Annotated in this window: 135 protein-coding genes, 1 tRNA gene, 3 pseudogenes, 1 riboswitch and 2 other annotated features (2 of these 142 running past the window's edge); of the genes and pseudogenes, 128 read left to right on the top strand and 11 right to left on the bottom strand. The window is 41.1% G+C overall.

Annotation, left to right across the window (positions count from 1 at the left end):
- Both pyk and NST65_RS13305 read left to right on the top strand, forming a co-directional pair.
- Positions 1-552, top strand: partial view of a pyruvate kinase gene (gene pyk, locus NST65_RS13310; protein ID WP_024426143.1) — the end only. The gene continues 1,209 nt to the left of window position 1, outside the view; only the last 552 of its 1,761 coding nucleotides appear in the window; the start codon falls outside the window, past its left edge; it ends in the stop codon at positions 550-552.
- A 99-nt stretch (positions 553-651) separates the two neighbouring features.
- Positions 652-1,041: an FxsA family protein gene (locus NST65_RS13305; RefSeq protein ID WP_024424793.1), complete on the top strand. Its 390-nt coding sequence runs from the start codon at positions 652-654 to the stop codon at positions 1,039-1,041.
- Between the two features lie 25 nt (positions 1,042-1,066).
- Here the strand turns inward: NST65_RS13305 and ytvI are convergent, their stop codons facing one another.
- Entirely contained in the window at positions 1,067-2,185 is a 1,119-nt protein-coding gene (gene ytvI / locus NST65_RS13300; RefSeq protein ID WP_034279643.1) for a sporulation integral membrane protein YtvI, read from the bottom strand.
- 100 nt (positions 2,186-2,285) lie between these two features.
- On the opposite strand from ytvI, the gene NST65_RS13295 reads away from it, so the two are divergent.
- The 20 genes from NST65_RS13295 (at position 2,286) to NST65_RS13200 (ending at position 24,741) form a co-directional block, all read left to right on the top strand.
- On the top strand, positions 2,286-2,750 hold the full coding sequence (locus NST65_RS13295) for a DUF441 domain-containing protein (RefSeq protein WP_024424791.1): 465 nt from the start codon (positions 2,286-2,288) through the stop codon (positions 2,748-2,750).
- Between the two features lie 376 nt (positions 2,751-3,126).
- Positions 3,127-4,245, top strand: a complete 1,119-nt coding sequence (gene citZ / locus NST65_RS13290; RefSeq protein WP_024424790.1) for a citrate synthase — start codon at positions 3,127-3,129, stop codon at positions 4,243-4,245.
- A gap of 148 nt (positions 4,246-4,393) precedes the next feature.
- Complete coding sequence (gene icd, locus NST65_RS13285; protein ID WP_024424789.1) at positions 4,394-5,665, top strand: NADP-dependent isocitrate dehydrogenase; 1,272 nt, start codon at positions 4,394-4,396, stop codon at positions 5,663-5,665.
- A 34-nt stretch (positions 5,666-5,699) separates the two neighbouring features.
- The gene (gene mdh / locus NST65_RS13280; RefSeq protein ID WP_008356047.1) at positions 5,700-6,638 is read left to right on the top strand and encodes a malate dehydrogenase; all 939 of its coding nucleotides are present in this window, start codon (positions 5,700-5,702) and stop codon (positions 6,636-6,638) included.
- A 185-nt stretch (positions 6,639-6,823) separates the two neighbouring features.
- A complete protein-coding gene (locus NST65_RS13275; RefSeq protein WP_024426141.1) occupies positions 6,824-7,552 on the top strand; it encodes a response regulator transcription factor in 729 nt (242 codons plus the stop codon).
- Positions 7,545-9,287, top strand: coding sequence for an ATP-binding protein (locus NST65_RS13270; protein ID WP_070326344.1), 1,743 nt, complete (start codon positions 7,545-7,547; stop codon positions 9,285-9,287). The genes NST65_RS13275 and NST65_RS13270 overlap by 8 nt, the downstream gene beginning before the upstream one ends.
- A gap of 255 nt (positions 9,288-9,542) precedes the next feature.
- On the top strand, positions 9,543-12,182 hold the full coding sequence (gene polA, locus NST65_RS13265) for a DNA polymerase I (protein WP_046312038.1): 2,640 nt from the start codon (positions 9,543-9,545) through the stop codon (positions 12,180-12,182).
- A 26-nt stretch (positions 12,183-12,208) separates the two neighbouring features.
- Positions 12,209-13,042, top strand: coding sequence for a DNA-formamidopyrimidine glycosylase (mutM, locus tag NST65_RS13260; protein ID WP_342488978.1), 834 nt, complete (start codon positions 12,209-12,211; stop codon positions 13,040-13,042).
- 174 nt (positions 13,043-13,216) lie between these two features.
- The gene (gene ytaF, locus NST65_RS13255; RefSeq protein ID WP_342488977.1) at positions 13,217-13,849 is read left to right on the top strand and encodes a sporulation membrane protein YtaF; all 633 of its coding nucleotides are present in this window, start codon (positions 13,217-13,219) and stop codon (positions 13,847-13,849) included.
- A gap of 13 nt (positions 13,850-13,862) precedes the next feature.
- The gene (gene coaE, locus NST65_RS13250; protein ID WP_342488976.1) at positions 13,863-14,468 is read left to right on the top strand and encodes a dephospho-CoA kinase; all 606 of its coding nucleotides are present in this window, start codon (positions 13,863-13,865) and stop codon (positions 14,466-14,468) included.
- 172 nt (positions 14,469-14,640) lie between these two features.
- Positions 14,641-15,663, top strand: coding sequence for a glyceraldehyde-3-phosphate dehydrogenase (locus tag NST65_RS13245; protein WP_024425707.1), 1,023 nt, complete (start codon positions 14,641-14,643; stop codon positions 15,661-15,663).
- A 235-nt stretch (positions 15,664-15,898) separates the two neighbouring features.
- Positions 15,899-16,279: an adenosylmethionine decarboxylase gene (gene speD / locus NST65_RS13240; protein WP_003216492.1), complete on the top strand. Its 381-nt coding sequence runs from the start codon at positions 15,899-15,901 to the stop codon at positions 16,277-16,279.
- A 183-nt stretch (positions 16,280-16,462) separates the two neighbouring features.
- On the top strand, positions 16,463-16,849 hold the full coding sequence (locus NST65_RS13235; protein ID WP_061109456.1) for a hypothetical protein: 387 nt from the start codon (positions 16,463-16,465) through the stop codon (positions 16,847-16,849).
- Positions 16,850-16,853: 4 nt separating this feature from the next.
- Positions 16,854-17,312, top strand: a complete 459-nt coding sequence (gene nrdR, locus NST65_RS13230; RefSeq protein ID WP_003216720.1) for a transcriptional regulator NrdR — start codon at positions 16,854-16,856, stop codon at positions 17,310-17,312.
- Positions 17,313-17,413: 101 nt separating this feature from the next.
- Entirely contained in the window at positions 17,414-18,838 is a 1,425-nt protein-coding gene (locus NST65_RS13225) for a replication initiation and membrane attachment family protein (protein WP_342489380.1), read from the top strand.
- Positions 18,839-18,854: 16 nt separating this feature from the next.
- Entirely contained in the window at positions 18,855-19,784 is a 930-nt protein-coding gene (gene dnaI / locus NST65_RS13220) for a primosomal protein DnaI (protein ID WP_034279671.1), read from the top strand.
- Positions 19,785-19,817: 33 nt separating this feature from the next.
- Positions 19,818-20,456 carry a TVP38/TMEM64 family protein gene (locus NST65_RS13215; protein WP_046312323.1) on the top strand — a complete coding sequence of 213 codons (639 nt, stop codon included), beginning with the start codon at positions 19,818-19,820 and terminating at the stop codon, positions 20,454-20,456.
- Between the two features lie 60 nt (positions 20,457-20,516).
- Positions 20,517-21,386 carry a putative sporulation protein YtxC gene (gene ytxC / locus NST65_RS13210; protein ID WP_024425712.1) on the top strand — a complete coding sequence of 290 codons (870 nt, stop codon included), beginning with the start codon at positions 20,517-20,519 and terminating at the stop codon, positions 21,384-21,386.
- Positions 21,387-21,429: 43 nt separating this feature from the next.
- Positions 21,430-21,677, top strand: a binding site (T-box leader).
- Between the two features lie 45 nt (positions 21,678-21,722).
- Complete coding sequence (gene thrS / locus NST65_RS13205) at positions 21,723-23,663, top strand: threonine--tRNA ligase (protein ID WP_034279675.1); 1,941 nt, start codon at positions 21,723-21,725, stop codon at positions 23,661-23,663.
- A 157-nt stretch (positions 23,664-23,820) separates the two neighbouring features.
- Positions 23,821-24,741 (top strand): methyl-accepting chemotaxis protein, encoded by a 921-nt coding sequence (locus NST65_RS13200; RefSeq protein ID WP_034279678.1) that lies wholly within the window; start codon positions 23,821-23,823, stop codon positions 24,739-24,741.
- A 56-nt stretch (positions 24,742-24,797) separates the two neighbouring features.
- Here NST65_RS13200 and NST65_RS13195 read toward each other — a convergent pair whose 3' ends face one another.
- The gene (locus NST65_RS13195; RefSeq protein ID WP_034279681.1) at positions 24,798-25,577 is read right to left on the bottom strand and encodes an HAD family hydrolase; all 780 of its coding nucleotides are present in this window, start codon (positions 25,575-25,577) and stop codon (positions 24,798-24,800) included.
- 176 nt (positions 25,578-25,753) lie between these two features.
- Between NST65_RS13195 and NST65_RS13190 the strand changes: the two genes are divergently transcribed.
- The 8 genes from NST65_RS13190 (at position 25,754) to NST65_RS13155 (ending at position 31,328) form a co-directional block, all read left to right on the top strand.
- Complete coding sequence (locus NST65_RS13190) at positions 25,754-27,511, top strand: sensor histidine kinase (protein WP_081124653.1); 1,758 nt, start codon at positions 25,754-25,756, stop codon at positions 27,509-27,511.
- Positions 27,508-28,245, top strand: a complete 738-nt coding sequence (locus NST65_RS13185; protein WP_081124652.1) for a LytTR family transcriptional regulator DNA-binding domain-containing protein — start codon at positions 27,508-27,510, stop codon at positions 28,243-28,245. Before NST65_RS13190 ends, NST65_RS13185 begins: the two co-directional genes overlap by 4 nt.
- A gap of 137 nt (positions 28,246-28,382) precedes the next feature.
- Positions 28,383-28,826 carry an antiholin-like murein hydrolase modulator LrgA gene (gene lrgA / locus NST65_RS13180; RefSeq protein WP_024425718.1) on the top strand — a complete coding sequence of 148 codons (444 nt, stop codon included), beginning with the start codon at positions 28,383-28,385 and terminating at the stop codon, positions 28,824-28,826.
- A 14-nt stretch (positions 28,827-28,840) separates the two neighbouring features.
- Positions 28,841-29,536: an antiholin-like protein LrgB gene (gene lrgB, locus NST65_RS13175; RefSeq protein ID WP_181566845.1), complete on the top strand. Its 696-nt coding sequence runs from the start codon at positions 28,841-28,843 to the stop codon at positions 29,534-29,536.
- 128 nt (positions 29,537-29,664) lie between these two features.
- Positions 29,665-29,796, top strand: a sequence feature (ribosomal protein L20 leader region).
- Between the two features lie 70 nt (positions 29,797-29,866).
- Positions 29,867-30,382 carry a translation initiation factor IF-3 gene (gene infC, locus NST65_RS13170; RefSeq protein ID WP_024425720.1) on the top strand — a complete coding sequence of 172 codons (516 nt, stop codon included), beginning with the start codon at positions 29,867-29,869 and terminating at the stop codon, positions 30,380-30,382.
- A gap of 24 nt (positions 30,383-30,406) precedes the next feature.
- Positions 30,407-30,607, top strand: a complete 201-nt coding sequence (rpmI, locus tag NST65_RS13165; protein WP_003216324.1) for a 50S ribosomal protein L35 — start codon at positions 30,407-30,409, stop codon at positions 30,605-30,607.
- A gap of 31 nt (positions 30,608-30,638) precedes the next feature.
- Positions 30,639-30,998, top strand: a complete 360-nt coding sequence (gene rplT / locus NST65_RS13160) for a 50S ribosomal protein L20 (protein WP_007501659.1) — start codon at positions 30,639-30,641, stop codon at positions 30,996-30,998.
- Positions 30,999-31,061: 63 nt separating this feature from the next.
- Complete coding sequence (locus NST65_RS13155; RefSeq protein WP_034279690.1) at positions 31,062-31,328, top strand: DUF1294 domain-containing protein; 267 nt, start codon at positions 31,062-31,064, stop codon at positions 31,326-31,328.
- Between the two features lie 17 nt (positions 31,329-31,345).
- Here NST65_RS13155 and NST65_RS13150 read toward each other — a convergent pair whose 3' ends face one another.
- Positions 31,346-31,750 (bottom strand): hypothetical protein, encoded by a 405-nt coding sequence (locus NST65_RS13150; RefSeq protein WP_024426127.1) that lies wholly within the window; start codon positions 31,748-31,750, stop codon positions 31,346-31,348.
- Positions 31,751-31,929: 179 nt separating this feature from the next.
- On the opposite strand from NST65_RS13150, the gene NST65_RS13145 reads away from it, so the two are divergent.
- Together NST65_RS13145 and cstA are read left to right on the top strand one after the other, a co-directional pair.
- Complete coding sequence (locus NST65_RS13145) at positions 31,930-33,018, top strand: M42 family metallopeptidase (RefSeq protein WP_024425723.1); 1,089 nt, start codon at positions 31,930-31,932, stop codon at positions 33,016-33,018.
- A 345-nt stretch (positions 33,019-33,363) separates the two neighbouring features.
- On the top strand, positions 33,364-35,160 hold the full coding sequence (cstA, locus tag NST65_RS13140) for a carbon starvation protein CstA (protein WP_046312019.1): 1,797 nt from the start codon (positions 33,364-33,366) through the stop codon (positions 35,158-35,160).
- A 42-nt stretch (positions 35,161-35,202) separates the two neighbouring features.
- Here the strand turns inward: cstA and sspI are convergent, their stop codons facing one another.
- Positions 35,203-35,424, bottom strand: a complete 222-nt coding sequence (sspI, locus tag NST65_RS13135; protein WP_024425725.1) for a small acid-soluble spore protein SspI — start codon at positions 35,422-35,424, stop codon at positions 35,203-35,205.
- A gap of 113 nt (positions 35,425-35,537) precedes the next feature.
- On the opposite strand from sspI, the gene NST65_RS13130 reads away from it, so the two are divergent.
- From NST65_RS13130 to pheT, 3 genes are all read left to right on the top strand, one after another.
- Positions 35,538-36,281 carry an RNA methyltransferase gene (locus tag NST65_RS13130; RefSeq protein ID WP_046312017.1) on the top strand — a complete coding sequence of 248 codons (744 nt, stop codon included), beginning with the start codon at positions 35,538-35,540 and terminating at the stop codon, positions 36,279-36,281.
- A 376-nt stretch (positions 36,282-36,657) separates the two neighbouring features.
- Positions 36,658-37,692: a phenylalanine--tRNA ligase subunit alpha gene (gene pheS, locus NST65_RS13125; protein WP_034279699.1), complete on the top strand. Its 1,035-nt coding sequence runs from the start codon at positions 36,658-36,660 to the stop codon at positions 37,690-37,692.
- A gap of 15 nt (positions 37,693-37,707) precedes the next feature.
- A complete protein-coding gene (gene pheT / locus NST65_RS13120) occupies positions 37,708-40,122 on the top strand; it encodes a phenylalanine--tRNA ligase subunit beta (RefSeq protein ID WP_111926341.1) in 2,415 nt (804 codons plus the stop codon).
- 36 nt (positions 40,123-40,158) lie between these two features.
- Here pheT and rnhC read toward each other — a convergent pair whose 3' ends face one another.
- Positions 40,159-41,082 (bottom strand): ribonuclease HIII, encoded by a 924-nt coding sequence (rnhC, locus tag NST65_RS13115; RefSeq protein WP_101676782.1) that lies wholly within the window; start codon positions 41,080-41,082, stop codon positions 40,159-40,161.
- A 134-nt stretch (positions 41,083-41,216) separates the two neighbouring features.
- On the opposite strand from rnhC, the gene zapA reads away from it, so the two are divergent.
- The 15 genes from zapA to NST65_RS13040 all read left to right on the top strand — a co-directional run bounded on the left by zapA (position 41,217) and on the right by NST65_RS13040 (position 58,096).
- Positions 41,217-41,474, top strand: a complete 258-nt coding sequence (gene zapA, locus NST65_RS13110; protein WP_012010831.1) for a cell division protein ZapA — start codon at positions 41,217-41,219, stop codon at positions 41,472-41,474.
- A gap of 7 nt (positions 41,475-41,481) precedes the next feature.
- Positions 41,482-42,015, top strand: a complete 534-nt coding sequence (locus tag NST65_RS13105; RefSeq protein ID WP_111926343.1) for a CvpA family protein — start codon at positions 41,482-41,484, stop codon at positions 42,013-42,015.
- A 114-nt stretch (positions 42,016-42,129) separates the two neighbouring features.
- Positions 42,130-43,842 carry a DNA polymerase/3'-5' exonuclease PolX gene (gene polX / locus NST65_RS13100; RefSeq protein WP_081124649.1) on the top strand — a complete coding sequence of 571 codons (1,713 nt, stop codon included), beginning with the start codon at positions 42,130-42,132 and terminating at the stop codon, positions 43,840-43,842.
- A gap of 21 nt (positions 43,843-43,863) precedes the next feature.
- On the top strand, positions 43,864-46,221 hold the full coding sequence (locus NST65_RS13095; RefSeq protein ID WP_111926587.1) for an endonuclease MutS2: 2,358 nt from the start codon (positions 43,864-43,866) through the stop codon (positions 46,219-46,221).
- A gap of 14 nt (positions 46,222-46,235) precedes the next feature.
- Positions 46,236-46,640, top strand: coding sequence for a DUF350 domain-containing protein (locus NST65_RS13090; RefSeq protein ID WP_008345990.1), 405 nt, complete (start codon positions 46,236-46,238; stop codon positions 46,638-46,640).
- A gap of 162 nt (positions 46,641-46,802) precedes the next feature.
- The gene (locus tag NST65_RS13085) at positions 46,803-47,258 is read left to right on the top strand and encodes an immunity 63 family protein (RefSeq protein WP_034280732.1); all 456 of its coding nucleotides are present in this window, start codon (positions 46,803-46,805) and stop codon (positions 47,256-47,258) included.
- 99 nt (positions 47,259-47,357) lie between these two features.
- Positions 47,358-49,076: an AMP-binding protein gene (locus tag NST65_RS13080; protein ID WP_041115046.1), complete on the top strand. Its 1,719-nt coding sequence runs from the start codon at positions 47,358-47,360 to the stop codon at positions 49,074-49,076.
- A 168-nt stretch (positions 49,077-49,244) separates the two neighbouring features.
- Positions 49,245-49,829 carry a TetR/AcrR family transcriptional regulator gene (locus NST65_RS13075; RefSeq protein ID WP_024423221.1) on the top strand — a complete coding sequence of 195 codons (585 nt, stop codon included), beginning with the start codon at positions 49,245-49,247 and terminating at the stop codon, positions 49,827-49,829.
- Positions 49,830-49,855: 26 nt separating this feature from the next.
- Positions 49,856-50,635: an enoyl-CoA hydratase gene (locus NST65_RS13070; RefSeq protein ID WP_101676785.1), complete on the top strand. Its 780-nt coding sequence runs from the start codon at positions 49,856-49,858 to the stop codon at positions 50,633-50,635.
- 31 nt (positions 50,636-50,666) lie between these two features.
- A complete protein-coding gene (locus NST65_RS13065; RefSeq protein ID WP_111926345.1) occupies positions 50,667-51,440 on the top strand; it encodes an electron transfer flavoprotein subunit beta/FixA family protein in 774 nt (257 codons plus the stop codon).
- A 43-nt stretch (positions 51,441-51,483) separates the two neighbouring features.
- Positions 51,484-52,461 (top strand): electron transfer flavoprotein subunit alpha/FixB family protein, encoded by a 978-nt coding sequence (locus tag NST65_RS13060; protein ID WP_048239048.1) that lies wholly within the window; start codon positions 51,484-51,486, stop codon positions 52,459-52,461.
- 75 nt (positions 52,462-52,536) lie between these two features.
- Entirely contained in the window at positions 52,537-54,015 is a 1,479-nt protein-coding gene (locus tag NST65_RS13055) for an alpha-N-arabinofuranosidase (RefSeq protein WP_111926347.1), read from the top strand.
- Positions 54,016-54,261: 246 nt separating this feature from the next.
- Positions 54,262-54,576, top strand: coding sequence for a thioredoxin (gene trxA / locus NST65_RS13050; protein ID WP_007501629.1), 315 nt, complete (start codon positions 54,262-54,264; stop codon positions 54,574-54,576).
- 139 nt (positions 54,577-54,715) lie between these two features.
- The gene (uvrC, locus tag NST65_RS13045; protein ID WP_041115055.1) at positions 54,716-56,488 is read left to right on the top strand and encodes an excinuclease ABC subunit UvrC; all 1,773 of its coding nucleotides are present in this window, start codon (positions 54,716-54,718) and stop codon (positions 56,486-56,488) included.
- Positions 56,489-56,549: 61 nt separating this feature from the next.
- A riboswitch (Lysine riboswitch) is annotated at positions 56,550-56,727 on the top strand.
- 133 nt (positions 56,728-56,860) lie between these two features.
- Positions 56,861-58,096, top strand: a complete 1,236-nt coding sequence (locus NST65_RS13040) for an aspartate kinase (protein WP_081124645.1) — start codon at positions 56,861-56,863, stop codon at positions 58,094-58,096.
- A gap of 154 nt (positions 58,097-58,250) precedes the next feature.
- Here the strand turns inward: NST65_RS13040 and NST65_RS13035 are convergent, their stop codons facing one another.
- Positions 58,251-58,694 (bottom strand): YslB family protein, encoded by a 444-nt coding sequence (locus NST65_RS13035; RefSeq protein WP_024423214.1) that lies wholly within the window; start codon positions 58,692-58,694, stop codon positions 58,251-58,253.
- A 283-nt stretch (positions 58,695-58,977) separates the two neighbouring features.
- Between NST65_RS13035 and NST65_RS13030 the strand changes: the two genes are divergently transcribed.
- The 5 genes from NST65_RS13030 (at position 58,978) to NST65_RS13010 (ending at position 63,532) form a co-directional block, all read left to right on the top strand.
- Positions 58,978-59,586: a succinate dehydrogenase cytochrome b558 subunit gene (locus NST65_RS13030; protein ID WP_024423213.1), complete on the top strand. Its 609-nt coding sequence runs from the start codon at positions 58,978-58,980 to the stop codon at positions 59,584-59,586.
- Positions 59,587-59,623: 37 nt separating this feature from the next.
- Entirely contained in the window at positions 59,624-61,384 is a 1,761-nt protein-coding gene (gene sdhA / locus NST65_RS13025; RefSeq protein WP_034279746.1) for a succinate dehydrogenase flavoprotein subunit, read from the top strand.
- 1 nt (position 61,385) lies between these two features.
- Positions 61,386-62,150, top strand: coding sequence for a succinate dehydrogenase iron-sulfur subunit (gene sdhB / locus NST65_RS13020; protein ID WP_034279749.1), 765 nt, complete (start codon positions 61,386-61,388; stop codon positions 62,148-62,150).
- A 121-nt stretch (positions 62,151-62,271) separates the two neighbouring features.
- The gene (locus tag NST65_RS13015; protein WP_065214556.1) at positions 62,272-62,733 is read left to right on the top strand and encodes a thioesterase family protein; all 462 of its coding nucleotides are present in this window, start codon (positions 62,272-62,274) and stop codon (positions 62,731-62,733) included.
- A 79-nt stretch (positions 62,734-62,812) separates the two neighbouring features.
- A complete protein-coding gene (locus NST65_RS13010; RefSeq protein ID WP_081124644.1) occupies positions 62,813-63,532 on the top strand; it encodes a biotin--[acetyl-CoA-carboxylase] ligase in 720 nt (239 codons plus the stop codon).
- Positions 63,533-63,559: 27 nt separating this feature from the next.
- Here NST65_RS13010 and NST65_RS13005 read toward each other — a convergent pair whose 3' ends face one another.
- Complete coding sequence (locus tag NST65_RS13005; RefSeq protein WP_111926349.1) at positions 63,560-64,690, bottom strand: PrpF domain-containing protein; 1,131 nt, start codon at positions 64,688-64,690, stop codon at positions 63,560-63,562.
- Between the two features lie 135 nt (positions 64,691-64,825).
- Between NST65_RS13005 and NST65_RS13000 the strand changes: the two genes are divergently transcribed.
- From NST65_RS13000 to NST65_RS12980, 5 genes and pseudogenes are all read left to right on the top strand, one after another.
- Positions 64,826-65,686, top strand: a complete 861-nt coding sequence (locus tag NST65_RS13000; RefSeq protein WP_024423208.1) for a LysR family transcriptional regulator — start codon at positions 64,826-64,828, stop codon at positions 65,684-65,686.
- A gap of 153 nt (positions 65,687-65,839) precedes the next feature.
- Positions 65,840-67,156, top strand: a complete 1,317-nt coding sequence (locus NST65_RS12995) for a citrate:proton symporter (protein ID WP_111926589.1) — start codon at positions 65,840-65,842, stop codon at positions 67,154-67,156.
- Between the two features lie 205 nt (positions 67,157-67,361).
- Positions 67,362-67,511 (top strand): annotated as a pseudogene (gerE, locus tag NST65_RS12990) (spore germination transcription factor GerE); the annotation flags it as partial.
- 191 nt (positions 67,512-67,702) lie between these two features.
- On the top strand, positions 67,703-68,791 hold the full coding sequence (locus NST65_RS12985) for an AimR family lysis-lysogeny pheromone receptor (RefSeq protein WP_342488969.1): 1,089 nt from the start codon (positions 67,703-67,705) through the stop codon (positions 68,789-68,791).
- Positions 68,792-68,809: 18 nt separating this feature from the next.
- Entirely contained in the window at positions 68,810-68,932 is a 123-nt protein-coding gene (locus tag NST65_RS12980; RefSeq protein ID WP_259407143.1) for a hypothetical protein, read from the top strand.
- Between the two features lie 209 nt (positions 68,933-69,141).
- On the opposite strand, the gene NST65_RS12975 is transcribed toward NST65_RS12980, so the two are convergent.
- Positions 69,142-69,561, bottom strand: coding sequence for a helix-turn-helix transcriptional regulator (locus tag NST65_RS12975; protein WP_342488967.1), 420 nt, complete (start codon positions 69,559-69,561; stop codon positions 69,142-69,144).
- Between the two features lie 142 nt (positions 69,562-69,703).
- Between NST65_RS12975 and NST65_RS12970 the strand changes: the two genes are divergently transcribed.
- From NST65_RS12970 to NST65_RS12690, 57 genes and pseudogenes are all read left to right on the top strand, one after another.
- Positions 69,704-69,922 carry a helix-turn-helix transcriptional regulator gene (locus NST65_RS12970; protein ID WP_342488966.1) on the top strand — a complete coding sequence of 73 codons (219 nt, stop codon included), beginning with the start codon at positions 69,704-69,706 and terminating at the stop codon, positions 69,920-69,922.
- Positions 69,923-70,279: 357 nt separating this feature from the next.
- Positions 70,280-71,134: a conserved phage C-terminal domain-containing protein gene (locus NST65_RS12965; RefSeq protein ID WP_342488965.1), complete on the top strand. Its 855-nt coding sequence runs from the start codon at positions 70,280-70,282 to the stop codon at positions 71,132-71,134.
- Positions 71,076-71,939 (top strand): AAA family ATPase, encoded by an 864-nt coding sequence (locus NST65_RS12960; RefSeq protein WP_342488963.1) that lies wholly within the window; start codon positions 71,076-71,078, stop codon positions 71,937-71,939. The genes NST65_RS12965 and NST65_RS12960 overlap by 59 nt, the downstream gene beginning before the upstream one ends.
- 108 nt (positions 71,940-72,047) lie before the next feature.
- On the top strand, positions 72,048-72,203 hold the full coding sequence (locus NST65_RS12955) for a hypothetical protein (protein ID WP_172643437.1): 156 nt from the start codon (positions 72,048-72,050) through the stop codon (positions 72,201-72,203).
- Positions 72,200-72,730, top strand: coding sequence for a hypothetical protein (locus NST65_RS12950; RefSeq protein WP_342488960.1), 531 nt, complete (start codon positions 72,200-72,202; stop codon positions 72,728-72,730). The genes NST65_RS12955 and NST65_RS12950 overlap by 4 nt, the downstream gene beginning before the upstream one ends.
- 108 nt (positions 72,731-72,838) lie before the next feature.
- Complete coding sequence (locus tag NST65_RS12945) at positions 72,839-72,973, top strand: BH0509 family protein (protein ID WP_342488959.1); 135 nt, start codon at positions 72,839-72,841, stop codon at positions 72,971-72,973.
- 15 nt (positions 72,974-72,988) lie between these two features.
- Positions 72,989-73,162, top strand: a complete 174-nt coding sequence (locus NST65_RS12940; protein WP_342488958.1) for a hypothetical protein — start codon at positions 72,989-72,991, stop codon at positions 73,160-73,162.
- A 65-nt stretch (positions 73,163-73,227) separates the two neighbouring features.
- The gene (locus tag NST65_RS12935) at positions 73,228-73,437 is read left to right on the top strand and encodes an XtrA/YqaO family protein (RefSeq protein ID WP_342488957.1); all 210 of its coding nucleotides are present in this window, start codon (positions 73,228-73,230) and stop codon (positions 73,435-73,437) included.
- A gap of 34 nt (positions 73,438-73,471) precedes the next feature.
- Positions 73,472-73,720, top strand: a complete 249-nt coding sequence (locus NST65_RS12930; RefSeq protein WP_342488956.1) for a hypothetical protein — start codon at positions 73,472-73,474, stop codon at positions 73,718-73,720.
- Positions 73,717-73,965, top strand: a complete 249-nt coding sequence (locus tag NST65_RS12925; RefSeq protein ID WP_342488955.1) for a hypothetical protein — start codon at positions 73,717-73,719, stop codon at positions 73,963-73,965. The genes NST65_RS12930 and NST65_RS12925 overlap by 4 nt, the downstream gene beginning before the upstream one ends.
- Positions 73,962-75,221, top strand: coding sequence for a DNA cytosine methyltransferase (locus NST65_RS12920; RefSeq protein ID WP_342488954.1), 1,260 nt, complete (start codon positions 73,962-73,964; stop codon positions 75,219-75,221). Before NST65_RS12925 ends, NST65_RS12920 begins: the two co-directional genes overlap by 4 nt.
- A 28-nt stretch (positions 75,222-75,249) precedes the next feature.
- Positions 75,250-75,993, top strand: a complete 744-nt coding sequence (locus NST65_RS12915; protein WP_342488953.1) for a hypothetical protein — start codon at positions 75,250-75,252, stop codon at positions 75,991-75,993.
- Positions 75,994-76,005: 12 nt separating this feature from the next.
- Positions 76,006-76,209: a hypothetical protein gene (locus tag NST65_RS12910; RefSeq protein WP_342488952.1), complete on the top strand. Its 204-nt coding sequence runs from the start codon at positions 76,006-76,008 to the stop codon at positions 76,207-76,209.
- Positions 76,206-76,763, top strand: coding sequence for a dUTP diphosphatase (locus NST65_RS12905; RefSeq protein WP_342488951.1), 558 nt, complete (start codon positions 76,206-76,208; stop codon positions 76,761-76,763). Before NST65_RS12910 ends, NST65_RS12905 begins: the two co-directional genes overlap by 4 nt.
- A complete protein-coding gene (locus NST65_RS12900) occupies positions 76,763-77,134 on the top strand; it encodes a hypothetical protein (RefSeq protein WP_342488950.1) in 372 nt (123 codons plus the stop codon). Before NST65_RS12905 ends, NST65_RS12900 begins: the two co-directional genes overlap by 1 nt.
- Positions 77,134-77,325: pseudogene (locus tag NST65_RS12895) on the top strand (hypothetical protein); the annotation flags it as partial. The gene NST65_RS12900 and the pseudogene NST65_RS12895, both read left to right, overlap by 1 nt.
- A gap of 235 nt (positions 77,326-77,560) precedes the next feature.
- Positions 77,561-77,857, top strand: coding sequence for a hypothetical protein (locus NST65_RS12890; RefSeq protein ID WP_342488949.1), 297 nt, complete (start codon positions 77,561-77,563; stop codon positions 77,855-77,857).
- Between the two features lie 2 nt (positions 77,858-77,859).
- Positions 77,860-78,129, top strand: coding sequence for a hypothetical protein (locus NST65_RS12885; protein WP_311754607.1), 270 nt, complete (start codon positions 77,860-77,862; stop codon positions 78,127-78,129).
- Between the two features lie 15 nt (positions 78,130-78,144).
- Positions 78,145-78,423: a hypothetical protein gene (locus NST65_RS12880; RefSeq protein WP_342488948.1), complete on the top strand. Its 279-nt coding sequence runs from the start codon at positions 78,145-78,147 to the stop codon at positions 78,421-78,423.
- Positions 78,420-78,845, top strand: coding sequence for a hypothetical protein (locus tag NST65_RS12875; RefSeq protein ID WP_342488947.1), 426 nt, complete (start codon positions 78,420-78,422; stop codon positions 78,843-78,845). The genes NST65_RS12880 and NST65_RS12875 overlap by 4 nt, the downstream gene beginning before the upstream one ends.
- Positions 78,846-78,856: 11 nt before the next feature.
- Positions 78,857-79,042, top strand: a complete 186-nt coding sequence (locus NST65_RS12870) for a hypothetical protein (RefSeq protein ID WP_342488945.1) — start codon at positions 78,857-78,859, stop codon at positions 79,040-79,042.
- Entirely contained in the window at positions 79,039-79,230 is a 192-nt protein-coding gene (locus NST65_RS12865; protein ID WP_342488944.1) for a hypothetical protein, read from the top strand. Before NST65_RS12870 ends, NST65_RS12865 begins: the two co-directional genes overlap by 4 nt.
- Positions 79,227-79,658, top strand: coding sequence for a hypothetical protein (locus NST65_RS12860; RefSeq protein ID WP_342488943.1), 432 nt, complete (start codon positions 79,227-79,229; stop codon positions 79,656-79,658). The genes NST65_RS12865 and NST65_RS12860 overlap by 4 nt, the downstream gene beginning before the upstream one ends.
- Positions 79,659-79,897: 239 nt before the next feature.
- Positions 79,898-80,020 (top strand): hypothetical protein, encoded by a 123-nt coding sequence (locus NST65_RS12855; protein WP_257787580.1) that lies wholly within the window; start codon positions 79,898-79,900, stop codon positions 80,018-80,020.
- 13 nt (positions 80,021-80,033) lie between these two features.
- Positions 80,034-80,483, top strand: a complete 450-nt coding sequence (locus NST65_RS12850) for an ArpU family phage packaging/lysis transcriptional regulator (RefSeq protein ID WP_335371139.1) — start codon at positions 80,034-80,036, stop codon at positions 80,481-80,483.
- On the top strand, positions 80,480-81,022 hold the full coding sequence (locus NST65_RS12845) for a site-specific integrase (RefSeq protein ID WP_165379014.1): 543 nt from the start codon (positions 80,480-80,482) through the stop codon (positions 81,020-81,022). Before NST65_RS12850 ends, NST65_RS12845 begins: the two co-directional genes overlap by 4 nt.
- Before the next feature lie 239 nt (positions 81,023-81,261).
- Positions 81,262-81,633 carry a hypothetical protein gene (locus tag NST65_RS12840; protein WP_342488941.1) on the top strand — a complete coding sequence of 124 codons (372 nt, stop codon included), beginning with the start codon at positions 81,262-81,264 and terminating at the stop codon, positions 81,631-81,633.
- A gap of 228 nt (positions 81,634-81,861) precedes the next feature.
- Positions 81,862-82,752 (top strand): DUF2971 domain-containing protein, encoded by an 891-nt coding sequence (locus NST65_RS12835; protein WP_342488939.1) that lies wholly within the window; start codon positions 81,862-81,864, stop codon positions 82,750-82,752.
- Between the two features lie 157 nt (positions 82,753-82,909).
- Positions 82,910-83,149: a hypothetical protein gene (locus tag NST65_RS12830; protein ID WP_342488938.1), complete on the top strand. Its 240-nt coding sequence runs from the start codon at positions 82,910-82,912 to the stop codon at positions 83,147-83,149.
- A 70-nt stretch (positions 83,150-83,219) separates the two neighbouring features.
- Positions 83,220-83,519 (top strand): hypothetical protein, encoded by a 300-nt coding sequence (locus tag NST65_RS12825; RefSeq protein ID WP_342488937.1) that lies wholly within the window; start codon positions 83,220-83,222, stop codon positions 83,517-83,519.
- Positions 83,516-83,851: a hypothetical protein gene (locus NST65_RS12820; RefSeq protein WP_341032013.1), complete on the top strand. Its 336-nt coding sequence runs from the start codon at positions 83,516-83,518 to the stop codon at positions 83,849-83,851. Before NST65_RS12825 ends, NST65_RS12820 begins: the two co-directional genes overlap by 4 nt.
- Entirely contained in the window at positions 83,848-84,162 is a 315-nt protein-coding gene (locus NST65_RS12815; protein ID WP_342488936.1) for a transglycosylase, read from the top strand. Before NST65_RS12820 ends, NST65_RS12815 begins: the two co-directional genes overlap by 4 nt.
- 181 nt (positions 84,163-84,343) lie before the next feature.
- Positions 84,344-84,559, top strand: coding sequence for a hypothetical protein (locus tag NST65_RS12810; RefSeq protein ID WP_342488935.1), 216 nt, complete (start codon positions 84,344-84,346; stop codon positions 84,557-84,559).
- Positions 84,549-84,914, top strand: coding sequence for an HNH endonuclease (locus NST65_RS12805; protein WP_178930385.1), 366 nt, complete (start codon positions 84,549-84,551; stop codon positions 84,912-84,914). The genes NST65_RS12810 and NST65_RS12805 overlap by 11 nt, the downstream gene beginning before the upstream one ends.
- A gap of 226 nt (positions 84,915-85,140) precedes the next feature.
- On the top strand, positions 85,141-85,656 hold the full coding sequence (locus NST65_RS12800; RefSeq protein ID WP_342488934.1) for a phage terminase small subunit P27 family: 516 nt from the start codon (positions 85,141-85,143) through the stop codon (positions 85,654-85,656).
- 14 nt (positions 85,657-85,670) lie between these two features.
- The gene (locus NST65_RS12795; protein WP_342489379.1) at positions 85,671-87,362 is read left to right on the top strand and encodes a terminase TerL endonuclease subunit; all 1,692 of its coding nucleotides are present in this window, start codon (positions 85,671-85,673) and stop codon (positions 87,360-87,362) included.
- Positions 87,362-87,541 carry a hypothetical protein gene (locus tag NST65_RS12790; protein WP_268430168.1) on the top strand — a complete coding sequence of 60 codons (180 nt, stop codon included), beginning with the start codon at positions 87,362-87,364 and terminating at the stop codon, positions 87,539-87,541. The genes NST65_RS12795 and NST65_RS12790 overlap by 1 nt, the downstream gene beginning before the upstream one ends.
- A gap of 4 nt (positions 87,542-87,545) precedes the next feature.
- Positions 87,546-88,826 (top strand): phage portal protein, encoded by a 1,281-nt coding sequence (locus NST65_RS12785; RefSeq protein WP_342488933.1) that lies wholly within the window; start codon positions 87,546-87,548, stop codon positions 88,824-88,826.
- Positions 88,789-89,412: an HK97 family phage prohead protease gene (locus NST65_RS12780; RefSeq protein ID WP_035701867.1), complete on the top strand. Its 624-nt coding sequence runs from the start codon at positions 88,789-88,791 to the stop codon at positions 89,410-89,412. Before NST65_RS12785 ends, NST65_RS12780 begins: the two co-directional genes overlap by 38 nt.
- A gap of 39 nt (positions 89,413-89,451) precedes the next feature.
- On the top strand, positions 89,452-90,747 hold the full coding sequence (locus tag NST65_RS12775; RefSeq protein WP_342488932.1) for a phage major capsid protein: 1,296 nt from the start codon (positions 89,452-89,454) through the stop codon (positions 90,745-90,747).
- A gap of 23 nt (positions 90,748-90,770) precedes the next feature.
- Positions 90,771-91,178: a collagen-like protein gene (locus NST65_RS12770; protein WP_278175349.1), complete on the top strand. Its 408-nt coding sequence runs from the start codon at positions 90,771-90,773 to the stop codon at positions 91,176-91,178.
- 11 nt (positions 91,179-91,189) lie between these two features.
- Positions 91,190-91,492: a head-tail connector protein gene (locus NST65_RS12765; RefSeq protein ID WP_342488931.1), complete on the top strand. Its 303-nt coding sequence runs from the start codon at positions 91,190-91,192 to the stop codon at positions 91,490-91,492.
- Positions 91,482-91,796, top strand: a complete 315-nt coding sequence (locus NST65_RS12760) for a phage head closure protein (RefSeq protein ID WP_268430192.1) — start codon at positions 91,482-91,484, stop codon at positions 91,794-91,796. The genes NST65_RS12765 and NST65_RS12760 overlap by 11 nt, the downstream gene beginning before the upstream one ends.
- Positions 91,796-92,200, top strand: a complete 405-nt coding sequence (locus NST65_RS12755) for an HK97-gp10 family putative phage morphogenesis protein (protein ID WP_017358186.1) — start codon at positions 91,796-91,798, stop codon at positions 92,198-92,200. The genes NST65_RS12760 and NST65_RS12755 overlap by 1 nt, the downstream gene beginning before the upstream one ends.
- On the top strand, positions 92,197-92,589 hold the full coding sequence (locus NST65_RS12750; protein ID WP_342488930.1) for a DUF3168 domain-containing protein: 393 nt from the start codon (positions 92,197-92,199) through the stop codon (positions 92,587-92,589). Before NST65_RS12755 ends, NST65_RS12750 begins: the two co-directional genes overlap by 4 nt.
- Before the next feature lie 14 nt (positions 92,590-92,603).
- On the top strand, positions 92,604-93,206 hold the full coding sequence (locus NST65_RS12745) for a major tail protein (RefSeq protein ID WP_106071419.1): 603 nt from the start codon (positions 92,604-92,606) through the stop codon (positions 93,204-93,206).
- Positions 93,207-93,267: 61 nt separating this feature from the next.
- Complete coding sequence (locus NST65_RS12740) at positions 93,268-93,612, top strand: hypothetical protein (protein ID WP_342488929.1); 345 nt, start codon at positions 93,268-93,270, stop codon at positions 93,610-93,612.
- 29 nt (positions 93,613-93,641) lie between these two features.
- Positions 93,642-93,782, top strand: a complete 141-nt coding sequence (locus NST65_RS12735) for a hypothetical protein (RefSeq protein ID WP_181185444.1) — start codon at positions 93,642-93,644, stop codon at positions 93,780-93,782.
- 29 nt (positions 93,783-93,811) lie between these two features.
- Positions 93,812-98,245: a phage tail tape measure protein gene (locus NST65_RS12730; protein WP_342488928.1), complete on the top strand. Its 4,434-nt coding sequence runs from the start codon at positions 93,812-93,814 to the stop codon at positions 98,243-98,245.
- On the top strand, positions 98,246-99,082 hold the full coding sequence (locus NST65_RS12725) for a phage tail domain-containing protein (protein ID WP_342488926.1): 837 nt from the start codon (positions 98,246-98,248) through the stop codon (positions 99,080-99,082). It begins immediately after the preceding gene.
- A gap of 11 nt (positions 99,083-99,093) precedes the next feature.
- On the top strand, positions 99,094-100,845 hold the full coding sequence (locus NST65_RS12720) for a phage tail protein (RefSeq protein WP_342488925.1): 1,752 nt from the start codon (positions 99,094-99,096) through the stop codon (positions 100,843-100,845).
- Between the two features lie 41 nt (positions 100,846-100,886).
- On the top strand, positions 100,887-102,761 hold the full coding sequence (locus NST65_RS12715; RefSeq protein ID WP_342488924.1) for a right-handed parallel beta-helix repeat-containing protein: 1,875 nt from the start codon (positions 100,887-100,889) through the stop codon (positions 102,759-102,761).
- 13 nt (positions 102,762-102,774) lie between these two features.
- Positions 102,775-104,133, top strand: a complete 1,359-nt coding sequence (locus NST65_RS12710; protein WP_342488923.1) for a phage baseplate upper protein — start codon at positions 102,775-102,777, stop codon at positions 104,131-104,133.
- Between the two features lie 17 nt (positions 104,134-104,150).
- The gene (locus NST65_RS12705; RefSeq protein WP_066030402.1) at positions 104,151-104,450 is read left to right on the top strand and encodes a hypothetical protein; all 300 of its coding nucleotides are present in this window, start codon (positions 104,151-104,153) and stop codon (positions 104,448-104,450) included.
- Positions 104,447-104,626 carry an XkdX family protein gene (locus NST65_RS12700; protein ID WP_342488922.1) on the top strand — a complete coding sequence of 60 codons (180 nt, stop codon included), beginning with the start codon at positions 104,447-104,449 and terminating at the stop codon, positions 104,624-104,626. The genes NST65_RS12705 and NST65_RS12700 overlap by 4 nt, the downstream gene beginning before the upstream one ends.
- Positions 104,627-104,669: 43 nt before the next feature.
- Entirely contained in the window at positions 104,670-105,089 is a 420-nt protein-coding gene (locus NST65_RS12695; protein WP_342488920.1) for a holin family protein, read from the top strand.
- Between the two features lie 46 nt (positions 105,090-105,135).
- Entirely contained in the window at positions 105,136-105,945 is an 810-nt protein-coding gene (locus NST65_RS12690) for an N-acetylmuramoyl-L-alanine amidase (protein WP_342488919.1), read from the top strand.
- 46 nt (positions 105,946-105,991) lie between these two features.
- Here NST65_RS12690 and NST65_RS12685 read toward each other — a convergent pair whose 3' ends face one another.
- Positions 105,992-106,504: a hypothetical protein gene (locus NST65_RS12685; protein ID WP_342488918.1), complete on the bottom strand. Its 513-nt coding sequence runs from the start codon at positions 106,502-106,504 to the stop codon at positions 105,992-105,994.
- A 111-nt stretch (positions 106,505-106,615) separates the two neighbouring features.
- Between NST65_RS12685 and NST65_RS12680 the strand changes: the two genes are divergently transcribed.
- Entirely contained in the window at positions 106,616-106,795 is a 180-nt protein-coding gene (locus tag NST65_RS12680; RefSeq protein WP_070326407.1) for a hypothetical protein, read from the top strand.
- Positions 106,796-106,827: 32 nt separating this feature from the next.
- Here NST65_RS12680 and NST65_RS12675 read toward each other — a convergent pair whose 3' ends face one another.
- Together NST65_RS12675 and NST65_RS12670 are read right to left on the bottom strand one after the other, a co-directional pair.
- Positions 106,828-107,019, bottom strand: coding sequence for a hypothetical protein (locus NST65_RS12675; RefSeq protein WP_342488916.1), 192 nt, complete (start codon positions 107,017-107,019; stop codon positions 106,828-106,830).
- A 73-nt stretch (positions 107,020-107,092) separates the two neighbouring features.
- Complete coding sequence (locus NST65_RS12670; protein ID WP_342488915.1) at positions 107,093-108,025, bottom strand: hypothetical protein; 933 nt, start codon at positions 108,023-108,025, stop codon at positions 107,093-107,095.
- A gap of 158 nt (positions 108,026-108,183) precedes the next feature.
- On the opposite strand from NST65_RS12670, the gene NST65_RS12665 reads away from it, so the two are divergent.
- The 10 genes and pseudogenes from NST65_RS12665 to NST65_RS12620 form a co-directional block, all read left to right on the top strand.
- Positions 108,184-109,707 (top strand): recombinase family protein, encoded by a 1,524-nt coding sequence (locus NST65_RS12665; RefSeq protein ID WP_342488914.1) that lies wholly within the window; start codon positions 108,184-108,186, stop codon positions 109,705-109,707.
- Between the two features lie 34 nt (positions 109,708-109,741).
- Positions 109,742-109,828: pseudogene (gerE, locus tag NST65_RS12660) on the top strand (spore germination transcription factor GerE); the annotation flags it as partial.
- 149 nt (positions 109,829-109,977) lie between these two features.
- Entirely contained in the window at positions 109,978-110,418 is a 441-nt protein-coding gene (locus NST65_RS12655; RefSeq protein WP_034279763.1) for a MarR family transcriptional regulator, read from the top strand.
- 10 nt (positions 110,419-110,428) lie between these two features.
- On the top strand, positions 110,429-111,244 hold the full coding sequence (gene racE / locus NST65_RS12650; RefSeq protein ID WP_034279765.1) for a glutamate racemase: 816 nt from the start codon (positions 110,429-110,431) through the stop codon (positions 111,242-111,244).
- Between the two features lie 102 nt (positions 111,245-111,346).
- Positions 111,347-112,408: a GerMN domain-containing protein gene (locus tag NST65_RS12645; RefSeq protein ID WP_034279767.1), complete on the top strand. Its 1,062-nt coding sequence runs from the start codon at positions 111,347-111,349 to the stop codon at positions 112,406-112,408.
- Between the two features lie 151 nt (positions 112,409-112,559).
- The gene (gene rph / locus NST65_RS12640) at positions 112,560-113,288 is read left to right on the top strand and encodes a ribonuclease PH (protein ID WP_046311987.1); all 729 of its coding nucleotides are present in this window, start codon (positions 112,560-112,562) and stop codon (positions 113,286-113,288) included.
- Positions 113,289-113,298: 10 nt separating this feature from the next.
- The gene (locus tag NST65_RS12635; protein WP_176966890.1) at positions 113,299-113,901 is read left to right on the top strand and encodes an XTP/dITP diphosphatase; all 603 of its coding nucleotides are present in this window, start codon (positions 113,299-113,301) and stop codon (positions 113,899-113,901) included.
- A 14-nt stretch (positions 113,902-113,915) separates the two neighbouring features.
- Positions 113,916-114,440 (top strand): metallophosphoesterase, encoded by a 525-nt coding sequence (locus NST65_RS12630; protein WP_056768068.1) that lies wholly within the window; start codon positions 113,916-113,918, stop codon positions 114,438-114,440.
- Positions 114,441-114,560: 120 nt separating this feature from the next.
- Positions 114,561-114,634 (top strand) — tRNA-Arg (locus tag NST65_RS12625).
- Between the two features lie 219 nt (positions 114,635-114,853).
- A protein-coding gene (locus tag NST65_RS12620) for a hypothetical protein (RefSeq protein WP_111926355.1) crosses the window boundary here: on the top strand, positions 114,854-115,343 show its 5' portion. The gene runs 314 nt beyond the window's last position; 490 of the gene's 804 nt are visible here — the first part of the coding sequence; it begins with the start codon at positions 114,854-114,856; its stop codon lies beyond the right edge, outside the window.

The following is a 115,343-nucleotide window of genomic DNA, read 5'->3' as shown; positions in this document are numbered from 1 at the left end:
AACGAATCAGTGGCGAGAAAGCTTTCACTCGTATTCGGTGTATTTGCAAAGAGCGGATCAAAAACGACATCTACTGATGAAATGCTTGAGAATGCGGTAGAAAAGTCAATTGAAACAGGCTATGTAAGACACGGCGATTTAATCGTGATTACAGCAGGTGTGCCAGTTGGTGAAACAGGTACGACGAACTTAATGAAAGTATATGTTGTCGGTGACATCATTGCGAAAGGTCAAGGTATTGGCCGTAAATCTGCATTTGGACCGGTTGTCATTGCACAAAGCGGAAAAGAAGCAGAAGAAAAAATGTACGATGGTGCGATCCTGGTTGCAAACTGCACAGATCGTGATATGATGGGAGCTTTAGAAAAAGCATCTGCCCTTATCACAGAAGAAGGCGGTTTAACAAGCCATGCAGCAGTTGTTGGACTAAGCCTCGGCATTCCAGTGATTGTTGGTCTTGACAGCGCAACGACACTATTAAAAGAAGGCGAAGAGATTACAGTAGATCCAGCACGCGGAGCGATCTACAAAGGCCGTGCAAGCGTCCTTTAAATCATACTAGAGGGGAGTTGTCTGACTCCTCTCTTTTTTTATGTTACACTAAAAAAAGTAAACAGCTTTCGATGAAAGATACCCCATGAGGTGATATGGTTGAAGAAATATTTTCTACTATTATTAATTCTGTTCCCTGCGGTGGAAATTAGTTTATTTTTAATCTCAAGTAAAATCATTGGCATTTTGCCAACCATGCTGCTCATCGTGCTGACAAGTGCCTTAGGTGCTTATTTTGCAAGAAAACAAGGTATAGAAGCCTTCCAAAAAGTGCAGCGAGATTTACAATATGGCAAGATGCCAGGGGGAGCGATTGTCGATGGTTTTTGTATTCTAATCGGCGGTCTGCTGCTGCTCATTCCAGGCTTCTTATCGGATCTCATTGGGGCTTTGCTGCTCATTCCGGTGACGAGAAAGGGAATCAAGCCGCTCTTTGAACGCTGGCTTAGAAACATGTCTAATCGCAACCGCTACACGATCATTCGTTAAAGAGACCTTCAGCTGAAGGTCTCTTTTATTTTTGCATTCCATACCGAATGTACTCATAAATATCTCTGAAAACTCCTGCATTACGGAATGCCTGCCACACGACAAGGGAAGCAGGGCCAATCACAAGTCCTAGAAAACCAAACCATTTTAACCCGACAAATAGCGCCACAAGCGTGGCTAAAGGATTAAGTCCGATGGATTTGCTTAAGACTTTTGGCTCTGATATTTGTCTTTGAATGAGGACGACAATATACAAAATGCCCAGTCCAATGGCGAGGGAAAGATTTCCTGTCATAGCAGAATAAATGATCCACGGTAGAAAAACAGTGCCGCTCCCGATATATGGAAGTAAATCGACGAGCCCGATACATAGAGCGATAACGAAGGCATGCTTGACCTTTAAAATGATGAGTCCAATCAATACAATACCAATCGTCATGGCAACAAGCAGAAGCTGAGCCTTCATAAAGCCGGTAATGGCTTTTTTGATTTCAGATAAAATAGCGCGTGTATGCTGCATCCATTTTGCGGGAAAGATACGTGAGCCATATGTTTTTAACGTAAACCAATCTTTCGTGATAAAAAAAGTCGCCAGAGCAGAAAATAACAGTGTGGCTGCTGCATCAGGCAAAAGACCTAAAAAAGCCGGAATAAGCTCGAATGTTTTTGAAAGAAAAGACCCGATTTTTGCGGCCGCTTCATCACCAAGTGCTTGAATTTGTCCCAAAATCGATTCCTTTTGACCTGCTTGAAGCGTATTAAATTGGGCCGTCACATCATGATATAAAGGCAGAATCTTGTCTGTGAAAAATTGCTCTACAATCCCAATCATTTGATCAAGATGACGGGGCAGCACCTTTGCCAAATAAGCACTTCCTGAAATGATTTCCGCAACTAGAAGCGTCATTAAGCCGGCGGCTGCGACTAAAAAGAGCAAGAGCACAATGACCACAACAAATCCTCTTGGCATCCCGGTGATCTCTTCGATTTTGCAGACGGCAGGATGAATTAAACAAGACACGATAAGGGCGATCCAAAAAGGATATAAAAACGGAAAAGACTGATATAAAAAGACAACCGCAAAAACAGCAATGCTGATCATCATCAAACTTCGAAGAAAAATGGCCACATAGGCGTGATTCACACAATCCCCTCCAAAAAACAAGCATGTCCGATACTTCATTTTATTCAAAAAGATTAGTAATATGAAAAGGTCGCAATAAAAAGAAAGAAAGGAGCGGCGTATGTTTACTCAAGCAAATTTGTTTTTGGTTCTTTTACTCGTTATTGCACTTATTGCAAAAAACAATTCGTTAATTGTAGCAGTCTCTGTGCTGATCGCGATTAAGCTGATTGGCCTGGATCAAAAAATTTTCCCGGTTCTCCAATCTAAAGGCATTAATTGGGGGGTCACCGTTATTACCATTGCAGTTCTGGTCCCGATTGCAACAGGTGACATTGGATTTAAGCAGCTTGGAGAAGCGATGAAATCTTCCTATGCTTGGATAGCTCTTGGAGCGGGTATATTAGTAGCATTAATTGCAAAAAACGGGATTGTGCTACTCGAAAATGATCCGCATATTACGGCAGCGCTTGTGTTCGGTACCATTTTGGCAGTCAGCTTATTTAAAGGTGTGGCAGTTGGACCGCTTATCGGGGCTGGAATTGCTTATTTGGCGATGCAGGCTGTGAAATTTTTCAGCGGGTGAAAAGAGAGTGGTTCCTGCCACTTTCTTTTTTAAATTTTTTCTTGCGTGAGCTTTTGCAAAAAAACATAATTAAATATATTAAAAGAAGCAAAATCCCTTTATTCCATGCCTGATATGGGAGACTGGAAAAAAAAATATCAAAAAAAATTATAGTTAAACATTTAACAAATGTCTGATTATTGTTTATAATGGGAATAGGCTTAATTTTGAACTCATTGATCACACAAGAGATATGAGGCTAAAAGCGCTCTAACCGTATAGGTAAATGTAAGCATTTTCTTTTCTGAGCCTGCTATCTTATCCGGATTGGATAGCGCTTTCAAAAAGTGAGAATTCTGCAACGAAGGGGAATCTTTTTAAAAAGGGGAGATTGAACATGACAGCAACAAGAGGTCTTGAAGGTATCGTGGCAACAACTTCATCCGTAAGCTCAATTATTGATGATACTCTTACTTATGTAGGGTACAATATCGATGATTTAACTGAAAAAGCTACATTCGAAGAAATTGTCTACCTGTTATGGCACTTAAAGCTGCCGAATGAGCAGGAGCTGAGTGAATTAAAACAGCAGCTCAATGAAAATGCTCAGATTCCGCAAGAAATCATTGAGCATTTTAAATCTTATTCGCTTGATGGGGTTCATCCAATGTCTGCGATTCGTACAGCAGTATCTTTACTAGGTTTACTTGATGACGAATCAGAGATTATGGACAAAGAAGCGAATTACAGAAAGGCGATTCGCTTACAGGCGAAAATTTCTGGACTAGTCGCTGCGTTTTCACGCATCCGCAAAGGGCTTGAGCCTGTACAGCCAAAAGAAGAATACAGCTATGCTGCAAACTTCTTGTATATGCTAAATGGCGAAGAGCCGTCACCAGTAGAAATTGAAGCCATTGATAAGGCACTTATTCTCCATGCGGATCATGAATTAAACGCATCGACATTTACAGCACGTGTATGTGTTGCTACACTATCAGATATCTACTCTGGTGTGACAGCGGCTATCGGTGCGCTGAAGGGACCGCTTCATGGCGGCGCTAATGAAGGCGTGATGAAGATGCTTTCAGAAATTGGCGAAGTTGAAAACGTAGATTCCTATATTCATGGTAAGCTAGAGAAGAAAGAAAAAATTATGGGCTTTGGCCACCGTGTATACCGTCAAGGTGACCCGCGTGCAAAGCATCTAAAAGAAATGAGCCAGCGTTTAACAAACCTCACTGGCGAGCCGAAATGGTATGAAATGTCTGTTCGCGCAGAGGAAATCGTGACATCAGAGAAAAATCTTCCACCAAATGTTGATTTTTATTCTGCATCTGTATATCACAGTCTTGGGATTGATCATGACTTGTTTACACCAATTTTCGTGATCAGCCGATTCTCTGGATGGATTGCTCACATTCTAGAGCAATATGACAACAACCGTCTTATCCGTCCAAGAGCTGACTACATTGGACCTGATCTTCAAACCTTTGTTCCGATCAGTGAAAGAGACTAATGTTTATAGAATAAGCGGGGGCTGATTTCAAAAGGCCAATCAGCCTCCATATCAACAAAAAAACGAATCACGTGAAAAACTTCTTTGTTTGCAGACATCAAGCCAAGAAGTTTCAAATATTCACTACATAACCTGGGAGGTAATATCATTGTCACAAGGCGAAAAAATTACAGTTACTGGCGGCGTATTGAATGTACCAAATAATCCAATTATCCCGTTTATTGAAGGGGACGGAATCGGTCCTGACATTTGGAAGGCAGCATCAAGAGTACTTGAAGCAGCTGTAGAAAAAGCATATAAAGGTGAAAAGCAAATCACTTGGAAAGAAGTATATGCAGGTGAGAAAGCTTACAATAAAACTGGAGAGTGGCTTCCTGAGCAAACGCTTGAAGACATTCGCGAATACTTAATTGCGATTAAAGGGCCACTAACAACACCAATTGGCGGAGGAATCCGTTCATTAAACGTGGCACTTAGACAAGAGCTTGATTTATTCACATGCTTGCGTCCTGTTCGCTGGTTCAAAGGGGTACCTTCTCCTGTGAAACGTCCAGAAGACACAGATATGGTGATCTTCCGTGAGAACACAGAAGATATCTATGCTGGTATCGAGTATGCAAAAGGTTCAGACGAAGTGAAGAAGTTAATTGACTTCTTGAAAAACGAATTAGGTGTGAATAAAATCCGTTTCCCAGAAACGTCAGGTATCGGAATCAAGCCAGTTTCTGAAGAGGGAACATCCCGTCTTGTCAGAGCGGCTATCCAATATGCAATTGACCAAGGCCGTAAATCTGTGACGCTTGTTCACAAAGGAAACATCATGAAATTTACAGAAGGTGCCTTCAAAAACTGGGGCTACGAAGTGGCTGAAAAAGAGTTTGGCGACAAAGTCTTTACATGGGCACAATATGATCGTATTGTAGAACAAGATGGAAAAGATGCGGCAAACAAAGCGCAAAGTGAAGCAGAAGCTGCTGGCAAAATCATTGTCAAAGACAGCATTGCAGATATTTTCCTTCAACAAATCCTAACTCGTCCAGCTGAGTTCGATGTTGTGGCTACAATGAACTTAAATGGAGATTACATCTCTGATGCACTTGCAGCACAAGTTGGTGGAATTGGTATCGCACCAGGTGCAAACATCAACTACGAAACAGGACACGCTATTTTTGAAGCGACTCACGGAACAGCACCAAAATATGCTGGTCTTGATAAAGTGAATCCATCTTCTGTTCTTCTATCAGGCGTGCTTTTACTTGAGCACCTTGGCTGGCAGGAAGCAGCTGATCTAGTGATTCAATCTGTTGAAAAAACAATTGCATCTAAAGTCGTCACATACGATTTTGCTAGATTAATGGATGGCGCAACAGAAGTGAAATGTTCTGAGTTTGCTGACGAGCTCATCAAAAACTTGTCTTGATTCTTAAACTTTAAAGTTAAAGGGGAAAAAGGAAATGGCAAACAAGCGTAAAAAAGTATCTGTCATCGGAGCAGGTTTTACAGGAGCAACTACAGCATTTCTAACGGCTCAAAAAGAATTAGCGGATGTCGTATTAGTTGATATCCCGCAGCTTGAGAACCCAACAAAAGGGAAAGCTCTTGATATGCTGGAAGCAAGCCCTGTTCAAGGCTTCGATGCGAACATTACAGGCACTTCTAACTACGAAGATACAGCCGGTTCTGATGTCGTGGTCATTACGGCAGGAATTGCAAGAAAGCCGGGAATGAGCCGTGACGATCTCGTGTCAACAAATGAAAAAATCATGCGCAGCGTGACACGCGAAATCGTTAAATATTCTCCAGAAGCCATTATTGTTGTGTTAACAAACCCTGTTGATGCAATGACATATGCCGTTTATAAAGAATCAGGATTACCAAAAGAAAAAGTCATTGGACAATCGGGCATTCTTGATACAGCACGCTTCCGTACGTTTGTTGCTCAAGAATTAAACCTATCTGTCAAAGATGTGACGGGCTTTGTGCTTGGTGGACATGGCGATGACATGGTTCCGCTTGTTCGTTACTCTTACGCAGGCGGTATCCCGCTGGAAACATTGATTCCAAAAGATCGTATTGATGCGATTGTTGAAAGAACAAGAAAAGGCGGCGGCGAAATCGTAAACCTATTAGGTAACGGTAGTGCCTATTATGCACCTGCTGCTTCACTAGTAGAAATGGTTGAGGCGATTCTAAAAGATCAGCGCCGCGTGATCCCAACGATTGCATACCTTGAAGGTGAATATGGCTACGAAGGCATTTACCTTGGTGTACCAACAATCGTAGGTGGAAACGGCCTTGAGCAGATCATTGAGCTTGAGCTGACAGAAGAAGAAAGAAGTCAGCTTGACCGTTCTGTTGAATCTGTTAAGAACGTCATGAAAGTATTGTCTTAATATGAAAAAAAGAAGGCTTCTCTTATGAGGGGCCTTCTTTTTGTTTACAAAACCAATCTTGTCGAAATTTTAAATTGTCCTCTTGTTAAGCTTTCGTTAAAATGAAAGAGAAAGCATGACTTCTCGCTTTTCACATAAGATACAAAAAAACGGATGCAGGGGAAATCACTAATTGGAGGCACAACATGAATAAAAAAATATTAGTTGTGGATGATGAAGAATCAATTGTAACACTTCTAAGCTATAACCTTGAAAGGGCGGGCTATGATGTCGTCACAGCAAGAGATGGGGAAGAAGCGCTTGAAAAAGCAGCAAGTGAACAGCCTGATCTCATTGTATTAGATTTAATGCTTCCGAAAATGGACGGTATTGAAGTGTGCAAACAACTGAGAATTCAAAAAATGATGTTCCCTATTTTAATGCTGACAGCAAAGGACGATGAATTTGATAAGGTGCTCGGTCTTGAACTTGGAGCTGATGATTACATGACAAAGCCATTCAGTCCTAGAGAAGTGGGTGCTCGGGTAAAAGCCATCTTGAGAAGAGCGCAGCAATCTCAGCCTGTCCCCGCGCAAGAGGAGAAGGAAGAGGTCATTGCAGACCAAATCAAAATTGGTGAACTGCGCATTTTACCAGAACACTACGAAGTCTACTTCCAAGAAGAACGCCTAGAGCTTACGCCGAAGGAATTTGAACTGCTGCTTTATTTGGCCAAGCATAAAGGACGTGTCCTCACACGTGATCTGCTGCTAAGTGCCGTTTGGAATTATGACTTTGCAGGTGACACTCGTATTGTGGATGTACATATCAGCCACTTGCGGGACAAAATTGAAAAGAATACGAAAAAACCAACATACATTAAAACCATTCGCGGCTTAGGCTACAAATTGGAGGAGCCAAAGCCAAATGAGTAAAATTCGAACCCGCCTGTTTTCGGGACTTATTTTTCTCCTTTTTATTGTGTTTGTTGCACTTGGTCTTTTTTTGGATCACATGTTCCATGTTTTTTATGAAACTAAATTAACGGAACGAATGGAAAATGAATCGAGCTTTCTTCTTTCTTCCATGGATGGTGATGATCTGCAGGCGAAGCAAAACAAGGAGATCCTCAATCAGGCAAAGCAGCATCTCGATATGAATGCGTCAATTGTGGACCTGAAGGGGAATATCATACATACAACAGGTCAAGCGGAGCAAAGGGGCATCATTCAAAACACACTGAACAATGAACGCCTTCAAACAAAAGGAGTCGTCATTGAGGATGAAAAGGATGCGCTGTTTCATTACGCAGTCCCTATCCTGAAACAAAACGAACCGGCAGGCTATTTATTTCTCCATGCGTCATTCCAGCCTTTAAATGAAATTGACGGCCAGCTTTGGCTCGCATTAGCCGTTTGTCTTGGAACGGCGATTATTATTATCGTTTTCTTTGGATACCGCATGTCGATGAAATATGTAAAACCGATAGATTATGCCACAAAGGTAGCCAAACAGCTGGAACGCGGGAACTATGATACCAATCATTATGAAGAGCTCATCATTGAAACAAGTGAGCTTAATACATCAATGAAGCGCCTGGCAGAAAGCCTTCAAGAAATGACAAGCACTGGGGAGATGCAGCGAGACCGTCTGCAAACAGTCATTGAAAACATCGGTGCAGGAATTATTTTGATTGATAAGATGGGATATATCAACCTAGTCAATCGAACCTTCCGCAAGCAGTTTAAAGTGCAAAAGCACATTTACATGCACAAGCTGTATCATGAAGCATTTACTCATGAAGAAATTATTGAGCTGATTGACGAAATTTTCATGACAGAAACGAAGGTGCGGAAGTTTTTACGCCTGGCCGTTGACATTGAACGGCGCTACTTCCAGGTGGATGGTGTTCCCATTTTAAGTACAGACGATGAATGGAAAGGAATTGTCCTTGTATTTCATGACGTGACAGAAACAAAGCAGCTGGAGCAGATGCGAAAAGATTTTGTCGCCAATGTGTCTCACGAGTTAAAGACACCGATTACGTCGATTAAAGGATTCTCCGAAACTCTTCTAGATGGAGCGATTGATGACAAAGTAGCGCTGACACAATTCCTTTCCATCATTCTAAAAGAGAGTGTCCGTCTCGAAACACTCATTCAAGATTTACTCGATCTTTCCAAAATCGAGCAGCAGCATTTCAAACTGAATATTCAAGACGCCAATGCGACAGAAATCATTCAAGAGATTGAAGTACTTTTAAAACAAAAGGCCGCAGAAAAAGGCATTCAACTACAAGTGCGTATCCCGAAAGAGCCTGTCTATGTGATGGCAGATCCGCTGAGGTTAAAACAAATCTTCCTCAATCTCGTGAACAATGCCCTTACCTATACACCAGAGGGAGGGAGTGTCACCATTTCGGCAAGACCGCGGAAAGGCGCCTATGAATTTGATGTAGCAGATACAGGAATCGGCATGAAGAAAAGCGAGATTCCAAGAATATTTGAGAGATTTTATCGAATTGATAAAGATAGAAGTAGAAATTCAGGCGGTACAGGACTTGGTCTTGCCATCGTCAAACACCTTGTGGAGGCGCATGAAGGGACGATTTCGGTCCATAGCAAACAAGGTAAAGGAACGACTTTTACAGTGAGCCTGAAATCAAAATAGGGAAAAAAGGAAAGTCGCGTTAAAATTTACATGATCTTTACAATGGATTCATGTTTAGTTAAACAATCATTGGTAGGATGAATAGGAACCCCTTCATCCAAGGAGCCAATTTTGTAAGGACGAAAACACTTGTTGTTTTCGTCCCTTTTTTTATGCAGGTTCGACTATTTTCTTTTCAAAATAAACTTTGATAAAATGATGATACAATGTGTGAAAGAGACGGCTGAAATGGCTCAGCCGATGGAGGATTAAAACATGACAGACAAAAAGAAATTAGTACTAGTGGATGGAAACAGTCTCGCTTATCGAGCCTTTTTTGCTTTGCCGCTATTATCAAATGATAAAGGCGTCCATACAAATGCCATTTATGGCTTTGCGATGATCTTAATGAAGATGCTCGAGGACGAGAAGCCAACCCATATGCTTGTCGCATTTGATGCGGGAAAAACAACGTTCCGCCACGAGACATTTAAAGAATATAAAGGCGGAAGACAAAAAACGCCGCCAGAGCTATCAGAACAAATGCCGTTTATCCGTGAGTTATTAGATGCCTATCAGGTGAAAAGGTACGAGCTTCCTCAATACGAGGCAGACGATATTATCGGGACATTGGCTGTGGAGGCAGAAAAAGACGGCTTTGAAGTCAAAATTTTCTCAGGAGATAAGGACTTAACGCAGCTCTCAACAGACCATACGACGGTGGCAATTACGAAAAAAGGCATTACAGAAGTAGAATATTACACACCGGCTCATATTGAAGAGAAATATGGCCTGCGCCCAGATCAAATCATCGATATGAAAGGTTTGATGGGAGATTCCTCAGATAATATCCCAGGGGTGCCGGGTGTAGGTGAAAAAACAGCGATTAAATTGTTAAAGCAGTTTGAAACGGTTGAAAACCTGCTTGAACATATTGACGAAGTCAGCGGTAAAAAACTCAAAGAAAAGCTTGAAGAATATAAAGAGCAAGCGGTGATGAGTAAAAAACTCGCAACGATTCTTGTAGAAGCGCCAATTGATGTATCAAGCAAGGATCTCGCATATGAAGGTCCTCATATGGATCAAGTGATCTCTCTTTATAAAGAACTAGGCTTTCAAACGCTGCTAGAGCGTCTAGGAGAAGCACCAGAAACAGGTGAACAGGTCGAAGTAGAAGCATTAGAAGTGAAAAAAATGACCGAAGTAACGGATGAGATGCTGACAGATCAAGCTGCTCTTGTGGTAGAGCAGCTTGGAGATAATTATCATGAAGCAGATTTGATTGGGTTTGCGATCCATAATGAAAATGGTGCGTTTTTTATCACGAAAGAAGATGCGCTTCAATCAGACGCATTTAAACAATGGGTACAGGATGAAACGAAGAAGAAATGGGTCTTTGATTCAAAAAGAGCAGTTGTCGCCCTCAGATGGCATGATGTCGATCTAAAAGGTGTCGATAACGATGTCCTGCTCGCTTCCTATGTCGTCAACCCTCAGAAATCGTATGAGGACGTCGCAAGTGTGGCGAAGGAATATGGTCTTAACATCGCTCTTTCTGATGAAAAAGTGTACGGAAAAGGAGCAAAGCAGGCGATTCCACCTGAAGATGAACTGAAGGAACATCTTGGACGAAAAGCAGCAGCGATCTCTGCTCTGCATGATTTAACACTTGAAGCGTTAGAAAAAAATGATCAGCATGAACTATATGAAGACTTAGAGCTGCCGCTTGCCCTCATCCTAGGTGAAATGGAATCCCTTGGGGTAAAGGTAGATATTGAGCGCCTAGAGAAGATGGGTGAAGAGTTAACGAAAAAGCTGAAAGAATATGAAGAAACCATTCACCGCTTAGCAGGTGAAACATTTAACATCAATTCTCCTAAACAGCTTGGCGTGATTCTTTTTGAAAAATTAGGACTGCCGATTATTAAAAAGACAAAGACGGGCTACTCGACATCTGCGGATGTTCTTGAAAAGCTTGAAGATAAGCACGAGATCATTCGGTCCATTCTGCATTACCGCCAAATTGGAAAGCTCCAATCGACCTATGTGGAAGGCTTAATGAAAGTAACGCGCAAGGATACCCATAAAGTGCATACACGATTTAATCAAGCGCTCACGCAAACAGGAAGACTAAGCTCAACAGACCCAAACCTGCAAAACATCCCAATTCGTTTAGAAGAAGGACGAAAGATTCGACAAGCATTCGTTCCATCAAAAGAAGGCTGGCTCATGTTTGCTGCTGACTATTCACAAATTGAACTGCGTGTACTCGCTCATATTTCTCAGGATGAGAATTTGATCGAAGCGTTTACGCAAGATATGGATATTCACACGAAGACAGCGATGGACGTGTTCCATGTCTCAGAAGAAGAAGTGACTTCCTCTATGAGAAGACAAGCCAAGGCTGTCAACTTCGGTATTGTATATGGGATCAGTGATTATGGGTTATCTCAAAACCTTGGGATCACAAGAAAAGAAGCAGCTGCCTTTATCGAACGCTATTTAACAAGCTTTAAAGGCGTGAAAACCTATATGGAAGAGATCGTGCAGGAAGCGAAACAAAAAGGATATGTCACGACACTTCTCAAACGCAGACGGTATATCCCGGATATCACAAGCCGTAATTTTAATATCAAAAGCTTTGCCGAACGAACAGCCATGAACACACCGATCCAAGGAAGTGCAGCTGATATTATTAAAAAGGCCATGATTGATATGGCGCGTAAATTAAAAGAAGAAAACTTGCAGGCAAATCTTTTATTACAGGTGCACGATGAATTGATTTTCGAAGCGCCGAAAGAAGAAATTGCCATACTCGAAAAAATTGTTCCTGAAGTCATGGAAAATGCACTTCAGCTAGATGTGCCGCTAAAAGTAGATTTTGCTTCAGGGCCATCTTGGTACGACGCAAAATAATAGAGAGAGAAAAAGGAGCGAGGAGCATGCCGGAATTACCAGAAGTTGAAACCGTCCGGCGCACACTCAAGCGGTTAGTCGAAGGAAAGACGATTGAAACGGTCGATATCAAATGGCCAAATATCATCAAACGTCCTGGGGAGCCGGAAGAGTTCGCAAGAAGGATGGTAGGAGAAACGATACAAACCATTGAAAGAAGAGGAAAGTTCCTGCTCTTTCATTTAGACCACTACGTAATGGTCTCCCATTTAAGGATGGAAGGGAAATACCGTGTACATGAAGCGCATGAGCCATACGATAAACATGTACACGTCGTCTTTACATTTACAGACGGTACTGAGCTTCGGTATCATGATGTGCGTAAATTTGGCACGATGCATTTATTTCAGCCGGGTGAAGAAAAAAAGGAACTCCCGCTCTCGCAGCTGGGGTATGAGCCTTTTGATGATCAATTCACTCCGGAATATTTATGGGAGCAATTGAAAAAAACTTCCCGTGTGGTCAAAACAGCGCTGCTTGATCAAAAGATTGTCGTGGGACTAGGTAATATTTATGTAGATGAGGTTTTGTTTAAAGCAGGCATTCATCCAGAAACAAAAGCGAATCAGCTCAGCCTTGAATCGTGCAAAGTGCTTCACAGGCATATTATCGATACACTTCAAGTAGCGGTAGATGCAGGAGGAAGCACGATTCGCTCATATATCAATTCACAAGGTGATATTGGCACATTTCAGCTGCAGCTTCTTGTGTATGACCGGCGGGGAGAGCCTTGTCAAACATGCGGAAGCATCATTGAGAAAACAGTAGTCGGAGGGCGCGGCACTCATTTTTGTGTGATCTGCCAAAAGCGTCCTCAATAAAAATCAGCCATCAGCATGCTTCCTTTTTGCTGTGCATACGATAAAAAACATTCATTTTTCAGCAAGGTGTAGACTGACACACAGCCCACCTGCTCTTCATATAGTGAAGAAGAGTCTAAGGACGCCTAGAGACTCTTGATCATCGTTGCATGAACAGAAAGGAAGAGTTCAGGTATGATTTCGATTTCGCTCCTGTTTTTAGCTATTGCAGTCAGCATTGACAGCTTTTCTGTAGGATTTACGTATGGACTTCGTAAAATGAAGATTCCATTTAAAGCGATTGTCATTATTGCGTGCTGTTCAGGGATTGTGCTGCTCATTTCCATGCTGATTGGCAGCCTGCTGACGACATTCCTCCCTGTCTCAGTGACAGATAAACTTGGTGGAGGCATTTTAATCGCCATTGGACTTTGGGTCCTTTATCAATTTTACAAACCAGCGAAAGAGCGTGATTTGCTTCTTCATGAAAAGACATTGCTCAATGTGGAAGTGCAATCGCTTGGTCTTGTCATTCAAATTTTGCGAAAGCCGACAAGTGCAGATATTGACCGTTCTGGGACGATCAATGGAATAGAAGCGGTGCTTCTTGGGATTGCTTTATCCATTGATGCATTTGGCGCAGGGATTGGCGCTGCGATTCTAGGCTTTTCTCCAATTGTCATGAGTATCACTGTGGCCGTGATGAGCTCACTTTTTGTGTGTATCGGGATCCGTTCCGGTCATTACTTGGCCAATTGGCGCTGGATCGATAAACTTGCATGCTTACCAGGGCTCCTGCTCATTTTAATTGGGGTGTGGAAGCTGTAAAGGAGGAAATCAATTGACGCTTGTCATTGGATTAACAGGCGGGATTGCTAGTGGAAAAAGCACCGTCTCGCAAATGATAAAAGAGCAGGGCATCCGGGTCGTGGACGCAGATGTCATTGCAAAAGAAGCAGTTGCCAAAGGAACACCAGCTCTTCAACAAATCGTTCAAACCTTTGGTGAGGATGTTCTCCTGCCAAATGGGGAGCTGAACCGGCAGCAGCTTGGAGCCGTCATTTTTTCTGATGAAGAGAAAAGAAAGCAGCTGAATGCGATTGTTCATCCTGAAGTGAGAAAAGAAATGCTCAAACAGAGAGATGAAGGGGTTAGTCAGAAGGAAACCTTCGTTGTCCTCGATATCCCGCTTTTATTTGAAAGTCAGCTGGAAAGTCTCGTCGACCGCATCATTGTGGTGTATACAACGCCCGAATTGCAGCTGTCGCGGCTCATGAATCGAAATGACCTCAGCGAGGAAGAAGCGCTGAATCGTATTCACTCTCAGCAGTCTCTTGAGGAGAAATGTAAAAAAGCAGACCGCGTGATAGAGAACACACAAGATCTCGCGTTTATTAGAAAGCAATTGCAGAACATATTAAATGAATGGGAACATACAGATAAGTAAGAGTACATACACGTACTCTTCTTTTTTTATGCTTTATTCTGATTTCCTTTGAAAAGAACAGCCCTTTTTAGAAAATATACGTTTATATACTGGCAATTACATTCTAATGTGATATACTAATTTCATAAATAAATTTATTGAGTATAACACATAATAGAGGAGTGACCTGTTCATGAAGGTAAAAGCAGCGATCAATGGGTTTGGCAGAATTGGACGCATGGTCTTCAGAAAAGCAATGCTTGATGATCAAATTCAAATTGTAGCGGTGAACGCAAGCTATCCTGCCGAAACGCTAGCACATTTAATTAAATATGATACAAATCATGGACGTTACGAATGTGATGTGACAGCAGAAGATGACGCCTTGATTGTGAATGGCAAAAGAGTTCTTTTGCTTAATAATAGAGACCCGAAGCAGCTTCCATGGGGAGAGCTTGGGATTGATATCGTCATTGAAGCAACAGGTAAATTTAATTCAAAAGATCAAGCGATGGGCCATATAGATGCCGGAGCGAAAAAAGTCGTTCTAACAGCTCCAGGTAAAAATGAAGACATTACGATTGTGATGGGTGTCAATGAGGATGATCTTGATCCTGAAAAGCACGTCATTATTTCAAACGCATCTTGTACAACAAACTGTTTAGCACCAGTTGTGAAACTGTTAGATGATGAATTTGGCATCGACAATGGTTTAATGACAACGGTTCATGCTTATACAAATGATCAAAAAAATATCGATAACCCGCATAAGGATCTGCGCCGGGCGAGAGCATGTGCTCAGTCCATTATTCCAACTACGACGGGTGCCGCTAAAGCGCTTTCTTTAGTGCTTCCGCACATGAAAGGGAAATTACACGGACTTGCACTCCGCGTACCAGTTTCCAATGTGTCGATGGTTGATCTTGTCGTTGACTTGAAAAAAGATGTCACAGCAGAAGAAGTCAATGCAGCCTTCTCGAATGCATCTAAAACATCTCTTGCTGGTATTTTAGATTACACAGATGAGCCGCTTGTCTCTACGGACTTTAACACAAACCCTTATTCAGCAGTCGTTGATGGACTAACAACGATGGTAATGGAAGGGAGAAAAGTGAAAGTTCTTGCATGGTATGACAATGAATGGGGTTATTCATGCCGAGTGGTTGACCTTGTAAAGTTTGTCGGCGCACAGATGAAAGAGCTGTCTGCTGTTTGAAATGAAGAAGACGATCGTCCCTTTTCAAGAAATGAGAGAAAATCCCACTAAAAACACAGCTTGCAAAATGGGTCTAAACAAAGTATACTATTTTTCGTGAACTTCTTGTTCGCAGACTCATTCGGGTATACTTAAAGGGTTAGGACCTCTTAGGACTAACTTTCCCCCGTGGTATATGTCCGGTCCGGCTGCTTAGAACTTCACTCTTTCATTCTTGTTTAAAGGGGGGTCCATGATGGAAACAATCGGACGTCACGTTATCTCCGAGCTATGGGGATGCGACTGTGATAAACTGAACGACATGGATTTTATTGAAAAAACGTTTGTAAATGCAGCTTTGAAATCAGGAGCTGAGGTAAGAGAGGTTGCTTTTCACAAATTTGCACCTCAAGGAGTAAGTGGAGTTGTCATTATTTCTGAATCTCATCTGACAATTCACAGCTTTCCTGAACATGGTTATGCGAGCATAGATGTTTATACTTGCGGTGACCTAGATCCGAATATTGCAGCAGATCATATCGGAGATGAATTAGGTGCTGAAACAAGAGAAAACATCGAAATTCCTCGAGGCATGGGACCTGTACAAGTAAAACAGGCACAAGCCAAAGCACTGTAAACATAAAAAAGATTGCAATGGGAGCTGGCCAAAAGCATTGAATGCCTTTGTGTTATGCTCCTTTTTATATTTTTTTGATAAAAAATCCAACATTCCCCAGCTTGTCTATACTTTTGTTCTAGGAAAACAAAGGTTTTTTTTATAAAATAAAGAAAGAGGCATTATGGCAAAGGGGATACGTGTATGACTTTAAGACAAAAGTTTAAACGGTTCATGTCAAACCATACAGAAACATCTGACGAGCATCCAGTGTCAGAACTGAAAAGCCATTACTACAAATCGACGAATGCACAAGTTTTTCAAGCGGTGGAAACCATTCTTTCCCAAAGCGATTCTTATCAAGTGACATCTGTTTCAGCAGAACGAGGTGAAATCAGCGCAAACATACGATTGCCGAAAAAAGCCTTTCTCGTGGCGACTGTCATTTCAATTCGTCCTTTTGAAACAGCTGTCGATTTTAATGTAACAACAGAAACGGCCCTGCCAACAGATTTCGGCTATAGTCAAAAGACCGTTCTGTCCCTTTATGATGAACTAGACAAACAACTTCCAAGAATAGATCGGAGCTGATGAAATGAAATGTCCCACATGTCAGCACCTTGGCACAAGGGTGCTTGATTCAAGACCAGTAGATGAAGGGAAATCCATCCGTCGCAGAAGAGAGTGCGAAAGCTGCCAATATCGCTTTACGACGTTTGAAAAATTAGAAGAATTACCGCTGATTGTGGTGAAAAAAGAAGGAATTCGAGAAGAATTCAGCCGCGAAAAAATGCTGAGAGGACTCATCAAAGCGTGTGAAAAGCGTCCTGTCGCTTTAAAGCAGCTGGAGGATGTCTGCTTTAATATTGAAAAAGAACTGCGCAATCAAGGCATGTCAGAGGTGAAAAGCGAGCTTGTAGGTGAAATGGTCATGGACGAGCTGGCGAAAATTGATGAAGTGTCATACGTCAGGTTTGCCTCGGTTTACCGGCAGTTTAAAGACATCAATGTCTTTATTGATGAATTAAAAGACCTATTAAAGAAAGAACGCTAAAAAGAGCTGGAGATTCTTCATGCTCTTTTTCCTGCGTAAAGCGTAAAACGCAAAAAGAGTGTACAATGGAAACAATCGCAATTCATGGGGAGGATCAGCATATGACAGAGCATTGGAAGGAAGTGCTAGCCGTCGATCCGTATGTCGTCAAAAGCGCTTCATTGCTCGGTGACATCGATAGACAGCTCATCACTCTTTTATATCAGCCGCTTATTGGCATGTCCGCTTTCAGCTTATACATGACGCTGTGGGGAGAGCTGGAACAAAATCGTATGTGGGGGAAACCTGTACCTCATCGGCAGCTCATGGTCATGCTGCAAACGAATTTAAATGATATTTTTGAGGAACGTTTAAAGCTTGAAGCGATCGGCTTACTCCGCACATATGAACAGGAAACGGAAGAAGGCAGACTGTTTACATATGAGCTTGTACCGCCGCTAAGACCAGATGAGTTTTTCCAAGATGGTATGCTGAATGTCCTGCTGTACCATCGTGTAGAAAAAGCAAAATATATGCAGCTGCGTGATTATTTCTCTTATCCGGGTGTTCCTGCAGAAGCAAAGAACATTTCACGGTCATTTGAAGAAGTGTTTCACGTATTGCAGCCAGGCGAGCGCAAGATGACAGAAGAAATTCATCAGGCGTCATCGCTTGATCAAGGCTATGAATATGTGACCGTTGGATCGAGTCAGCCGGCACCGCTCTCGGACGAATCCTTTGATTTCGATCTATTATTAGCCGGTATGTCTGACATGATGATTCCAAGAAAGGCTTTGACAAAGCAGGTAAAAGAAACAATTAAGAAGTTAGCTGTTGTATACGGCATCACCCCGCTTCAAATGCAAAATATTGTAGCAGGTGCATGCGGTTCGGATCAAATGATCTCAACAGAAGAGCTGAGAAAAGCAGCAAGAGACTGGTACCAAATTGAATACAGAGGCGAACAGCCAAAGCTGATTGATCAAAAACAGCCAAGACACTTGCGCCAAGATGCTTCAAAGACGCAGGCGGCAGATACTCCAGATGCAAAATTGATTGAAAAGCTGGATCATATTTCGCCTAGGGAGCTGCTAAAAGACATGGCAGATGGCATTGAGCCAACATATGCCGACTTAAGAATTGTCGAAGATATCATGATCGAGCAGCAGCTAGAGCCAGGTGTCATGAATGTTCTCATCTACTATACATTACTCAAAACAGATATGAAGCTGTCGAAAGCATATATGCAAAAAATCGCTTCTCATTGGGTGAGAAAGAAAATCAAAACCGTTGCTGCGGCCATGAAAATTGCCAAAGAAGAGAACAGACAAATGACAGAGTGGGCGCAACAGAAAAAGCAGCGCAGCCCATATGGTTCAGGAAAAGTCGTCCGGGAAGAGAAACTGCCTGACTGGATGAAAGAAACCGAAACAAAAGAACAGCCGGCAAAAGAGCAAACGGACAATCTGTCTACAGAAGACCTTGAACGAGAAAAAGAAAAACTGTTAGATCAGTTTAAAAATATGAAAAAGTACAATGCACATTAAGGTGAGGTGAGTTGGGATGAAACCGATCGGTCGTTCATTTGAACAGCTAAAAGGACGAGTAGATTTTCGCGTGAGATACAATCAGATTAAAGAAAGTGTGTTGTCTGATGAAGATGTGAAGGCATTTTTACAGAAGCATCAAGAAGAGATACATGAAGACATGATCAATCGCAGCTTGAACCGGCTCTTTGAATATGTGCAGCAGTCGAAGGGCTGCTCTTACTGCTTAGATGACGAAAACGTCAATGCCATTTTAGATGGGTATCACCCGAAGCTTGTGATCAAAGGTCAGAGTATTGATATTGAATATTCCCCTTGCCTGGTCAAGCTGCGGCTCGATAGACAGAAAAAACAGCAAGAGCTGATGAAAAGCATGTATATTCCGCAAAATGTCCTTCAAGCGACGTTCGCTGATCTGAACGTTGTGGGAAGACAAGAGGTCATTCAAAAAGTAGGTCAATTCCTCCAAAGCTATGATGAGACTGGAAAAGGAAAAGGCTTGTATTTACACGGAAAGTTTGGAGTAGGAAAAACGTATATACTAGCAGCTATTGCGCAGCAGCTAGCGGAAAAAGAGTACCCATCTCTCCTTGTTTACGTGCCTGAATTTGTAAGAGAGTTAAAAAATTCATTAGCTGATCATACGCTAGAAGAAAAGCTGAATATGGTTAAATCCACTCCTATTTTAATGCTTGATGATATTGGGGCAGAATCGATGACAAGCTGGGTGCGGGATGAACTGCTCGGTACGATCTTACAATACCGTATGGCAGAACAGCTGCCGACATTTTTCTCTTCTAATTTCTCACCAAATGAGCTGAAGCATCACTTTACGTACTCACAGCGGGGGGAAAAGGAAGAGGTCAAAGCCGCTCGTTTAATGGAACGGATTCTCTATTTAGCAGAGCCTGTCTTGCTCGAAGGAGAAAACCGCCGTCATTTATAAAAGCGTATGTCACCTGAAGGAGGAGCAAATGAAATGAACAAAAGAAAATGGCTGCTTTTTCTTGTGATTGGCATTCTTGCTGCTGCGCTGTGGTGGCTGAATAAACAGCATCTTCAGCTGGCGCCGAAAGATGTGAAGAATTGGGTGCTTCAATTTGGAATGCTGGCTCCCTTTGTTTTTCTTTTCTTATCTCTTTTCCGCCCGTTTGTTCTCGTCCCGATTACGGTCTTTTCGCTTGCGGCGGGTTTGGCATTCGGCAGTGTCCTTGGGACGATTTATGCCCTCATTGGAGCGACAGCCGGGGCAACAGGCTCCTTCATGATTGCTTCAACCTTTCGAGCAAAAAAGAAGGAAACGGAATCAAACAGCCGGAAGCTGAAAGCGGTGACGTCCCGTATTCAGGAGCATGGATTTCTTTATATTTTGTTATTGCGTATTGCACCGATTCATTTTGATTTTGTCAGCTATGCGGCAGCTGCTTCACGTGCAAATTATCGTGCATTTGTGACAGCCACCTTTTTAGGCTTAATACCGGGTACAATTGCGTTAAATGTTCTCGGCTCAAGCTTTGTCAGCGGCAATTATGCCGCCTTAGCGGTTGTTTGTTTGATTTATTTGATCTTTATCTCTGTTCCACTCATTTTAAAAAGAAAGATGCCTGATTTATTTTAGGCGTCTATTTTTTATGTTCCCCCCATATATATGTAACAGATGTCGTTAGGGGGGACAAACATGCTTGAAATAATCTTTGAAGATGAATATGATACCGCCGCTTTTTTACATCTTGCTGAACACTTAGACAGTCGGCATCACATGTCAATTCAACAAGGGAAAGACCGGCTTCTCATAGAGGCGAAGGAATCCGAAGAAGCACTTGAGCACATTGTGCGGCCATTATTGGTTCACTTTTTTTTGGAATGCAAAGAAAATGAGCGCATGCGCAGCATCCTTGAAAACACCTATTTGTTTAAAGATCCCGAAGAGCAGCACCAAATTCTTTCCATCGCACACAGTATCATGAATGGGGACTTAGATGATATTCCCGGCATTCAGCAAGACCCGTCAAGAGAAGCCCTTTTAAAAAAGGAGCTTGAGGCGATTTCTTTACAGCAAGGTGTTTTTTCAATTGGTTCATTTATGACATTTAGGCTGTCAGAGTATGACCGAAGGCTGAAGAACTATGTTGAAGTGTCCATTGAAGAATACAAAATGGAGCAAGAGTATCAAAACTTCATTCAATCGCTTCGAGACTATGTGATGGCAAGAGAGCCTAGGCTCGAAAAAGTACATGTTGTGCATCAGGACCGCCTGGTGATTTGGGAATTTCGCTACGCTTCTGAGCGTGATCAAAAACAATACATAGACAGACAGTTTGTAAGAGAGCATCCAATGTATATTGATTCGCAGCTGATTGCACCGCTTGTCTCCATTGCACCGCAAAAAATTGACCTGTTTACAAATGATACAGGTCACTCGATGGTGCAAACCATTCAAAATATTTTTCAAGAAAGGGTCGAGGTGTTCCCGTCTCATTCATTCCAAGAGCAGAATGTTCAATTTGTACATGCTCATTTCAACAAGAAAAGTGAAAAGCTTTCTTGATTTTCACGAAAAAACGTTTTATAATACGGTGTAACTTCATACAGAGACCGTATTGATAAGGACATGAACAAATGAACACCCGCTTAAAGAGAGGGAAGCCGCGGCTGAAAGCTTCCTAGCAGAGGACCATTTGCTTTACCACCTTTGAACATCAGCTGTGAACATTTTAGTAATGGCTGACGGGAATTCCCGTTATCGAAACACAAGCCGTATTTGCTTATGAAAAAGCAAGCTGCAAGTACGGGAAAAAGGGTGGAACCACGATTCCGTTTATTCAACCTCGTCCCTTTCCAGGGGGCGGGGTTTTTATATTGCCAAAAAAAGGAGTGACCAGAGATGTCAGAACAAATTCAACTTACATTTCCAGATGGAGCAGTCAAGGAGTTTGACAAAACAGCTACAACAGAAGACATCGCGGCATCAATTAGCCCGGGCCTAAAGAAAAAAGCACTTGCCGGTAAATTGAACGGTAAAGAAATAGATCTGCGTACGCCGCTATTAGAAAGTGGAACAATCGAGATCATCACAGATAAAAGTGAAGAAGCACTCGACATTATGCGCCACAGCACAGCACATTTGCTAGCGCAGGCGATCAAACGCCTTTATGGAAAAGAGCATCACGTTCAGTTTGGCGTAGGTCCTGTCATCGAAAATGGTTTCTACTACGATGTGGACATCGATGTTGCCATCACACCTGAAGACTTACCAAAGATTGAAAAAGAAATGAAGAAAATCATTAACAGCAATCTGCCAATTGAGCGAATTGAAGTATCAAGAGAAGAAGCGAAAAAGCGCTTTGAAGCGATTGGTGATGAATTAAAGCTTGAACTGTTAGAGGCGATTCCAGAAGGTGAAGCTGTGACGATTTATGAGCAGGGGGAATTCTTTGACCTCTGCCGCGGGATTCATTTGCCGTCTACAGGAAAAATCAAAGAGTTTAAACTGTTAAGCCTTGCCGGTGCATACTGGAGAGGCGACAGTAACAACCAAATGCTTCAGCGTATTTACGGAACAGCTTTCTTCAGCAAAGAAGATTTAAATGAGCACTTACGTCTGCTGGAAGAAGCGAAAGAACGCGATCACCGTAAGCTTGGAAAAGAGCTGAAACTGTTTGCGAATTCCCAAAAGGTTGGTCAAGGACTTCCGCTTTGGCTGCCAAAAGGCGCTACAATCCGCCGCGTCATTGAGCGTTACATTGTCGATAAAGAAGTGCGTCTTGGCTATGAACATGTGTACACACCAGTTCTTGCAAGTGTTGAATTGTATAAAACATCAGGACACTGGGCGCATTATCAAGAAGACATGTTCCCAGTAATGGAAATGGACAACGAAGATCTTGTTCTTCGTCCGATGAACTGTCCGCACCATATGATGATTTACAAAAACGAGCCGCACAGCTATCGCGAATTGCCAATTCGTATTGCAGAGCTTGGTACAATGCACCGCTATGAAATGTCAGGTGCCTTATCCGGCCTTCAGCGTGTTCGCGGTATGACATTAAACGATGCACACATCTTTGTTCGTCCAGATCAAATCAAAGACGAGTTCATCCGTACAGTTCGCTTAATTGAAGAAGTGTATCAAGACTTTGGTTTGAATGACTACACATTCCGCTTATCTTACCGTGATCCGGAAGATACTGAGAAGTATTTCGATGACGATGCGATGTGGAATAAAGCACAATCGATGCTGAAGGATGCAATGGACGAGCTTGGTCACGACTACTATGAAGCAGAAGGCGAAGCGGCATTTTATGGGCCGAAGCTTGATGTACAAGTAAAGACAGCTCTTGGAAAAGAAGAGACATTATCCACTGTACAGCTTGATTTCTTACTTCCAGAACGCTTTGATCTCACATATATCGGAGAAGATGGAAAGCACCATCGTCCAGTCGTGATTCATAGAGGCGTTGTTTCTACAATGGAACGTTTCGTTGCCTTCTTAATTGAAGAATACAAAGGAGCCCTTCCAACATGGCTGGCACCTGTACAATTCCAAGTCATCCCAGTTTCACCGTCTGTTCATTTAGACTATGCGAAAAAAGTACAAGAACGTTTGCAGCTTGAAGGCCTTCGTGTAGAGCTTGACAGCCGCGATGAAAAAATTGGGTACAAAATTAGAGAAGCGCAAATGCAAAAGATTCCGTACATGCTTGTCGTCGGAGATCAAGAAGCAGAAAATGGCGCTGTCAATGTAAGAAAGTACGGGGAACAAGATTCAGAAACAATGGATCTTGAAGGCTTTGTGAAACATGCAGTAGCAGAAGCAAAGAAATAATAAGCACAGCCAGTGATTCTCTTTAGGTCACTGGCTTTTTTCTTTTTGGAAAACACCTCCACTAGTGATCCAATTCCTAAAAAGAGACGTTTAGATAGTACAAAAGTAAGGGTAAGTATGTACTATTGGTTCGAGACAAATTGGGGGAATGAAAGCGATGATGCAAACAACAAACAATTTATCGTCACATGTATTGGAGCAATCAGCTGTTCTTCGTGCATTAGAGCACTCGCTGGCAATGATTGAATTTAATGTGACAGGTGAAGTTCTATGGGTGAACGATATTTTTGCAAAAGCCATGGGATATTCTAAAGAAGAGATGATCGGTCTTCAACATAGACAGCTCTGTCCTCCGCATATTACAGAACACACGAGCTATCACATGTTTTGGAAGCGTTTGAGAGAAGGTCAAGTTTTTCAAGAAAAAGTGCAGCGGATCACGAAAAACGGCAGCAGCTTATGGCTTGAAGCGACATATTCACCTGTTCGAGATGAAGAAGGAACTGTAGTAGGTGTTGTGAAAGTGGCGACAGATATTACGGAGAGAGAACATACAATGAAGCAAGTCGTAGAAGACTTAAAGGAGATGTCTGCAAAATTAATGGAACGAGCAGAAGTTGGCATTCAGCATAGTCAAAGTGTCAATGCCTCCTTTGATCATATAGCAAACGAAACCGATCAAAATATGAGCTTGCTAAAAGGATTAACCGAGCAGGTAGAGTCCATCAGCTCCATTGCTGCAAGCATTAACAGCATTTCTTCACAAACCCAGCTGCTCGCCTTAAATGCGGCAATAGAAGCGGCACATGCGGGTTCCTATGGAAATGGCTTTAGTGTAGTGGCAGCAGAAATTCGAAAGCTAGCGACAAATTCAAAAGAAGCGATCGTCAAGGTAGATCAATACGTGAAGGCGATCCATGCAGAAGTAGAGAAAGTCAGCAGCGGAACAAGCCGGGCAAAGACAACCGTGTTTACTAACCGGGATCTTGTAAAGCAGGCAAGTGAGGAATTCATCATTGTAGGAGAAGCAGCACGCGGCTTAGACCGGCAAGCGCAAAGTCTAGCGGCAATCATATAGCTCTAAGACTACAAAAACACCCAATCTCGTCGTCAGGAGAAGGGTGTTTTTTTGTTCTATTTTAATATATCAAACAATTCATGTAAGTCTTTGATTTCATAATCAGGCGTCACATCTGTTTCGTTTTTCTTGCCATGGCGATTGATCCAAACGGTTTGGATGCCAGCGCGAGATGCGCCGAGAATATCTGTTTTCGGATTATCTCCAACCATGATCACTTCGTCTTTTGTTAAGTTTAACAGCTGAAGGCAGTGCTCAAAGATACCCGGATCAGGTTTGCCTTTCCCGTAGTCTCCTGAAATCACAATTTCGTTAAAATAAGGGGCAAGCTCAGGAACACCTGCCAGTTTTTCCTTTTGAAGGCTAGGATCTCCGTTTGTTAAAAGGAGCAATTCGTAGCTGCCTTTCAGGCGGTTTAAAACAGGGTATGTTTCTTCATAGACATATGGGCGTTTTCTGCGCTCTGCTGCAAAGAAATCAGCCAAATATTGTCCAAATGCCTCATCGTCAATTCCCGCTGCCCTTAAGCCATTGGTCCAAGCGTTTTTGCGATACTCAGGTGCAAGGGCGTTCAGCTTTTGAAAGCCTTCGCTAATCGGTTCACTAAAATTCGACCACAGTCCTTCGAAAGGATTAATGCCGATCATGACAGTATAATCATATGTTTCATAGGAAGAGTACAGCTTTCTTGCTTCTTCACGTACAATCTGTTCAAACGATTCTGGATCAAGTCCATATTTCTTTTCCGCTTCCCGGCAAGTTTCCTGAAAAGTTGTGTGAATGCTTTTTTCATCCCAAAGCAAAGTATCATCTAAATCGAAAAATACGGCTTTCATGATCTTCTCCCTTGTTATGTATGTGTTACCTTCAATTGCAAGTGACAGGCTCATGTTCATTTTACAATAGAAGAAGAGGGCAATAAAGAAAAGATTTGAGAGATATTTGATCATTGACCGCACATGATAGAATAGAAAGACAGTAGATATGACATACATCATTTGAGGTGGCCGGTTTGCTTCATTTAATTATCATGATGATCGAGCGTGTGGGGATCATCGTTATTTTAGGATTTGTGCTTGCCCATGTGAAGGGTTTTCGCAATCTATTGCTACATAATCAAGGGTTTCGGAAAAAGGCAATTCTTGTCTTCATTTTTGCTTCTTTTAGTATTATCAGCAATTACACAGGAATTGAAATTCAGCAGCAAATTGTCATGAATCATGAGTTTTCTTATCACCTTGGCTCGTCAAGCTCTATCGCCAATACGAGAATTATGGGGATCGAAATGGGAGGTTTAATCGGGGGGCCGTTTGTAGGGATTGGCGCAGGGCTTTTAGCTGGAATTCATCGCTATTCCTTAGGAGGAAGCACCGCGCTCAGCTGTGCGATTTCTTCCATTTTAGCGGGTGTCATTGCAGGCTATGTCGGCAGCAGGTTTAAGCGGAGGAATCGAATGGTGACACCTCGCCAAGCAGCTCTTTTTGGGGTGGCGATGGAATCATTACAGATGATCATTATCCTTCTGTTTGCAAAGCCATTTGCGGATGCATGGGGGCTTGTCAGTATCATCGCCCTGCCGATGATCTTTGTGAATGGAATCGGCAGCTTTATCTTTTTATCTATTTTACAGTCAGTCATTCGGCAAGAAGAGCAGGCAAAAGCGATGCAGACACATCGTGTATTTTCGATCGCCGATCAAACACTGCCTTTTTTCCGCCAAGGGTTAAATGAACAGTCATGTAAAAGTGTGGCGGAGATCATTCATCGGTTGACTGAAACAGATGCGGTCTCCTTAACAGACACAGAAAAGATTTTAGCACATGTCGGAGATGGAACAGATCATCATATTCCATCTAAAAGCCTGATTACAGGGCTGTCGAAACAGGTTTTGATGAGCGGCAAGATTATGAAGGCGCATTCGAAGGGCGAAATCAATTGTTCAGTCGCCCATTGCCCTCTTGAAGCGGCCATCGTGCTGCCGCTCACTTCTAACGGTCAAACGATTGGAACGTTAAAAATGTATTTCAATTCTCCGGTCGGATTAAGCAGGGTGGAAGAGGAGCTTGCAGAAGGTTTGGCGATGCTGTTTTCCACACAGCTTGAGCTGGGGGAGGCGGAAACTCAAAGCCGCCTCTTAAAAGATGCAGAGATCAAAGCACTTCAAGCACAAGTGAACCCGCACTTTTTATTTAACGCTATTAATACCATCTCTGTTTTATGCAGAACCAATGTGGAGATGGCAAGGAAGCTGCTGCTTCAGCTAAGTATTTATTTCCGTTCAAATATGCAAGGCGCCCGCCATTTGCTGATTCCAATGCAGAAAGAGATTCAGCATGTGGAGGCATATTTGTCACTTGAACAAGCAAGGTTTCCAAATAGGTACCATGTGACCTTTCAAATCGAAAAGGAGCTGGAGCAGGTGATGATTCCGCCCTTTGTGCTTCAGGTGCTTGTTGAAAACGCAGTGAGACATGCTTTTCCTAAACATCAAAAGAATTGTGAAGTCATCGTATCTGCTTTGATGAAAGATGGGCATGTTTATATGGAAGTGACAGATAATGGACAAGGGATCGATGATGACAAGATGGCTCAGCTATTAAAAGCGCCTGTCGAATCACTAGAAGGAACAGGGACAGCCCTTTTTAATTTAGATCAGCGGTTAAGAGGGATTTTTGGCAGACAAGCCGCTTTATCCATTCATAGTGACAAAGGCACTGACATCTCATTTCGCATTCCGATGGACTATGTAAAAAAGGATGATTCTCGTTGATGAAAGTATTAATCGTAGATGATGAAGTGTTAGCAAGAGATGAATTAAAATACTTATTACGAAGAACGAAAGAGGATGTTCAAATACAGGAAGCAGAAAATATAGAATCTGCTTTTGACCGGATGGTCGATCATAAGCCGGATTTGCTCTTTTTAGACATTGATTTATCTGGTGAGAACGGATTTGATATTGCCAAAAGGCTCAACCGGATGTCTGATCCGCCAGCGGTTGTATTTGCGACAGCCTTTGATCAATATGCGCTGAAGGCGTTTGAGGTAAGTGCCCTTGATTACTTAACAAAACCATTTGATGAAGAGCGGCTGCTCCAGACGATTCAAAAGTTTAAAAAGTGGAAATCTGTTGAGACGCAAGAGCACCAGCTGTCAGATGAGAAAGCGCCCCGCCAGCAAAAATTAGCGATCTCAGTTGATGACTCAATTGTGATCCTGCGAGTTGAAGAGATCATGTATGTAGGACTCAGCGAGGGGAAAAAGGTCGTGAAAACAAAGGATCACATGTATGAGGTCTCAGAACCGCTGGTGGTCATTGAAAAGAAACTTCCTGAGGCTTACTTTATGAGGGTCCATCGCAGCTATATCGTGAATACCTCTCATATGAAAGAAGTACAGCCGTGGTTTAATTCGACGTATAATCTGCATATGACAGACGGGTCTATCATTCCTGTCAGCCGCACATATGCCAAAGAATTAAAGAAGTCACTCCTGCTAGAGTAGGAGGGCTTTTTTTGTTTGTATTTCAATACTCGTTTTTTGCATTTCAGTCATTGAATCGAGCGAGTTTTATTGTAAACGCTTCATTCGTTTATTTCATGCCTTATACTGAGGGCAGTCGAAGAAAGAGGTGAAGCGGCATGAGTGCCACGAAAGTATATGGATTTCTATCTCAAGCATTTATTTTTGCAACCGTAATGTTTGTTTCTAATCTCATTTCAATGTATTTACCGATTCCGATGCCCGCATCCGTCATTGGTTTGGTTCTATTATTTGTTTTGTTAACAACGAAAATCGTTAAACTGGAGCAGGTGGAGCAATTAGGAACATCATTGACAGGACTCATTAGCTTTCTATTTGTTCCCTCTGGAATCTCAGTCATTCAATCACTAGGTGTCATGCAAGAAGTAGGTGTGCAAGTAGTCGGCGTCATTATCATTGCAACCATTATGCTACTTGCAGCGACAGGGCTGTTTTCGCAGCTTCTCATGCAATTATCAGAAAGACCGCAGAAACGTAAAGAGACAAAGGAGAGTAAATCTGCTCCTTCTCATTCAAATAAACCAGCTTCAAGTACGCATTAAAGGAGAGATGCAAAATGGGTACAAGTACAATGAGTCCTTATTTTGGCATTGTCGTCTCATTAGTCGCCTTTGGGATAGGGACATTCTTATTTAAAAAATCAAAAGGTTTCTTCTTGTTCACCCCGCTGTTTGTGGCGATGGTACTAGGCATTTTATTTTTGAAAGTTGGCGGTTTTTCCTACGCAGATTATAATGAGGGCGGCAAGATTATCAAATTTTTCTTAGAGCCTGCCACGATTGCTTTCGCTATCCCGCTTTATAAGCAGAGAGCCTTGCTTAAAAAATATTGGTGGCAAATTTTATCCGCTATTTTTGTAGGTTCACTTTGTTCCATTACGATCGTATATCTCGTAGCGAAAGGGATTCATTTAGATGCGGCTGTGATGAAAAGCATGCTTCCACAAGCAGCGACAACAGCGATTGCTCTTCCGATTGCAAAGGATATTGGCGGAATCGCAGATATCACAGCCTTTGCGGTCATATTAAACGCAGTCATTGTCTATGCACTAGGTGCCTTCTTCTTAAAATTATTTCGCATTAAAAACCCAGTGGCAAAAGGTCTTGCACTTGGTACATCAGGACATGCGCTTGGGGTTTCTGTTGGAATTGAGATGGGAGAAGTAGAAGCAGCGATGGCAAGTATCGCCGTTGTGGTCGTAGGAGTTGTGACCGTTATCGTCATTCCAATCTTTATGCAGTTGATTCTTTGATGGCGTCATTGTGTGAAAAAGTCTTGCCCAATTCGTCTCATCATGTTAAACTGAAAAAGTTGTTTCAAGAGTTCGGTTACTTGACGGACGAATGAAAATTGTGTAGAATAATTAACGAATTGAATAGATATCACAAGCAGAAGCACCCGCTTCTCACCTGATTGACACATGTTTGTAGTTGACAGGTTGACCGTACATTTATTTTTTCATGCAAATGTTCGCAGTGTGGGTGTTTTATATGCCCACACTTTTTGTTTGCCTGTAAAACATACAACGAAATGGTCAAATGAATTGTGAACTCAATTCAAAATCTCATGGAGGTGGCTCACTATTAGCAAAGATCAATTAGTTAATGAAGGTATTCGTGCGCGTGAAGTTCGTTTGATCGGACAAAATGGCGATCAGCTTGGGATTAAAACCCGCCAGGAAGCTCTGGAAATTGCTGCTAAAGCCAATCTTGACCTTGTGTTAGTTGCTGCAAATGCAAAACCACCTGTTTGCCGAATCATGGACTATGGTAAGTTCCGATTCGAACAGCAGAAGAAGGAAAAAGAGGCACGTAAGAATCAAAAAATCATTAGCTTAAAAGAAGTTCGGTTGAGCCCGACAATCGATGAACATGATTTTAACACGAAGCTCCGTAATGCAATCAAATTCCTTGAAAAGGGAGATAAAGTGAAAGCTTCTATCCGCTTTAAAGGCCGTGCGATTACGCATAAAGAAATCGGACAGCGCGTGTTAGACCGTTTCTCTGAAGCCTGCGCTGAAGTAGCAACAGTAGAAACAAAACCTAAGATGGACGGACGCAGCATGTTCCTCATGCTTGCACCAAAAGTCGAAAAGTAAAGTAACAGAGGGAGGAAACATCCAATGCCAAAAATGAAAACTCACCGCGGATCTGCTAAACGTTTCAAAAAAACAGGTTCTGGTAAACTTAAACGTTCTCATGCGTACACAAGTCACTTGTTCGCTAACAAATCTACAAAGCAAAAACGTAAATTGCGTAAGAGTGCAATCGTAAGTGCTGGAGATTTCAAACGTATCAAACAACAACTTGCAAACATTAAGTAATTTGGAATAGGAATCATAGGAGGGAATTACAATGCCAAGAGTAAAAGGCGGAACTGTGTCGCGTCAGCGTCGTAAAAAGGTTCTTAAATTAGCAAAAGGTTATTTCGGTTCAAAACATAGATTATACAAAGTAGCAAACCAACAGGTGATGAAATCTGGAAACTACGCTTTCCGTGACCGTCGTCAGAAAAAACGTGACTTCCGTAAACTATGGATCACTCGTATCAACGCTGCAGCTCGTATGAACGGTCTTTCTTACAGCCGTTTAATGCATGGCTTAAAGCTTTCTGGTATCGAAGTAAACCGCAAAATGCTTGCTGACCTTGCTGTGAATGACCTAAATGCATTCAATCAGCTTGCTGATGCTGCAAAAGCACAACTAGACAAGTAAGTTCTATAAAAGATCATTCCTTCGAGGGGTGATCTTTTTTTCTCATCATGTGAGGTGAAATGAATGAATATGGCTTTGATCCTGCTGCTTATTTTGGTGAATGGCTATGGCTTTTTTCTCATGGGTGAAGACAAACGCCGCGCCAAAGCACATAAATGGAGAATTTCAGAGGCGCATTTATGGAGTGCTGCGGTTCTTTTTGGCGCTGCCGGGTCATATCTAGGAATGCAGTATTTCCGGCATAAAACAAAGCATCCTGCCTTTCAAATCGGCATGCCTTTATTAATTATTTTGCAGTTGATCCTATTGGGATATATCCAAGTTATTTGAAAAAGGAGCAGACGCCATTAGGACGGCGTGTCTGCTCCTTTTTTTTGTTTGATTTTTTTTATGGGCTGATCCCAATCAATTTTTGTTTGAGGATAACGCTCGATAATGTTTTCCTCCAGTTTTTCAAAGTCTTCTAATGTAAATTCACTCAGCTTCTCAGGTGACTCCGTCCAAACGTAAATGGAGTGGACAAACAGAGGATGATCCTTAGAAGGAACATGCTTCTCCCCTTCAAACAAGACACCTTTATAGACGAAATTAAAATTTTTGCGCGCATTTTGCTGTTCGTCCATAAAATAAAAGCCTTCTTTTAATTGTGCTTGTTTCAGCTTTCTTCTCGGATTTGAGAAGAATTTTACCGCCATGTAGAAGATGTAGACAAGCAGTGCAACAAGAGCTAGTCTCATGAGGATTACAAACATGACAGGATGCACCTCCAATACCGTTATCTGATGTACTACGAATGAAAACGCCAAAAGGTTTCAACTTTTTTAAAAAAAATATTTCGTAAAACGAAAAAATATTCATAAAAAGATCGTATTGAACGAAAGAGGTTTTGTATAATAAGAATGCACCATGAAGATAAAGGAGGATAAATGGAATGACAAAGCTCGATCAAACATTAACTATGCTGAAAGACCTAACGGATGCAAAAGGGATTCCAGGAAATGAACGTGATGTCAAAAAAGTCATGCAGACATACATAGAATCATATGCAGATGAAGTCTCTACAGACCGCCTTGGCAGCTTGATCGCTAAAAAGGAAGGAAACGCTAACGGACCTAAAATTATGCTCGCTGGTCACTTAGATGAAGTAGGATTCATGGTGACAAAAATTGATGACAAAGGCTACATTCGTTTTCAAACAGTCGGCGGCTGGTGGTCACAAGTCATGCTCGCCCAGCGTGTCACCATTGTGACGAAAAAGGGAGAGATCACAGGGGTAATTGGTTCAAAGCCACCACACGTCTTGTCACCTGAAGCTCGTAAAAAGTCAATTGAGATTACGGATATGTTTATTGATATTGGGGCGTCAAGCAAAGAACAGGCAATGGAGTGGGGCGTGCTGCCTGGAGATCAAATCGTTCCTTACTTTGAGTTTACAGTCATGAATGATGAAAAAATGCTCCTTGCAAAAGCATGGGACAACCGCATTGGCTGTGCAGTCGCCATTGATGTCATGAAAAATTTGCACAATGCTCAGCATGAGAATATTGCTTACAGCGTCGCAACTGTCCAAGAGGAAGTAGGCCTGCGCGGAGCTAAAACAGCAGCGGCTACGATTCAGCCTGATATTGGATTTGCCATTGATGTAGGTGTAGCAGGAGATACACCGGGCATCACTGAGAAAGAAGCAACTAGCAAACTTGGCAAAGGCCCAACGATTGTTGTATTTGATGCTTCAATGGTCTCTCATAAAGGACTTCGTGATTTTGTTGTCCAAACAGCTGATGAACTAAACATTCCTTATCAATATGACTCAATGCCTGGCGGCGGGACAGATGCTGGCGGTATTCATTTAACAGGCCATGGTGTTCCATCACTATCTATCGGAATTCCGAGCAGATATATTCATACCCATGCCGCAATGATTCACCGAGATGATTATGAAAATGCAGTGAAGCTTTTAACAGAAGTGATCAAAAGACTTGATCAAAAAACCGTTGAACAGATTACGTACGGTTCTTAAGTAAGAAAGCCTTTCCTCAGTACAGGGGAAAGGCTTTCTTATTGAATTTCCCAGGAAATGAACGGTGTGTTCAAAGTGAGTCGAAAGAACTATTTTCAGTAAAAGAGGAGAATGTTTCCTAGTGAATAAGGCACATGTGATCGAGCGTTTATTTTTGTAAGATGAAAGCAATAAAAAGGACAGAGCCATAGAATGCCCTGTCAAAAGAGAGTTTATGGAAGTAGGTGAAGCTACCTTAAGAATAAACATATTATTCTTATTTGTCAACTTGGTTTTAAAAGAAAGAAAAATCAATCAATTTATGTTATATTTGTAACAAATTGTTTATACAAAGGGGATGGTTAAATGAATGCGGTTACAATTGTAATAGGATCTATGTGTATTTTAGCGATTGCCTATCGTCTTTATGGCACATTTATGATGGTCAAGGTATTAAAGGTCACAGATGATCATCCTACACCGGCTCACACGCTAGAGGACGGGAAAGATTATGTGCCGACAAATAAATGGGTCACATTTGGGCATCACTTTGCTGCCATTGCAGCTGCTGGTCCGTTAGTGGGTCCGATTTTAGCCGCTCAATTTGGGTATTTACCTGGTCTCCTTTGGCTTTTAATTGGAGCAGTCATAGGCGGAGCTGTACATGATCTAGTCGTCTTATTTGCATCGATGCGAAAAAAGGGGAAATCATTATCAGAGGTCGCGAAGGAAGAGCTGGGACCTGTTGCCGGGTTTTGTACAGGACTTGCGATGCTGTTTATTATTACAATTACAATGGCAGGTTTGTCTATGGTTGTGCTTCATGCTTTAGAACGTAACCCTTGGGGGACATTTGCAGTTGGAATCACGATTCCGATTGCGATGGGGGTTGGTCTGTATTATAAAAAAACAGGCAATTTAAAGCTGGCGACATCTGCGGGATTTATTTTGCTGATGTTTGGGGTATTCCTTGGTCCAAATATTCAAGGAACGGCACTAGGTGATTTTTTAACACTTGATACAAAAACGCTTGCTCTTGCCCTGCCGATCTATGCCTTTTTTGCTGCGGCTCTGCCAGTTTGGCTGCTGCTTGCACCGAGGGACTATTTAAGTAGTTTTATGAAAATTGGTGTATTCATTGCGCTGATTGCTGGTATCTTTGTCGTGAATCCGTCCATTCAATTCCCCGCGTTTACAGAGTTTGTGAATGGAGGAGGACCTGTATTAGCTGGTCCTGTCTGGCCATTTATTTCGATTACCATTGCTTGCGGTGCCATTTCTGGTTTCCACGCATTTGTTGGTTCAGGGACAACACCTAAGATGCTGGACCGATGGAGTGATATGAAGCCTGTTGCGTTTGGCGCAATGCTTGTGGAATGCTTAGTTGGGATTATGGCTTTAATTGCGGCTACTGCTCTGCATCCAGGAGATTATTTTGCGATAAACAGTACACCCGAAGTGTTCCGCACACTCGGTATGAGTGTCGAAAACCTTCCTCAGCTGAGTAAGGAAATCGGCCTTGACTTAGAAGGAAGAACGGGTGGTGCCGTAACATTAGCGGTAGGGATGGCGTATATCTTTACGGGGATTCCGTTCTTTAGTCATTTGGCTTCTTACTTCTTCCAGTTCGTCATTATGTTTGAGGCTGTCTTTATTTTAACTGCTATTGATGCGGGGACACGTGTGGCACGCTATTTGATTCAAGACTTCTTAGGTGAAGCATATAAACCGCTTAAACGAACTGACTGGATACCTGGTTCGGTGTTTGCAAGTGCGCTTGCTTGTTTTATGTGGGGATACTTACTTTACTCAGGGGACATCGGGTCTATTTGGGCGCTGTTTGGGGTTTCAAATCAGTTAATGGCCTCGGTTGGGTTGATCATCGGGGCAACCGTTGTATTAAAAATTGCAGATAAAAGACGATATATGCTGACTTGTTTAATTCCGCTTGCTTACTTATATGTGACGGTGAATTATGCAGGCTATTGGATGGTAGCAAATGTATATCTCAATCCTGAAGCATCCGGTTACAGCGTGCTGAATGCGGTGCTGTCGATCATCATGCTGATCTTAGGTTTTGTGATTATTGTGTTTGCGATAAAAAAATGGGTCGAAATCTGGCGTGATCCAGCGCTTCGAATGGAGACGCCTATCACTGGTTAAATGAAAAAGGCCGGCTTGCTTATATAAGCAAACCGGCTTCTTTTATTGCTGCTGCTGAGGCTTTAAGCCTTGCTCTAATGTTTCAAGGATCTCATTTTTCTCGTTTTCTGATGCTTCTTGCCATAGCACTTCGAACAACACGCCAAGGCCTGGCAGCATTTTTTCCTCGCCGCTTTGAATAGCATCTAAAATCGTATGTTCAAGCTGTTCTTGATTATGGCCAGTAATGTTTTGAATGACTGCGCCTCTTAAATTAAAATCCATTGCCCACACTCCTTTTTTGATGGTAATAGCCCTATTCTGTCTCAAAGACAGGTTTATTATGTAGTGTGCATGAGATATAATAAATTCATGATAATTAAAGGAGTTAACGTCGCTTGAAATATATAGAATCAGCTAAAAACACAAACATTAAACAATGGAAGAAGCTCCATACGAAAAAAGAACGAACGAAAACGGGGCTGTTTCTCGTTGAGGGAATACATTTAGTCGAAGAAGCATTAAAGAGCGGGATCGTGAAAGAATTAATGGTCACCTCGCCCGATATGCTTCCTTCTCATATCCAGCCTGACATTGAGCTTTATGAACTGAGCGAAGAGGCCTTTTCTGCCATGACAGAAACGGAAACGCCTCAGCACATTGCCGCAGTCTGTACAGTTCCTGTTTTTGAAGAAAAGAAGGTTGAACGAATTCTTTTATTAGACGCAGTGCAGGACCCGGGGAATTTAGGCACACTCATTCGAACAGCAGATGCCGCTGGTCTTGATGCTGTGATCTTAGGAGAAGGAACAGTTGATGCGTTTAACGGAAAAACGCTCCGTTCGGCACAAGGGTCTCATTTTCACCTGCCTATCTTAAAGCAAACTCTTCAACAGGCGATCACCGAACTGAAAGAACGAGGCATACCTGTATACGGGAGTGCCTTAAAAGATGCGAAAGAGTATAGAAGCGTAACGGCAGAAGGTCCGTTTGCATTAATTGTTGGAAATGAGGGAGCAGGTATTGATCCAGCGATTCTGCAAATGACAGATCAAAATTTATATGTGCCAATGTATGGGCAGGCAGAATCATTAAATGTCGCTGTTGCAGCAGCTGTTCTTGTCTATCATTTGCGCGGATAGTGTTGCATCAAGTGCTCATTTTCACTATAATGAAACTAATATTTTAAAAACCATGATAGAGGAAGATTGTTTCAAGAAGCGGCCTTTTAGGGAGAATGCATCGTAGACTGAAAGTGCATTTAAGGAATGCTGAAACAGGAATTCACCTCTGGAGTTGTCACCGGGACCGCAGGCTTTGCGTAAAGGTGAACCGGATTCGTTTGATTCCGTTATGTCAATGAAGCTTATTCGCACATGCATTTGTGCTTAACAAGGGTGGTACCGCGACCACAACTCGTCCCTTCTTTTATGGAGGAACGGGTTTTTTTATTGTCTTCAAACGATCAAACAGCCGTTTATCCGAGCGGTTTTGTATATCAAAAGGAGGATTACACTCATGCAAGAAACGTTAAAACAGCTTGAAACAGAGGCGATAGCGAAGGTTGAAGCAGCTAGCTCGCTCAAAGAGGTCAATGACATTCGTGTTCAATACTTAGGGAAAAAAGGACCGATTACAGAAGTACTTCGCGGAATGGGCAAGCTCTCCGCAGAAGAAAGACCGAAAATGGGTGCACTTGCTAACGAAGTAAGAGAGCAGATTGCTGGTGCCATTGCTGAAAAAAATGAACAGCTGGAAAAAGAAGAAGTGAAGAAAAAACTTGCGTCTCAAACGATCGATGTTACTTTACCGGCAAGTCCAATCAAAATGGGAGCAAGACATCCATTAACGATTGTTGTCGAAGATATTGAAGATTTATTTATTGGCATGGGCTATACCGTTGAGGAAGGTCCTGAGGTAGAAACGGATTATTATAACTTTGAAGCGCTGAATCTTCCAAAGGAGCATCCGGCACGTGATATGCAGGACAGCTTCTATATTACCGAAGATACACTGATGAGAACACAAACATCACCAGTACAAGCACGTACACTTGAGAAATATAAAGGACAAGGTCCTGTGAAGATCATCTGTCCTGGGAAAGTATATAGACGTGACAGTGATGACGCGACTCATTCACATCAATTTATGCAAATTGAAGGGCTTGTCGTCGATCACAATATTAGCATGAGTGATCTAAAAGGAACGCTGGAGACAGTCGCAAGAAAAATGTTTGGTGAAGATCGTGAAATTAGACTGCGTCCAAGCTTTTTCCCATTCACAGAACCATCTGTCGAAGTCGATGTGTCTTGCTTTAAATGCGGCGGGAAGGGCTGCTCCGTATGTAAAGGAACAGGCTGGATTGAGATTTTAGGTGCAGGAATGGTTCATCCGAATGTCCTGAAAATGAGCGGATTTGATCCAGAAACTTACCAAGGCTTTGCTTTTGGAATGGGTGTGGAACGGATCGCGATGCTGAAATACGGCATTGATGATATTCGCCATTTCTACACAAATGACATTAGATTCACAAAGCAATTCAAGCAGGACTAAGAGGAGGAAATCAACATGTTTGTTTCATATAAATGGTTAGAAGACTATGTCGATTTAGAAGGCATCAAGCCGGATGAATTAGCAGAAAAAATCACAAGAAGCGGAATTGAAGTGGAAGCCGTTGAATATAAAGGCGAATGTATTAAAGGAGTTGTCGTTGGACACGTCATTGAACGTGAACAGCATCCGAATGCGGATAAATTAAACAAATGTCTTGTTGATATCGGCGAAGACGCACCGGTGCAAATTATTTGCGGAGCTCCCAATGTGGAGAAAGGACAGTATGTGGCCGTCGCAACGGTGGGTGCAGTCCTTCCTGGCAACTTTAAAATTAAAAAAGCAAAACTGCGCGGTGAAGAGTCTCATGGCATGATTTGTTCTCTGCAAGAATTAGGCGTAGAAAGCAAGCTCGTACCAAAGGAATATGCAGAAGGCATCTTTGTTTTCCCGAATGACGTGAAACCAGGGGATGATGCCCTTCAAGCACTTCAATTAGATGATGCGGTACTTGAGCTTGGCTTAACACCAAACCGTGCCGATGCCCTGAATATGCTGGGTGTCGCTTATGAGGTTGCCGCCATTTTAGGAAGAGACATCAAGCTTCCTGATACAGCACATGACACTTCTTCCGAAAAAGCAGCAGACTATATTTCTGTTAAAATTGAGGATCAAGAAGCGAATCCACTTTATGCAGCGAAGATCATTAAAAATGTAAAGGTTGGACCAGCACCGCTTTGGATGCAAACAAGATTGATGAATGCAGGCATCCGTCCAATTAACAACGTTGTGGATATTACAAACTTTGTACTGCTTGAATACGGCCAGCCGCTTCATGCCTTTGATTATGACCGCTTTGGTTCAAAGCAGGTGGTCGTTCGTAAAGCGTCTGATAGCGAAATCATTCAAACACTGGATGAGCAAGAGCGCACATTGTCATCAAAGCACCTTGTCATCACGAATGGAACGAAAGCGCACGCGGTAGCAGGCGTCATGGGCGGCTTTGAATCAGAGGTACGTGATGAGACGACAACGATTCTTTTAGAAGCGGCATATTTCAACGGTCAAACAGTCCGTCAAGCATCTAGAGACTTAGGGCTTCGCAGTGAATCAAGCACACGATTTGAAAAAGGACTCGATCCGCAGCGTACGAAACCGGCAGCAGAAAGAGCAGCTCAATTGATCAGCTTGTATGCAGGCGGTGAAGTGCTAAGCGGTACAGTTGAGGAGAATCACCTTGAAGCAAGTATGAATGTCATCCACGTATCAACTGAGCGTGTGAACAAGGTGCTTGGAATGAGCATTTCAAAAGAAGATATGATTCAGATTTTCAACAAACTAGGCTTCACAGTGGGCGAATCAAATGATGTTCTTGTCGTAACGGTTCCTTCCCGCAGAATGGATATTACGATTGAAGAAGACCTCATTGAAGAAGTGGCAAGATTATACGGCTACGATAATATTCCATCTACACTGCCTAGGGCAGCCGGCACCGTTGGCGGTCTCACGCCATACCAAGTGAAGCGCAGAAAGGTAAGACGTTTCTTAGAGGGGGCAGGACTTTCTCAAGCGATTACGTATTCATTGACGAATCAGCATAAGTCCACAGCTTTTGCACTGCATCCAGCCTATGAAACGAGACTTTCTCTGCCAATGAGTGAGGAACGCAGTGTGCTGAGACAAAGTCTTCTGCCAAACTTACTTGATTCTGTTGCATATAACTTGGCAAGACAAGCTGATTCATTTGGATTTTATGAAACGGGCTCTGTTTTCTTAGCAGAAGCTGAAGGGGCAAAACCAGTGGAAAAAGAACATGTCGCTGGTGCGCTGACAGGCTTATGGCATAAAAATCTTTGGCAGGGCGAGAAAAAAGCCGTCGATTTTTATGTAGCGAAAGGAATTGCTGAAGGATTGTTCGAAAAGCTTGGTGTGTCAGGCCAAATCACTTATGTTCAAGCAGAGCGTGAGGGTCTTCACCCAGGGCGAACTGCAGATGTTCACTTAAATGGTCAAGTCATTGGCTTTGTTGCCGCACTGCATCCAGTCGTTGAAAAGGAATTGGATTTAAAAGAAACGTATGTCTTCGAGTTTGATTTAACAGATGTGATGACATCTGAAACGAAGGATATGAAATATACAGCGATCCCGAGATTCCCTGCTGTGACAAGAGATATCGCACTTGTTGTCGATCAGCATATCTCAAGCGGACAGCTGGAGCGTGTCATCTATGAAGCAGGCGGTCATCTACTCACAGACCTATCTGTATTTGATGTGTACGAAGGGGAACATATGGAAGAAGGCAAAAAATCTGTTGCATTCTCTCTTCAATATTTAAATCCTGAACAAACGTTGACCGAGGAAGAAGTCACAGCTGTTCACACAAAAGTTTTGAAAGCACTAGAAGATACGTATCAAGCCGTCTTACGCGGTTAAAGAAAAAAAGCTAAGGCCTCATGGCCCTAGCTTTTTTTATAACATTTTTTTCGCTTTTTGTGTGTTGGCAAAATGCAGCTTTGTAAATTGACGTAAAGCATCTTCACCGTGCAGCTTGATGAGCTTGGCGGCGGCCTTGTCTACATGAGGACCGGCTCCTTTTGGGATGTCAAAGCCTGCAGCCTGTGATAATTTGTCCATTTCAATTAAAAAGGCGTACCTTGCGATAATGGAAGCTGCAGCGACTGACAAATGGATGCCTTCTGCTTTTGTACTAAAATACGTCCGCTCCCGGATGATTTTTTTCCCGGCAAGATGCTTGAAATAAATCCCTGGTTCTGCAAATTGGTCAATCAAAATGGCTTCAGGCTGCTGTCCGTCCAGTTTTTCTAGCACAGAGGTGATGACTTGGTTATGAAGCAGTGCCTTCATTTTTCCTTGACTCATGCCCTTTTCCTGCATTGTATTGTACTTTTCATTTCGGAGAACGAGAAGGCTGAACGGAATGGTTTTGATGAGATCCTTGGCAATGTTGAGAATTTGCGGGTCCTTTAGCCCTTTTGAGTCTTTTACGCCAAGCTCTTTCATTAAAGCAAGCTGGCTGGCATCAACATAGGCCGCACAGACTGTGATCGGTCCGAAATAATCACCTGTACCTACTTCATCTGAACCGATGACCGACATGGAAGCAATGCCGGGCGGCGGACTGTATTTTGTAACAGCAGGTGATTTTTGACTTTTCGTATCAGCTGCTTGCAAGTGGCTGAATTGACTGGCTTCAGCTTCTGCCTTTTGTCCTTGAAACAATACTTTTCCAGATCGATAGGCTGTAATCGTACAGCCAGGGACTTTTGCTTGAAAGAGGGCGCCTGGCGGCAAATTGTCTGTTAAATGGTGCGCATACGCGCTCTTCATCTTTTTGAGGTCTTCTGATGTTGCTTTTAAAACGGATTGGGGCACAGTGGATAACTCCTTTTTACCTTGATATCATTGATTTCTAAAGTGTACCATAACAGGGAAGGGCTCGTCTTTCCATTCAATGTCTAAACATGTTATGATAGAGACTAGGATTCTCGTGGAATGGAGGAGAAACGTTGTCTGACGGCGGTAAAACGAAAACAACAGTTGAGATTTACGGACAGTCCTATACGATCATCGGACAAGAAACGAAGATGCATATGCGACATGTTGCGTCAATTGTTGATGATAAAATGAGAGAAATAAATGAAAAAAATCCATATCTTGATATAAACAAATTAGCTGTACTGACAGCAGTCAATGTCGTCCACGACTACTTGAAATTAAAAGAGCAATACGAAAAATTAGAGATTCAGCTAAAAGAAAAGGAATGAAATTACCGTGATCGATATCATCATTTTGTTTTTGCTTCTTATGGGAACGCTTGTCGGTCTAAAACGCGGGTTTATTCTTCAATTTATTAAATTGATCAGCTTTGTTGTTTCTATCTTAGTGGCTTCCATGTTTTATCAGTCACTTGCACCACAGCTTACGTGGATTCCGTCACCTAATTTTAACGGCGGTCAACCGCAGCTCGCTTTCTTTAGCGGGAATCTAGAAACAGCTTATTATAATACCATTGCGTTTATCATTCTGTTTATCTTGACCAAAATCCTGCTCGCCATCATTGGCGGATTGCTCACAACCATTGCAAGTATACCTGTGATTAAACAAGTGAACAAACTGCTTGGCGGTGTTTTAGGATTTCTGGAAACCTATTTATTTGTGTTTATTCTATTGTTTGTCGCTGCATTACTTCCAGTAGATGCGCTCCAAACAATGATGAGCAAATCAATGTTAGCAGATGTGATCGTAAACAACACCCCTTACCTGTCCGGTCTTGTCAAAGACCTATGGTCGACGTATGGAGTTTAAAAACTTCTCCTTTTCTGGAGAAGTTTTTTCTCATTCCATGACAGAAAGTTGTAGGATGAAGGGAAAGTTTGTATATTTATATAGGAAGATGCCAAAGCGGCTGGAGGATGAGAGATGAATAAAAAAGATATTATCAAACTTCTTGAAACAATTGCAGTATATATGGAACTAAAAGGAGATAATCCTTTTAAAATTTCTGCCTTTCGTAAAGCAGCAGCGGCACTGGAACAAGACGACCGCAGCCTTTCTCAAATAGATGATCTATTAGCATTACCCGGCATTGGAAAAGGAACCTTTGCTGTGATCACAGAGTATATCGAAAAAGGACAATCAGAAACACTCGAACAATTAAAAAAGGAAGTGCCTGAAGGACTTGTTCCGCTCTTAAAGTTGCAAGGGCTTGGCGGGAAGAAGATTGCGAAGCTTTACCAAGAGCTTGGTGTCCATGATGCCCAGTCATTAAAAGAAGCATGTGAAGCGGAAAAAGTACAAGCGCTTGCAGGCTTCGGTAAAAAAACCGAAGAAAAGATTCTCGCAGCTCTTGAGGAGGCCGGAAAGCAGCCAGAACGACTGCCAATTGGCTTTGCATTAGATGTGGCAGAGCGGATTGATCATGCGCTTGAACAGATGAAGGGTATTATTCGTTTTTCTAGAGCTGGCAGTCTAAGACGTGCACGGGAAACTGTCAAAGATTTAGATTATATCATTGCGACCAGCGATCCTGAACAAGTCAGAGAGCAGCTCGTTGCACTTGATGATGTCAAAGACGTCATTGCAAGCGGTGATACGAAGGTATCTGTCATTCTTGCCCTTGATTTTGAGATCAGTGTAGACTTCCGGCTTGTGACAACAGATCAATTTGCAACAACGCTGCACCATTTCACTGGCTCAAAAGATCACAATATTCGCATGCGTCAGCTGGCGAAGGAACGCGGAGAGCGTATTAGTGAATATGGTGTGGAAACAATTGAAACTGGAGAAGTCAAAACGTTTGAAGACGAGGCCGCTTTTTATGCGCATTTTCAACTTCCGCTCATTCCGCCAGAAATTCGTGAAACCGGAGCGGAGATTGATACGTATAAAGAAAGTATGCAATTTGTAGAGTTAAAAGATATCAAAGGCGACCTTCATATGCACTCAACATGGAGTGACGGCGCATTTTCTATTCGCGAAATGGCAGAGGCATGTATCGCAAAAGGCTATGAATACATGGCGATTACAGACCACTCGCAATATTTAAAAGTAGCAAACGGTTTAACAAAAGAACGTTTACGTCTGCAAGCAAAAGAAATTGACAAGCTGAATCAAGAATTCGAGCATTTTCACATTTTCAAAGGGGTCGAAATGGATATTCTCCCGGATGGATCATTAGATTATGATGATGACTTTTTAGCAGACATGGATTTTGTCATTGCGTCTATCCACTCGAGCTTTTCTCAGCCGGAAGAAGTCATTATGGAGCGCCTTGAAAATGCCCTGCGGAATCAGCATGTGGATTTAATTGCACATCCAACAGGCCGTTTGATCGGCAGACGGGACGGCTATGCCTTAAATATAGATCAGCTCATAGAGCTTGCGAAGAAAACGGGAACTGCACTAGAGCTCAACAGCAACCCGTCAAGACTGGATTTAAAAACAGAGCATTTAATGAAAGCAAACGAAGCAGGTGTGAACATCATGATCAATACAGATGCGCACAATATCGCCATGCTGGATCATATGGAAGTTGGTGTAACAGCTGCAAGAAAAGGCTGGACACCAAAAGCAAATGTCGTGAATACTTTTTCTCTAAGCGAGATCAAAAAGTTTTTAACGCGTGACAGGTAGTCGTTAGGAGGCTGGACCATGCTGCAACAAAAAGTGTTAGCATCATTAGAATTTCATAAAGTAAAAGAAAAAGTCATGTCCTATACCGCATCCTCATTAGGAAAAGAAAGAGCGCAGGATTTAACGCCGCTGACGGATATCGAAACCATTCAGCATTTGCTGGAAGAGGTAGCAGAAGCACAGGATGTCATCCGCTTAAAGGGATCGGCGCCATTTGGCGGGCTGACGGATATTAGACGCGGGGTCAAACGGGCAGAAATCGGCAGTACATTAAGCCCATCTGAGCTCATGGAAATTGCAGCGCTGTTATACACTGCGAAAAACATGAAGCACTTTCTCACGTCCCTGTATGAAGATGGTGTAGACATACCTCGCCTTCATACATATGCAGAGACGCTGATATTACTGCCTGAAGTCAGAAAAGAAATCGAAAGCTGTATTGGTGATAATGGAGAAGTGCTTGATCATGCAACTCCGGCGCTACGAACAATACGTACGCAATTACGTTCATTAGAATCAAAAGTGCGAGATAAATTAGAATCCATGATTCGCTCACAATCTGCTTCAAAAATGCTGTCAGACACGATTGTTACCATTCGTAATGACCGGTTCGTGCTTCCAGTAAAGCAGGAGTACCGCTCGAATTACGGCGGAATTGTTCACGATCAGTCATCATCAGGAGCAACCCTATTTATCGAGCCGCAAGTGGTCGTGGATTTAAATAACACCTTGCAGCAAACCCGTTTAAAAGAAAAACAAGAGGTCGAAAAGATCCTCCAAATGCTGACAGCGAGCGTGTCAGAACACATTGAGGAACTTCTTCACAATGTAAAAGAGCTTCAGACGTTAGATTTTATTTTTGCTAAAGCCAAATATGCAAAGGCAGAAAAAGCCACAAAGCCTGCTGTGAATGATCAAGGGGAGATTTATTTAAAGCGGGCAAGACATCCTCTATTGCCTAGGGATCAGGTTGTGGCAAATGACATTGAGCTCGGCAAAGATTTTTCAACCATCGTTATTACTGGCCCAAATACAGGGGGTAAGACAGTTACCTTGAAAACGCTTGGTCTTCTTACGCTGATGACGCAGGCAGGCCTTCATATTCCAGTTGAAGAAGGCTCGGAAGTGGCTGTATTCGACCAAGTCTTTGCTGATATTGGAGATGAACAATCTATTGAGCAAAGCTTGAGTACGTTCTCATCTCATATGGTCAATATTGTAGATATCTTAAAGAATTTGACATCTAACTCACTCGTGTTATTTGATGAATTAGGGGCAGGAACAGACCCTGCAGAAGGTGCCGCGCTGGCCATGAGTATCTTAGATGAAGTGCATCAAACAAATGCACGCGTCATCGCAACGACCCATTATCCTGAGCTGAAGGCTTACGGATATAACCGGGAAGGTGTCACAAATGCGAGCGTGGAGTTTGACATTGAAACCTTATCACCAACGTATCGCTTGCTCATCGGTGTGCCCGGACGAAGTAATGCATTTGAAATTTCTAAACGTCTTGGGTTGCCAGATCACCTCATTGACCGTGCAAAAGCGGATATGCATGCCGAGCATAATGAAGTAGACCAAATGATTGCTTCATTAGAAGATAGCAAGAAACAAGCAGAAGAAGAGCTGCATGAGACAGAAGTCTATAGAAAAGAAGCAGAAAAGCTTCATAAAGAATTGCAGAGACAAATTCTTGAATGGAATGAGCAAAAGGACAAACTGCTTGAAGAAGCTGAAAAAAAAGCGGCAGAAAAAATTGAACAAGCCTCAAAAGAAGCAGAAGACATCATTCAAGAGCTTCGTTCGATAAAAAATGAGCATCGATCATTTAAAGAACATGAACTCATCGATGCGAGAAAGCGTCTTGAAGAAGCAGTCCCTGAGTTTGACCGGAAGAAAAAGCCAGAGCCGGTGAAAAAAGCAGCAAGACAGCTAAAATCAGGCGACGAAGTGAAAGTGCTCACCTTCGGGCAAAAAGGAACGCTGCTTGAACAAACAGGTGACAAAGAATGGAGTGTCCAAATGGGCATTCTGAAAATGAAAGTAAAAGAAAAAGACATGGAATTTATCAAATCAGCACCTGAATTTAAGCAGGAGAAAGCCATTACGGCAGTCAAAGGAAAAGACTATCATGTATCGCTTGAGCTTGACTTAAGGGGAGAGCGTTATGAAAATGCCTTAAGCAGAGTCGAGAAATATTTAGATGATGCTGTCTTAGCTGGTTATCCGCGTGTGTCAATCATTCACGGAAAAGGAACTGGCGCCCTTAGAAAAGGGGTTCAGGAATTACTGAAACAGCACCGAAGTGTGAAAAATGCTCGTTTTGGGGAACAAGGCGAGGGAGGATCAGGCGTTACCATCGTCGAATTAAAGTAAAAAGGAGAAAACGCATGAAAGCCTTTTGGGAAAATGAACTTGTGGAAATTGCCGCCTATTACAGCGTGGCCGTCCTATGTCTTGTCTTATTTCTAACCATTTTTGAACTCGTTACCTCCTATAAAAACTGGGAAGAGATCCAGCGGGGGAACTTAGCTGTTGCCATGGCAACAGGCGGAAAGATTTTTGGGATTGCGAATGTGTTTCAGCATTCTATCGCACAGCACAATTCCCTTCTGCAAATGATTGGATGGGGCGTATACGGCTTTGTGATGCTGCTTGTCAGCTATTTCATTTTTGAATTTTTAACACCACGATTTAAAGTAGACAAAGAAATTGAGAATGATAATAGAGCGGTCGGGTTTATTTCACTCATTATTTCAGTTGGGCTGTCTTATGTAGTAGCAGCCGGCATTTAAGGAGACGACATGGAAAAGCTAGCAAAAGTATTAATCGTAGTTGCCTGCACTTTTGCGGTCATTGGTGCCGTTTACATGTTCCTGTGAAATGAAGAAGACAAAGTGAGAAAGCTGTCAGGGATTCCTTGGCAGCTTTTATCTCACCAGAAGGCGGTGAATCACATGAAGCAAATTCTGCAAAAAGACGAACTCATAAAGCGAATTGATACTTGTCTCCAAATGACTTCCCTGCCACGAGACATATACGAACCGTATATTGCACGTCCATTTCAAACAACTGGATTTTTTGATGATTTGAGCCCTTATATTCAAATCGATCCGAGTGGCTATATTCTTATTCAATATGAACGAGGAATCCAAATGCTGCATAAAAGAACAAAAGCGGCGGATGAAGTCATTTACTGGATTTTAGAAGACACAATCTTTCTTACAGTCTACATAGATATGATGAGGCAGTATCAAGTCGACAACATCCAGACGCATTTACCTAATGACCCGAGTATCCATCAACAGATCGTGGAGAGAGTAAATGAGTCATTTCGTGCAATCGGTGGATTATATGAACAGTGGCATCATGAAGGAAAAAGAGCATCGATCGAAACACCGGCAAAGAAGTAAAGATGCCATGGAACCAAGCTCTATTTGAAAAAAGAAAACTGCCTTAAGGAAAAGTTTGCTATAATAAAATAGTACGAAAGTTCAGGAAGGAGGGTTTTTATGCAGTCAGATAAACGTTGGCTTCTGCATTACCCGAATCAAATTCCCCACGAACTCACCATTCCAAATGAGACGTTACAATCTTACTTATTCAGCTCCGCAGAGGCTGCACCTGAGCATACAGCCATTCATTTTCTAGGAAAAAACATCACCTATGAACAGCTCCAGGAAGAAGCATTGAAACTAGCTGGTCACCTGATGAAAATTGGCGTGAAAAAAGGCGACAGAGTAGCAATCATGCTGCCAAACTGTCCTCAATCTGTCATTTCTTATTATGCTGTTTTAATTGCAGGCGGCATCGTTGTTCAAACGAACCCGCTTTATACGGAGAAAGAACTGGCATATCAAATGGAGGACAGTGGCTCAAAAGTGCTGATTACACTGGATTTATTGTATCCAAAGGCCTATAAAATGAAAGCGCTGACAAGTATGGAGCACTTGATCATCACCAAACTGCAGGATTATTTACCATTTCCGAAAAACATTCTGTTTCCTATCGTCCAAAAAAGAAAAAATAAAATGGTCATCCAAGTAGAGAAAAGCGAGACCATTCATCACTTCTCACAAATTATGAAAGAATCGTCAGAAGAACAGATTCCGGCGCTTGCCTTTGAACCGAAAGAGGATGTCGCTGTTTTGCAATATACAGGCGGAACGACTGGTTTACCAAAAGGGGTCATGCTGACGCATGAAAATATTTTAGCGAATACTGAAATGTGCGCTTCTTGGATGTATAAAACGACAAGAGGAAAAGAACGAATCCTTGGCATCATTCCGTTTTTTCATGTATACGGAATGACGACCGTATTAAACCTTGCTGTGAAAGAAGGGCATTCAATGATTCTCCTTCCGCGATTTGACGCAGCTGATACCCTCAAAACGATTGAAAAACAGAAACCGACACTCTTTCCAGGTGCACCCACCATGTATATTGCCTTGCTGCATCATCCGAACATTGAAAAGTATGACTTGTCGTCCATCACTGCATGTTTAAGCGGCTCGGCGGCTCTTCCTGTTGAAGTCAAACAGAGCTTTGAGAAATTAACAGGAGGTCGTTTAGTTGAGGGGTATGGTCTTTCAGAAACTTCGCCAGTGACCCATTCTAACTTTTTATGGGGAGCGAACAAAACAGGCAGCATTGGCTGTCCGTGGCCTGGGACAGACGCAGGCATTTATTGCGAGGAAACGGGTGGCCTTAAAGAGCCGTATGAGCACGGAGAAATTATCGTCAAAGGGCCGCAAATTATGAAAGGCTATTGGAATCAGCCAGAGGAGACAGCAGCTGTATTAAGGGATGGATGGTTTTTCACCGGAGATATTGGGTATATGGATGAGGACGGTTTTTTCTATATCGTTGACCGGAAAAAAGATGTCATTATTGCGAGCGGTTATAATATTTACCCAAGAGAGGTCGAAGAAGCCCTATATGAGCATGAGCTTGTACAAGAAGTCGTTGTCGCAGGTATACCAGATCCTTATAGAGGAGAAACAGTAAAAGCGTTTGTTGTGCCGAAAAAGGATGCTTATTTAACAGAAGATGAACTCGATCGCTTTGTCAGAACGAGAATTGCTTCATTTAAAGTACCGCGCGTGTATGAATTTAAAGAATCACTGCCTAAAACGGCCGTCGGAAAAATTTTGCGCAGAGTATTAATTGAAGAAGAAAAAAGAAAGCAAGCTTCATCATCTGAGACACCTGTCGATCAATTGAAGAAATAACGTCCTTCATCATCCGGTCGAGCGGCCGGATGATTTGAATGATGACCATCTGCTCTGGTATGATAAAGGTTGAAAAGAAAGAAGAAGATCTCTTGACAAATCACCCGTTTCTTTTTAACATAAAGTTATGAATGAATGCTCATTCAATTTAGAAAGGGACGAAGCACATTGAAGCAGAAAAGACCGAAGTACATGCAAATTATTGATGCAGCAGTTGTGGTGATTGCGGAGAACGGCTATCATCAATCACAAGTTTCAAAGATTGCGAAACAAGCAGGGGTGGCAGACGGAACCATTTATCTTTATTTCAAAAACAAAGAGGATATTCTCATCTCATTGTTCAAAGAAAAAATGGGACAATTCATCGAACGGATGGAAACAGATATCCAAAAGAAGCCATCTGCCAAAGAAAAGCTTCTACTGTTGATTGAGGAGCATTTTCGCATGCTGGCGCAAAATCATCATTTGGCTCTTGTGACACAGCTTGAACTCAGGCAGTCAAACCTTGAGCTGCGGCAAAAAATCAATGAGGTGCTAAAAGGGTATTTAAATATGCTCGAGTCGATTTTAACAGAAGGAAAGAAAACAGGAGAATTTAGACAAAATTTAGATGTCCGCTTAGCGAGACAAATGGTATTTGGGACGATTGATGAAACCGCAACAACATGGGTCATGAATGATCAAAAGTATGATCTGCCTGCACTCGCAGAAAATGTACATGATCTGCTGTTAAACGGAATACATCAATCCTAAAGACAATGTGAAAAAGGATGATTGACATGGAAAAAATACTCAGCTTACATCATGAAGGACAGACAGCGCTCATCACGATTCAGAACCCGCCTGCAAATGCCTTATCCTCTCAGCTGCTCACTGAGCTTAATGACATGTTCGAAGAGATCGAACAGAATGAAGAAGTAAGAGCGATTGTGATCCACGGGGAAGGCAGATTCTTCTCAGCAGGTGCTGATATTAAAGAATTTACGACTTTACAGGAAGAGTCTGATTATGCAAGCCTCGCTGATAGAGGACAGCAAGTCTTTGAACGGATTGAACAGTGTCCAAAGCCAGTCATTGCCTCGATTCACGGAGCAGCATTAGGCGGAGGCCTTGAGCTTGCCATGTCTTGTGATATCCGAATCGCAACAAAAGATGCGAAGCTTGGACTGCCGGAATTAAATCTTGGCATTATTCCAGGATTCGGCGGCACGCAGCGTCTCCCGCGCTACGTTGGTTCTGCTAAAGCGCTTGAAATGATGGGAACAGCTGAACCGATTACAGGTGAAGAAGCATTTACGTGCGGCCTTGTTACAAAGCTGGCAGAAACAGAGGAAGAAGCGCTCGAAGCGGCCAAAACACTTGCGGGGAAATTTGCCGCAAAAAGCCCTAAATCACTTGAATATGTGCTTGATTTATTGAACGCAACAAAACTGTATTCATATGACGGCGGAATGAAGCTGGAAGCCAAAAAATTTGGTGAGGTTTTCCAATCAAATGACGCCAAAGAAGGCATTCAGGCCTTTATCGAAAAGCGCAAACCGAACTTTAAAGGGGAATAAAGGATAAGTACGACACAAGGGGGAGAAATAAATGAATATATTTGTTTTGATGAAGCGTACGTTTGACACGGAAGAGAAAATTTCGATTCAGTCTGGTGCAATTCAAGAAGATGGAGCAGAGTTCATTATTAATCCTTATGACGAGTATGCCATTGAAGAAGCCATTCAGCTTCGCGATGAGCACGGGGGAGAAGTGACCGTTGTGACAGTTGGCGGTGAGGATGCAGAGAAACAGCTGAGAACAGCGCTTGCTATGGGCTGTGATCAAGCTGTCTTGTTAAACGTCGAAGATGACTTAGAAGAGTGGGACCAATATTCAGCTTCTACCATTCTTTATCACTATTTAAAAGACAAAGAGGCTTCCTTGATCTTAGCAGGGAATGTAGCAATTGACGGCGGCTCTGGACAGGTAGCCCCGCGTCTTGCTGAATTACTCGGTTTTTCATATGTGACTACGATAACAAGTATTCAAATTGACGGCGGCTCTGTATCGATTGAACGAGATGCAGAGGGGGATGTGGAAGTCATTTCTGCCGAACTCCCGCTTGTCGTCACAGCTCAGCAAGGACTCAATGAGCCTCGCTATCCATCATTACCAGGCATTATGAAGGCAAAGAAAAAGCCTTTAGAAGAATTGGAACTTGATGATTTAGATCTGGATGAAGACGATGTACCATATAAAATCAAAACAATTGAACGTTTCTTACCGGAGAAAAAACAGGGTGGCAAGGTGCTGAGCGGCGAGCTTCAGGATCAAGTCAAAGAACTGACAGATCTACTCAGAAATGAAGCAAAAGTCATCTAAACATCCACTTTACGATATCACGAGAACAAGGGGGAGCTTGAAGATGAGTAAAAAAGTTGTTGTACTTGGAGAAAGTCGTGACGGTAAGTTAAGAAATGTAACATTTGAAGCCATTGCTGCCGCTCACAAAGTGGCAGATGGCGGTGAGGTCATTGGCGTGTTAATAGGGGATGACGTCAAAGGGCTAGCGGATGAACTGCTTTACTATGGAGCGGATCATGTCATGATTGTGGAGCATCCGCACCTTTCATATTATACGTCAGATGGTTTTGCGCAGGCGCTTCAAGCCATATTAGATCAGGTTGATCCAGATGCTGTGCTCTTTGGCCATACATCTATCGGAAAAGACTTGTCGCCGAAAATAGCCGCACGTCTCCAGACTGGCTTGATTTCAGATGCGATTGATGTAAGCGTTACCGGTGAACATCTTGTTTTCACTAGACCGATTTACTCTGGAAAAGCCTTCGAAAAAGTCATTTCGACAGACCGTCTGCTTCTAGCAACCATCCGGCCAAATAACGTGGCACCACTTGAGCGGGATACGTCACGAGGCGGAGAAGTCACACCAGTTTCTGTCGACATTCAAAATCTTCGGACGATCGTGAAGGAAGTCATTAAAAAAACGTCAGAAGGTGTAGATTTATCCGAAGCAAAGGTCATTGTTGCTGGAGGGCGCGGGGTTAAGAGCAAGGAAGGCTTTGAACCGCTGAATGAACTCGCTGAGACGCTGGGGGCAGCAGTCGGAGCCTCGCGCGGCGCCTGTGATGCCGACTACTGTGATTATGCCCTGCAAATTGGCCAGACAGGAAAAGTCGTCACACCAGACCTTTATATTGCATGCGGGATATCAGGAGCGATTCAGCATTTAGCGGGAATGTCTAACAGTAAAGTCATTGTGGCCATCAACAAAGACCCAGAAGCGGAAATCTTCAAAATCGCCGATTATGGAATTGTTGGTGACTTGTTTGAAGTGGTACCGCTTTTGAATGAAGAGTTAAAAAAGATGAATATCCACTCGTAACGCTCATACACTCAGAATGCCTAGGTATTCTGGGTTTTTTTGTATGTTATTAAGAAGAAAAGGAGCGGTTGACAAGTGAAGGGGACAGTAAAAGTCAATGACGTGATCGGACGCATTTCTAAACACATTTACGGGCACTTTCAAGAGCATTTAGGAAGAGGGATTTATGACGGGATTTGGGTAGGAAAAGACTCAGAGATTGATCATATTGAAGGGATTCGTACTGATGTACTGAAGGCCCTTCAAGCATTACATATTCCGGTGCTGAGGTGGCCGGGGGGCTGCTTCGCAGACGAGTATCACTGGGCAAATGGTGTAGGTGATCTGAGTGAACGAAAGCCGATGGTAAACACCCATTGGGGTGGTACGGTTGAATCCAATGCATTTGGTACGCATGAATTTATGGCATTGTGTGAGCTGCTTGAATGTGAACCTTACATTTGCGGCAATGTGGGAAGCGGGTCTGTTCAAGAATTAGCCGATTGGGTCGAATACATGACATTTCCAAAAGGGACACCTATGTCAGACTGGCGCATTAAAAATGGAAAACAAGAACCTTGGAAGCTGACCTATGTTGGTGTAGGCAATGAAAGCTGGGGCTGCGGCGGGAATATGACGCCTGAATACTATGCAGATTTATATAAACGCTATCAAACGTACGTAAGAGAGTTTGCAGGGCAGCGTATTTATAAAATCGCCTGCGGCGCGAACTCTAATGACGTGAATTGGACGAAAGTATTGATGGAGCGGGCCGCACCGTGGATGGATGGGCTCAGTTTACATTATTACACCGTACCGGGTACATGGGAGAAGAAAGGATCAGCGACTGAATTCGATGAGGATGAATGGTTTATCACGCTGAAAAAGGCCTATGAGATGGAACGGCTTGTCGAAGACCATGGAGAAATCATGGATCGTTATGACCCAGACAAGCGAATCGGGATGATTATTGATGAATGGGGGACATGGTATGACCCAGAGCCAGGGACAAATCCTGGGTTTTTATATCAGCAAAACACACTAAGAGACGCCCTTGTGGCCGCACTCCATTTTCATATTTTTCATCGCCATTGCGAGCGGATTCATATGGCAAATATTGCTCAGACGGTCAATGTGCTGCAAGCGATGGTATTAACAAAGGACGAAAAGATGCTTCTGACACCTACGTATCACGTATTTCACATGTTTCAAGTGCATCAAGAGGAAGAAGCGCTTGAAGTGGAGTTCGTTTCACCGCCGTATGAACGAAGAGGTGAAAAAATTCCTCAGGTCAGTGTGTCAGCCTCGCGTTCATCAGGTAAGATGCATATTAGCTACTGTCACTTGAATCCGCATGAACAAACAGAGATATCCCTTGCCATTGCAGGGATTGAAGAACAAACGAAAGTCACTGGACGTGTACTGACGGCTGATCGCATGAATGCCCATAATACATTCGATGATCCTCATTCTGTTCAGCCAAAAGACTTTCAGCAAATGGCTGTAAAGTCCGGCGAATTAACGGTGGAGCTGCCGCCAATGTCAGTGGTCATGATAACTGTCGACCTCGCTTAATTGCATATTTCGATGTTTGATGAGAAGAATGTTGGGGCATCATACATTGTAAATGAAGCGGAAAGGGTGTCATGTCATATGCTTAGAACCATTCTTATGATCATCGGTGCGATTGTTGTTATTGGTGCGATTATACGGTTTGTTTTTTAATTCATTTCCTAAAAAATGATTCGTAAGCATTTCATTCGCAAGTCACATTGGTAGATGCTATACTAAAAAGCATAATTTACATTGGAGGAATGAATAATGGCAATCGTAAAAGCTACTGACGCAACATTTTCACAAGAAACTGCAGAAGGTGTTGTTCTTGCAGACTTTTGGGCACCATGGTGTGGACCTTGTAAAATGATTGCTCCAGTTCTTGAAGAACTTGATCAAGAAATGGGCGACAAAATGAAAATTGTAAAAATTGATGTAGACGATAACCAAGAAACTGCTGGTAAATACGGCGTTATGAGTATCCCAACACTTCTTGTTTTAAAAGACGGTGAAGTTGTAGAAACTTCTGTTGGTTTCAAACCAAAAGAAGCACTTGCTGAGCTTGTCAACAAACATCTATAAACCGATCTATGTCCAAGCGGCATAATCATTGAAGCGGTTCTCGTAAAGACGAGAGCCGCTTTTCTTTCAACATGGTATAAAACAAATGTTCGTGATACACTAGAAGGAGTGAAAGAGGAAAACAAGGACGGATGAAAATATGAACAAACTAATCAAAGAAAAGCTGTCAGTCCTGCCGGATCAACCAGGCTGTTACTTAATGAAAGATAGACAAAATACGATCATTTATGTGGGAAAGGCAAAGGTTTTAAAAAATAGGGTGCGCTCTTATTTCACTGGATCACATGACGCCAAAACGCAGCGGCTTGTCAGTGAAATTGAAGACTTTGAATACATTGTCACCTCTTCTAATATCGAGGCGCTCATTTTAGAGCTGAATTTAATCAAAAAATATGACCCAAAATACAATGTCATGCTCAAGGATGACAAGACGTATCCATTTATAAAAATTACGAATGAACGCCATCCCAAGCTGATCGTCACCCGCAATGTAAAAAAGGACAAAGGGAAATATTTCGGTCCATACCCAAACGTACAAGCAGCTCGAGAAACGAAAAAGCTGCTCGACCGCTTATATCCACTGAGAAAATGCGCCACCCTTCCTGACCGCGTCTGTCTTTATTATCATCTTGGGCAATGTCTTGCGCCATGTGTGTATGACATTTCCGAGGAAACGAATAAGCAGCTCGTGGATGAAATCACAAGGTTTCTAAACGGAGGACATCAGCAAATTAAAAAAGAACTCACCGAAAAGATGCAGGAAGCTGCTGAAAATTTAGAGTTTGAACGGGCAAAAGAACTAAGAGACCAAATCGCATATATCGACTCAACGATGGAAAAACAGAAAATGACGATGAGTGATTTATCAGATCGAGATGTCTTTGCCTATGCCTATGATAAAGGCTGGATGTGTGTCCAAGTTTTCTTCATCAGACAGGGGAAATTGATTGAACGTGATGTCAGCCTGTTCCCTATGTATCAGGACCCTGAGGAAGAGTTCCTCACGTTTATGGGGCAATTTTATGAAAAGAACAACCATTTTCTGCCGAAGGAAATTTTGGTGCCTGACAGTGTCGATCAAGAGATGATTGAGCAATTGCTTGAGACGAACGTTCACCAGCCGAAAAAAGGAAAGAAAAAGGATTTACTTTTACTTGCCCATCAAAATGCCAAAATCGCCTTAAAAGAAAAATTTTCGCTCATTGAGCGTGATGAAGAGCGGACAATTGGTGCGGTGAAACAGCTCGGGGATGCACTTAATATTTATATGCCATACAGAATCGAGGCATTTGATAACTCAAATATTCAAGGAGCAGACCCGGTTTCTGCCATGGTCGTCTTTCAGGACGGAAAACCCTATAAAAAGGAATACCGAAAATACAAAATTAAAACCGTCTCAGGTCCAGATGACTATGCATCCATGCGTGAAGTCATTAGAAGACGATATACCCGCGTGTTAAAGGATGAACTGCCGCTGCCAGATTTAATTTTAATTGACGGAGGAAAAGGACAGATCAACGCAGCCATCGATGTGCTTGAAAATGAATTGAATCTGTCTGTCCCAGTCGCAGGTCTTGTAAAAGATGAAAAACACCGGACATCGAATCTCATGATGGGAGATACACTTGAAATTGTTGCGCTGGAGCGGAATAGCCAGGCTTTTTACTTATTGCAGCGCATTCAAGATGAAGTGCACCGGTTCGCCATTAGCTTTCACCGGCAGCTGCGCGGAAAAAATGCATTCCAGTCTATTTTAGACGATGTACCAGGTATCGGAGAGAAGCGTAAAAAGCAGCTCCTCAAACATTTTGGCTCTGTGAAAAAGATGAAAGAAGCCTCTCTCCAAGATTTTCAGGAGGCTGGCATTCCAAAACAGACGGCTGAACTTTTAATGGAAGCATTAAAAAAATAGATTGTACTTTTACCAAAAGTCTGTTAAGATGTGACTAATTTAATAAATGAACGTGTTGTTTGTTGAAGATAGAGGTGCGAACTTCAAGAGTAAGCCTTCGGAGATCGATGGGATCTAAGAAGAGGGCTGAAAGGGGAGCGTCGCCGAAGTGAATAAAATCCACTCATTTTATTCGCTGGCTGTACATTGAAAAAATGTAGGGCTGTCAAGAATTCATTTCTTGGAGGGCTATCTCATTGTTTGCATCGTTTAATGATGATTTTAAAGCAATGGGAGATTTGTTCTCTCATTGCTTTTTTATTTGCAGTGAGCGGACAGTCTCCAAAGCTGCCTCTTCTCTCACACGTGAACTTTTGAAAAAGGGTGGTAGACATGGGACTAATTGTACAAAAATTTGGCGGAACTTCCGTTGGATCGGCAGAAAAAATTCGCAATGCCGCAGAGAGAGTGATCGCTGAACGCGAGGCAGGACATGATGTGGTTGTGGTTGTATCAGCGATGGGCAAATCAACGGATGTTCTAGTAGACTTAGCGAAAGAACTCACAGACGATCCAAGCAAAAGAGAGATGGATATGCTGCTCGCAACTGGTGAGCAGGTGACCATTTCATTATTAGCGATGGCGCTCCAAAGAAGAGGTTATGGTGCCATTTCCTTTACAGGCTGGCAGGCTGGTATGAAAACAGAGCATGTACACGGAAATGCAAGAATCGTGGACATTGATGAATCAAGAATAAAAGAGGAATTAAGTGCGGGGAAAGTTGTTGTTGTGGCAGGCTTCCAAGGAATTGCAGATGACTTACATATCACAACTCTTGGCCGCGGCGGATCAGATACAACAGCTGTGGCACTGGCTGCCGCACTGAAAGCTGATAAATGTGATATTTACACAGATGTACCAGGAGTGTTTACAACAGATCCGCGTTATGTACCATCTGCGCGGAAACTTGCAGGCATTTCATACGATGAGATGCTTGAGCTGGCTAATTTAGGAGCTGGCGTTCTGCATCCAAGAGCTGTTGAATTTGCGAAAAATTATCAAGTCCCGCTAGAAGTCCGTTCTAGTATTGAAAATGAATCGGGTACGTTAATTGAGGAGGAATCATCCATGGAACAAAATTTAGTCGTCAGAGGCATTGCATTTGAAGATCAGATTACACGTGTGACCGTGTGCGGACTTTCAAGCGGTTTAACAACATTATCGACCATTTTTACGACGCTTGCGAAACAGAATATCAATGTTGATATCATCATTCAGTCTGTCACAAGCACCAACCAGACGTCGATCTCTTTCTCTGTCAAAACGGATGATTTGTCCAAAACAGTTGAAGTATTAGAAGAATATAAAGGGGCGCTTGGCTACGAGCAGATTGAGACAGAAAGCAAATTAGCGAAAGTATCCATCGTGGGATCTGGAATGGTCTCAAACCCAGGCGTAGCTGCTGAAATGTTTGCTGTGTTAGCGCAAAAAGACATTCAAGTGAAAATGGTCAGTACGTCTGAAATCAAAGTCTCAACAGTGGTCGGCCGTGATGATATGGTCAAAGCGGTTGAAGCGCTGCATGATGCGTTTGAATTATCAAAGGTGAGCGCCGCTGCTCATTCTTAAAAAGGTAAAGAGGTGCTCTCATGAAAGAGGGTCGCCTCTTTTTTCTATATGGAATCGGCTGAAACGGGCGTAAACCCATTCATTAAGTATGCTATGATAGATGTAGACATATAAAAAAGGCGTGACCTGAAGTCCGCGCCTTTTATCAAGAGTATTAGCTAGGGTCTCTTAAATCCCATTTAACGGTTAAAATGACTTTCTCAGCACGCTTTTTCACTTGTTCATAGGATTCAGCCACGTGCTCATTCAGAAGCTGAATTTGTTCAGCAATAAAACCCGCTTCCATCTGAAAGCATGGCTCCTTTTGATAGGTGAGTCGATTTGATACTAGTGGACCTTCGAGCTCAAACTCAATTTCCTGTTTTTTCGAATGGACCATTGTGAGAGTCCCCCATCCGGCATCATGGAAAAATTCGGGGATCTTCTCCCATGACTCTTGAGGAAATTTACGAGCAAGCAGTTTACCCGCAAAATACATCATAGATGAATGGTCCTGACCAAGAATATCAGGCAGCAGAACTTCGCGTATCAGCTCGTAGGCAAATCCATTGACTTCAATTTCTTTTAGCTGTTCTAAGTTAGATTCGAATTTATTCATTGTACGGCTCCCCTCTTTCAACAATTTATTATAGCTTATGTGGGCATATGATGACAGAGTTTTCCCTGAAGTCTAAGAAATTCTTATTGTAGTAAAACGAATTTTGATTTAAAACTTTTAAATTTCGGAAAATTTTAATTTATGTACGCGGTTTCTTGACGCTTTTTTGACATAGGAGTAAAATGAAATTGTCAATAAATTTGAATAAAGTGCTTACAATTGAAAGAAGCGGGGGTAAGACAATTTTCAAGCAATTGCACTTTTTTTACTAGGGGGTAAAGTAATGTCGGGGAACAAAGAATTTTTTTATCGGAGATTGCATTCTTTGCTTGGCGTCATTCCGGTCGGTCTATTTTTAATACAGCACTTAGTGGTTAACCACTTTGCGACGAATGGACCTGAGGCGTTTAACAAAGCTGCACACTTTATGGAACAGCTTCCTTTCAGATATGCACTTGAGCTGTTCGTGATTTTCTTACCACTGATCTATCATGCTGTTTATGGGGTGTACATAGCCTTTACGGCACAAAACAACACGTCTCGCTTCAGTTACTTAAGAAACTGGCTGTTCAGACTGCAAAGGATTTCAGGTATTATCACATTGATTTTTGTCTCTTGGCACGTATGGGAAACACGAATTCAAGCTCAGCTTGGAGCTGAAGTCAACTATGACATGATGGCGAATATTTTAAGCTCTCCATTTATGCTAGGCTTCTATATTGTCGGCGTTTTATCTACTATTTTCCACTTTGCTAATGGCTTGTGGTCATTTGCTGTCAGCTGGGGAATTACTGTTTCACCACGCTCACAACGAATCTCCACATATGTGACATTAGGTATATTTATAGCGCTTTCATATGTAGGGCTAAGAGCAATTTTCGCTTTTGTTTAAGAGGAAATAGATTAGTAGAAGAGGGAGAGGGGCTACAATGAGTAATTCTAGCATCATCGTTGTCGGAGGCGGCTTAGCTGGTCTCATGGCAACTATTAAAGCAGCAGAAGCGGGAACAGCTGTTCAACTATTTTCAATCGTACCTGTGAAACGTTCGCATTCTGTATGTGCACAGGGCGGAATCAACGGAGCGGTTAATACAAAAGGTGAAGGGGATTCACCTTATGAGCATTTTGATGACACGGTATACGGCGGAGATTTCTTAGCCAACCAGCCGCCAGTAAAGGCAATGTGTGAAGCAGCGCCGTCCATTATCCATTTACTTGATCGTATGGGTGTTATGTTTAATAGAACACCAGAGGGATTATTGGACTTCCGCCGTTTCGGGGGAACACAGCACCACCGTACAGCGTTTGCTGGAGCTACAACAGGCCAGCAGCTATTATACGCACTGGATGAGCAGGTTCGCCGCTATGAAGTAGCAGGACTTGTCACGAAATATGAAGGCTGGGAATTCCTTGGCGCTGTTTTAGATGACGAGGAAGTGTGCCGCGGGATTGTCGCGCAGAACTTGACGACAATGGAAATTGAATCCTTCCGTTCAGATGCAGTCATCATGGCAACAGGCGGTCCTGGAATCGTGTTCGGTAAATCAACGAACTCCATGATTAACACTGGATCTGCTGCGTCCATCGTCTATCAGCAAGGTGCGCATTATGCAAATGGAGAATTCATTCAAATTCACCCGACAGCGATCCCAGGAGATGACAAGCTTCGTCTCATGAGTGAATCGGCTCGTGGTGAAGGCGGACGTGTTTGGACGTATAAAGACGGGAAGCCTTGGTACTTCCTTGAAGAAAAATACCCAGCATACGGGAACCTTGTACCGCGTGACATTGCAACGCGTGAAATCTTTGACGTATGTGTCGAGCAAAAGCTTGGCATCAACGGAGAGAACATGGTATATCTCGATCTTTCTCACAAAGATCCAAAAGAGCTTGATATTAAGCTTGGCGGAATCATTGAAATCTATGAAAAATTCATGGGTGACGACCCGCGTAAGCTGCCGATGAAAATCTTCCCAGCTGTTCATTACTCAATGGGCGGATTATGGGTCGATTATGATCAAATGACGAATATCAAAGGTCTATTCGCTGCCGGAGAATGTGATTACTCAATGCACGGCGGAAACAGACTTGGTGCAAACTCACTTCTTTCTGCGATTTACGGCGGAATGGTCGCTGGACCAAATGCGGTGAAGTACATTAGCGGTCTTGAAAAATCTGCGGAAGACCTTTCTTCTGCACTATTTGACAGTGCCGTGAAGAAAGAGCAGGAGAAATGGGACAACATCCTCAGCATGGACGGAACAGAAAATGCGTACGTGCTTCATAAAGAGCTTGGAGAATGGATGACGGATAACGTTACAGTGGTTCGTTACAATGACAAACTTTTAAAAACAGATCAGAAGATCGAAGAACTAATGGAGCGCTACAAGAAGATCAACATCAATGATACCGCATCATGGAGCAACCAAGGCGCTGCCTTCACGCGTCAGCTTGACAACATGCTTCAGCTGGCAAGAGTCATTACGATCGGGGCATATAACCGGAATGAAAGCCGAGGCGCACACTATAAACCGGAATTCCCAGAAAGAAACGATGAAGAATTCCTTAAAACAACGATGGCTACGTTCAAAGGGAAAAATCAAAAGCCTGCATTCCACTATGAGGACGTCGATGTATCGTTAATTGCACCTCGTAAACGAGATTACTCGAAGAAAAAGGTGGAGAAATAAGATGAGTGAAAAAAACACAATTCAATTCATTATCACACGTCAAGATACAGCAGATGGAAAGCCTTATGATGAGGAATTCGAAATCCCTTACCGCCCAAATATGAACGTCATTTCCGCACTCATGGAAATTAGACGTAACCCGGTCAATAAACAAGGTGAAAAAACAACGGCGATCAACTGGGACATGAACTGTCTTGAAGAGGTGTGCGGAGCTTGTTCCATGGTCATTAATGGAAAACCGCGCCAGTCATGTACAGCCTTGATTGACAAGTTAGATCAGCCGATCCGTCTTCAGCCGATGAAGACATTCCCGGTCGTGAGAGACTTGCAGGTTGATAGAAGCCGCATGTTCAACTCCTTGAAAAAAGTAAAAGCATGGGTGCCGATCGATGGCACATATGATCTTGGACCTGGACCAAGAATGCCTGAGAAAAAACGTCAATGGGCGTATGAGCTTTCTAAATGTATGACATGTGGTGTCTGCCTTGAAGCTTGTCCAAACGTAAATGATAAGTCTTCCTTTATGGGCCCTGCACCGCTTTCGCAAGTTCGTCTATTTAACGCACATCCGACAGGTGCGATGAATAAGTCTGACCGTCTAGAAGAAATTATGGGAGACGGCGGTCTTGCGAACTGCGGGAACTCTCAAAACTGTGTGCAGGCTTGTCCGAAAGGAATCCCGCTGACAACGTCAATTGCAGCACTTAATCGAGATACAACATTACAAGCTTTCCGTAACTTCTTCGGAAGCGATCACGCAGAATAACATCACATTCAGTCCTCTTTGCCAATCATGATGAGTGTTTACAAGAGGCTGGATGGAACACAAAATAAACGCCTCTTCCAATATGGGAGAGGCGTTTATTGATGAATAAGGAGATGATGAAGTGAGACTTCCGTCATATATTGAAGAACCGTTTGAAGAATGGAGAGCATCCTTTCGATTTTATGTCGAAACGACTGTCCGTTTTTCAGAAACGGATATGTTTGGCCATATGAACAATGTCACCCCTTTTGTATATTTTGAAGAAGCACGGATTGCCTTTTTTCAAAAAACGGGAATTGTTGATAAACGAATGAAACGAGTGAAAGAGACGATTACAGTCGTGGCAAACCTGCAATGTGATTACATCAAACAGGTGGAGATAGGGGAGCGGCTTCGTGTGTATGTAAAGCCGGAAAAAGTCGGATCAAGCTCACTCATCCTTCATTATTTAGGAGAAAACGAGCAGCAGGAACCATGCTTTACCGGCTCAGTCACCATGGTGCAAATTAATAAAGAAACAGGCGCACCTGTCCCATTTACAGAGGAAGAAAAAGAGACATTTCAAGCTCAACGAAATAAATAACATAGAGCCCTCATCATCGTGTAAGCTTCATTTTGTTATAATAAAAGGATCATATCAAGAAGAAACAAAAGGAGAACACATGAAGATTTTTCAATATGACACCATTGATAGTACAAACAATGAAGCAAAAAGGCTTTTGCAAAAAGGAGAAAAACCTTCATTTGCTGTCTATGCACATCAGCAGACAGCAGGAAGAGGCAGGCTAGGGAGACCGTGGGAAACGCCTGCAGGGAATGTCGCTGTGACCATGACAGTTTTGCCGCCAGAAGAACTCTCCACCCAGTCAACGATTGCTCCGCTGACGGCACTAGCGATCTACGATGTTCTCAAACCTCTCATGAGGGCTGAGGATCAGCTGGCGATCAAATGGCCAAATGATATTCTCATCAATGAAGCAAAGGTATCAGGCACATTGATTGAAGCGGACCGTACCGCCATTTATATCGGGGTTGGCATCAATGTGAAGACAAAGCCGGAGCATGTTCCGTACAAAACCATTTGCCTATCAGAGCTTACAGAGGTAAAAGCTGATCAGCTTGTGAAGGAACTTGCGGCGGCCTTTGAAAAATATCATACACGCTGGAAGAATGAAGGGTTTGAAGCACTCACTTCCCTCTATAACAAACGGTTATATCGTCTTCATAAACCGCTGCGGATCTCGTTAGACCGTGAAAAACAAACATGGGAAGAGGGAATTTGCTGCGGAGTCAACCGCTACGGTCATCTCCAGCTCAAAGATGAGAAAGGGCAGATAAAAGCTCATTCTGCCGGAGATATAGATGCACCGCTTCAGCATTAAAAAAAGCAGACGAGAACATCGTCTGCTTTAAGCTTCTCTTTTAATATGAGGCTGAATCACATAGTCTTGTTTTGTGAAAACAACTCCGTCTAGAATTTCTCTTGCCGTTCGAATGACTTTGACTCTGTTTTGAGAGATGTCAATTTCCGTTTGCATAATCCCGGCAGGATGCCCAATACGAAGGGTGTCATCTTGACCTTGGAACAGCTGAGAAGGAAGCGTTTCATCCAGGAAACAGCTGGCTGTCACGCAGACAGAGCCGGTAATGGCAAGTGCTTGGTGCGGTCTTTGCATTGATAGCATACGAACGATGATGTCCATATCTTCTGCTCGTCTCAAGATTCCATTTGTATCTACATAATCAGCAGGCTCGCTGATGAGCGCAAGCTTTGGAACAGCTGGAGACTGTAATGTGGCCATTTCTTTTGGTGCAAAGTGACACATTTCAGCAGCGAGAGAACGAATTTCTTCTAAATCATCCAGTAATTCATCTGTAAACTCTTCAGGTAATTCAGTTCCTTTTAATTGAATATCCTTGGCACGAATAAAGGCAATTGGATTTGCAATGTCAACGATCGAGATGGGAATCTCTCCAAATTTTGTTTGAATCGTATCCATTTTGTTTCCAGTCGGATATGTTTTACCTGTGACAGCGCCTTCAGGTTTCTCAAAGGATAAATAAATGGGAGAACCGGTTCCTTTTACGCCTGGAATTTCTGCCTGTCCTTCAAATTTAACTTCCCCATTTTCGACTTCGACCTCTGCCGTAATGACTTTATTTGTATTGGTATTGAGAATACGTACAGTCGTAATGGGCTCAACCGCTTGAACAAGTCCTTTAATGATCGCATACGGCCCAACGGCTGATGAGATGTTCCCGCAGTTTCCTTTAAAGTCGACATATCTCTCATTAATACTGACTTGTGCAAATGTATAGTTCACATCCACATCCGGGCGTGTGGCTTTATCGATAATGGCCACTTTACTTGTTAAAGAATTACCGCCGCCGATCCCATCGACCTGCAGCCGGTCAGGGCTGCCCATAATGTCTAATAGAAATGCCTCGAGCTCATCGTGTTCATATGGTGCATTGTTTGCGTGAATGAATACCCCTTTGCTTGTACCGCCTCGCATGATTGTGATTGGAACTTTTCTCATGACTCTCACCCTCAATTTTTAATGAACTGTTTATCTAACCAAAATGGTAAAGTATAATAAGGAATAAGTTAAATACATTATTTTAAGAGAAATCAATAAAAATATTTTATAATTAGTAAAAATGGAGGGCATACAATGGATGAAAAAGATTGGCGGTTTCTAAAGGTACTTTATGAAGAAAAGAACATCACAAAAGCGGCAGAAAAATTATTTGTCTCTCAGCCTGCCTTAAGCTATCGATTGAAACAGCTTGAAGAGGAGTTTGATATGAAGCTTTTCTTTAAAAGAAAACGAGGAATTGAATTTACATCAGAGGGCGAATACTTGGCTAAATACGCAAATGACATGCTCAAACAGCTGCAGCAAACGAAAGATGGCATGCTCAATATGCAAAAAAAGGTCAAAGGAACGATCCGGTTGGGGGTCTCAAGTAACTTTGCCCAATATAAACTGCCAGAAATATTAAAAGAATTTTCTAAGCAGTATCCACATGTTCAATTTATGGTCAACACAGGCTGGAGCACAAAGGTAATGGATTTATTAGGAACATCAAGTGTGCATTTAGGGATTTTAAGAGGTGATTATGACTGGAATGGAGAGCGTTTTTTGCTTGATAAAGAGCGTCTTTGCATTATTTCAAAATCAGAGATTCAGCTAAAGGATCTCCCGAATCTGCCGCTCATTGACTATCATACAGACAGTTCATTAAAACGGCTGATTAACAGATGGTGGCAGGAAACATTCACAATGCCTCCGCTTGTCACGATGGAGACAGACCGTCAGGATACATCAAAAGAGATGGTGAAGCATGGTTTAGGCTATGCCATTGTCCCAGAAATTTGCCTCAGACCAAGTGATGAGTTATTTGTAAAAGGACTTTCGTATAAAGATGGACAGCCTGTTTTAAGAGATACATGGCTCATGTACCAGCCAGACTCACTTCATTTGTCTGTGGTGAAAGCGTTCATTGAGTTTTTAAGAAATCAGCAAGGTTGATTATAAAAGAAATTTATTGAATAAACGAAAAAATCGATATTTTCATTATAAAAAAAGCTATTATATCCTTGAAATAGAAAGCGCTAACATATAGATCGCAAGTGCAAGGGGGCGCTTGGAGATCATGTAAAGAAGAGGATGGAGGGATATAAAGTGCTAGCTATTTTAGGGATCTTGATGGTCTTGACATTTACATTTCTCATTATGACAAAACGTATGCATCCGGTGGTGGCTCTAACCGTTGTACCTATCATATTTGCATTGATCGGCGGCTTTAACAAAGGGTTAGGGGACATGATGCTTGATGGACTGAAAACTGTTGCACCATCAGCTGCTTTATTGTTATTTGCGATTTTATTCTTCGGTGTCATGCTGGATGCTGGATTGTTTGATCCTCTGATTAAACTCATTCTACGTATTGTAAAAGGTGATCCTGTCAAAATTGCTTTTGGGGTAGCAATTTTGTCTATGCTTGTTGCATTAGATGGTGACGGAACAACAACGTACATGATTACCGTATCAGCGATGCTGCCACTTTTCTTAAGAATCGGGATGAACCCATTAATTTTAGGAACAATTTCATTATTATCATTAGGAATTATGAGCGGAATGACGCCATGGGGCGGCCCGGCTACTCGAGCAATCGCGGCGCTTGGATTAGATGCAGGCGAATTTTTCATTCCATTACTCCCAACGATGGTTGGAGGCGGTCTTTTTATACTTTTTACTGCTTATGTACTTGGGAAAAAAGAAAGAAAACGGATTGGGATTGCAGAAATTCAGCACAAAGAAGAGCCGTCCATTTCTCCTGAATTGGCTGCGTCAATTGAAGATGGAGTAGCCGATATCAAGAGACCGAATCTGATTTGGATTAACTTCTTCCTTACAGTTGCTGTCATGGTCACACTCGTCATGGATATCATACCAATTCCTGTACTCTTTTTAATTGGATTTGTCATCGCTCTGATGATCAACTATCCAAAGGTTGAAGATCAGCGCGAGCGAATTTTATCTCATGCAGGCAACGCATTAACGGTCATTACACTTGTATTTGCAGCAGGGATTTTCACAGGGATCTTTTCTGGAACAAAAATGGTTGAGTCCATTGCCCATTTGGTCATTTACATGATTCCGGATTCCTACAGCTCATTTTTCCCGCTGATTGTGGCTTTGACGAGTATGCCATTTACATTTGTGCTTTCAAACGATGCTTACTATTTCGGAGTACTGCCAATCTTGGCTGAAGCGGGCGCAGCTTACGGGATTGATCCGGTGGAAATTGCACGTGCCTCTATCATAGGGCAGCCTGTCCACTTACTGAGTCCGCTTGTCGCTTCAACACTGCTGCTTGTCAGTATGCTGAACAAAGATATTGGTGATTTGCAAAAATATGCACTGCTATGGACCGTGTTAACTGCCCTTTTTACAACACTTATTGCATTGTTAACAGGCGCCATTTCAATCTTTTAAATACCACGCAAAAAAAGGCGACGTCTCGGGGAGGAGACTCGTCCTTTTTTGCGTGGATGAAAGCGCAGAAATTGGACGCTGATATGCGGGATTTCTTGATTTTAACGTCACCTACCTCAGGCACCCGGCATATGATATCTCGACTATACAGAATCCCATTCTATAGAGACTAGAGCTCTCACCTTAGCAAGGAGGGTTACAATACTTGAAGGAGAAAGAGTTTCAATCCAAGCCGCTATTAACCAAAAGAGAAAGAGAAGTATTCGAATTGCTCGTCCAAGATAAAACAACAAAAGAAATTGCAAGCGAGCTTTTTATTAGCGAAAAGACTGTTCGAAATCATATTTCGAATGCTAAGCATATCTTTTACAAACAAAAACAACATTTAACAAAATTGCACCAAAAGTCATATGTAAACCTATACCACAAATGGATTATAATACAATCATTAGTCTGCCGATTCTTATTAAAAATTCATATTTATTCGACAATTTGTGACAGCTTTTTCGACTTTAGTGTGCTAAATTGATTTTGAAAGGTGATCATATGAGTGTAATTGCAAAAAAAGAAATAGGGGAAATTCTCAAAGACAGATTAATTTCATCTGAAATGACTCAGTTAGATATCGCAAAAAAAATTGGCATTACTAAGGGCTACATGAGCAAATTCTTATCTGGAAAAGAGATAGCTTTCTGGATGGTGATAGAGGCTGTTAATTGCATACTTCCAGAAAAAGAAAAAGAGTTGATGGGAGATTACTGCAAAAGCGGTATTGATAAAAAGTATTTGTTTTGTGCTTTGGAGTATTGTTATACACAAAAAATGTTTGATGTTATGAGATACTTGATTGTAGAATACTCAGCGGTTACGCCGGAACCTTGTTCACTTTACAAATGGATTCTAAATTATAGAGGAAATTTTAACATGCAACATATCAGTAAGTTACGTAATAATAATTTTAAATCCATGGAGACAAAAGCATTATTATTAATCCTTGAAACTTACGGTTACTATAATTTAGGAAAATACGATATGGCTCACTTTTATATTAGTAAAGCAGGATCATACATAACTAAAATCAAAGATCCATTTCTTAGGAAAAGCTTCAGTGCAAGAATAGATGAGGTATTAGCTAATGTATATTTAAAGCAAGAAAACAATGTTGAACTTGCAAGACTCGCAGCTAAATCACTTCTTGAAAATAAAGTGAGTGAAAGCCATGAGATAACCGCTAACCATTTGTTGGCACTCTCTTATTTCTTAACATCTTATGAAAAATCGATTGCATATTACAACATATTTTTAAATCTCATGGAGCAGCATCCAGAAAGAGTAGATGAGATTATTCAAAATAAAGAGGAAATTGCAATTCTCCAGTATTATTGGAAAGCTAGTATAGATTCAAGATATAACGTTTCTGATTTTACCAATAAATTAAAGAATCACAGTGTATTATCTGATTATTATAGTGATGGGCGTCTTAAGCCATATGCGTACTTATTCGATGGAATTAAAGAAGCTAGAGCAGATAAAATTCTTTTATCGCTTCACTATTTCTCAGAAAAACGTGAGTATTTCAGAGCTAACATTCCTAAATTAGAGTTGCAAAAATTGGAACTAGACTATAAACTCTAATAGTCAGGAGGTGAATGCATGAAAAAATTTACTAAAGTGCTGATTTTAGCCAGCGTTATTCTGTTTGTATCAGGGTACCAAACCACTATGTCAGCAAAAGAAACTGTTTATCAAACTAAAGATGTAAAAGTAGGCATGTAAAAAAGACGCTACCAGAAATGGTAACGTCTTTCGTGTTTTAAAGAGAAGTTTCCTGTTTTGCAAAATCTTAAAAACAGGAAACTCTTTCAAAAAGATAAAAAATACAATATAATGAGAATGTATGTTCTTGTTTAGGGGGATATTATGTCAATTATTTATGAGGAATTACTTAAAAAGGTATCAAAACCAACAAAAAAAGAAGAACCATCTCATTCTTCTTCTACGGAAGCACTTCCTAAAAACTTCGCTTTAGATTCTCGATAATTTTCAAGTGCATTAAGCATAAATTCTCTTTCATCTTTTGTTATTTTATTACCATGTTTATCTATAATATCTGTCTTCTCAATAAGATCTAGGCTTAATTTTCTGGAGAAAACGAGTTCTTTTTCTTCATCACTCATTTTATTAAGTTCTTCTTTATTGGTTACGAAATAAGAAAGATCAACATTAAAATATTTTGCAATTGTATTTAAATTTTCAAATGACGGCTTTTTTATTTTTCCAGCTTCTAATTTCGATAAATAACTATGAGTAACCCCTATTTCTTCTGATATTTGAGCGAGTGTTAAACTCCTGCTTTTTCTTAAATCGGCTAGATTTTGCCCTATGACTTTATTAATATCATCCATAAACAGCAATCACCTTTCTGTAGTGCTTCTTATACATACTATTATAACATGTTTTTTCCTCTGGGAAAAAAATTAGAAAAACAACTTTACAATGCGTTAGGCAGGATGTTATATTTGTCTTGTAAGTTCCTGTAGGAACATTATGAGGTGGTGTTTAAGTTTGGATTTTAAGATTATTTTCGGTAACAAAATAAAGCAAATTCGTTCAGAAAAGAAAATGTCCATTATTGAATTTGCTGAATTAACGGGATTCACAAGCTCTTATATCTCTAAAATAGAGAATTATAAAATTAACCCGACTATTAAGAGTGTTTTACAATTTTGTAATAAGTTGAATTTAAGTATTGGTTATTTTTTTTAATCACAAAGTTCCTACAGGAACAATTTCAATGAGGAGGTACGGCTTATTATGAAATTCGATATTGAATGAGTTATACAAAAAAACAATAATTTTGGTGGGTAGTCCTATCCTCCACATTGCATATTATGTTTTTGAGGTGATTTTATGGCACAAAGAAAGAAAAAGAGAAAAAGCAACCTGTTCGTCGGGGAAATTTACTTTGGAACAGAAGACAGAGAAAAGCTTTTTACCGAGGCTGTCGCACCTTATTACACTCCAGTAAAAAAAGAGAAGAGCAAAAAAATTAAAGAGGCTTGAAACTTCTGTTTCACCTTTTTTTGAAGGACAAGCTTAATCATAAAAAGAGGTGAGTAACTCGTGGCAAAATTTCGCCAAGTCTATACAACATTTTGGAATGATCCGAAGGTTACTGAAGAAATGACACCAGAGGACAGGTACTTTTATTTGTATCTCATCACTAATCCAAATACTACTCAAATCGGTGTGTACTCAATTACAAAAAAACAAATGGCTTTTGATTTAGGGTATTCCATCGAATCAATAAACAGCCTTATGGATCGATTCGAAAACCACCATAAACTAATTGTTTATAACAACGAAACAAGAGAATTAGCTATAAAAAATTGGGCTAAATACAACCTGAATAAAGGTGGAAAACCAGTACTGGATTGTGTTGCAAAAGAATTGAGAGAAATAAAAGATAAATCGCTAATCCGACTGGTTTATGTAAATGTGAAAAATTACGGTATTAGGGAGTTGTTCGAACGATACGCCGACGACTCGTCAACGATACGCCCACGACAAGTGGACAATAAGAATAATAATAATAAGAAGAATAAGAAGAATAATAAAGATATATTGTCGGGAAACCCGACTGAGAATGAATCAGAATCAGAAATCCCATTCAAACTCATAACAGATCTTCTCAATCAAATGTCAGAGAAAAATTACCGTCACACTACACCAAAGACACAGCAACTAATAAAAGCAAGATGGAACGAGGGATTCAGATTCGATGATTTTAAAAAGGTCATCTTAGCAAAGTGCTTTGAATGGCGTGATAACCCTGATATGAGTAAATTCCTTCGTCCCGAAACACTTTTCGGAACAAAATTCGAAGGTTACTTAAACAACAGTGATGAGGTGATAAAGCGTGCACAGCATAAAGGCGGTGGCAGCCGAAGTAACCGACAAAATGACCTTCCATTCTGATTACTGTAATAAGCACACATACACTCGTGGCAGTGAAGATGTTGTAAAACCTGTCCGAATGATGGTCATGAATGGGAAAGTTATTTGCCCACGATGTGAACTGGAAGAAGAGTCAAAGAAATTGCAAAAAGAATTAGAAAGTCAAATTGAATATAGCCAGCGACAGAAAAAATTTAACACGTTGGAAAAACGCAGCATGTTCAGGGATCGAACTGTCTCACAAGCAACATTTGAAAATTACAATGTTGCTGAGCCAGAAGAGACCAAGAATAAAAAAAGAATGATGGATCTTGTTAAACACTTGCAACAAGGTGAAGTGTTCAACATATTTTTGCAGGGCCACCCGGGAGTGGGGAAGAGTCACCTTGCATATGCAGCACTTAGAGAACTTAATGTGCCTCCTGATCCCGACAACCCTAAAGACAAAGGCCGATCTTGTTTGTTTATCAATATGGAAGATGCTGCTACAGCAATTAAAGATTCATTCAGCAACAAAGAGAGCAAGTACACAGAAGCATATGTGACTCAGTTGATGGGTGAGGCCGATTATCTCGTGATAGATGACATCGGTGCAGAAACAGGGTCAGAACATTCGGATAGTAAAGCCAGCGATTTCATTCATCGTCTCATCTACAAAGTAACATCTGCTCGGCAGGATAAAGTGACGATTTATACAACAAACCTTACTAGCGAAAAGCTGTATCAAATGTATGACAGCAAGCTAGTATCACGCATCACCCAAAAGCAGCAATACATCATTTTTAAAGACACATCGGACAAGCGTAAAGAAGTATTGCCGTTCTAAGGGAGTGTAAAACATGAGCAAAATCACATCTGAGAAGGTTGATAGTTTAATAGATCAGCTGGAAGTAAGTCTGAACGAATATAAAAAACATAAGGAGGCGCGCTGAATATGAAAAAAGGCGGCAGAAAACCAACACGCTCAGAAAGAAAAATCCTAGTAGTGAATGGGTTGAACCCTCGTTACTGGCACGTGGAAAAGAATCTGGCAACATCCATGCATATTGTGCATAAAGAGGTTGGGCGAAGAAAGGAAATTGCAAAGTGAGCGCTACTAGAATCATATTAGAAGATTTCAATTTTGAATGGACGATTGTTGGTCTTAAACGTTTTCTTGATTACTGGTACGAAGGCAGGTCTTTGAGTGAAATGGCGGAGCTGTTCCGCAGGCCAGAAGAAGAAGTTTTGCTTTTGATAATTGATTTCAGCAAGCGTGGAAAGATCAAGGAGCGTCCGAACGGTGTCGGCGCAAACGAGCCTATGTATATCAAAAAGAGTGTCATGATGGCCAAGAAGCGAGAATTACGCAAGTTGTTTGAAGATCAACCCGTTTACTACGCCTGCCCGTCCAGCGACTTCATCTGGTGCGAGAGGGACATCATAGCTTTTCGGGAGATGTGGCAGGATCATGAACCGATTAGACACATCGCAAATCGTTTAGCACGCAAAGTCGATGACATCCTGTTGCTGATAATTGACCAAGCAGAGTTAGGAAAGATCGAACCACGTAAAGGGGGAGTATTCGGAAAGGAGGACAAGCAGCATGAAAAGAAAAAGCATCCTGTTGCCATTTGAAAAAGCCACAGCAAGACAACTCGAAGTCATTGCGAGGTATGAAGATTGTCCAAAACGGATCAAGACAGCAGCCGTGCGCCACCTCAAAAAGAGGGGAGGCATCAAGTGATGACCAGTGATGATAGAGCGTTAATGATCGAGTGGTTGTCTCTCACAAATGTTGGTCGCGAATATTGCGAGAGTTTATCAGACGAAGAACTCGAAAGAATTTATAATCTCAATGTTCCGCAGCGTGACGAATAAGAGGAGGTGATCAGATTGAAAACTGTAGTGAATCCATACAAAGCAGGTCCAGTTAAAACGTGGGTTATGTCAGAGGAAGAACTAGCAGCTTATAGGCAGCAACACCCACCAAAACCATATAAAAAGAGACTCAGACGTGTAGACTGGCGTTGGCAGCGCACAGATCAATCCGTCGAGTCTCAGCGGTAGAATTCACATCGAAATGTGAGTAATTAAGCCCATGAATCTTAATTATATCACATGGAGTGATCAAAGTGAATGAACCACAACGAATCACATTAGAAAAAAACGATATTTTTTCAGCTGATGTTGAACCGGGGAAAATTCAAGTGATTGTCCTAGACGGTATTAACAACGCGGCTCATATAACAGAAGCACCAGAGCATGGACACACGATAATCGAAACCATTAAAGGCAAATTAGATCGAATACGTTTTGACTACGGATTTAAATTTAATAAATAAGCAGGGGTTCATCCCCTGCGGGGGAGGAATTGCAATGTTATCAAAAGATCAAATAAACGTTGACCTCTTTGATGAGGTAACACGTTTGAAAAGAGAAATAGAGAAGAAGGATTATCAACTCCGCGCATTCTCAATGTTTTTCTTAAACGAACTGGAGTGGGAGCAGCACAATTTCAAAAAAACTAAAGATGAGTTTCACAGAGGTGGAATAACAGCCATGAAAAACCTCGAAAAGCATTATGAATATGTTTTTAGAAAGCGATTGGACGGTGAAAGAGTATGAATATACCAAAACATATCGAGCTTTCGCAGGCGGTCAAAGCCTGCAAAAACAAAGCGATGACGATTGATGATGCAGCTGCATTTCTAGGTGTACCCACATTTTTTGTACCAGTGCTTGCTGATTATTGTCCTGATCTGATTATAGAGGGCAATGTCGTCATGGCAAAGCGTGAGTCAAACGGACCTGTTATCTTCACACTGTTGTTTTTCATGGGGATTATCGTGATCGCTGGGTTGATGCAATGAAACAGATTGATCTTTTTAGAGAAATCATAGTGGACAACTTTGCAGGGGGCGGGGGAGCAAGCACAGGTATCGAGCTTGCGACAGGCTTATCAGTAGATATAGCTATCAATCATGATCCTGCTGCCATTGCAATGCATGAGGTGAACCATCCTGACACAGAACATTATTGTGAATCTGTGTGGGATGTTGATCCGAAAGAAGCTGTTAAAGGTCGAAAAGTCGGTCTAGCATGGTTTTCACCTGACTGTACACACCATTCAAAGGCTAAAGGCGGCAAGCCTGTAAAACAGAGTATCAGAGGGCTTGCGTGGATTGCTGTTAGATGGGCGATAGCGGTAAAACCACGCGTCATCATGCTTGAGAACGTTGAGGAATTTAAAGACTGGGGGCCTATCTCTAAAGAAGGTAAACCGATTAAAGAGCAAAAGGGGCAGACGTTTCAATCATTCGTTAAAACCCTTGAGTCACTTGGATATGAAGTTCAGTTCAGAGAATTAACAGCTTGCGACTATGGAGCGCCAACCATACGAAAAAGATTCTTTATGGTTGCAAGATGTGATGGAAAAGAAATCATATGGCCGAAGCCGACGCATGGAGATCCTAAAAGCCTTCTTGTTCAAACGGGAAAGCTCAAGCCATGGCGAGCGTCTTACGAGATTATAGATTGGTCCATAGGGGTCCCTAGCATATTCAGTAGGAAACGGCCACTAGTTGAAAATACAATGAAGCGAATCAAACGAGGTATTGATAAATTCATCGTAAACAATCCAAGTCCTGTAATGGTGCCGGATAAGAGCAAAGCGGCATTCTTGATCAGCTATTACACTGAACAGTCAGATAAAGAGGTAAGAGGTCTTTCGCTTGATCGTCCATTACACACAATCACAGCTGGCGGCAATAGATTCGGGTTAGTGACCGTTGCATTTTTGACTAAGTATTACGGTCAAGGAGTAGGACAGCGATTAGACGAGCCATTGCATACGATTACAACAAAAGACCGTTTTGCCTTAACAACTGTTTGCACAAATGGTCAGAGAATCGCAGACATCGGATTGCGTATGTTGCAACCAAACGAATTATTTGCAGGGCAGGGGTTCCCACTTGGATATACATTCAACATTGGTAATAAATCAGACCAAATACGCAGGGTGGGGAATAGTGTTCCGCCACAATTCGCAGAGCAGCTGGTGCGGGCTAACCTCCCTGAGATGTGCGTACCTGAACATATGAACAAATATTATAGCAAAGCAAACTAACAGCCTAGCGGCTTAGGAGGAAAAAATAATGAACCTTGAAAAAAATATTAAAGATGTTATAGCACAACAATTAGAAAACGGAATCGTTGAAAATCTGATCGCAGAGCAATTGAAACAAGGCGTTTCAAAAGCGCTTGAAGACCTGTTTGCTTCATATGGTGGAGAAGCAAGAAAAGTCATTGAAAACAAGTTGAAAAGTGTCATTGTTCCTTACCTTGAAACTTACGATTACTCAGAATACATTACCAAGCTGGATCATGTGCTAGTCGAAACGATAAAAGAAGCGTCATTTGATAACCGTACAATCCTTGAAAACTTCAAGAATTTAATGATCGAAGAAAAAGAAAAGACTATCAAACTGTCTGACCTCTTTAGTGAATGGAAGAAGTATGTTGCAAAGCAAGTAGAAACTGACGACCTTGAAGTCGAATTTTATGAAAGACCAGAGTATGAAGCGGTTGAGGTTAGTGTTCAAGTTGAGCGTAATGAGGACAGATCATGGAGTAGTTTTGAATACGCCACAATATTTTTTGAATGTGAGCATGATGAAGATTTGAATTTTGAGATACCAATTTCTATCTATAAAAAAAGAGAAAAGGAATGGGATATCGACTATAGAACGAGCAACGAATTGAAGTCACTAAGACATCTAAATGACTTTGAAATCTTGCTAATGAGATTAAGTCAAAACGGTGTGAAGCTCGACCTTGATATTGAGTGGGAAGAGGATGAAGTGACGCCGGATGAAGAGCCGGAAGCGACTTTCGGGTAAGGGGGAAATCCTGTGGAAATTCGAATTGAAAAAAGAAAAGAAGCTGGTTCTTGTAATTATTGCGACAGAGCCACTGTGAACGGAAGATGGGTGCAATATCCTTACGATGAAGTTATTCATGTTAAAGGAAATCAAACAAGCACACGCTTCTGTCAGGAATGTTTCAAAAGATTATCTGATTTTAACCAATACGTTAAGCAGGAGGAAACGGAATGAACTTATTAAAAATGTTTAAAATGCAGGCGGAGTTAGACAACCGCATCATCCGAGAAAAAGGGCTGGAAGGTCAAGACCTTCTTCCCGGACTTATCTTGGCACTACAAGTTGAACTAGCGGAATGCGCTAACGAGTGGCGCGGCTTTAAGTTCTGGAGCAATGACCAGCAGCCACGCACTTGTATCATAAATAAAAAAGGAGAGACATCGAGAGACTACTATAAGAATCCATTGCTAGAAGAATATGTGGACTGCCTGCACTTCATATTGAGCATTGGAAACCACATTAAGTATCCATCAAATTATAATATGGACATTTTGAATAGAGCTATTTTCTATGACGGTGGAGTAAATGCATTTTTAGCTGTTTTATATGAAGTTTCGGCTTTTCATGTGGAGTTAGAAACTGGTGGAGAGGTTTCATCTTCATTTGTAGAGATTTTCATGAGATTTAACGAACTTGGAATAGCTCTCGGCTTCACACCTGAACAAATAGAACAAGCATACATGGAAAAAAACGCCGTCAATCACAAACGGCAGCAGGAGGGTTATTGATGAACTACTCACTATATTTGATTGACGACAGACTCGTTATTGATCTTGGAGCGGGCGAAAAGAGTCAGCATAAAGCGTTTAGCGGGGTTCCTGAATTAGTAGAAACACACACTTTCTATCAAGAACCAATCGGACAAGTTGAAATAAGTGATGAGCAACTAGCAAAGATCGAGCTTGATTTTCATAATGGCGGCTTGTGTGATTACTGCGATGAACTTTCAAACAAAGTACGTCCTTCTCCTTTTATGGGTGACATCGGCTCAAGCATGTGTAAAGACTGCTGGGACATGACAAAGAAAGAGTATGCGGCTTCACATGATGAGTATATAGGGGATTTTGAGGATTACCCTCACTGGAAGGAGCAAGCCTGATGGATATTGTAATCAGATATGTCTTTAAACACCGAGCTACCGGAAACATTGAAACTAAGGTATATTCAATCAGCCAATTAGAAGAGCGGGCAGCACAAAAGCTGTCGCCATGCTTCAATGAGACCGATTACGAATTGATTGCACGGAACTTGTTTACTGGATTGAAAGATTCAGAAGGAAATGAAATTTATGGGGGGATGTCATCTTAATCACTTATGACGAAGCCTTTTCAGAACTCCCTTACTATATTGGAGAAGTTAATTTTAGAGCCGATGACAATTACCCTGCATTTGATTTGTTACCGTGGATTGATTGCGAAATGAACGCATTAAGCTGGCTGAAAAGCGAAAGTGATCCTTCTGTGAAAAGCTATGCGGTCGTCGGCAACATCTATCAAAATCCCGGTCTTCTAAAGGAGGAAGCACGATGAACGAAAATAACCCGATCATTTCAACAGTCAGAGAAAAACTTCAAAATGTTTTAAATGAAACGCTTGATAATGTTGGATACATCGAAGAAGCGATTCAAAAATTAACGGAACAAGAACAGATTTTGCAGGATCGTTATGATTATCATATTTCGCTCAAAAATGAATGTATAGGACATGAGTACGATGATCCTGAAAATCGTGATACGGATATATTAATCCATTCCGAAAACGCTAGTGCTGTTTATCAAATAGCGAAATCATTAGGATTTATATTGAAAACGGAGGGTGAATGAAGATGAAATTTTACGAGGTGCATGATCCATATTACGCATTGATCAAAGCAAAAACCAAAGAGAATGCTATGACAATCTATACTGATGTTGTCGCCGATGATGAAGAGGGAGAACTTGCAGAGAACATCAAAGAAGTAACAGGACTATATGCAGCAGCGAAATTTAGCCGCATTCCTGGAGAAGATAAAGAATTAATACCATTTGAAGAAGTCCTTGAGGATTTAACCAGCGACGGAGAAATGATGCTGGCTGTAGACGGTAGCTTGATATGAGGAAGGGGAATGAAGATGAATTATGCAAAATTGAGCGGGGATAATGTGGTCATTAAATTACCTATTGATCTATTGGTGATCGCATTTAATGACAATCCAAACAATTGGGATGAATCAATCAAAGTGAAATTCAAAAGGCAGTTTGCTAAAGGGTTTGCTGAAAAAATTAACGGAACTTCAACGAATTACGAAAGCGGTTTAACTGTTTTCCAAGAAGCGATAGATGCAATTTTTGAAGAAATGCTTGAAGAAGCACCCAACTATATTAGATTTCCTAAGGAGTGTTTATTTTGAAAAAACTACTAATCACACTAACTATTATTATTGCGGCGGTGCTTTATGCGCCGTCTGCTCAGGCTGCTTGGTCAAACTGGCAAACGGAGGGATTTGGGCATCAAGCGAGAGTTTTCACGGATGACACCAATTACTATGCAGGAGCATCTACCGTTGATTGGAGAGCTGAAAAAAAGGGATCGAGCACGCTATATTACACCGCTGGCGTTTACAAAAAGCGAAGCGGTGGCGGCTTAACAGATACGAACCTTGTACAAAGGGGCAGCTTCAAAGCGTCCACGCCTCTAAAGTCGTTTAGTGTTAAAGAAATTCGCAAGCGTACTGGAAAGGGAACATACGTGATTCAACTGGACTGCTTCACCGATTCAGCAAAGACAAAATACATCGGGACCTTTGAGTCCTTGAAATTCAATATTCGATAGGAGGTAGCGGAATGAAAGCAGAAGAATTGCACAGCTACTACTGTGAAGAATGCGATGACTGGACATACATTGATGAACTTAAATGGCCAGAAGAAGTCAATTGCGCCCACTGCGCAACGCATGAAATTTATATGAGCGTACCGACTTACGAAAAAATCAGGCAACGGGATAAAGAACGGATGGAGAGCGGAAAATGACACAAGAAAAATTTATCACTTTATACCCCTATTTTTGCGGAGAATGTAAAAAGCCAACATATATTGAAAAGATTAAATTGTCCGAGAATGTTCATTGTGCTCACTGTGGAACGAGTGGAATTGATATGTGCCAACAAACATATGAAAAGTTTATAGAACAGGGCATAGATGAGGGGGGAGCGGAATGACAATCAAACTATCAAACCTGCCTGACGATGCGAAAATAATCAATGAGAGCGGCTTTCTGCTCCAAACAGTAGGAGAAACAAAAGAAGATATTTTAGAAAGAGGCGAACGTCATCACGAAGATAAATGGACTCTATTATTTGATAACGATGAGTTCGGTGATGAGGTGGAAATAGATGTACTTCCCGTTAAAATCGTATGTCCTCATTGCAAGAGTGCTGGCGGCTTCTTTACAAAGGAAAGAATAACTGGAACAGCTCACATATACTACAACTCTTCTGGTGATCTAGAAGAAGAACAAGGCGCTATGTATGACTACCTTTCGCACCACGGAGGGACAAAGGCATTTTGCAGAGAATGTGAAAAGCCACTTGGCAAAACAAAAGATCTGGCATCTGGAAATCATGAGGAAGAAACATGGCGGAGGTAACGGAATGAAATATAGAGTATATGACGACAGGTCCACTGTAATACTTTTTGAATCAGATGATAAATCAAAGTGCTATTTGTATATCATGGAGAATTATTCCGAAGGCGACGATGATTGGGAACATATTTTCATAGATACAATTTAATAAGTCCAAGACGGAGAGCCTGCGGACACTGATCAACACCTTTTATGGGTGCTGGTTGGTGTCCGTTTTTTATTTGTCGGAAAGGAGCGGCATCATGAAGAAGGATAAGCCGAAAAAACAACCGCAGAAGCTCACTGACAGAGATTTAAGAGAGTTGATGGGGCAAAACATGCAGAGACTGAGAAGAGCCAAAGGCGGGGCCATGCGCAGAAAATAAAGGGGGAATTATCATGAATCAAACAAGCTTAGACATTCCGCAGATCGACGAGGAAAAAACAAGATTCAAAATGGAAAAGATGATGGAAAAGTATAAAATACTTAGGTTGCAAACGCCGGAAGACTTTCTTCCAAAGATCACAACAACATACACCATTACGCCGCCGAGTTTCTCCAATCAGTTTCATTCATCGACCGAGGATGCAGCTCTAAAAAAAATGGATTGGGAAATCGAGCGTGATCAGTTCATGAAACGCATTCAGCGTGCAATTAATCGCCTTACGCAAAAAGAGCGCCGCATCTTAGTAATGCTCTATATGCAGGATGAAGAGATGTTTGATTATGAAATCTATGCAGAAATGGGTCTAAGCCAGCGGAACTATTACCGATTCAAGAATAAAGCCTTTTACCGTTTAGCCTTCGCACTTAGAGAAGAAGTGTATAAGCAGGGGGATAAATCATGAATTTTGTTCAGCCAATAAGGGACCTTGATCAGATCCATTATATAAAGAAATATCTTGGAGAGCGTAACAAAAGAAACCTGCTGCTTTTTGTGGCCGGAATCAATCTAGGCTTGAGAATATCTGATCTTCTTCAATTACGTGTCAAAGACGTTAAGAAACAATATGTGTCTTTAAGGGAGAAGAAAACAGGCAAAGAAAAAAGAATCAAGATAAACAAGACGCTTCGGAAAGCACTAGATCAATATATTAAAGATCGCGATGATCAAGAGTATGTATTTAGAAGCAGGGAGGGGCTAAACAAGCCTATCAGCCGCAGTAGTGCATATAATATATTGAGAGAGGCAGCGGAGTATGTTGGCCTCGATAGCATAGGGACACACACACTAAGGAAAACGTTTGGCTACTGGCATTATAAGAAATTCAAGGATGTGGCCTTGCTACAAGAAATATTCAACCACTCAAGCCCAGATATTACATTGAGATATATCGGGATCACACAAGACACAATGGATAGAACAATGGACGACTTCGGCTTATAGACTCATCTGTTCAATTGGCAGGTGGGTCTTTTTTTGTGCTCTTTTTCATCAACTAACCATAATGAGAAAATGTCCAACTCATTTTAAGGAAATGGCTGAAAAGCAAGAGGGACAAAGGATTCAGCGATTCCCTGAGTTAGACACAATATTAGATATGGTGAATTGGTGGATAATGTGGATAAGCGAAGATGATGATGATATAATTAGAATATAATTACAGTTCGTTAGGAGCGGGTTTAATGATTAAAAAGCATTTCACGGCATCGGATAAAATTCTTGAGTTTATAAGAGACCGTTATGAAGAATATGTAAATCGTATTGGTGGAAAGAAAGAAGATAACGATGTTCATTCAAATTTTCTGTTGTCAGAAAAAGTCGGCTCAACTGACCAACTTGTGAACAAATTAATTAGCACAAAATTCAATGTTCCCTTAGAACATGTTAGTGAAATGACTTTCGGTGATCTGAAAACCCGCTTTGAAGACGAGTGGTCTCAACCAATGGATAACAGTCATGCTCCAACAGCATTACTTAAATGGTTGAATAAAAGAACCGATAAAGATACTGAAAAGATGTTACAAAAGATGAAAGAGGGTATGGCAAATGATTAAGGCTATCACAAAAGATAATTAATTTAAGAGCGGCTTCCGTTGTGGAGGCCGTTTTTTTATTGGTAAGAGAATAGAGCATTAATAGATATGGTGAATTGTATGGTTTTTTAATATTGATGATTTGGTAAGGTAACCTAATAAATTGATTTTAGGAGAAGATAAAAATTTCTGGTTTTCTTTTAGAAGAAATAGAAAAAACCGATATAAAAATAAAAAGGGATGATTTTAATGAAGTATCATGAAGTTTATGAATTAATTAACAAACACCTTGATCCTCAAACAGCTATACCACCGCTATATCATTATACTAGTGTGTATGGGCTAGAAGGCATAATGCAAGGTAAATCTGTTTGGGTGTCCCATTCAGATTTTCTAAATGATAAAACAGAGCGTTTATACTCTGAAAAGATTTTTGTGGATATAATTCAAAAAAAGTTTAAAACTAAAGTATCCGAGGAGTTAAAAAAGTTTCCTCCTTTAATTAGTTTACTTGACAACATAATAGAAACTTTTCAACGAAAGATTGTACCAACATTTATTTTATCATTATCCACAAATAAAGATTCAAATTTATTATGGTCTAATTATTCAAAAGATGATGGGTATAACATTAAATTTGATCCTGAATTTTTAAAAAATACAGATGCGATTAAACAAGATGAAGGCTTTAAAGATGCTGTGATTTTTAAATCGAAAGTTATATATGACGAGCAAAAACATATTTTGGCTTTAAATGAATTAGCTGATAATTATGTTGAACATTTTTTTAACACGAAACAAAGTGACGAAGAATTTGGAAAAAATCTAAGCAATATGCATATTGCTTTTCAAGTATTTGCTGCATTTTTTAAAGATTCGTGTTTTCGACAAGAAGAAGAATGGAGAGTTGTACTTTTTGCGAGAACAGAAGATATTAGCATTAATCATCGTATTATGAATGGTGCATTTATTCCATATGTTAAATTGAGCTTCGATAAAAATTTAATTAGAGGAGTAACTATTGGACCGAAAAATAAAATGGATATATCTGAAAAAGGATTAAAGAGTTTTTTGAGAACATCTACATATGATTTGGAGAGTATAGAAATCAATAAATCAAAAATTCCTTATAGATATTAAAGAAACTAACTACTTTAATTTTTAGGCATGAAAATGGCACAATTTTGGCACGATCTTGGCAAAGCGTTTTGTCTCAGAGAGGTTATTATGGTATTAGGTGATAAATTAAGGGCGGCTTCCATTGTGGAGGTCGCTTTTTTATATGGAGGTGTCGGTTGTGGCTGAACTTACTGTGATGACTATGGAGCGATTTCTACAAGAGATAGAAGAATCTTTTTCTCAAGAAACGAACCATATTAAAACTGTTAAACGAGTTCCTTATGTCGTTGTACATGCTGAAATTAAACACAAGGGCAACAGGATTAAATCAGAGTATACATTCTATGATGCTGAGGATATGTCTTTCAAAGATGCGCAAGAACGTATAGTGAAGATGCAGCAAGACATTATTTCCTGAACTACAGCTAAATATAAAGACTGAAAGCACTATGCATTAGGGCGGTGCTTTTTTATATGGAGGAATAGCATTGGAACTCTTAATCTTAAAAGGATGTTCAAAACAACGTACAATGACATTCATAGTAGGGACAAACGCTTGTGAGGCAAGAGCGTTATGGCGATATTTAAAGAAGAGATTCCCACAATATAAATATCCGCAATTTGTTTCAAGGAACCCAGCAATGCTAGATGGGGTAAATCCTAGCGAAACAATTTTAATTTTACTGCCGGGCTATTATCGAAATCCAATAATCAACTGCTATGAATTTCAATGGTTAAAGGAGAATGCTATTGAAGTAATTCATATCAATGAGGAGGAAATCAGATGAAAATTTTAGTTCTAAAAACGGATTGTCTACTAGATCAGGATGCAAAGGAGAACCTTAGAGAAGAAGCAAGGAAAGCAGCGCAGAGTGGCATTATGATTCTTGATAGGGGAACGAGTTTGGAAGTTATTGAAATAGACAAGTCAGCCCTATTAGATGAAAAGGGGATTGCGGCGAGTTTTGAACAACAAATGAAAAAAGTTGGGGAAATGACGGTAGATGGAAAATATGTTCCTTACGAAGAACGTAAAATTGATACGGGGATTGAACAAGCAACAATGGCTGAAATTTTTGGAACCTTTGGACTCCCTCTCCAAAAAGGTAATATGAAATGAATGATGTTCTGTGCGAGAAATGCCAAACATATTATGCTGTGGAAGTGAGAGAGATAAAAGAAGCGAAAGGAATTGTAATTCAATTCTTCTCCTGTCCTCATTGTGGAAACTCGAATGTTGTTTCTGCTACAAATAAAGTCATCCGTCAGAAATTACGAGAATTGAGAAAGGCGCGCAGTTTTTATGAACAAGCAACGACACATAGAAGCGCACAACGACGTTTTGAAAAGTATACGCAGCTACATGAAAGTGTCAAACGTCTTATGCTTCCTCTAATTGATGAAGTGAAACAGAGATTGAATAATTCATAGCATCCTTCGGGGTGCTTTTTATTTTGGGGAGGGACACAACGTGGACAACTCACTCAGGGAACTAATCATCAACACAGCAATTGGACACGCAATAAGGACAGACCAATTGTATAACGGTCTTAAAGCCCTTAATAAAAGGGGATGCATATGGGCAGATGGGGAGATCATCAGGGGGTTAGGCATGCTTGGTTCTTACGGTGTGAGGGACAGGCAAGCTATAGACAGCTTACTACATGTCAGCCAGACTCTGTCCTATGAAGCAGCACGATCCTATCTAGCGTCATATCAAAGGCAGCATAGGAAATTTTATGCCGTACAGAAAGTAGGGCATCTTCATGCCTTTGTTTTGTTTGCAATGATAGATGAGAGAAAAGCTGGTGAATCCAATGCCACCTAAACCATTGAGAGAGTGTAAGGTGCGAGGGTGCAGGGAGTTAACAAGGGATGGTTATTGTCCTGCTCATGCTGATGGTAAGCAGCAGGAAGCGAAGTATTACAACAAACATGTTCGAGATAAACAATCAACAAGTTTTTATAAATCAAGAGAATGGAAACAGACAAGACAACTTGTTCTAATGCGAGACAATTACCTTTGTCAAAGCTGTTTAAAACAAGATCGTGTCGTTCCTGCTGTCATGGTTCATCACATAGTGGAGCTAAAACAGGATTGGAACAAACGATTAGATTTAAATAACCTCGTAAGCTTGTGTAATAGCTGTCACAACAAGGTTCATGGCAAGCGAGGGTCATAGTACCCCCCGGCATTAAATCCCTAGAAAACGGCTTCGAGAAGATCGGTGAGCCGTCGTCTGCAAACAAACACCGCTTTTCAAAGTTTCCGAAAAACAGAAAACCCCCTCGGCGAAAATGCCGAGAGGGCTTGGTACGACTGGTTTTGTTGTTAATTCGATCATATCACGAATTTGATCAAAAACAAGCATAAATTTGAAAAAATCGAAACGGAATGAGGTGAAAAATATGCCGAGACCTGCAAAATCCGCAACCCTTCAATTGATACAAGGTAACCCAAACAAGAAAAATACTGATGAATTGGAAATGCGCGCCGAGCAAGAACAGAAAATGAAAATGCGATCAAACAATATCAAACCTCCATCCTGGTTAGACAAGGTTGCTAAAAAGGAATTCAAACGGATTGCCGAGCTATTAAAGGAAGTGGACATTATAACGGAGGCAGATATCAGCATGTTGGCCGCCTATTGTAATGCCTATTCTCAATATATTTCTATTACAAAGGTGATAGAAGAAGATGGACTCATGCTGCAAAAAGATGGATTTGATGAGGACGGAAAACCAATTGAATTGATTGGACAAGAACATCCATTATTGAAAAGACAAAAGAACTTCTTTGATCAAATGAAGTCAGCTGCAAATGATTTTGGTCTCACTCCATCAGCCCGCGCAAAACTAGCGATCACCAAAACTCAGGAAATCAGAGAAAAGACGGCTGCTGAAAAGGAGTTTGATAACGTGTGACAATTAAGCAGTTTATGGTTGATTACTCAAATGATGTACTACAAGGGGAAATTGTAGCTTGTCAAAAACACATTTGGGCTTGTCAACGTTTTTTGAATGATGTTAAACGAGAAGGAACAGAAGAGTTTCCGTATGTATTTGATGAAGAAAAAGCACGCAGATTTCTTTATTGGATGACTCAGTTTAAACATACCAAAGGACCATTAGCAGGCGAGAATATTGATCCTGATCCTATTCAGATTTTCATTTTTGGCAATGTCTATGGATGGGTCCACAAAGATACCGACACTCGCCGTTTTACAACTGTGTATTGGCAAGTTGGCCGTAAAAATGCAAAGACTCAAAGCTTAGCAACTGTTGGGTCTTATGAAGCAATGGCGCTTGGAGAAAGTATGTCGGAAGTGTATATAGGTGCCACCAAAAAAGAGCAGGCCAAGATTTGCTGGAAAGAAATAGAGGCTCAAATTGAGGGGAGCGATCTTCTCAATAAACCATCAAAAAAATATAAGGTAGCATATGGGACAATTGAACATATTAAAACAAAATCAATTATCACCCCACTTGCAAAAGATGCCGGGAAAACCGGAGATGGATTTAACCCTCAATGTGGAATTATTGATGAATATCATGCTCATCCAACATCAGAAATATATGATGTTATTGAATCGGGTATGGGAGCAAGATCACAACCTTTAATGGTAATTATCACAACTGCTGGCCCTGAATTGAATAATCCGGCTTACCGTGTCGAGTATAATTTTGCTTCTCGTCTTTTAGATCCTAATATGGTAGAGAAAAATGACCATTACTTTGCAATGATTAATGAGTTAGATGCAGATGATGATATTAAAGACGAGGGTAAATGGGAAAAAGCAAATCCGATACTTGCAAAACACGAGTTTGGCATAAATTATTTAAGACGGCGTTTAGAAATGGCTTTGAATGTACCAGAAAAAATGCGTGATTTCCTCACCAAAAACATGGATATTTGGGTGAACATGCGATCAAACGGATATATGGATATGCAAGCATGGTCTGATTGCGGTTTGAGTGAAGGTCTACCAGATTTAAAAGGTAAGGAATGTTATGCGGGGATAGACCTATCAAAACGAATTGATTTAACAGCGGCCAGTTTTGAATTTCCTCTCGAAAATGGGATGTATTATGTTACAGCACACGGCTTTATGCCAGAAGATACGTTTCATGAGAGGATGAAAACTGACAAGGTACCATATGATTTGTGGGTCAAAAAAGGTTGGCTAACTCTCACTGATGGTGCTGTCGTTGACTATGACTATATTCGTGCGTACATCAAGAAAATGGAAAAGGATAAAGGGTGGAAAATCAAAGAGATTGGATATGATCCATATAACGCAACGCAGTTTGCGCAGCAGATGGAAGCTGATGGATATGTCATGATCGAGATCAGACAAGGGGTGCAAACCTTATCTGAGCCGACCAAAGATTTACGTGAGAAAGCTAAAGCACGGAAATTAATCCACGACAACAATGATCTATTAACGTGGGCGATGGGGAATGCCGTCACAAAGATTGACGCGCAGGAGAATATCATGCTTGATAAATCAAAATCGTCACAACGTATTGACCCAGCAGCTGCACTCATAAACGCTCATGTGAGAGCTAGTCAAAATGATGATCATTTAGATTTGAATGAGTATATTTTGTCAGGGGGCTTTTCATTCTAATGAAAAATATCATAAAAAAAATTATGATTTTCCTATTCTCAATCTTAAATGACCTAGTATTTTTTGCTGGGGCAATCTTTATTACAATAGCAGCTTATAAAATACATGAAATCATCGGTCTTTTAGTGACAGGTGTTTTTTTTATATTTACAGCAATTTTAATGAGCCGAAGGAGGTGATTAATTGTTATTAGAAGGTATGTTCTCTAAAAGATCAACAGATTCAGACAGTGGCTGGGGGGTGTCACAGGTCCCGCAATGGGTGTTTGATATTTTCGGTGGTGGTAAAACAGCAAGCGGAGAGAAAGTGAGTGAATCGACCTCGTTAAAACATCCTGATGTTTTTTCTTGTATAAATGTTTTGTCAGATGATATAGCAAAACTATCTGTCCATATGTTTCGGAGGCTGGGAGAGAATATTTCAGGAGAGCGTGACCATCCTGTTTTTAAATTGCTCTATTTAAAGCCCAATCAATATATGACAGCTTTTACTTGGAAAAAAGTAATGATGACGCATGTTTGTACGTGGGGAAATGCATATTCTTTGATTCTTTCAGATAAAACAGGTGATATCAAAACATTAATCCCTCTTAATCCAGCGAATACAAATCCGTACCTCGATCCAAACACAGGTATATTGTGGTACGAAACAATCATCAATAACAAACGAGCTGAATTACATGCGGAAGAAGTTCTGCACTTTAAAGGAATGACGGAAGATGGAATAGTAGGCCTCAGTCCAATTCAGGTTGCAAGGGAACATATTGGTGCTCAATCTGCTGCAACAAAGTTTAACGCTAAATTGTACAAAAATGATGCAACACCAAGAGGTATTTTGAAAATCCCAACCCTGTTACAACCAGAGGCAAAAGAGGTTGCAAGAAAAGAATGGCAGAGAGTAAATGCAGGTGAAAGTATTGCGATTGTTGATGCTGGACTTGATTATCAATCTATTTCAATGCCTCTAAAAGATGCCGAATTTGTAGAGTCTATGAAATTCAATAAGGCTCAAATCGCTTCCATATTCAAGGTGCCTCTTCATAAGATAAATGAATTGGACCGCGCTACATTCAGTAATATCGAACATCAATCTATAGAATATGTGAAGAATACTTTACAGCCGTGGATCGTTTCCTTTGAACAAGAAATTAACACAAAGCTGTTTACTGATGATGAAATAAGGCAAGGGCTATATGTTCAATTTAATGTTAATAGTGAATTGCGCGGTGATTCAAAATCAAGAGCTGAATTCTATGAAATTATGGAACGAATAGGAGCTATGAATATAAATGAAATTCGTGCTCTTGAATCGAAAAATGCTATTCCTGATGGGGACAGACACCTAGTTTCATTGAATTACACTTTCTTAGATATGTTAGATCAATATCAGATGGCTAAAGCAGGCCATAAAGGAGGTGATCCGAATAATGCCGAAGGAAATCAGACAGCTAACGACGGAAATTGAAGTTAGGTCACTTGATGATGAAAGCAAAAGTGAATATGTAGAGGGTTATGCCCTTAAATTTGAAAAGTGGTCTGAGCGCCTTGGGTGGTTTAAGGAAATCATCAGCCGTGGAGCTTTGGACGAAGCAGATATGTCCAATGTAATTGCTTTATTTAATCATAAAATTGATTATCCATTAGCAAGAAACACTGTTTCAACGGGCGCTGGTAGTCTCCAATTAACTGTTGATGCAATAGGGCTGAAATTTAGATTTGAGCCAACAGACACCACTTACGGACAAGATTTGATGAAGAATTTGAGAGCAGGCGTAATCAATCAATGTTCTTTTTCGTTTTCCCTTGATCATTCAGGTGATGAAGAACCTGATGAATGGACAAGAAATGAAGAAGAAAAGTTATATGAGCGCCGAATCAATCGAATCAATCGCATTTTTGATATTTCACTTGTCACAACTCCTGCATACAGCGACACGGAAGCTGTTGTAGGAGAAAGAAGTCTAGAAAAAGTAGAAGTTTTAAAAAGACAAAAAAACACATCAAATAAGAGGATTGAGCTGGAACTAGACTTACTAGACCTTACTATATAGTGGGTCTTTTTTTATGCTCAAAATCAAGGAGGAAAATCTATGCCAGTAATGATGAGTAAAGAGGAACGTCAATTGCGCCAGCAGTTCACACAGAAAAAGCAAGAAGCTAGGAATTTAATAAGTGAAGGAAAAGATGAAGAAGCACGCTCTATGCTTGATGATGCAAAGGCACTGCAAAAAAGAATTGAAATGATGTCTGAGGAAAGAGAACTCGATGCACCAGAAATTGAAGACCGACATTATGTCCCGGAACAGAAAAGAGATCCTGAATCTGATTCTTCTGACGAAGAACGCAGCTTAACAGGAACGCAAGAATATAGAAATGCATGGTTCAAGGTCTTGACTGGTCGTGATGATGAATTAGGTAACGAAGAAAGAAAAATGCTGCAGGAAGTTTTAAAAGAAAATAGACAGCTTTCATCTAGCAGTGATAAGGATGGCGGATACACAGTACCGGATGATATTTCGAAACAGATTATTAAGTCTATTCAAGAATTAAATTCTGTTCGTAACTTGGTACGGGTTGTACCAAAGACGGCACCAGCAGGTAGCTATCCAGTAAGAAAGGGTGCTGCAGGAAAGTTATATAACATTGCTGAAAAAGAAGCGATCAAAGAACTCAAAAATATGGAGTTCGACCAAATCACATACAACGTCAAAAAATTTGCTGGCTTTTTGCCTATCCCAAACGAATTATTGAATGATTCTTTCATTAATTTTGTGAGGGAGATTGTAGAATGGCTCTCTGAATCTGCAACTGTAACTGAAAATGATGAAGTCTTCTATGGAAAAGGCGGAGAAAACAATGTAGAGGGGATTATAACAAGTAAAAAATATAAATCTCTCAAAGCTCCTTCTCTAATTACAATTAAGTTTTTGAGAAAAGTTAAAAACCAAATCAAAAGAGGCTATCGAAAAAATGCAAAATGGGTGATGAATACAGAGGCATTTGAAACGTTAGCAAACATTGAAGATAAAAATGGCCGCGGGATTTTAGCCGAGGACCCACGCAATGAGGATAGCTTCCTTTTATTCGGTAGACCCGTTGAAGTGTATGACGAGATTGTCACAGACGATAAACAAAAAACTCATATTCTATTCGGTGATTTTAAAAATGCATACTTTATGTTTGATCGTCAAAAATTCGAGATCAAATCAACTGACATCGGCTCAGATGCATTTCTAACAGATCAAACATATTTCAGAGGTATTGAACGATTTGACGGAAAAGTAGTTGATCCCGAAGCCGCAGTAATTGTTACTGATTTAGTTGTAGGTGAGGAAGCAGTAGTTGAAACACCTTCTGAAGATAAGTCCGTAGACGCTGGAAAATAAAAATTGAAAGGAATTGATCTATCATGGCTAAAGATTATTTGTTTGAAAGTAATGGAGTATACACATCTGCAGAGGAGGGCGCAGACGGTAAACCTATCACGCCTGTTTATTTAAAAGGAAACAGTGAAGAAAACCCTCTCTTCATTCAAGGTATGCAAGGCGAAAAGGGTCCGAAGGGGGATACTGGTCCTCAAGGTCCAAAAGGAGAAAAAGGCGATCCAGGAGAGCAGGGGCCAAAAGGTGATAAGGGTGATGCAGCTGTAATTGAGGAAGGCGCTATTAAAAATGAACACTTAGCTGATAAATCTGTCAACTCTCGTACTATCGGTACTGGCAGCGTCATGTGGGAAAATCTCAATTCAGCTGTAAAAGAATTGATTACCGAATTACAAACTAGAGTCGAAGCTTTAGAAAAACCAAAATCTGAATAAGGTGATGCCAAATGACTGAGGCAGAACAAAAAGAGCTTGAAAAAGCGAAAAAATACCTCCGCATTGATGGTGATGCGGAGGATGATTTGATTTTACATTTTATCGCTTCAGCAAAAGAGTACATCACGAATGCAACAGGTCTGAAATTTCCTAATAATTCAGCCCGAGCAGAGCTGGCGGTCATGTCATTTACAACTCATTGGTATGAGAATAGGCAAATATCAGGAACGACCTCGAATCTTGATGGGGTGCTCACAACAATGGTCAATCAACTCAAATACTTGGTTGTGGACGGTGAAAAAGATGCTGAATGACATGAGACACCGCATCCAGTTTCAGCAGAAAAAAGAAAAGACTCGTTTACCTGTCGATGGTGACAACGGTTGGGAAACCGTGGTTGAGTGCTGGGCCAAAGCAGAGGGATTAAAAGGTGCTGAATATTATGCGGCAGCTGCTATCCAAAAAGAACATACAATCAAGTTCACCATTCGCCACCGGGAAGACATTGACGAACATATGAGGCTCTTATTCAAAGGGAAAACTTACGAAATTGAGTCTATATTACCGAATCATTCAAGGCTTCATTTCCTCACAGTTAGGGCAAAGGCGGTGAAGTGATGTTTAATTTACAAATTGATGGCTTAGAGGAATTAGAAAACGCCATTGGCAACATGCAAAGAAAGGTCAGCAAGATGCATAAAGAAGCTCTTACAGCTGGCGCAACAGTCATAAAAGATGAACTTCACCCAAACACACCAAGGTCCGACAAAGCCCAGAAACACATGCAAGATGATCTTGATATTACGCGGCTTCGTACTGATGGTGACGGGATGAAGTACGTGGCGGTTGGTTGGCCGAAATCGAAGTCACGTAAGGATACACAATGGAGAATTCACTTTCCTGAATTCGGCACCTTACATCAGCCTGCGCAAAAATTCTTTACGCGTACTGTAGATGCAAAATGGGACGAGGCTATTCGAAGAGTAGCAGATAAATACCGACAGGCGCTGAGTAAACTATGATCAATCAAAACTTAATAAGGCGTGCAGATACTTGCAAGAATGCCATTTTTGAAGCGTTGGAGAATGATCCAGCGCTTTTTTCTTTAATAGACAAAGGTGACATCTATGAGCTTGCAGTGCCAGAGGGTACAAAGTCGAATCCGCCGTATGTCGTGCTGCAAGAAATCAACTACAGACCAATCAAATGGGCTGATGATAAACCCATACAAGATGGCGCAACTTATCAAATTGATGTTTATCACAACGCCGATCCACAACCCATTATAGCTGCGATTGGTGATGTGATGGCGCGTTTAGATTTTGCACCAACGATACCTATTTCTGATTTTTTAGATAAAGAGAGGTTAATCAGAAAAGGCTATAGATTCGAAAAAAATATAGAAATATAAATGGAGGAATATATATGACTCAACACAGCTCGTTAGTTGGGGTTGCTGGTGTTAAATTTTCACCACTTAAACAAGAGAGTGGGCTATGGGTTGCAAAGAAAATTTACGAGTTTCCTTATGCAATCAATATGAAAGTCGAACCAGAGCAATCAACTGAAAAACAGTATGCAGATAATAAACTTGTGGATATGGTTGTCTCAACCGGGTCTACTAAAGTTGAAATGGAAATGCGTGACCTTCCACATGAAATCTCTATTATGCTGCTTGGATTAGAGGAAGAAAACGGCATGCTTTTATACAAGAAGAACAACATTCCTCCATGGGTGGCCATGTCTTTTTATGGAGTTAAAGCAAATGGAAAGAAAAGATATGTAGGTCTGGTGCAAGGTAGATTTTCTATTCCTAGCACTGATGTCAAGACTAAAGAGGAAAAGGTAGACTTTCAAACTGCAAAACTATCCGGTGAATTTTTAGATCGAGAACAAGACGAATTGTATAAAGTTGTTGCTGATGAGGATACAGAAGGTTTTGATTTGGATAAGTTCTATAAAAAAGTTTATGGAGACGCTTATCAATCAGCTGAGAAAATCAGTGCTGATTTAGGGAAAGGCGCTTAGATTTTTTCCTAAAGAGAGCTTTCCAGCTCTCTTATTTTAATTCGAAAAAGGAGGAGTCATGATGGCTCAAAAACAAATTTCAATCTCAATCTGGTTTGAGGAAGAGAAAAAACTCAAAACTTTTATTGCACCAAGAACGGATGCAAAAACACTTTATGAGGCATTTGTTTTAGATGAAGAAGCAACCAAAACAGAAAATGCTAAAGAGCTTATTAAAAGCCTGAATGAACGAATTAAATTCATAGTTCGAGTTTTTAATAACCAGTTTACTTTTGAACAATTTCAGGAGGGATTTCAGTCGTTTGAAATTGCAGAAGTGGTAAGGAAAATAATGATGGAGATCATGGGTTTTAAAATGCCTGAAACTGACGAAGAAAAGGATTTTTTGCCCGAAGTGGAAGCTTAGAAGAGTCCGTTAAAACTGGGAAGGATCAATTGAATGAAATTTATAGCACCTTGTTAAAACAAGGATGGAAAATGCATGAAATTGATCAAATGGATATTTTTCATTATTTAGAATTAGCCGCGGAGGAAAACAAGCCGAAACTCGTCCCTATTGATCAAGTATTCTTTTAATTCAGTCAGGAAAGAGGGGTGATACATATATGACACAAGCAATCGGAAATATGGTCGCCAAGGTCAATTTGGATGACTCAGGTTTTAATAAAGGTATAACAGGCCTTCAAAGGCAATTGAGATTGACCAACTCTGAAATGAAGGCATCTGCGGCCATTTATAAAAATACTGGTGATAAATCAAAGCAATTACAATCACAAGTAGAGGGACTTAACAACAAATATCGCCTTCAAGGTCGAATTGTTCAGGAACATCGAAAACGATATGAACAGCTTGTGAGAGAAAAGGGCCGTGATGCGCGAGAAACACAAATACATGCCCGAAAACTGAATGACTCCATCGCTGTTCATCAAAAGCTAGAAAAAGAATTGCGAGATGTATCTAAAGAATTTGAGCATTTGCAAAGCACCGGCAATAAAGCAGCTGGTGTTTTTTCTGTTTTTAAGAAGAACGCTGGGGAAGTATCAGAAGAGTTACAATCTGTCTACTCTGCTGCGGGAATGGCAGGGAAGGCACTAACAGGTATCGGTGTAGCAGGCACCGTTGCAATTGGCGGCGCGGTTAAAGTGGCCGCAGACTTTGAAAAAGCTATGAGCCGGGTTGGTGCTGTGGCGAACGCATCAAATGATGAAATGGGCCGTCTGACAGAAACGGCGCGTCATTTAGGGGCTACGACACAATTTACAGATGGTCAAGTAGCAGAAGGCATGCAGTACCTTGCAATGGCTGGTTATAAGACAAATAACATTATCGGTGCCATGCCGGGCTTGCTTGCTACTGCGGCAGCAGGGCAAACAGATTTAGGTGTAACAGCAGATATTGTATCTGACATCTTAACGGAATTTCACATTGCTGCAGAAGATACAAACCGTGTGGCGGACGCCATGACCTACACGTTCACCAACTCAAACGCCACGCTTCAACAGATTGGACAAACAATGAAATACGCGGGGCCAGCAGCAAAAACTGCAGGTGTCAGCATGGAAGAGTTAGCGGCCGCAACGGGTATCATGGCGAACAGTGGAATCAAGGCAGATATGGCAGGTACCGCATTACGATCCACATTAACAAGGCTTGCGGCACCACCAAAGCCAGCTGGTAACGCAATTCACGAGCTTGGCCTTAGTATTACTGACGCAAATGGCCGCATGAAACCTTTATCAAACATCATAGATCAGATAAACGAAAAGACGAAAAACTATACGGAAACTGAAAAAATTCGTATTGCAAAGCAATTGGCTGGTCAGCATGCTTTGTCTGGTTTTATTACCCTGCTTCATGCGGGCGGTGATAAGATCGACAAATTCACCAAACAGATAGAAAACAGTGGCGGTGTCGCTGAAAAAGTGGCAAAAGGTCAAATGGACAACCTTGCGGGGTCAATGGAGTACCTGCGTTCTGCAGCAAATAACGCAGTCATTTCATTGGGTAATCAGTTTATTCCAGTGATCCGCGCCACTACAGATGGATTAACAAAAATCGTGAACTGGTTTGATCACCTGCCTCCATCTGTAATGCAAACAATCGCCGTTACTGGTGCTGCCGTAACAGCTTTCAGCCTTTTAGGTGGGGCTTCATTATTGTTGTTGAGTGCCATTCCTAGAATGGCCGAGGGGTGGAGAGTGCTTAGAACTGCTGGTACGTATCTGACAGGCAGTGTCAGAGGATCATCAGCAAGTCTAGGAGTATACACGACACAAGTTACAGCTGCGGGTGTCGCTTCAAGAACTGCGGCGACAGGCATTAACACAGCTGCAACCTCAACGGCCGTTATGTCTACTCGTATGGGGCGTTTACAACAAAACACAGGTCTAGCGACTACTCGTATGGGTCGTCTAAACCAAACGGCCACAAGAACATCTAGGACAATGCGTGGACTTGGCGGCGCGTCTCGAATTGCTGGCGGCGGTTTAATGATGTTTGGTGGGCCAATGGGTATGATTGGCGGTCTTGCGCTCTCTTTTCTTCCTGAGCTACTAAAATTCGGTAAAGGTATTGTTATGACTGGGGTAAACGCCGTGAAAAGCGCAGGCGGTTTTATGAAACTTGCAAAGGGCGGTTTTGGCCTGTTTAACATCCTTAAAAAAGGTGCAGGTGTTGTAAGTTTGCTTAGAGGCGGTTTATCGTTGCTTGGTGGTCCAGTAGGTCTTTTAATAACGGGAGTCACACTTCTAGGCGAAGCAGGTTTTAAATATTATGACAACCTGCAAAAACGAGTCTTGCCAGCAACGATAGATTTTGGTGATAAAGTATCTGAATCCACTTCTAAAGCTATAAATGCTTATAAAGATATGGAGACAAAAGCCAATGCAAAATTAGACAGCCTTTATCGAAATCAAACAAAGATTACAGATGATTTAGCCAAAGATATGACAGGTAAATTCTCAGAGATGGCAGGCGCGTTGAAAAAAGGTTACCAAGACAGTGCTGATAAAGCTCTAGATGTGTTAGGGAAATTCTACGCAGAAAATGATTCCCTTAAGGGTAAAGATGAACAGAAAATTCTTAATAACATCAAAGAAGGTAATGAGAAGAAGCAAAAGGAAATAGAGAAACACGAGAATAAAGTAAAAAAAATCTATGAAAAAGCAGCTAAAGAACACCGTGAATTGACTAAAGAAGAATGGAAAGAAGTCAAAAAACATACACAAGCAATAAATAAAGAAATTAAAACAGCTCTTACAAAAAGCAAGGATGAACAAACACTCATCTCCAAAAAGTTAAAAGCAGAAACGTCTAACTTGTCGGCCAAACAAGCAGCTGCCACAGTGAAACATAGTAAAGATGCCAAGGATAAGGTTATTAGTAATGCTAAAAAGGAAGCAGCTGCAGTTATTAAAGAGGCGGATGATCAACGTTACGTTAAAAAGACAATTAGCAAAAAGCAACATGACGAAACAGTTAAAGCCGCCAAAGAACAACGAGAAAAAACAATAAAAGAAGCTGAAAAAAGTCATAAGGGCGTGGTAAAAGAAGCGAAAAAACAGGCTGCAGGACATATCGAGCAAGTTGATTGGGAGACTGGTGAAGTTCTCGGCGCTTGGGATACGTTTCTTGTGGATCTAGCTGGAGTCGTCAATACCATTACTGGCGGTATCAATAAAGTTCTCGAATTCATGAACGTGAAGACAATTCCAGAGTGGAAGCCTAAGGGATACGGTAGCAAAAAAGATGGCGCAAAGCATTCATACGCAAAAGGTACTGACTACCATCCGGGCGGTCGTGCATTGGTCGGTGAGGAAGGATATGAGCTTGCTCATACTCCTGGTATTGGAACATATATGGTCGGCGTTGGTGGTCCTCAAATATGGGATTTACCACGCGGAACATCGGTACTGCCTCATGATCAGACCAAAAAAATTACGGCACAGGAATTACCGGGGTATGCTGGCGGTGTTGGTGATTTCTTTAAAAAGGGCGCCAAAAAAGCTGGTGAAGTAGTCGGCAAGGTGAAAAATTTCGGATCAGATATTTTTGACCTTGTGATGGCTGGCCCAAAGAAAATTATCAGCAATATATTTGGCGGTCTCATCCCGTTTAAAACTGGTAAAGGGATAGACGGACTTGGAACAGGCATTTTAAAGACAATTCAAAAAGGTGCTTTAGGATTTCTAACAAAATCGTTGGGTGATTTTGGAGGAGACGGAGGGTCATTCAAAGGTGTAGGTGGTAGCGCTGCGGTCAAAAAGTGGGTCGCGCAGGCTATAAGCATCACTGGAATTTCTCCATCCTATGCAAAAGCATTAGAAACCATTGCGATGAAGGAATCAAGTGGAAACCCGACCTTAGTTAACCGATGGGATAGCAACGCCAGAGCGGGGCACCCATCACAAGGGCTCATGCAATTTATACCAAGCACATTTGCTGCTTATAAAAAGCCCGGATACGGAAACATCAAACATCCAGTACACCAAATTGTTGCCGCGATTAACTATTTAAACAAAAGATACGGCGGAATATACAATCACCCGGGGCTTAAATCTATGGCACGCGGTGGCCCTTACATCGGTTATGCATCTGGTGGTGTCATTGATAACCACCAAATCGCACAACTGGGAGAAAACGGCTGGCGAGAATATGCAATTACGACTGAGCCTAAGTATCGTAAACGCTCTTTACAGTTATACTCTAATCTCGGTAAAGAGCTTGGAGTGCCTAGTTTTGGGGATGGTATGATCTCCACGGCTTTACAGATGCTTGATCGTATTAGTAACAAAGGAGACAAGCCTCAGAGCAGGCAGCAAGACGGCTCAGATATGAGACAAATGATTGAAAACCAAAACAAACAAATTGGTCTTATGGCGCAACAAATAGACCTGCTGTCTCAAGGATTAATGATGATGCAAAAAGGTTTTGAACAATTAATTTCAAAAGATAGCAACAACTACATGGATGGTCGAAAGCTAGACCAAACGACAGGTGAACGTTTTAGAAAAGAAGCATTTATGAGTGGGGTGAGGTAGATGGAATTATATATTGATTTTAACAATAGACTGGGTGAGCAAAGCCTAAATGACTTGCTTCCTCATTTCCATCCGTTAAGCCTGACACCTGCCTCACCAATTGTTGAATTTGAGACAGTGTCATTACCACGAATTAATGGTATTGTACTGCCGCAACACCCGAGGGACGTGAAGTACAAAGAAAGACAGATTCAGCTTGAAATATATATGAACTCTATAATAGCTGAGAATTTTTACAGCTACAGAAGCGAGCTTTATGCTTTATTAGTTAAACCGTACCCATACTATATTGCTTGCGATTTATTCCCAAACAGGCGCTTCTTGGTGACTTGTGATGGGAATTTTTCAGTTCCAAAGGAAAAAGAAAAGAATCATGTTGTGTTTACAGTAGAATTTACGGATGTTTTGGGTGCTGCTGAATCAAAAAGCACATCATTAAATCGTCAAACATTTGAGGGGGAACGGTGGAGTCCCGGAATGAATATCGAGATGCGTGACGACCTAGAGTATTCATTCAAGAACAAAAAAACGTTCAGCATCTATAACATTGGAGACTTTAGAATCAACCCATTGCGTCATGATTATCAAGTGACGTTGAAAGCTAAAGGAAAAGGTGTAACCATCATCAATCATACGACAGGAGAGCGTTTGAAAATTGAAGATGAATTAACTAAATCAAGGGAAGTTTCTTTTATCAAACAATACACCGTCGCAAATAAAAAACGTCTAAAGACATCTGGCAGGCTCCCCTCACTTGATATCGGCCGAAACGATTTTGAAATACAGAACGCAAGTGACATTGAAATTGTTTTTGACACAAGGTTCTACTATGCATAAGGAGGGATGACATGGCTGCGGCTGATTTTATCAAAAAACTGGCACCGGGAGCGCAAAAGGTTTACAAAAAATACAACGTTCTTGCAAGTCTTGTCATCGCTCAAGGGTGCTTAGAAAGTGGTTTCGGGACGAGTGGTCTTTCTAAACAAGCTTACAACCTCTTTGGAGTCAAAGGGACTTATAACGGAAAATATGTATTAATGTGGACCAAAGAACAGGACAAGCACGGCAATGAAACGAGAGTACAAGCGCGCTTTAGAAAGTATCCATCATATGCAGAGAGCCTTGCTGATCTAGGAAGTCTATACACTAGGCTTAGTCGCTATAAAGCAGTGGTTGGCGAAAAAGACTATCAAAAGGCTACTGCTGCTGTTGCAAAGGGTGGTTATGCGACTGATATCCATTATGCTACAAAATTAAACAGCATCATTTTTACTTACAAGCTCACACAATATGATAATTTGGATGATCTACCAGAAGAACCGAGTGAACCAGAAACACCAACGGGTCCTGATTACCCAAGCAAGGAATACGATGGGAAAGACATGCCACTCAATCAAAATTTACCGTCTGATGTGGATTTCCCGCAGCTGCATGTTTCAAGCAAGGATGGAAAGGAAGTCATAGAAATCACAGGTACCTCTGTTGATTTCACAGTCGATACCACAGGTAAAAAATCGTTTACATTCTCGTTAGTTCGTACACTGGAAAATGCTGCAGAGTTTGAGTTGTTAGTGGTGGATAACATTTTATACCTTGATGAAAAGAAATATAATCATCAAAAATACTACATTACCAACGTGAGTCTTCATCAAGAGAATGGAATGCTGACAAAAACGGTTACAGCTGCGCACATCTTCACTGTCCTGTTGATTAATAACAGAATTGAAAAAACAGTTTCTAAGAAATTAAGCATAAAAGAAGCGCTTGATATTGCTCTTAAAGGAACTGATTTCAAGTATGTCATACATTCAAAAGATGGTGAAATTCCTTCTGCGGAACAAGAAAACTTCGGTGAAAAAAATTCCACAGAGCTTATGGATGAAATCATTGAAGATTATGACATAGAGTTAGACGTAGATAATTACAAAATCCATGTTTACAAAAAGATGGGACAAGAAATAGACTTTGTGCTTGATAGTCGTTATAACATGCCGGGTATCACTATAACGACAGATTCCCAAAATTGTACCACTCGTGCGTGGGGATACGGCGCTCAAAAAGAAACGGATTCTGTTTCTAAATCAAAGGATGACAGCAAAACAACAGAAAATGAAAAAGAAGCATCAAAAGATGAAGAGAAAGAGCCTGAGTATGTATTTGAACCAGTTCTTTATATTCATCCCGATGAAGATAAATTTCTCATAGAAGGCAAACCGCGCTGGGCGGAGCCAATTAAAGATGAGAGATACAAGAAAGCTGGTAGCATCATTTCAGCATTAAAAAAGCATGTAAATCCATATCCTGAAATGACAGTAGAGGTGGAGTTTCAGAAAATATATGAACCAAAACTTCTTGAAATTGAGCAAGATTTCTGGTTAGGCGACACGATACATGTCATCGCCGACACAGCAGACGGAATAACCTTTGAGGATGATCTAAGGGTCGTATCAATTCAGCATAATCCTCTCGATCCTTACAGTAGCCCGACGATCACATTTGCCAACTTCCGAAAAGATATACAGCGAATAACAGTAGATCAAGCAAAACAAGTGAAAAACTTACAACGATATATAAACGACATGCTCAAGACGCTTAGATAGGGTCTTTTTATTTTTGCCAAAAAAGAAAGGAGAGTGAGAACATGGTGAGGCTTAGAAAGGACTATGACACTAGACGAAACTCGAAATACGCAGAGCAGCTGCGAGAGGATATGCAGTCTATAGAAACTCATTTGAATCAGAATGCAGATGATTTGAAACGGCATAAAACAAACGATATAGCTCATACGTCGAATCAAATCAAACATGGGTTATTCTCTGTTGCCAATCGAATAGACAACATGTGGTCAAGGATTATCAATCTAGTATTAAATCACGATGGAAAAGATGTTAAAGAAGTGATTGATATTCGTGTCGCTAGGGATGCATCCATTCATCCCACCGCAAAAGATCGTCTTGATTATGATTTCCAAATACTTGAGCAAGAAATAGAAGACGCTGCCGTTTCCCTAAACCTAAAAAGGTTTATTAAAAAGTACGGAAGTTTTACCGCAGGATTCAAGGCAGCTCTTAGTCTTGCAAAATTATACCCTGTGCACATTGTTGTTCCTCCTGGACAATACAAGCTAACGGAGACAGCCCGTATCTATAAAAACACTCACTTGACCTTACAGGCTGGCGCAGTTATAAGGCGCGGATTTGTAGGGTCAATGCTTGTAAATGGTGACAAAGAAGATCAAACCAAAGGCTATGAGGGACATGGGAATTTGCTGATTGACGGTCAGGGAATGTTTGATAGCGCAGGGGGAGAGATTAAAGAACAATGTTCAGTCATAGGTTTTGCACATGCTGAGCGCATTATCATACGGGACATCACTATCAAGGATGTGTGCGGCGGTCATGCTTTTGACTGCGCAGGCAATAAGCACGTCTTAGTTGAAAATGTCTGGTTTAAAGGTTTCGCTGATTATAAAGGCGACAGATGGTTTTCTGCTGCGATTCAGCTGGACTTAATGAGATCGGCGGGCAACTTCGGCGCCTTTGGTGCTTATGACCAAACTGTCAGCAAGCATGTTACTATTCGAGACTGCTATTTCAGCAGATCCGAAAGCTTAAAAGGATATGCACGAGGGATAGATTCTCACACCAGCACAGATGGCTTTTGGTATTCTGATATTCGTATCGAAAACAACGATTTTGAAGATACGACCGAGTACGCAATTTCAGGGAACAAATGGGAAGACGTTGTAATAAGCCGAAACAGATTTAAGGATTGTGCATCCGGCGTAAGACTAATGATCCCAAGAGTTGAATCGGTCTACACGCAAGACGCAAACGGCAATCCTACGAACAGGGTCAACAAGGTAAAGCGTCTCTCAGTCAAAGATAACACTTTTACCAATATCAAAGAGCGTCATGCTATTCAGGTATATGGCCGTAAAGGGATTCAAAAAATTGACGACGTGGATGTTTCCGGCAATAAAATCAACGGCGTAAAGGTCAAGCACGCTATCCATTTATCAGATGTGGATGGCTTTTTGGTGTCTCACAATCAATTTAGAGACATCAAGCATCATGGGGTGCTCTTAACACGCTGCAGCAATGGCAAAGCTGATCTAAACGTCGGACGAGACATCGAAGGAAACGGCGTGCGCGTAGAATTAGGGTGCAAGAACATTGATGTCACAAACACAACTTTACGTGAAGTTGGATATTCGGGGATTTCTGTTTCAGGAGATTCAGAGGACATAAACGTTGATTTCAGCGATATTCAGAATGCTGGTAAAAGGACTTCTTCATCAAACCCGTATTACGGAATTATCTTCATGGATGGAGTCACAGATTCAGCAGCAAGATTCAACAAAGTGCGTGGGAAAAAATGCAGATACGCTATGTATTTTACTAGCAAGTGTTCAAGGATTCAGCATTTCGGCAATCGACTAAAAGGAGCCGGCGCAGAAGGTTCTTTGAAAGACAACAGCGTTGATCCTATTAAATCATTTGAAAATGTAACATGAGAGAGGTGATAACATGATTCGCAAAAATGGTCCACTTGATTTTGATGTAAACGCGTATACCAGTTCAAGCGTATCAACCAGCATAAATTTTTGGACGCAGGACCGTCAGACAGCACGGTTGATATTTAAACTCATGAAAGATGGCGTGCCGTTACCTCTTGCAGCTGTCACAGGAAAACTTGTATTAGTTATGGCTGACGGCAGCCGATTCATTCGAGACGTAACAATTATTGATCGTGTCGAAGGTCAAGCTGAATACATCCTGTCAGACAATGAAGTTAAGCACTTTGGCTTAGTACAAGCTGAATTAAACTTGTACTATACAAATGATCAATCTATGTCTGTGCATCAGTTCTCTTTTAACATTTCAAAGTCACTCATTGATCAAGATATTGTACCGATCACCGAGTATTATGTAGACGAGTTTGAGGCATTAAGAGAGAAAATTAACGAACTGTATGAGGAAACAATTCAAACAATTGACGAGTTACGATCAAAATTTGAGGACTTGGAAAAGATTGAAACAAAGGAAGGCGCGCAGTCTAAAGCAGATGCAGCACTTGCGGCAGCTAAAAAATACACGGATGATCACGCGGAAACACCTGCAGGTGCAAAAGATAAAGTAGCGGCGGCACTGGAAGCGGCAAAAGAGTACGTCGATCCGCACCTTGAAAACAAAAAGATTCACGTAACAGAATCAGAAAAAAGTAATTGGAATAACGGCCAGCTTTATAGGCTTACACCTAACGACGGTAAAGTTGCAAGGTTGCCAAACGGTACTGATATTTTTTTGCTGACTACGGGTTTTTATATGGGAGCAAATTTGTTAAATCTGCCTGTAGAGAATGATTCCAGTTTCTATTACATTGAAGTTTTAGAAACATCATATGTCCAAAATGAAATTAATTACAAAAGGATTATTGCCACGAGATCATTTGATAATATGACTTGGATTGGCACGTTCCATGCACAAGGCTTTCGAGGTTGGAAACGTCTCATAACAGACGGAGATGCTGCAGTCACTTGGAAAACACCTTCATTGTCCAAAGGATGGAAACAATATGTTTCATCAGATGGATTTCCGCACACATTACGCTACTCAAAAGATGCTTCGGGAGAGGTGGAGATCATCGGGTCTATTACTGGTGGTGTGATTGGTAATGATGTCGAGGCGTTTACATTACTTGAAGGATTCTTTCCTTTGCAGTCATTTCACTTTATTGGTGTAGCATCCAGTTTGGGGACACCGGGAGTCCCGCAATATCACCGCACCTATATAGGTACTGACGGTCGAGTTTGTGTTCAATCTTGTTCTAATACGGTAAACCCAAATGAATTTATTACGTTTGGGGTCCGTTTTAAAGCAAAGTAAACGTGGGAGGTGCGAACATGATTTGGGTGTATAAATATGATGAAAACTACATTTGGCAAGCAGACAAAGACATCTTAGTTGATGTAGAAAACGGAGAGGAAATCCCCAAAGGCTATACAGATAAACAGCCACCAGATGGGCTGTTTATTGCAAAGTACGATCCCGAAAAAGAAGAGTGGTTTGAATCAGCAACACAAGAATACATTGATAGTTTGCAGCCTGATCCACCGCCACCAGATGATGTAGCGCTGCTAAAAAAACAAGTCGCTCTCCTTACATTGCAGCTTTCGCAGTTGCAGAAAGGCGGGGCATCATGATTTATCCAACAGCGAACGACATAAAAGTATTTTGGGATTGGGGCGTTTACACTCTTGAGATCATGCGGGAGTATGTCGCATTAGAAGTAATAACAAAAGAAGAGTTTAAGCAGATCACAGGCGTCGCATTCGACAAGCCAGCTGCTTCTGCAGATTTAGGAACCACAGCATCTTAACAGGTGCTTTTTATTTTGCCTTCGAAAGGAGGTGATTAAAGAAATGGAGGAAACGATAGTGTTTATAAACTTTGAAACATTGGATTTAGCGAAGACTTATTTATTTGGCGGAGTGAAATTTCTGGACTTGCTCGTACTGCTAAGTGTTATTGATGTTCTGACGGGTATCATCAAAGCGTGGAAAGTTGGCAAACTACGCAGCCGTACAGCATGGTTCGGTTACGTGCGGAAAATGCTTAGTTTTGTTGTCGTGATTGTTGCTAACATCATTGATCAGATCATGGGTTTAAATGGAGTGCTGACCTTCGGGACAGTGCTTTTCTATATTGCAAATGAAGGGCTTTCTATCACAGAAAACCTTGCACAGATCGGCGTTAAAATTCCGGCTTCTATTACAGACCGTCTTCACGTCATTGAAAACGACAGCCAAAAAGAAGAAGAGGAAAAGAAAGCTGCTGAGTAATCGGCGGCTTTTTTCTATATAAAAACAAATTAAGGAGTAGATGAACATGACAAAGAAAATTATGATTGATCCGGGACACGGCGGACACGATCCGGGCGCAACAGCAAACGGATTAAAAGAAAAAGAACTTGTATTAAAGATTGCTAAGAAAACTAAAACAATTCTTGAAAAGGTATACGGGGCAACGGTCAAACTCACGCGTTCAACTGATGTTTATATTGATCTGTCTCAAAGAGCTAGACTAGCAAATAATTGGGGCGCTGATTATTTTGCATCAATCCATATCAATGCAGCTGGTGGCACAGGCTTTGAGACGTATCGTTACGACAAATTATCTGCATCATCCGGCACTGGCAAGCAGCAAAAAATCGTACATGATGTGATTCTCAGCAAAATCAAAGATAAAACGTCAAACCGCGGGACCAAGTCTAAAAACCTTGCGGTGTTAAGAGAAACAAAAATGCCAGCAATTCTAACCGAGAATCTCTTCATCGACCGTAAAGAAGATGCTGCGCTGCTCAAACAAGAATCTTTCCTTGACTTGTTGGCTGAGGGACACGCAGAAGGGATCGCGGCAGCCGTCGGTTTAAAAAAGGTTTCATCTTCATCTAAAACAAGCCCTAAAAAAGAAACGACACCAAAAGGCGTTAAAATGGCCGTGGTGAAGCCGAATGCCGACGGGTGGCTATGGGTCTATGATAAGCCGAATTGGTCAGCAAAGCACAAAAAGGTGAAACCTGGTGAAGCATTTACGATTGATAAGACCGTTACAGTCAACGGATCAAAAATGTATAAACTTAAATCAGGATTATACATCACTGCTGCATCTAAATATATTGAAGTTAAACAAAGGTAAAGAGAAAAGCCCTTCCTTATTGGAGGGGCTTTTTTTTGTTTAATATTTAATTAACACTATCAATGTTAGTATCTACTTCTGAAATCCACTTTTTTGTTTTGGTCGTTTTGTATTTACCTTTAACATATATTTTTGTTGTTGCTTGATATTCTGCTTTGGTGTATTTCTTAATCCATCTATATTTTTGTACTGACTTTAATTTTATTTCACCTTTTGATGCGACATAACCGGTCACCATTGCAGTAAATGCAGCTGCTGCAGCTGGACCAAGTTGAAGAGTTGCAGTTAAATATCTCGTAATATGGTACATGCCGTAGGATGCGGCTGATGCGACTACATAAGACGGTATAGTGTAATTTGAAGTGAATTGACCGTCCCATTTTGCTAGAGTAGTTACTTCCGAGTTTAAAATATTTTCATTTGTAGAGAATTGAAAAGGTTGATAGTTTACTTGTTCTTTAGGGGTCGCTTCATTTTGTTGAGCAAATACAGGAGCGCTTACAGAAAACATTAAAACCAAAGACAAACCGACAAGAAACAAAGATTTAAAGATTTTCATAACAACCCTCTTTCTGGAAAAAATGTAATTCATATATCATTATAGATAAAAAAGTCTTTTAATGCCAGCTTATATGTAATAAAATGTATATGATTTATACAAAGGGGTGAGATGGCGGTGAAACATTTTTTAACGGCAATTGTAGTGGCTGTAATTGCGGGGATAATTGTTTATGTTGCAAATGATCGCTTAAGTATGTTTCCATTGATGTTGATTTTAGCAGTCGCGATCTATATCGTGAGCAGAATTAGCGAAACGCTGATTAACAAATATTCAAAAGAAAATAATTAAATAAACATGACCCCTCCACTGGAAGGGTTTTTTTATTTAAACCTCCATTCCTTCTTTTCTTTATCCCATTCTAATTCTTTTCTTGATATAAGGTTTTTAACAGCCTTACGAATCGCCAGTTCATCTTTACCCGTTTTCCTTTTTAGCTCATCGATCGTGGGATTCTTACGGAACCGGCTCATGTTATAGATGATTCGGTAAAGCTTTCTTTCAAGATCCGTCACGTCATACCCTCCTGTAAAAATAGAATGTATGTTCGATTATAAGCGTAAATAAAAAACCCTTCAAGTCGAAGGGTTACCTTAAAGAAGATACTTTATCAGTGATTATCATATGTTCTCCTGAACGTTCGTATGAGAATTTAGCTAATGTTTCATCTTCATCTATATAAGGAACTTTCCAAAATACAGCGATTTGGTTAATCCTGTTATTGTCAGTTCCAATTTTTGAAGCTAAATCATCACTAAACATTTCCACCATGTTATAAGAAGTTTGAGCAGAATTTTTAAAATCAAACGACAAGTAAACAAGAGCGATTAGTTTGTTATCTTGGTCAGTACTCATATCTTGATTAATTTCGATCTTTTCAATTGAGGCAGCCTTGTAATTATCCTCTACAATAGATTCAATTTCATATTCCGCCTCACTTTTCAAAGTAGACAGTTCTTCATCCTTCTTTTTAGTAACATCTGCAGCATTGTCCTTCTTACTTTTTTGTTTAACTTTTGAGGAGTTCTTAATTTTAAAATTAATTTCAGCAGTAGCTCTATGATCAATATAATCATCGCTTACATTAGAACCAACAAGGTTAGCTCCGTTTTCTCCAAAAATCTCTCTAACAGCATCAGTTTGATGATGATCGGGTGCGGTTTCTACATAAACAGTATAATTCCCGCCTTCAAACTCCTCTCCTTCTTCATTAGAAAATTCATATTCAAACAAACCACCATCTTTAACCGTTACACGTTGATCGTAATGAGCAGAATTTGGTGGCTCTAAGTAAATATCTATTTCTGTATTTTTAGGCAAATTGCTTTTTCCGCTAATGAGAATCTTTTTATTGTCTTTAATTTTTTTATTCAAGGTGATCTTTACATTTAATTTTTCTTTAGTTTCAATGCTTTCTTCTTTTTTACTGGAGTTACTTGTGGATGTGTTTTCTGCTTTGCCACAAGCAGTTATGAATAAGGTACATAAAATTAAAAGGAGAAAAGTTTTAATAAGATTCAATATAGACCCTCCAAAACAAATATTTTCCAAATAAGTCTATCATATTATTGAATTAAAAAGAGGATAAAACAATGTTTTTTCCAAATTAAGAATATTACGGAATTGACATTCGAGATGTTATAATTTAGTAAGAACAATTAACAATTGGGGTGTGTTATATGTATTTCAAAAAATCATCAGTTGAAGAAATCATTAAATATGACGACTACCCTTATAAAATTTATACAAGGGTTTCAACGGACAGAGATGAACAAATAAGTTCTAAAGAAAACCAGATCGACGTTTGCAGGTACTGGATCGAGCAACATAATTATGAATGGGATGACCGTTCTGTTTTGTTAGATGATGGTATCAGCGGAACCGTCCTTGAAGATAGGGCAGCCATGAAATACATTTTTTCATTGGCGGAAAAGAAAGAAATAAAAATGGTGATTTTTAAGTCCATCACACGTCTTGCCCGGGACTTAAAAGATGCGTTATACATCAGAGAGATTCTAGTGTCTAATGGGGTTCGTGTCGTTACACTCGAAGAAGACTATGACTCCCTTTACGAGAGTAAAGCGTCAATGAAATTTGAAATGTCTGCTCTGTTTGCGGAGCAGTTACCTAAGTCTATGTCAGTCAATATAAGTGGTGTACTTGCAGCCAAAGCCAGACGCGGTGAGCATTCAGGAAGAGTGCCTTACGGTTACCAAAAAGATGGTAAACACTTAGTGATTAACGAAAGTGAAGCTCAAGTTATAAGATTAATTTTTCATCTTTATAATAACGAGGGATTGGGTCATAAAAGGGTTACATACGCTTTGCAAGAAAAATGTAGGCTAGGTGAAATACCACCTCCAAAAAAACGTAGTAATTGGCAGCTCACAACAGTTCAAACCATTTTGAGAAACCCTATTTATTGCGGCGTGCATATAGCTAATAGGCATACTACGATAAAAGTTGATGGTCGAAAAAAATTCATTCGGAATCCACCCGAAAAATGGACCGTTTACGAAGACTTTTGCCCGCCGATTGTCTCAAGAGAGGATTGGGAAAAAGCAAATAATAAACCGACTGTCAATAAAAAGACTAAATTCACCCCGTGGAATGAGTTGAGACAATTACTCATTTGCGGTAAATGTGGTTCTAATATGGTCATTATTCAAACAAGCAGAGCCAAACAAACTGGAGAAAAAACGTATTGGAAATACGTTAAATGCAGTAATTACAGAAGAGCTGGTCAAGAAGGCTGTGTTAACCATGTTCCAATTACTTATGAAGAGGTCAGGGATTTAGTCATTGAGAATCTAATCGAATTCTCCAAGGATATATCACATGATTACAGAAAAAATGCACTTGAACAAAAAGAAAAACAAATGAAGTCTGTTAAAGTAGAGTTGAAATCCTTAGAAACACAGAATAAAAGATTGCTGGAACTTTATTTAGAAGATCAGATTATTTCAAAAGCCGAGTTCCAAACAAAGCGCAATGAAATTCAATCTAATATAATTAAACTTGAACAGAGTTTATTTTCCTTACAGCAGGTCCATGATGAGAAAAGTTCAATGATGGAAATGCAAGCGGTTCTTCGAGAGCTTGAAGACAAAGAGAAAGATTTAAAGCATGTGTTTGATAAGCTCATTGATCATATTGTAATCCACCCAAACGGGAAAATGAATTTTCATTATAGATTTAAATGATCCTGTAAGTTATACTCATTTGTAAAAGGTATGCATAACAAATGCCATGCAAAAGCTAGGAGTCAAAGGCCGTTCACAGGCTGTAGTCGAGCTTCTGCGTATGGGTGAGCTAGAGCTCTAAAGTCAGCCGGTTTTCCTTCCATATCGGGAAGGAACCGGTTATTTCTATATGGTTTCCATGAGTCTCTTCTTGCATTTTCTTTGAAAAACGAGGAAAATAGACATGTACGTTTTAGTCAAAGTGAGATGCTATAGTGAGGTATCAATAAAATGGAAACGAATGAGTCAGGCCATGTTGCAGAGATTGAAAAATCATTGCGTCACATTGCCGCAATTATTAAGCAAAAAGGCAGAGAAATCCTGAATCAATATACGATTACACCTCCACAATTCATTGGGCTTCAGTGGCTTTATGAATTCGGAGATATGACAATAGGCGAGCTGTCACAAAAGATGTACTTGGCTTGCAGTACAACCACTGATTTAATTGATAGAATGGAAAAAAGTGAACTTGTCGAACGGGTGAAAGATCCATCTGACCGCCGCGTGGTTCGCATTCATTTATTGCCTGAAGGCGAGCGGATCATTCAAGAAGTGATTGCTAAACGCCAAGAATACGTCAGTGAACTTCTAGAGGCTTTCTCAGAAGAAGAAGCCATCGTTTTCAACCAATCCTTAACGAAACTACAGCAGCAAATGAAAAGAAAATGAGGCGATTTTGTTGGATCAACCAATCGGCGTCATTGATTCCGGCGTCGGCGGTTTAACCGTTGCAAAGGAAATCATGAGACAACTGCCAAAAGAAAAAATCATTTATGTAGGCGATACAAAACGATGTCCATATGGCCCGCGGAAAGAAGAAGAAGTTCTTCAATATACGTGGGAAATGGCACACTACTTATTAAAACACCACCATATTAAAATGCTCGTCATTGCATGCAACACAGCAACAGCGATCGCACTGGATGAAATTAAAGCAACGCTTGATATTCCGGTTATTGGCGTCATTCAGCCTGGCGCCCGTACAGCAATTAAAGTGACGAACAACCAGCATATTGGCGTTATTGGCACAGTCAATACGATCAAAAGCGAGGCATACAAAGAAGCGCTGCTGTCACTAAAAGCAGGTCTAACAGTTCAAAGTCTGGCGTGTCCGCTCCTTGTCCCATTTGTGGAAAGCGGTACGTTTTTAGATCAGACAGCAGAGGCAGTGGTGAAAGATTCCCTTGAACCGATGAAGGAAACAGGAATTGATACACTTATTCTTGGCTGTACACACTATCCGATTTTAAAAGAGCCGATTCAGCGCTTTATGGGCAGTGATGTCAGCATCATTTCATCAGGGGATGAGACAGCGAGAGAAGCGAGTACGATTCTTTCATATAAAGGGCTGTTAAATACCTCTAAAGAAGCGCCTGTCCATACATTTTACACAACGGGGCAGCAGCAAAATTTTCAAAACATCGCTCGTGACTGGTTTGGCTACCTGCCAGGGAAGGTCGAAACTGTGTCACTTGAACACATCTACCAGCAATAACCCCCTTCTATTTTGAAGTGGGTTATTTTTTTATGAAAAGGGTCTAATCCTCTGGGGGAGCTCGTATACATAGTAGTACAAACTACTAGAGGAGGGTGAAGTATGCTGAAAAAAGGATCTACAGCAGCTGTTACGTGTATCGCGTCAGCCATGCTTTTGTCAGGATGCGGATTGTTTCAAACAGACCAAGCGAAAACAGAGATTGACCCGCCACAAAACGTCACATATGTGAAAGAAAATAAAGAAGATAAACAAACAGCCAAAGAAGGAAAAGAAGAGAAGCAGGCAGATACGGTCATGAGAGAATTATATTTAATAGATAAAAACGGGTATGTCGTATCTCAATCCATTCCATTGCCGAAAAATGAAGGGAGTGCCAAACAAACCCTTGAATATCTCGTGGATGGGGGACCTATTTCGAACTTAATGCCGAATGGATTCAGAGCAGTTTTGCCAGCGGATACGAGCGTATCTGTCGATATTAAAGACGGAACGGCGGTTGTCGATTTTTCAAATGAATTTAAAAACTATAAAAAAGAAGACGAGCAGCGCATCCTGCAATCTGTTACTTGGACGTTAACACAGTTTGATTCCATAGCCAAAGTCAAATTGAAGATGAATGGACATGAACTAAAAGAAATGCCTGTGAACGGTACACCTATCTCAGATGATTTAAGCAGAGAAGACGGTATTAATATCCAGCACGAGGCTGCTGCTGATATGACAGCGACAAAGCCAGTGACGGTTTACTATTTAGCTGAATCTGATGAACAGACGTACTATGTTCCGGTGACCAAAAGAGCGCCAAAAGACGAGGATGATCCGATTACAGCAGCGATTGATGAGCTCGTCTCTGGACCAAGCAAAAAAAGCCATCTGCTTACAGACTTCGATCAAGATGTGAAGTTGAATGATGTACCAAAAGTAAAAGATGGCCATGTGACACTTGATTTCAACGAATCCATTTTTGGCAGTGCAGATGAAAAGAAAAAGGTCATTTCACAAAAAGTTCTTGATAGCATTGTGCTCACATTAACCGAGCTGCCGGACGTCAAAAGCGTATCTGTCAAGGTGAACGGCAAGGCTGAGCTTGTGAACGAAAAAGGAGCAGAGCTTACAAAGCCGGTTTCACGACCAGAACAAGTGAATACAGGTAGTTTTTAACGTCACACATTGATATAATGGAGAAAAAGAGGCATGCATATTCGCTGCCTCTTTTTTATTCCAAGCGATTAGAACGAGCTGAGGTTGTCAAAGTTAGTAGGAGAACCCCGCTGGCACTCGCGAGGAATGTATATCGTAACGGAGGTAAAACATGAGATTAGATGAAAGACAATATGACGAATTGAGAAAAATTGAAATAGAGGCAGGCTACATCACGCACCCAGAAGGCTCTGTCTTAATCTCAGCGGGAAATACGAAGGTGATTTGTAACGCATCGATCGAAGACCGCGTACCTCCTTTTTTAAGAGGAGAAGGAAAAGGCTGGATCACAGCAGAATATAGCATGCTTCCAAGAGCAACTGCACAAAGAACGATAAGAGAATCATCTAAAGGAAAAGTCACAGGACGCACTATGGAGATTCAGCGTTTAATTGGACGAGCACTCCGCGCAGTCGTTGACTTAGAAAAGCTTGGCGAACGCACCATTTGGATTGATTGTGATGTTATTCAAGCAGACGGCGGCACACGCACAGCATCCATCACAGGTGCTTTTGTTGCCATGACACTTGCGATTCAAAAGCTACGGGCTGAAGGAGTCATCAAAGAAAACCCGATTACTGATTATTTAGCGGCGATATCCGTCGGAATTGATTCTCAGCAAGGTCTTCTGTTAGATTTAAACTATGAAGAAGATTCTTCTGCTGAAGTAGATATGAATGTCATTATGACAGGCGCTGGTCGCTTTGTTGAACTTCAAGGAACAGGCGAAGAAGCGACATTCTCAAGAGAACAGCTAAACGGACTGCTTGATTTAGCCGAAAAGGGCATCAAAGAATTAATCGAAAAGCAAAAAGCACTAACAGGAGAAGTCATCGAATAAAGAGAAGGGTTTGATCAGGATGAAAACAGCCATCATTGCAACGCACAATACGGGTAAAGCGAAAGAATTCAAAGCCATTCTTGAGCCAAAAGGATTCACGGTCAAAACACTAGCAGACATTGGCTTTACTGAAGAAATTGAAGAAACAGGACAAACCTTCGAAGAAAATGCCATCATCAAAGCGGAGGCCATTCAAGCCAAAGCAGGTGAAATGGTCATTGCAGACGATTCCGGTCTGTCAATTGATTATCTGGGCGGAAAACCTGGCGTGTATTCAGCGAGATACGCAGGTGAGCATAAAGACGATGCGGAGAATGTGGAAAAAATGCTGAGCGAACTTCAAGGCATTGAAAAAGAAGACCGCACAGCCAGATTCAGATGTGCCCTTGCTGTCAGCATACCGGGAAAAGAAACAAAGACGGTAGAAGGATCAGTAGAAGGCTTCATCGCAGAAAAACCAATCGGCGAAAATGGCTTCGGATACGACCCAATTTTCATCGTCAAAGACAAAGACCAGACGATGGCCGAATTATCACCAGAGGAGAAAAACAAGATCAGCCATCGAGCGGTCGCGCTTCAAAAGCTTTCATCACTGCTAGACGCAAATGAATAAGGGGGAATGAAGCCATGAAGATACTCATCATTAGTGACAGTCATGGACTCACAGACGAACTTCAAACCATTGCCAAACGGCATGCGGCTGAAGTTGACATGATGATTCACTGCGGAGATTCAGAACTCGAAACGAACCACCCAGCACTCGAAGGATACAAAGTCGTCAAAGGAAATTGTGACTTTATGGGCGATTTTGAAGAAGAGCTCCTGCTCCCACTTGATGGAGGCGGAAAACTATTTCTCACTCACGGACATCTGCATGGCATCAAACAATCCTTGCTTCAAGTCTACTACCGTGCAGAAGAGCTAGGCGCAGACATTATCTGCTTTGGCCACTCGCACATTCCAGGCAGTGAACTGCTAAGAGGAAAACTCCTCATTAACCCAGGCAGCGTGCACTTGCCAAGAGTGCGAAAAGAGCGCAGCTATGCTATACTGACACTAGATGGAAGCGAAGCAAACGTACAGTTTTTCACGGACGAAGGTCAGGCCATACAAGACCTCGAAAACACTGTCACATTGGAAGGTATTTCATAAGGGTGCAGCATTTGCCCCTTATGAAAAAACTTTCGAAAAACCGTTGACTTTAAAGAACAATAGTAATATAATAAATCTTGTCGCTGAGGTAATACACCGCAGCACACTACATAACAACATGTCCCAGTAGCTCAGCAGGATAGAGCAACGGCCTTCTAAGCCGTCGGTCGGGAGTTCGAATCTCTCCTGGGACGTACTAAATTAAAAGCCTAAAATCCTTGATATGAAAGGATTTTAGGCTTTTTTGCTAGTATTTATTAAATATTGCTCTGATTTTTCCTATGAACATAATTAAAATATTGATTTAGAGAGTTTTTAAAGATTTGTTTTATTCCTAGGGTAGTCATTCTTATATTAAATTAGATGAAACTTTTATTTGTTTTTTTCGTAATAGAAATAGAGGTGATGACATTTTGACTGATATAGATGATATGTTGTTTGAACTTAAACAAGAAGTGAGAAAAGTGAATACAATGAAATACTTATTAATAAATTCTCCTTTTTTAAATGAAGTGAAAGAAGAATCGGAAGTGAAGGCGCAAAAAAAGAACAAAATTTTTGTGGAATGTATATTAAAAATAGTCTCATGTTTAATTGTATTTATATTATTTATTTTCCTCTTTAATAAATTTTCACATGGAAAAGTATTCTTAATTGCAGTTGTGATTGTTTTCTTGCTATTATTATTTATAGCTATATACTGTATAATAAAAGGTTTAACTCATTTTTCTGAATTGTCAGGCTTTAAGACTTTTGATGAGTTAAGAAAAAATGTTATTTATGAAGCTTTTAACGAAAAACTAAATAAACATAATTTTTCAACAACTCAAATTGAAAAATATATATTGCCTCAACTAAAAGAAATAAATAAAGATAGAAGAGAAGCTTCTATAACAACATTTT

The organism is Bacillus sp. FSL P4-0248 (assembly GCF_038593305.1).
Lineage (GTDB): Bacteria > Bacillota > Bacilli > Bacillales > Bacillaceae > Bacillus > Bacillus safensis.
The sequence above is the reverse complement of the archived record's forward strand: the minus strand, read 5'-3'. Positions and strand labels throughout refer to the sequence as shown.

Bases quoted from the DNA above. Each gene is read 5' to 3' on its own strand.
- NST65_RS12690 (WP_342488919.1), top strand. From the start codon at position 105,136: ATGACAAAGAAAATTATGATTGATCCGGGACACGGCGGACACGATCCG.
- NST65_RS12865 (WP_342488944.1), top strand. From the start codon at position 79,039: ATGACACAAGAAAAATTTATCACTTTATACCCCTATTTTTGCGGAGAA.
- NST65_RS13005 (WP_111926349.1), bottom strand. From the start codon at position 64,690: ATGAGAAAAGTTCCAATCACAATCATGCGAGGCGGTACAAGCAAAGGG.
- sdhB (WP_034279749.1), top strand. From the start codon at position 61,386: ATGAGTGAAAAAAACACAATTCAATTCATTATCACACGTCAAGATACA.
- NST65_RS12900 (WP_342488950.1), top strand. From the start codon at position 76,763: ATGAACTACTCACTATATTTGATTGACGACAGACTCGTTATTGATCTT.
- NST65_RS12710 (WP_342488923.1), top strand. From the start codon at position 102,775: ATGATTCGCAAAAATGGTCCACTTGATTTTGATGTAAACGCGTATACC.
- sspI (WP_024425725.1), bottom strand. From the start codon at position 35,424: ATGGATTTTAATTTAAGAGGCGCAGTCATTCAAAACATTACTGGCCAT.
- NST65_RS12730 (WP_342488928.1), top strand. From the start codon at position 93,812: ATGACACAAGCAATCGGAAATATGGTCGCCAAGGTCAATTTGGATGAC.
- NST65_RS13215 (WP_046312323.1), top strand. From the start codon at position 19,818: ATGAACAAAAGAAAATGGCTGCTTTTTCTTGTGATTGGCATTCTTGCT.
- NST65_RS13070 (WP_101676785.1), top strand. From the start codon at position 49,856: ATGGAAAAAATACTCAGCTTACATCATGAAGGACAGACAGCGCTCATC.
- NST65_RS12880 (WP_342488948.1), top strand. From the start codon at position 78,145: ATGAATTATGCAAAATTGAGCGGGGATAATGTGGTCATTAAATTACCT.
- NST65_RS12855 (WP_257787580.1), top strand. From the start codon at position 79,898: ATGAAGAAGGATAAGCCGAAAAAACAACCGCAGAAGCTCACTGACAGA.
- NST65_RS13225 (WP_342489380.1), top strand. From the start codon at position 17,414: ATGACAGAGCATTGGAAGGAAGTGCTAGCCGTCGATCCGTATGTCGTC.
- polA (WP_046312038.1), top strand. From the start codon at position 9,543: ATGACAGACAAAAAGAAATTAGTACTAGTGGATGGAAACAGTCTCGCT.
- NST65_RS12980 (WP_259407143.1), top strand. From the start codon at position 68,810: ATGAAAAAATTTACTAAAGTGCTGATTTTAGCCAGCGTTATTCTGTTT.
- NST65_RS13235 (WP_061109456.1), top strand. From the start codon at position 16,463: ATGACTTTAAGACAAAAGTTTAAACGGTTCATGTCAAACCATACAGAA.
- NST65_RS12930 (WP_342488956.1), top strand. From the start codon at position 73,472: ATGTTATCAAAAGATCAAATAAACGTTGACCTCTTTGATGAGGTAACA.
- NST65_RS12655 (WP_034279763.1), top strand. From the start codon at position 109,978: ATGGAAACGAATGAGTCAGGCCATGTTGCAGAGATTGAAAAATCATTG.
- uvrC (WP_041115055.1), top strand. From the start codon at position 54,716: ATGAACAAACTAATCAAAGAAAAGCTGTCAGTCCTGCCGGATCAACCA.
- NST65_RS12840 (WP_342488941.1), top strand. From the start codon at position 81,262: ATGATTAAAAAGCATTTCACGGCATCGGATAAAATTCTTGAGTTTATA.
- NST65_RS13295 (WP_024424791.1), top strand. From the start codon at position 2,286: ATGTTTACTCAAGCAAATTTGTTTTTGGTTCTTTTACTCGTTATTGCA.
- NST65_RS12805 (WP_178930385.1), top strand. From the start codon at position 84,549: ATGCCACCTAAACCATTGAGAGAGTGTAAGGTGCGAGGGTGCAGGGAG.
- NST65_RS12745 (WP_106071419.1), top strand. From the start codon at position 92,604: ATGACTCAACACAGCTCGTTAGTTGGGGTTGCTGGTGTTAAATTTTCA.
- NST65_RS12885 (WP_311754607.1), top strand. From the start codon at position 77,860: ATGAAATTTTACGAGGTGCATGATCCATATTACGCATTGATCAAAGCA.
- pheT (WP_111926341.1), top strand. From the start codon at position 37,708: ATGTTTGTTTCATATAAATGGTTAGAAGACTATGTCGATTTAGAAGGC.
- nrdR (WP_003216720.1), top strand. From the start codon at position 16,854: ATGAAATGTCCCACATGTCAGCACCTTGGCACAAGGGTGCTTGATTCA.
- NST65_RS13040 (WP_081124645.1), top strand. From the start codon at position 56,861: ATGGGACTAATTGTACAAAAATTTGGCGGAACTTCCGTTGGATCGGCA.
- NST65_RS12780 (WP_035701867.1), top strand. From the start codon at position 88,789: ATGCCGAAGGAAATCAGACAGCTAACGACGGAAATTGAAGTTAGGTCA.
- NST65_RS12820 (WP_341032013.1), top strand. From the start codon at position 83,516: ATGAAAATTTTAGTTCTAAAAACGGATTGTCTACTAGATCAGGATGCA.
- NST65_RS12685 (WP_342488918.1), bottom strand. From the start codon at position 106,504: ATGAAAATCTTTAAATCTTTGTTTCTTGTCGGTTTGTCTTTGGTTTTA.
- NST65_RS13085 (WP_034280732.1), top strand. From the start codon at position 46,803: ATGAAGCAAATTCTGCAAAAAGACGAACTCATAAAGCGAATTGATACT.
- NST65_RS12715 (WP_342488924.1), top strand. From the start codon at position 100,887: ATGGTGAGGCTTAGAAAGGACTATGACACTAGACGAAACTCGAAATAC.
- NST65_RS13155 (WP_034279690.1), top strand. From the start codon at position 31,062: ATGAATATGGCTTTGATCCTGCTGCTTATTTTGGTGAATGGCTATGGC.
- polX (WP_081124649.1), top strand. From the start codon at position 42,130: ATGAATAAAAAAGATATTATCAAACTTCTTGAAACAATTGCAGTATAT.
- NST65_RS12905 (WP_342488951.1), top strand. From the start codon at position 76,206: ATGAACTTATTAAAAATGTTTAAAATGCAGGCGGAGTTAGACAACCGC.
- NST65_RS12775 (WP_342488932.1), top strand. From the start codon at position 89,452: ATGCCAGTAATGATGAGTAAAGAGGAACGTCAATTGCGCCAGCAGTTC.
- NST65_RS13245 (WP_024425707.1), top strand. From the start codon at position 14,641: ATGAAGGTAAAAGCAGCGATCAATGGGTTTGGCAGAATTGGACGCATG.
- NST65_RS12890 (WP_342488949.1), top strand. From the start codon at position 77,561: ATGAACGAAAATAACCCGATCATTTCAACAGTCAGAGAAAAACTTCAA.
- pheS (WP_034279699.1), top strand. From the start codon at position 36,658: ATGCAAGAAACGTTAAAACAGCTTGAAACAGAGGCGATAGCGAAGGTT.
- NST65_RS12740 (WP_342488929.1), top strand. From the start codon at position 93,268: ATGGCTCAAAAACAAATTTCAATCTCAATCTGGTTTGAGGAAGAGAAA.
- NST65_RS12815 (WP_342488936.1), top strand. From the start codon at position 83,848: ATGAATGATGTTCTGTGCGAGAAATGCCAAACATATTATGCTGTGGAA.
- NST65_RS13275 (WP_024426141.1), top strand. From the start codon at position 6,824: ATGAATAAAAAAATATTAGTTGTGGATGATGAAGAATCAATTGTAACA.
- NST65_RS12985 (WP_342488969.1), top strand. From the start codon at position 67,703: ATGAGTGTAATTGCAAAAAAAGAAATAGGGGAAATTCTCAAAGACAGA.
- NST65_RS12925 (WP_342488955.1), top strand. From the start codon at position 73,717: ATGAATATACCAAAACATATCGAGCTTTCGCAGGCGGTCAAAGCCTGC.
- NST65_RS13080 (WP_041115046.1), top strand. From the start codon at position 47,358: ATGCAGTCAGATAAACGTTGGCTTCTGCATTACCCGAATCAAATTCCC.
- mutM (WP_342488978.1), top strand. From the start codon at position 12,209: ATGCCGGAATTACCAGAAGTTGAAACCGTCCGGCGCACACTCAAGCGG.
- rplT (WP_007501659.1), top strand. From the start codon at position 30,639: ATGCCAAGAGTAAAAGGCGGAACTGTGTCGCGTCAGCGTCGTAAAAAG.
- dnaI (WP_034279671.1), top strand. From the start codon at position 18,855: ATGAAACCGATCGGTCGTTCATTTGAACAGCTAAAAGGACGAGTAGAT.
- NST65_RS12945 (WP_342488959.1), top strand. From the start codon at position 72,839: ATGACCAGTGATGATAGAGCGTTAATGATCGAGTGGTTGTCTCTCACA.
- NST65_RS12860 (WP_342488943.1), top strand. From the start codon at position 79,227: ATGACAATCAAACTATCAAACCTGCCTGACGATGCGAAAATAATCAAT.
- citZ (WP_024424790.1), top strand. From the start codon at position 3,127: ATGACAGCAACAAGAGGTCTTGAAGGTATCGTGGCAACAACTTCATCC.
- ytaF (WP_342488977.1), top strand. From the start codon at position 13,217: ATGATTTCGATTTCGCTCCTGTTTTTAGCTATTGCAGTCAGCATTGAC.
- rpmI (WP_003216324.1), top strand. From the start codon at position 30,407: ATGCCAAAAATGAAAACTCACCGCGGATCTGCTAAACGTTTCAAAAAA.
- rph (WP_046311987.1), top strand. From the start codon at position 112,560: ATGAGATTAGATGAAAGACAATATGACGAATTGAGAAAAATTGAAATA.
- NST65_RS13195 (WP_034279681.1), bottom strand. From the start codon at position 25,577: ATGAAAGCCGTATTTTTCGATTTAGATGATACTTTGCTTTGGGATGAA.
- NST65_RS12970 (WP_342488966.1), top strand. From the start codon at position 69,704: ATGAGGTGGTGTTTAAGTTTGGATTTTAAGATTATTTTCGGTAACAAA.
- NST65_RS12645 (WP_034279767.1), top strand. From the start codon at position 111,347: ATGCTGAAAAAAGGATCTACAGCAGCTGTTACGTGTATCGCGTCAGCC.
- NST65_RS12810 (WP_342488935.1), top strand. From the start codon at position 84,344: ATGCTTGGTTCTTACGGTGTGAGGGACAGGCAAGCTATAGACAGCTTA.
- NST65_RS13150 (WP_024426127.1), bottom strand. From the start codon at position 31,750: ATGTTTGTAATCCTCATGAGACTAGCTCTTGTTGCACTGCTTGTCTAC.
- mdh (WP_008356047.1), top strand. From the start codon at position 5,700: ATGGCAAACAAGCGTAAAAAAGTATCTGTCATCGGAGCAGGTTTTACA.
- NST65_RS12765 (WP_342488931.1), top strand. From the start codon at position 91,190: ATGACTGAGGCAGAACAAAAAGAGCTTGAAAAAGCGAAAAAATACCTC.
- NST65_RS12835 (WP_342488939.1), top strand. From the start codon at position 81,862: ATGAAGTATCATGAAGTTTATGAATTAATTAACAAACACCTTGATCCT.
- NST65_RS12850 (WP_335371139.1), top strand. From the start codon at position 80,034: ATGAATCAAACAAGCTTAGACATTCCGCAGATCGACGAGGAAAAAACA.
- NST65_RS13065 (WP_111926345.1), top strand. From the start codon at position 50,667: ATGAATATATTTGTTTTGATGAAGCGTACGTTTGACACGGAAGAGAAA.
- cstA (WP_046312019.1), top strand. From the start codon at position 33,364: ATGAATGCGGTTACAATTGTAATAGGATCTATGTGTATTTTAGCGATT.
- NST65_RS12725 (WP_342488926.1), top strand. From the start codon at position 98,246: ATGGAATTATATATTGATTTTAACAATAGACTGGGTGAGCAAAGCCTA.
- NST65_RS12665 (WP_342488914.1), top strand. From the start codon at position 108,184: ATGTATTTCAAAAAATCATCAGTTGAAGAAATCATTAAATATGACGAC.
- NST65_RS13200 (WP_034279678.1), top strand. From the start codon at position 23,821: ATGATGCAAACAACAAACAATTTATCGTCACATGTATTGGAGCAATCA.
- NST65_RS12800 (WP_342488934.1), top strand. From the start codon at position 85,141: ATGCCGAGACCTGCAAAATCCGCAACCCTTCAATTGATACAAGGTAAC.
- NST65_RS12845 (WP_165379014.1), top strand. From the start codon at position 80,480: ATGAATTTTGTTCAGCCAATAAGGGACCTTGATCAGATCCATTATATA.
- NST65_RS12680 (WP_070326407.1), top strand. From the start codon at position 106,616: ATGGCGGTGAAACATTTTTTAACGGCAATTGTAGTGGCTGTAATTGCG.
- lrgB (WP_181566845.1), top strand. From the start codon at position 28,841: ATGGGTACAAGTACAATGAGTCCTTATTTTGGCATTGTCGTCTCATTA.
- NST65_RS13035 (WP_024423214.1), bottom strand. From the start codon at position 58,694: ATGAATAAATTCGAATCTAACTTAGAACAGCTAAAAGAAATTGAAGTC.
- ytxC (WP_024425712.1), top strand. From the start codon at position 20,517: ATGCTTGAAATAATCTTTGAAGATGAATATGATACCGCCGCTTTTTTA.
- NST65_RS12760 (WP_268430192.1), top strand. From the start codon at position 91,482: ATGCTGAATGACATGAGACACCGCATCCAGTTTCAGCAGAAAAAAGAA.
- NST65_RS12795 (WP_342489379.1), top strand. From the start codon at position 85,671: ATGGTTGATTACTCAAATGATGTACTACAAGGGGAAATTGTAGCTTGT.
- speD (WP_003216492.1), top strand. From the start codon at position 15,899: ATGGAAACAATCGGACGTCACGTTATCTCCGAGCTATGGGGATGCGAC.
- NST65_RS12705 (WP_066030402.1), top strand. From the start codon at position 104,151: ATGATTTGGGTGTATAAATATGATGAAAACTACATTTGGCAAGCAGAC.
- NST65_RS12790 (WP_268430168.1), top strand. From the start codon at position 87,362: ATGAAAAATATCATAAAAAAAATTATGATTTTCCTATTCTCAATCTTA.
- NST65_RS12755 (WP_017358186.1), top strand. From the start codon at position 91,796: ATGTTTAATTTACAAATTGATGGCTTAGAGGAATTAGAAAACGCCATT.
- NST65_RS12630 (WP_056768068.1), top strand. From the start codon at position 113,916: ATGAAGATACTCATCATTAGTGACAGTCATGGACTCACAGACGAACTT.
- sdhA (WP_034279746.1), top strand. From the start codon at position 59,624: ATGAGTAATTCTAGCATCATCGTTGTCGGAGGCGGCTTAGCTGGTCTC.
- NST65_RS13145 (WP_024425723.1), top strand. From the start codon at position 31,930: ATGACAAAGCTCGATCAAACATTAACTATGCTGAAAGACCTAACGGAT.
- NST65_RS12750 (WP_342488930.1), top strand. From the start codon at position 92,197: ATGATCAATCAAAACTTAATAAGGCGTGCAGATACTTGCAAGAATGCC.
- NST65_RS12695 (WP_342488920.1), top strand. From the start codon at position 104,670: ATGGAGGAAACGATAGTGTTTATAAACTTTGAAACATTGGATTTAGCG.
- NST65_RS13000 (WP_024423208.1), top strand. From the start codon at position 64,826: ATGGATGAAAAAGATTGGCGGTTTCTAAAGGTACTTTATGAAGAAAAG.
- NST65_RS12955 (WP_172643437.1), top strand. From the start codon at position 72,048: ATGAAAAAAGGCGGCAGAAAACCAACACGCTCAGAAAGAAAAATCCTA.
- NST65_RS12700 (WP_342488922.1), top strand. From the start codon at position 104,447: ATGATTTATCCAACAGCGAACGACATAAAAGTATTTTGGGATTGGGGC.
- NST65_RS13270 (WP_070326344.1), top strand. From the start codon at position 7,545: ATGAGTAAAATTCGAACCCGCCTGTTTTCGGGACTTATTTTTCTCCTT.
- NST65_RS12975 (WP_342488967.1), bottom strand. From the start codon at position 69,561: ATGGATGATATTAATAAAGTCATAGGGCAAAATCTAGCCGATTTAAGA.
- NST65_RS12770 (WP_278175349.1), top strand. From the start codon at position 90,771: ATGGCTAAAGATTATTTGTTTGAAAGTAATGGAGTATACACATCTGCA.
- NST65_RS12720 (WP_342488925.1), top strand. From the start codon at position 99,094: ATGGCTGCGGCTGATTTTATCAAAAAACTGGCACCGGGAGCGCAAAAG.
- NST65_RS12915 (WP_342488953.1), top strand. From the start codon at position 75,250: ATGAACCTTGAAAAAAATATTAAAGATGTTATAGCACAACAATTAGAA.
- NST65_RS13010 (WP_081124644.1), top strand. From the start codon at position 62,813: ATGAAGATTTTTCAATATGACACCATTGATAGTACAAACAATGAAGCA.
- NST65_RS13030 (WP_024423213.1), top strand. From the start codon at position 58,978: ATGTCGGGGAACAAAGAATTTTTTTATCGGAGATTGCATTCTTTGCTT.
- trxA (WP_007501629.1), top strand. From the start codon at position 54,262: ATGGCAATCGTAAAAGCTACTGACGCAACATTTTCACAAGAAACTGCA.
- NST65_RS12870 (WP_342488945.1), top strand. From the start codon at position 78,857: ATGAAAGCAGAAGAATTGCACAGCTACTACTGTGAAGAATGCGATGAC.
- lrgA (WP_024425718.1), top strand. From the start codon at position 28,383: ATGAGTGCCACGAAAGTATATGGATTTCTATCTCAAGCATTTATTTTT.
- NST65_RS12920 (WP_342488954.1), top strand. From the start codon at position 73,962: ATGAAACAGATTGATCTTTTTAGAGAAATCATAGTGGACAACTTTGCA.
- NST65_RS13060 (WP_048239048.1), top strand. From the start codon at position 51,484: ATGAGTAAAAAAGTTGTTGTACTTGGAGAAAGTCGTGACGGTAAGTTA.
- thrS (WP_034279675.1), top strand. From the start codon at position 21,723: ATGTCAGAACAAATTCAACTTACATTTCCAGATGGAGCAGTCAAGGAG.
- NST65_RS13090 (WP_008345990.1), top strand. From the start codon at position 46,236: ATGAAAGCCTTTTGGGAAAATGAACTTGTGGAAATTGCCGCCTATTAC.